134 protein-coding genes, 1 tRNA gene and 1 pseudogene (2 of these 136 only partly in view) are annotated in these 109264 nt (G+C 37.0%); 55 read left to right on the top strand and 81 right to left on the bottom strand.

Annotated elements, in window-relative coordinates; all coding sequences use genetic code 11:
* The 21 genes from rplF to rpsL all read right to left on the bottom strand — a co-directional run.
* Positions 1 to 192: the beginning of a 50S ribosomal protein L6 gene (gene rplF, locus F1847_RS01495; protein ID WP_150071344.1), read on the bottom strand. Its footprint begins 396 nt before the window's first position; the window shows 192 of its 588 coding nt (coding positions 1-192); its start codon is at positions 190 to 192; its stop codon lies beyond the left edge, outside the window.
* A gap of 14 nt (positions 193 to 206) precedes the next feature.
* A complete protein-coding gene (gene rpsH, locus F1847_RS01490; protein WP_150071343.1) occupies positions 207 to 602 on the bottom strand; it encodes a 30S ribosomal protein S8 in 396 nt (131 codons plus the stop codon).
* Positions 603 to 615: 13 nt separating this feature from the next.
* Complete coding sequence (locus F1847_RS01485) at positions 616 to 801, bottom strand: type Z 30S ribosomal protein S14 (RefSeq protein ID WP_028841353.1); 186 nt, start codon at positions 799 to 801, stop codon at positions 616 to 618.
* Positions 802 to 807: 6 nt separating this feature from the next.
* Positions 808 to 1347 carry a 50S ribosomal protein L5 gene (gene rplE, locus F1847_RS01480; protein WP_150071342.1) on the bottom strand — a complete coding sequence of 180 codons (540 nt, stop codon included), beginning with the start codon at positions 1345 to 1347 and terminating at the stop codon, positions 808 to 810.
* A 3-nt stretch (positions 1348 to 1350) separates the two neighbouring features.
* The gene (gene rplX, locus F1847_RS01475) at positions 1351 to 1719 is read right to left on the bottom strand and encodes a 50S ribosomal protein L24 (protein WP_168194233.1); all 369 of its coding nucleotides are present in this window, start codon (positions 1717 to 1719) and stop codon (positions 1351 to 1353) included.
* Between the two features lie 14 nt (positions 1720 to 1733).
* Positions 1734 to 2102 (bottom strand): 50S ribosomal protein L14, encoded by a 369-nt coding sequence (gene rplN, locus F1847_RS01470; protein WP_150071341.1) that lies wholly within the window; start codon positions 2100 to 2102, stop codon positions 1734 to 1736.
* A gap of 2 nt (positions 2103 to 2104) precedes the next feature.
* Positions 2105 to 2389, bottom strand: coding sequence for a 30S ribosomal protein S17 (gene rpsQ / locus F1847_RS01465; protein WP_150071340.1), 285 nt, complete (start codon positions 2387 to 2389; stop codon positions 2105 to 2107).
* Positions 2390 to 2402: 13 nt separating this feature from the next.
* On the bottom strand, positions 2403 to 2600 hold the full coding sequence (gene rpmC / locus F1847_RS01460; RefSeq protein WP_150071339.1) for a 50S ribosomal protein L29: 198 nt from the start codon (positions 2598 to 2600) through the stop codon (positions 2403 to 2405).
* Positions 2600 to 3013, bottom strand: a complete 414-nt coding sequence (gene rplP / locus F1847_RS01455; protein WP_150072744.1) for a 50S ribosomal protein L16 — start codon at positions 3011 to 3013, stop codon at positions 2600 to 2602. Before rplP ends, rpmC begins: the two co-directional genes overlap by 1 nt.
* 27 nt (positions 3014 to 3040) lie before the next feature.
* Positions 3041 to 3703, bottom strand: a complete 663-nt coding sequence (rpsC, locus tag F1847_RS01450) for a 30S ribosomal protein S3 (protein WP_150071338.1) — start codon at positions 3701 to 3703, stop codon at positions 3041 to 3043.
* A gap of 3 nt (positions 3704 to 3706) precedes the next feature.
* Positions 3707 to 4063 (bottom strand): 50S ribosomal protein L22, encoded by a 357-nt coding sequence (gene rplV / locus F1847_RS01445; RefSeq protein ID WP_150071337.1) that lies wholly within the window; start codon positions 4061 to 4063, stop codon positions 3707 to 3709.
* A 14-nt stretch (positions 4064 to 4077) separates the two neighbouring features.
* Positions 4078 to 4368 carry a 30S ribosomal protein S19 gene (gene rpsS / locus F1847_RS01440; protein ID WP_150071336.1) on the bottom strand — a complete coding sequence of 97 codons (291 nt, stop codon included), beginning with the start codon at positions 4366 to 4368 and terminating at the stop codon, positions 4078 to 4080.
* A gap of 20 nt (positions 4369 to 4388) precedes the next feature.
* Positions 4389 to 5213: a 50S ribosomal protein L2 gene (rplB, locus tag F1847_RS01435; RefSeq protein WP_150071335.1), complete on the bottom strand. Its 825-nt coding sequence runs from the start codon at positions 5211 to 5213 to the stop codon at positions 4389 to 4391.
* A gap of 13 nt (positions 5214 to 5226) precedes the next feature.
* On the bottom strand, positions 5227 to 5517 hold the full coding sequence (gene rplW, locus F1847_RS01430) for a 50S ribosomal protein L23 (RefSeq protein WP_150071334.1): 291 nt from the start codon (positions 5515 to 5517) through the stop codon (positions 5227 to 5229).
* A 3-nt stretch (positions 5518 to 5520) separates the two neighbouring features.
* Entirely contained in the window at positions 5521 to 6153 is a 633-nt protein-coding gene (gene rplD / locus F1847_RS01425) for a 50S ribosomal protein L4 (protein WP_150071333.1), read from the bottom strand.
* Between the two features lie 14 nt (positions 6154 to 6167).
* Complete coding sequence (rplC, locus tag F1847_RS01420) at positions 6168 to 6803, bottom strand: 50S ribosomal protein L3 (RefSeq protein ID WP_150071332.1); 636 nt, start codon at positions 6801 to 6803, stop codon at positions 6168 to 6170.
* Between the two features lie 14 nt (positions 6804 to 6817).
* Positions 6818 to 7126: a 30S ribosomal protein S10 gene (rpsJ, locus tag F1847_RS01415; RefSeq protein ID WP_150072743.1), complete on the bottom strand. Its 309-nt coding sequence runs from the start codon at positions 7124 to 7126 to the stop codon at positions 6818 to 6820.
* Positions 7127 to 7149: 23 nt separating this feature from the next.
* Complete coding sequence (gene tuf, locus F1847_RS01410; RefSeq protein ID WP_150071331.1) at positions 7150 to 8349, bottom strand: elongation factor Tu; 1200 nt, start codon at positions 8347 to 8349, stop codon at positions 7150 to 7152.
* Between the two features lie 26 nt (positions 8350 to 8375).
* Positions 8376 to 10460, bottom strand: a complete 2085-nt coding sequence (gene fusA, locus F1847_RS01405; protein WP_150071330.1) for an elongation factor G — start codon at positions 10458 to 10460, stop codon at positions 8376 to 8378.
* Positions 10461 to 10550: 90 nt separating this feature from the next.
* Entirely contained in the window at positions 10551 to 11024 is a 474-nt protein-coding gene (gene rpsG / locus F1847_RS01400; RefSeq protein ID WP_150071329.1) for a 30S ribosomal protein S7, read from the bottom strand.
* A gap of 20 nt (positions 11025 to 11044) precedes the next feature.
* Positions 11045 to 11416 carry a 30S ribosomal protein S12 gene (rpsL, locus tag F1847_RS01395; RefSeq protein ID WP_150071328.1) on the bottom strand — a complete coding sequence of 124 codons (372 nt, stop codon included), beginning with the start codon at positions 11414 to 11416 and terminating at the stop codon, positions 11045 to 11047.
* A gap of 192 nt (positions 11417 to 11608) precedes the next feature.
* On the opposite strand from rpsL, the gene F1847_RS01390 reads away from it, so the two are divergent.
* On the top strand, positions 11609 to 12907 hold the full coding sequence (locus F1847_RS01390; RefSeq protein ID WP_150071327.1) for a replication-associated recombination protein A: 1299 nt from the start codon (positions 11609 to 11611) through the stop codon (positions 12905 to 12907).
* A 5-nt stretch (positions 12908 to 12912) separates the two neighbouring features.
* Here F1847_RS01390 and F1847_RS01385 read toward each other — a convergent pair whose 3' ends face one another.
* Positions 12913 to 14286 (bottom strand): glycosyltransferase family 39 protein, encoded by a 1374-nt coding sequence (locus F1847_RS01385; RefSeq protein ID WP_150071326.1) that lies wholly within the window; start codon positions 14284 to 14286, stop codon positions 12913 to 12915.
* Between the two features lie 69 nt (positions 14287 to 14355).
* Here F1847_RS01385 and F1847_RS01380 point away from each other — a divergent pair, with 69 nt between their 5' ends.
* Positions 14356 to 15420 (top strand): Gfo/Idh/MocA family protein, encoded by a 1065-nt coding sequence (locus F1847_RS01380; protein ID WP_150071325.1) that lies wholly within the window; start codon positions 14356 to 14358, stop codon positions 15418 to 15420.
* A gap of 34 nt (positions 15421 to 15454) precedes the next feature.
* On the opposite strand, the gene F1847_RS01375 is transcribed toward F1847_RS01380, so the two are convergent.
* The gene (locus F1847_RS01375; protein ID WP_150071129.1) at positions 15455 to 16654 is read right to left on the bottom strand and encodes an IS110 family transposase; all 1200 of its coding nucleotides are present in this window, start codon (positions 16652 to 16654) and stop codon (positions 15455 to 15457) included.
* Here F1847_RS01375 and F1847_RS01370 point away from each other — a divergent pair.
* The 18 genes from F1847_RS01370 (at position 16610) to F1847_RS01285 (ending at position 32673) form a co-directional block, all read left to right on the top strand.
* The gene (locus tag F1847_RS01370) at positions 16610 to 16867 is read left to right on the top strand and encodes a hypothetical protein (protein WP_150071130.1); all 258 of its coding nucleotides are present in this window, start codon (positions 16610 to 16612) and stop codon (positions 16865 to 16867) included. The genes F1847_RS01375 and F1847_RS01370 overlap by 45 nt on opposite strands.
* A 24-nt stretch (positions 16868 to 16891) precedes the next feature.
* Positions 16892 to 18010 (top strand): DegT/DnrJ/EryC1/StrS aminotransferase family protein, encoded by a 1119-nt coding sequence (locus tag F1847_RS01365; protein ID WP_150071324.1) that lies wholly within the window; start codon positions 16892 to 16894, stop codon positions 18008 to 18010.
* Between the two features lie 5 nt (positions 18011 to 18015).
* Positions 18016 to 18918: a glycosyltransferase family 2 protein gene (locus F1847_RS01360; protein ID WP_150071323.1), complete on the top strand. Its 903-nt coding sequence runs from the start codon at positions 18016 to 18018 to the stop codon at positions 18916 to 18918.
* 52 nt (positions 18919 to 18970) lie between these two features.
* Positions 18971 to 20209: a serine hydroxymethyltransferase gene (gene glyA / locus F1847_RS01355; protein ID WP_150071322.1), complete on the top strand. Its 1239-nt coding sequence runs from the start codon at positions 18971 to 18973 to the stop codon at positions 20207 to 20209.
* Between the two features lie 6 nt (positions 20210 to 20215).
* Complete coding sequence (locus F1847_RS01350; RefSeq protein ID WP_150071321.1) at positions 20216 to 20767, top strand: cytidine/deoxycytidylate deaminase family protein; 552 nt, start codon at positions 20216 to 20218, stop codon at positions 20765 to 20767.
* A gap of 90 nt (positions 20768 to 20857) precedes the next feature.
* Positions 20858 to 21775: a DnaJ domain-containing protein gene (locus tag F1847_RS01345; protein ID WP_150071320.1), complete on the top strand. Its 918-nt coding sequence runs from the start codon at positions 20858 to 20860 to the stop codon at positions 21773 to 21775.
* Between the two features lie 94 nt (positions 21776 to 21869).
* On the top strand, positions 21870 to 22778 hold the full coding sequence (locus tag F1847_RS01340; RefSeq protein WP_150071319.1) for a spermine synthase: 909 nt from the start codon (positions 21870 to 21872) through the stop codon (positions 22776 to 22778).
* Positions 22775 to 23488, top strand: a complete 714-nt coding sequence (locus F1847_RS01335; protein WP_150071318.1) for a flavodoxin family protein — start codon at positions 22775 to 22777, stop codon at positions 23486 to 23488. The genes F1847_RS01340 and F1847_RS01335 overlap by 4 nt, the downstream gene beginning before the upstream one ends.
* Complete coding sequence (locus F1847_RS01330) at positions 23454 to 23981, top strand: nitroreductase (RefSeq protein ID WP_150071317.1); 528 nt, start codon at positions 23454 to 23456, stop codon at positions 23979 to 23981. Before F1847_RS01335 ends, F1847_RS01330 begins: the two co-directional genes overlap by 35 nt.
* 14 nt (positions 23982 to 23995) lie before the next feature.
* Positions 23996 to 24754: a DsbC family protein gene (locus tag F1847_RS01325; protein WP_150071316.1), complete on the top strand. Its 759-nt coding sequence runs from the start codon at positions 23996 to 23998 to the stop codon at positions 24752 to 24754.
* Positions 24755 to 24756: 2 nt separating this feature from the next.
* A complete protein-coding gene (amrA, locus tag F1847_RS01320) occupies positions 24757 to 25311 on the top strand; it encodes an AmmeMemoRadiSam system protein A (protein ID WP_150071315.1) in 555 nt (184 codons plus the stop codon).
* A gap of 216 nt (positions 25312 to 25527) precedes the next feature.
* On the top strand, positions 25528 to 26730 hold the full coding sequence (locus tag F1847_RS01315; RefSeq protein WP_150071314.1) for an anion transporter: 1203 nt from the start codon (positions 25528 to 25530) through the stop codon (positions 26728 to 26730).
* 48 nt (positions 26731 to 26778) lie between these two features.
* A complete protein-coding gene (locus F1847_RS01310; protein ID WP_150071313.1) occupies positions 26779 to 27075 on the top strand; it encodes a J domain-containing protein in 297 nt (98 codons plus the stop codon).
* A 4-nt stretch (positions 27076 to 27079) separates the two neighbouring features.
* Positions 27080 to 28342, top strand: coding sequence for an aspartate kinase (locus F1847_RS01305; RefSeq protein WP_150071312.1), 1263 nt, complete (start codon positions 27080 to 27082; stop codon positions 28340 to 28342).
* Between the two features lie 5 nt (positions 28343 to 28347).
* Positions 28348 to 29934: a citramalate synthase gene (gene cimA, locus F1847_RS01300; RefSeq protein WP_150071311.1), complete on the top strand. Its 1587-nt coding sequence runs from the start codon at positions 28348 to 28350 to the stop codon at positions 29932 to 29934.
* Between the two features lies 1 nt (position 29935).
* Positions 29936 to 30694, top strand: coding sequence for an AAA family ATPase (locus tag F1847_RS01295; RefSeq protein ID WP_150071310.1), 759 nt, complete (start codon positions 29936 to 29938; stop codon positions 30692 to 30694).
* Between the two features lies 1 nt (position 30695).
* Entirely contained in the window at positions 30696 to 32165 is a 1470-nt protein-coding gene (gene cysS / locus F1847_RS01290) for a cysteine--tRNA ligase (protein ID WP_150071309.1), read from the top strand.
* 1 nt (position 32166) lies between these two features.
* Positions 32167 to 32673 (top strand): CvpA family protein, encoded by a 507-nt coding sequence (locus tag F1847_RS01285; RefSeq protein ID WP_150071308.1) that lies wholly within the window; start codon positions 32167 to 32169, stop codon positions 32671 to 32673.
* Here the strand turns inward: F1847_RS01285 and hisB are convergent.
* From hisB to rplM, 5 genes are all read right to left on the bottom strand, one after another.
* Complete coding sequence (hisB, locus tag F1847_RS01280) at positions 32670 to 33254, bottom strand: imidazoleglycerol-phosphate dehydratase HisB (protein ID WP_150071307.1); 585 nt, start codon at positions 33252 to 33254, stop codon at positions 32670 to 32672. The two genes, F1847_RS01285 and hisB, sit on opposite strands and share 4 nt — an antisense overlap.
* 19 nt (positions 33255 to 33273) lie before the next feature.
* Positions 33274 to 34080 carry a tRNA pseudouridine(38-40) synthase TruA gene (truA, locus tag F1847_RS01275; protein ID WP_150071306.1) on the bottom strand — a complete coding sequence of 269 codons (807 nt, stop codon included), beginning with the start codon at positions 34078 to 34080 and terminating at the stop codon, positions 33274 to 33276.
* A 5-nt stretch (positions 34081 to 34085) separates the two neighbouring features.
* On the bottom strand, positions 34086 to 35120 hold the full coding sequence (gene argC, locus F1847_RS01270) for an N-acetyl-gamma-glutamyl-phosphate reductase (protein ID WP_150071305.1): 1035 nt from the start codon (positions 35118 to 35120) through the stop codon (positions 34086 to 34088).
* Positions 35121 to 35185: 65 nt separating this feature from the next.
* Positions 35186 to 35575: a 30S ribosomal protein S9 gene (rpsI, locus tag F1847_RS01265; protein WP_150071304.1), complete on the bottom strand. Its 390-nt coding sequence runs from the start codon at positions 35573 to 35575 to the stop codon at positions 35186 to 35188.
* A 14-nt stretch (positions 35576 to 35589) separates the two neighbouring features.
* Positions 35590 to 36036 (bottom strand): 50S ribosomal protein L13, encoded by a 447-nt coding sequence (rplM, locus tag F1847_RS01260; RefSeq protein WP_150071303.1) that lies wholly within the window; start codon positions 36034 to 36036, stop codon positions 35590 to 35592.
* Positions 36037 to 36347: 311 nt separating this feature from the next.
* On the opposite strand from rplM, the gene F1847_RS01255 reads away from it, so the two are divergent.
* The 7 genes from F1847_RS01255 to F1847_RS01225 all read left to right on the top strand — a co-directional run bounded on the left by F1847_RS01255 (position 36348) and on the right by F1847_RS01225 (position 42716).
* Positions 36348 to 37094, top strand: coding sequence for a slipin family protein (locus F1847_RS01255; protein ID WP_150071302.1), 747 nt, complete (start codon positions 36348 to 36350; stop codon positions 37092 to 37094).
* 100 nt (positions 37095 to 37194) lie between these two features.
* Entirely contained in the window at positions 37195 to 37419 is a 225-nt protein-coding gene (locus F1847_RS01250; RefSeq protein ID WP_168194232.1) for a DUF465 domain-containing protein, read from the top strand.
* A gap of 82 nt (positions 37420 to 37501) precedes the next feature.
* Positions 37502 to 39193, top strand: coding sequence for a biosynthetic-type acetolactate synthase large subunit (ilvB, locus tag F1847_RS01245; RefSeq protein ID WP_150072742.1), 1692 nt, complete (start codon positions 37502 to 37504; stop codon positions 39191 to 39193).
* Between the two features lie 21 nt (positions 39194 to 39214).
* Positions 39215 to 39712, top strand: a complete 498-nt coding sequence (gene ilvN / locus F1847_RS01240) for an acetolactate synthase small subunit (RefSeq protein WP_150071300.1) — start codon at positions 39215 to 39217, stop codon at positions 39710 to 39712.
* Positions 39713 to 39790: 78 nt separating this feature from the next.
* The gene (locus F1847_RS01235) at positions 39791 to 41734 is read left to right on the top strand and encodes a transketolase (RefSeq protein WP_150071299.1); all 1944 of its coding nucleotides are present in this window, start codon (positions 39791 to 39793) and stop codon (positions 41732 to 41734) included.
* Complete coding sequence (gene tatC, locus F1847_RS01230; protein ID WP_150071298.1) at positions 41734 to 42477, top strand: twin-arginine translocase subunit TatC; 744 nt, start codon at positions 41734 to 41736, stop codon at positions 42475 to 42477. The genes F1847_RS01235 and tatC overlap by 1 nt, the downstream gene beginning before the upstream one ends.
* A 17-nt stretch (positions 42478 to 42494) precedes the next feature.
* Positions 42495 to 42716 (top strand): twin-arginine translocase TatA/TatE family subunit, encoded by a 222-nt coding sequence (locus tag F1847_RS01225; RefSeq protein WP_150071297.1) that lies wholly within the window; start codon positions 42495 to 42497, stop codon positions 42714 to 42716.
* Between the two features lie 112 nt (positions 42717 to 42828).
* Here F1847_RS01225 and F1847_RS01220 read toward each other — a convergent pair whose 3' ends face one another.
* The 3 genes from F1847_RS01220 to dsrA form a co-directional block, all read right to left on the bottom strand.
* A complete protein-coding gene (locus F1847_RS01220) occupies positions 42829 to 43086 on the bottom strand; it encodes a dissimilatory sulfite reductase D family protein (RefSeq protein ID WP_150071296.1) in 258 nt (85 codons plus the stop codon).
* A gap of 24 nt (positions 43087 to 43110) precedes the next feature.
* On the bottom strand, positions 43111 to 44274 hold the full coding sequence (dsrB, locus tag F1847_RS01215) for a dissimilatory-type sulfite reductase subunit beta (protein ID WP_370516783.1): 1164 nt from the start codon (positions 44272 to 44274) through the stop codon (positions 43111 to 43113).
* A 149-nt stretch (positions 44275 to 44423) separates the two neighbouring features.
* Entirely contained in the window at positions 44424 to 45722 is a 1299-nt protein-coding gene (gene dsrA, locus F1847_RS01210) for a dissimilatory-type sulfite reductase subunit alpha (protein WP_150071294.1), read from the bottom strand.
* Positions 45723 to 46003: 281 nt separating this feature from the next.
* On the opposite strand from dsrA, the gene F1847_RS09270 reads away from it, so the two are divergent.
* The 6 genes from F1847_RS09270 (at position 46004) to F1847_RS01185 (ending at position 49358) form a co-directional block, all read left to right on the top strand.
* Positions 46004 to 46486 carry a 2-dehydropantoate 2-reductase N-terminal domain-containing protein gene (locus tag F1847_RS09270; RefSeq protein WP_206202413.1) on the top strand — a complete coding sequence of 161 codons (483 nt, stop codon included), beginning with the start codon at positions 46004 to 46006 and terminating at the stop codon, positions 46484 to 46486.
* A complete protein-coding gene (locus F1847_RS09265; RefSeq protein WP_206202412.1) occupies positions 46483 to 46812 on the top strand; it encodes a ketopantoate reductase C-terminal domain-containing protein in 330 nt (109 codons plus the stop codon). Before F1847_RS09270 ends, F1847_RS09265 begins: the two co-directional genes overlap by 4 nt.
* Before the next feature lie 86 nt (positions 46813 to 46898).
* On the top strand, positions 46899 to 47564 hold the full coding sequence (locus F1847_RS01200) for a cell division ATP-binding protein FtsE (protein WP_150071293.1): 666 nt from the start codon (positions 46899 to 46901) through the stop codon (positions 47562 to 47564).
* Positions 47557 to 48417 carry a hypothetical protein gene (locus F1847_RS01195; protein WP_150071292.1) on the top strand — a complete coding sequence of 287 codons (861 nt, stop codon included), beginning with the start codon at positions 47557 to 47559 and terminating at the stop codon, positions 48415 to 48417. Before F1847_RS01200 ends, F1847_RS01195 begins: the two co-directional genes overlap by 8 nt.
* A complete protein-coding gene (locus tag F1847_RS01190; RefSeq protein ID WP_150071291.1) occupies positions 48407 to 49039 on the top strand; it encodes a hypothetical protein in 633 nt (210 codons plus the stop codon). Before F1847_RS01195 ends, F1847_RS01190 begins: the two co-directional genes overlap by 11 nt.
* Positions 49040 to 49109: 70 nt before the next feature.
* On the top strand, positions 49110 to 49358 hold the full coding sequence (locus tag F1847_RS01185) for a zinc ribbon domain-containing protein (RefSeq protein WP_150071290.1): 249 nt from the start codon (positions 49110 to 49112) through the stop codon (positions 49356 to 49358).
* Here F1847_RS01185 and F1847_RS01180 read toward each other — a convergent pair.
* Genes F1847_RS01180 through F1847_RS01170 form a run of 3 tightly spaced genes read right to left on the bottom strand, consistent with a single transcriptional unit; the run spans position 49355 to position 51651 of the window.
* Positions 49355 to 49984: a tetratricopeptide repeat protein gene (locus tag F1847_RS01180; RefSeq protein ID WP_150071289.1), complete on the bottom strand. Its 630-nt coding sequence runs from the start codon at positions 49982 to 49984 to the stop codon at positions 49355 to 49357. The genes F1847_RS01185 and F1847_RS01180 overlap by 4 nt on opposite strands.
* 1 nt (position 49985) lies before the next feature.
* On the bottom strand, positions 49986 to 51056 hold the full coding sequence (locus F1847_RS01175) for a DVU0298 family protein (protein WP_150071288.1): 1071 nt from the start codon (positions 51054 to 51056) through the stop codon (positions 49986 to 49988).
* Positions 51037 to 51651, bottom strand: a complete 615-nt coding sequence (locus F1847_RS01170; RefSeq protein ID WP_150071287.1) for a tetratricopeptide repeat protein — start codon at positions 51649 to 51651, stop codon at positions 51037 to 51039. The genes F1847_RS01175 and F1847_RS01170 overlap by 20 nt, the downstream gene beginning before the upstream one ends.
* 41 nt (positions 51652 to 51692) lie before the next feature.
* On the opposite strand from F1847_RS01170, the gene mltG reads away from it, so the two are divergent.
* Complete coding sequence (gene mltG, locus F1847_RS01165) at positions 51693 to 52805, top strand: endolytic transglycosylase MltG (protein ID WP_150071286.1); 1113 nt, start codon at positions 51693 to 51695, stop codon at positions 52803 to 52805.
* Here mltG and rsmA read toward each other — a convergent pair.
* Positions 52774 to 53505, bottom strand: coding sequence for a 16S rRNA (adenine(1518)-N(6)/adenine(1519)-N(6))-dimethyltransferase RsmA (rsmA, locus tag F1847_RS01160; protein ID WP_150071285.1), 732 nt, complete (start codon positions 53503 to 53505; stop codon positions 52774 to 52776). The genes mltG and rsmA overlap by 32 nt on opposite strands.
* Before the next feature lie 125 nt (positions 53506 to 53630).
* Between rsmA and F1847_RS01155 the strand changes: the two genes are divergently transcribed.
* From F1847_RS01155 to F1847_RS01135, 5 genes are read left to right on the top strand one after another with little or no spacing between them, the layout of a single operon-like run.
* Complete coding sequence (locus F1847_RS01155; protein WP_168194231.1) at positions 53631 to 54872, top strand: DUF1015 family protein; 1242 nt, start codon at positions 53631 to 53633, stop codon at positions 54870 to 54872.
* Positions 54869 to 55372 (top strand): hypothetical protein, encoded by a 504-nt coding sequence (locus F1847_RS01150; protein ID WP_150071283.1) that lies wholly within the window; start codon positions 54869 to 54871, stop codon positions 55370 to 55372. Before F1847_RS01155 ends, F1847_RS01150 begins: the two co-directional genes overlap by 4 nt.
* A 2-nt stretch (positions 55373 to 55374) precedes the next feature.
* Positions 55375 to 56121 (top strand): 3-oxoacyl-[acyl-carrier-protein] reductase, encoded by a 747-nt coding sequence (gene fabG / locus F1847_RS01145; protein ID WP_150071282.1) that lies wholly within the window; start codon positions 55375 to 55377, stop codon positions 56119 to 56121.
* 51 nt (positions 56122 to 56172) lie between these two features.
* Positions 56173 to 56559 carry a secondary thiamine-phosphate synthase enzyme YjbQ gene (locus F1847_RS01140; protein WP_150071281.1) on the top strand — a complete coding sequence of 129 codons (387 nt, stop codon included), beginning with the start codon at positions 56173 to 56175 and terminating at the stop codon, positions 56557 to 56559.
* 4 nt (positions 56560 to 56563) lie between these two features.
* Positions 56564 to 57436, top strand: coding sequence for a lipopolysaccharide assembly protein LapB (locus F1847_RS01135; protein WP_150071280.1), 873 nt, complete (start codon positions 56564 to 56566; stop codon positions 57434 to 57436).
* A 62-nt stretch (positions 57437 to 57498) separates the two neighbouring features.
* Here the strand turns inward: F1847_RS01135 and F1847_RS01130 are convergent, their stop codons facing one another.
* Together F1847_RS01130 and F1847_RS01125 are read right to left on the bottom strand one after the other, a co-directional pair.
* Positions 57499 to 59139 (bottom strand): 2-isopropylmalate synthase, encoded by a 1641-nt coding sequence (locus F1847_RS01130; protein ID WP_150071279.1) that lies wholly within the window; start codon positions 59137 to 59139, stop codon positions 57499 to 57501.
* Between the two features lie 70 nt (positions 59140 to 59209).
* On the bottom strand, positions 59210 to 60427 hold the full coding sequence (locus F1847_RS01125; protein ID WP_150071278.1) for a putative DNA modification/repair radical SAM protein: 1218 nt from the start codon (positions 60425 to 60427) through the stop codon (positions 59210 to 59212).
* Positions 60428 to 60456: 29 nt separating this feature from the next.
* Between F1847_RS01125 and F1847_RS01120 the strand changes: the two genes are divergently transcribed.
* From F1847_RS01120 to F1847_RS01110, 3 genes are read left to right on the top strand one after another with little or no spacing between them, the layout of a single operon-like run.
* Entirely contained in the window at positions 60457 to 61398 is a 942-nt protein-coding gene (locus tag F1847_RS01120; RefSeq protein ID WP_150071277.1) for a DUF523 and DUF1722 domain-containing protein, read from the top strand.
* A 53-nt stretch (positions 61399 to 61451) separates the two neighbouring features.
* A complete protein-coding gene (locus F1847_RS01115) occupies positions 61452 to 61928 on the top strand; it encodes a rhodanese-like domain-containing protein (RefSeq protein WP_150071276.1) in 477 nt (158 codons plus the stop codon).
* Between the two features lie 3 nt (positions 61929 to 61931).
* Entirely contained in the window at positions 61932 to 63260 is a 1329-nt protein-coding gene (locus F1847_RS01110) for a radical SAM protein (protein ID WP_150071275.1), read from the top strand.
* Here F1847_RS01110 and F1847_RS01105 read toward each other — a convergent pair.
* A complete protein-coding gene (locus F1847_RS01105) occupies positions 63257 to 64096 on the bottom strand; it encodes a 50S ribosomal protein L11 methyltransferase (protein WP_150071274.1) in 840 nt (279 codons plus the stop codon). The two genes, F1847_RS01110 and F1847_RS01105, sit on opposite strands and share 4 nt — an antisense overlap.
* 224 nt (positions 64097 to 64320) lie before the next feature.
* Here F1847_RS01105 and F1847_RS01100 point away from each other — a divergent pair, with 224 nt between their 5' ends.
* Positions 64321 to 65523 (top strand): MFS transporter, encoded by a 1203-nt coding sequence (locus tag F1847_RS01100; protein WP_150071273.1) that lies wholly within the window; start codon positions 64321 to 64323, stop codon positions 65521 to 65523.
* Here the strand turns inward: F1847_RS01100 and F1847_RS01095 are convergent.
* The 8 genes from F1847_RS01095 to F1847_RS01060 all read right to left on the bottom strand — a co-directional run bounded on the left by F1847_RS01095 (position 65520) and on the right by F1847_RS01060 (position 70964).
* Entirely contained in the window at positions 65520 to 65783 is a 264-nt protein-coding gene (locus tag F1847_RS01095; RefSeq protein WP_150071272.1) for a hypothetical protein, read from the bottom strand. The genes F1847_RS01100 and F1847_RS01095 overlap by 4 nt on opposite strands.
* A gap of 159 nt (positions 65784 to 65942) precedes the next feature.
* Positions 65943 to 67220, bottom strand: coding sequence for a hypothetical protein (locus tag F1847_RS01090; RefSeq protein ID WP_168194230.1), 1278 nt, complete (start codon positions 67218 to 67220; stop codon positions 65943 to 65945).
* Positions 67207 to 68067 carry a cytochrome b N-terminal domain-containing protein gene (locus tag F1847_RS01085; RefSeq protein ID WP_150071270.1) on the bottom strand — a complete coding sequence of 287 codons (861 nt, stop codon included), beginning with the start codon at positions 68065 to 68067 and terminating at the stop codon, positions 67207 to 67209. Before F1847_RS01085 ends, F1847_RS01090 begins: the two co-directional genes overlap by 14 nt.
* Complete coding sequence (locus F1847_RS01080; RefSeq protein ID WP_150071269.1) at positions 68054 to 68449, bottom strand: ubiquinol-cytochrome c reductase iron-sulfur subunit; 396 nt, start codon at positions 68447 to 68449, stop codon at positions 68054 to 68056. The genes F1847_RS01085 and F1847_RS01080 overlap by 14 nt, the downstream gene beginning before the upstream one ends.
* A gap of 48 nt (positions 68450 to 68497) precedes the next feature.
* On the bottom strand, positions 68498 to 69061 hold the full coding sequence (locus F1847_RS01075; RefSeq protein WP_150071268.1) for a hydrolase: 564 nt from the start codon (positions 69059 to 69061) through the stop codon (positions 68498 to 68500).
* Between the two features lie 30 nt (positions 69062 to 69091).
* The gene (gene ruvA, locus F1847_RS01070) at positions 69092 to 69715 is read right to left on the bottom strand and encodes a Holliday junction branch migration protein RuvA (protein WP_150071267.1); all 624 of its coding nucleotides are present in this window, start codon (positions 69713 to 69715) and stop codon (positions 69092 to 69094) included.
* Complete coding sequence (locus F1847_RS01065) at positions 69700 to 70218, bottom strand: crossover junction endodeoxyribonuclease RuvC (protein ID WP_150071266.1); 519 nt, start codon at positions 70216 to 70218, stop codon at positions 69700 to 69702. Before F1847_RS01065 ends, ruvA begins: the two co-directional genes overlap by 16 nt.
* Entirely contained in the window at positions 70215 to 70964 is a 750-nt protein-coding gene (locus F1847_RS01060; RefSeq protein WP_150071265.1) for a YebC/PmpR family DNA-binding transcriptional regulator, read from the bottom strand. Before F1847_RS01060 ends, F1847_RS01065 begins: the two co-directional genes overlap by 4 nt.
* A 97-nt stretch (positions 70965 to 71061) precedes the next feature.
* Between F1847_RS01060 and F1847_RS01055 the strand changes: the two genes are divergently transcribed.
* From F1847_RS01055 to ribD, 5 genes are all read left to right on the top strand, one after another.
* Positions 71062 to 71146, top strand: a tRNA-Leu gene (locus F1847_RS01055).
* Between the two features lie 142 nt (positions 71147 to 71288).
* Positions 71289 to 71768, top strand: a complete 480-nt coding sequence (locus F1847_RS01050) for a flavin reductase family protein (protein ID WP_150071264.1) — start codon at positions 71289 to 71291, stop codon at positions 71766 to 71768.
* A gap of 3 nt (positions 71769 to 71771) precedes the next feature.
* Positions 71772 to 72377, top strand: a complete 606-nt coding sequence (locus F1847_RS01045; protein ID WP_150071263.1) for a tetratricopeptide repeat protein — start codon at positions 71772 to 71774, stop codon at positions 72375 to 72377.
* Positions 72378 to 72402: 25 nt separating this feature from the next.
* Complete coding sequence (locus tag F1847_RS01040; protein ID WP_150071262.1) at positions 72403 to 72864, top strand: DUF1992 domain-containing protein; 462 nt, start codon at positions 72403 to 72405, stop codon at positions 72862 to 72864.
* Positions 72865 to 72866: 2 nt separating this feature from the next.
* On the top strand, positions 72867 to 74000 hold the full coding sequence (gene ribD / locus F1847_RS01035) for a bifunctional diaminohydroxyphosphoribosylaminopyrimidine deaminase/5-amino-6-(5-phosphoribosylamino)uracil reductase RibD (protein ID WP_150071261.1): 1134 nt from the start codon (positions 72867 to 72869) through the stop codon (positions 73998 to 74000).
* Here ribD and coaE read toward each other — a convergent pair.
* The 3 genes from coaE to F1847_RS01020 are packed head-to-tail and all read right to left on the bottom strand — an operon-like array spanning position 73978 to position 76509.
* The gene (coaE, locus tag F1847_RS01030; protein ID WP_150071260.1) at positions 73978 to 74538 is read right to left on the bottom strand and encodes a dephospho-CoA kinase; all 561 of its coding nucleotides are present in this window, start codon (positions 74536 to 74538) and stop codon (positions 73978 to 73980) included. The two genes, ribD and coaE, sit on opposite strands and share 23 nt — an antisense overlap.
* On the bottom strand, positions 74535 to 75452 hold the full coding sequence (locus F1847_RS01025) for an RluA family pseudouridine synthase (RefSeq protein ID WP_150071259.1): 918 nt from the start codon (positions 75450 to 75452) through the stop codon (positions 74535 to 74537). Before F1847_RS01025 ends, coaE begins: the two co-directional genes overlap by 4 nt.
* Before the next feature lie 10 nt (positions 75453 to 75462).
* Entirely contained in the window at positions 75463 to 76509 is a 1047-nt protein-coding gene (locus F1847_RS01020) for a histone deacetylase (RefSeq protein ID WP_240702807.1), read from the bottom strand.
* A 385-nt stretch (positions 76510 to 76894) separates the two neighbouring features.
* Here F1847_RS01020 and F1847_RS09480 point away from each other — a divergent pair, with 385 nt between their 5' ends.
* The gene (locus tag F1847_RS09480) at positions 76895 to 76978 is read left to right on the top strand and encodes a hypothetical protein (RefSeq protein ID WP_370516782.1); all 84 of its coding nucleotides are present in this window, start codon (positions 76895 to 76897) and stop codon (positions 76976 to 76978) included.
* A 323-nt stretch (positions 76979 to 77301) separates the two neighbouring features.
* A complete protein-coding gene (locus F1847_RS01010; protein WP_150071258.1) occupies positions 77302 to 77535 on the top strand; it encodes a helix-turn-helix domain-containing protein in 234 nt (77 codons plus the stop codon).
* Here F1847_RS01010 and F1847_RS01005 read toward each other — a convergent pair.
* From F1847_RS01005 to ruvB, 18 genes are all read right to left on the bottom strand, one after another.
* Positions 77532 to 78449 carry a bifunctional riboflavin kinase/FAD synthetase gene (locus F1847_RS01005; RefSeq protein ID WP_150071257.1) on the bottom strand — a complete coding sequence of 306 codons (918 nt, stop codon included), beginning with the start codon at positions 78447 to 78449 and terminating at the stop codon, positions 77532 to 77534. The genes F1847_RS01010 and F1847_RS01005 overlap by 4 nt on opposite strands.
* The gene (carA, locus tag F1847_RS01000) at positions 78430 to 79563 is read right to left on the bottom strand and encodes a glutamine-hydrolyzing carbamoyl-phosphate synthase small subunit (RefSeq protein ID WP_150071256.1); all 1134 of its coding nucleotides are present in this window, start codon (positions 79561 to 79563) and stop codon (positions 78430 to 78432) included. Before carA ends, F1847_RS01005 begins: the two co-directional genes overlap by 20 nt.
* Before the next feature lie 10 nt (positions 79564 to 79573).
* Positions 79574 to 80717, bottom strand: a protein-coding gene (prfB, locus tag F1847_RS00995) for a peptide chain release factor 2 (RefSeq protein WP_240702805.1) whose coding sequence is annotated in 2 segments (ribosomal slippage) — positions 79574 to 80623 and positions 80625 to 80717 — 1143 coding nt in all. Because the reading frame shifts where the segments join, the coding sequence is not laid out codon by codon here.
* A 32-nt stretch (positions 80718 to 80749) separates the two neighbouring features.
* Positions 80750 to 81475, bottom strand: a complete 726-nt coding sequence (locus F1847_RS00990) for a DVU0298 family protein (RefSeq protein WP_150071254.1) — start codon at positions 81473 to 81475, stop codon at positions 80750 to 80752.
* A 13-nt stretch (positions 81476 to 81488) separates the two neighbouring features.
* Positions 81489 to 82679 carry an FprA family A-type flavoprotein gene (locus tag F1847_RS00985; protein WP_150071253.1) on the bottom strand — a complete coding sequence of 397 codons (1191 nt, stop codon included), beginning with the start codon at positions 82677 to 82679 and terminating at the stop codon, positions 81489 to 81491.
* Positions 82680 to 82715: 36 nt separating this feature from the next.
* Positions 82716 to 83063 (bottom strand): DsrE family protein, encoded by a 348-nt coding sequence (locus F1847_RS00980; RefSeq protein ID WP_150071252.1) that lies wholly within the window; start codon positions 83061 to 83063, stop codon positions 82716 to 82718.
* A gap of 76 nt (positions 83064 to 83139) precedes the next feature.
* Positions 83140 to 83301 (bottom strand): rubredoxin, encoded by a 162-nt coding sequence (rd, locus tag F1847_RS00975; RefSeq protein ID WP_150071251.1) that lies wholly within the window; start codon positions 83299 to 83301, stop codon positions 83140 to 83142.
* A gap of 42 nt (positions 83302 to 83343) precedes the next feature.
* A complete protein-coding gene (locus F1847_RS00970) occupies positions 83344 to 83538 on the bottom strand; it encodes a rubredoxin (RefSeq protein WP_150071250.1) in 195 nt (64 codons plus the stop codon).
* Between the two features lie 32 nt (positions 83539 to 83570).
* Positions 83571 to 83747, bottom strand: coding sequence for a rubredoxin (locus F1847_RS00965; protein WP_150071249.1), 177 nt, complete (start codon positions 83745 to 83747; stop codon positions 83571 to 83573).
* Positions 83748 to 83784: 37 nt separating this feature from the next.
* Positions 83785 to 84165: a desulfoferrodoxin gene (locus F1847_RS00960; protein ID WP_150071248.1), complete on the bottom strand. Its 381-nt coding sequence runs from the start codon at positions 84163 to 84165 to the stop codon at positions 83785 to 83787.
* 174 nt (positions 84166 to 84339) lie between these two features.
* Positions 84340 to 84690, bottom strand: coding sequence for a MerR family transcriptional regulator (locus tag F1847_RS00955; protein ID WP_150071247.1), 351 nt, complete (start codon positions 84688 to 84690; stop codon positions 84340 to 84342).
* Positions 84680 to 84973, bottom strand: a complete 294-nt coding sequence (locus F1847_RS00950) for an HU family DNA-binding protein (protein WP_150071246.1) — start codon at positions 84971 to 84973, stop codon at positions 84680 to 84682. Before F1847_RS00950 ends, F1847_RS00955 begins: the two co-directional genes overlap by 11 nt.
* On the bottom strand, positions 84970 to 87372 hold the full coding sequence (gene pheT, locus F1847_RS00945; RefSeq protein WP_150071245.1) for a phenylalanine--tRNA ligase subunit beta: 2403 nt from the start codon (positions 87370 to 87372) through the stop codon (positions 84970 to 84972). The genes F1847_RS00950 and pheT overlap by 4 nt, the downstream gene beginning before the upstream one ends.
* Before the next feature lie 40 nt (positions 87373 to 87412).
* On the bottom strand, positions 87413 to 88426 hold the full coding sequence (gene pheS, locus F1847_RS00940; RefSeq protein ID WP_150071244.1) for a phenylalanine--tRNA ligase subunit alpha: 1014 nt from the start codon (positions 88424 to 88426) through the stop codon (positions 87413 to 87415).
* The gene (gene rplT / locus F1847_RS00935) at positions 88426 to 88782 is read right to left on the bottom strand and encodes a 50S ribosomal protein L20 (RefSeq protein WP_038060172.1); all 357 of its coding nucleotides are present in this window, start codon (positions 88780 to 88782) and stop codon (positions 88426 to 88428) included. The genes pheS and rplT overlap by 1 nt, the downstream gene beginning before the upstream one ends.
* Before the next feature lie 34 nt (positions 88783 to 88816).
* A complete protein-coding gene (gene rpmI, locus F1847_RS00930; RefSeq protein WP_150071243.1) occupies positions 88817 to 89023 on the bottom strand; it encodes a 50S ribosomal protein L35 in 207 nt (68 codons plus the stop codon).
* 70 nt (positions 89024 to 89093) lie between these two features.
* On the bottom strand, positions 89094 to 89933 hold the full coding sequence (panB, locus tag F1847_RS00925) for a 3-methyl-2-oxobutanoate hydroxymethyltransferase (RefSeq protein WP_150071242.1): 840 nt from the start codon (positions 89931 to 89933) through the stop codon (positions 89094 to 89096).
* On the bottom strand, positions 89915 to 90913 hold the full coding sequence (gene ruvB, locus F1847_RS00920; protein ID WP_150071241.1) for a Holliday junction branch migration DNA helicase RuvB: 999 nt from the start codon (positions 90911 to 90913) through the stop codon (positions 89915 to 89917). The genes panB and ruvB overlap by 19 nt, the downstream gene beginning before the upstream one ends.
* Positions 90914 to 91071: 158 nt before the next feature.
* Between ruvB and F1847_RS00915 the strand changes: the two are divergent.
* Together F1847_RS00915 and F1847_RS00905 are read left to right on the top strand one after the other, a co-directional pair.
* Positions 91072 to 93346 (top strand): annotated as a pseudogene (locus F1847_RS00915) (ribonucleoside triphosphate reductase).
* A complete protein-coding gene (locus F1847_RS00905) occupies positions 93347 to 93580 on the top strand; it encodes a hypothetical protein (protein ID WP_240702803.1) in 234 nt (77 codons plus the stop codon).
* On the opposite strand, the gene xth is transcribed toward F1847_RS00905, so the two are convergent.
* From xth to F1847_RS00865, 9 genes are all read right to left on the bottom strand, one after another.
* On the bottom strand, positions 93577 to 94398 hold the full coding sequence (gene xth, locus F1847_RS00900; RefSeq protein WP_150071238.1) for an exodeoxyribonuclease III: 822 nt from the start codon (positions 94396 to 94398) through the stop codon (positions 93577 to 93579). The genes F1847_RS00905 and xth overlap by 4 nt on opposite strands.
* Complete coding sequence (locus F1847_RS09180) at positions 94391 to 94558, bottom strand: RCKP-type rubredoxin-like domain-containing protein (RefSeq protein WP_168194229.1); 168 nt, start codon at positions 94556 to 94558, stop codon at positions 94391 to 94393. Before F1847_RS09180 ends, xth begins: the two co-directional genes overlap by 8 nt.
* A 202-nt stretch (positions 94559 to 94760) precedes the next feature.
* Positions 94761 to 95912 carry a carbohydrate porin gene (locus F1847_RS00895; protein ID WP_150071237.1) on the bottom strand — a complete coding sequence of 384 codons (1152 nt, stop codon included), beginning with the start codon at positions 95910 to 95912 and terminating at the stop codon, positions 94761 to 94763.
* Positions 95913 to 96003: 91 nt separating this feature from the next.
* Positions 96004 to 98148 carry a ferrous iron transport protein B gene (gene feoB, locus F1847_RS00890; RefSeq protein ID WP_150071236.1) on the bottom strand — a complete coding sequence of 715 codons (2145 nt, stop codon included), beginning with the start codon at positions 98146 to 98148 and terminating at the stop codon, positions 96004 to 96006.
* On the bottom strand, positions 98145 to 98375 hold the full coding sequence (locus F1847_RS00885; protein ID WP_150071235.1) for a ferrous iron transport protein A: 231 nt from the start codon (positions 98373 to 98375) through the stop codon (positions 98145 to 98147). The genes feoB and F1847_RS00885 overlap by 4 nt, the downstream gene beginning before the upstream one ends.
* A gap of 26 nt (positions 98376 to 98401) precedes the next feature.
* Positions 98402 to 99067, bottom strand: a complete 666-nt coding sequence (locus F1847_RS00880) for an HD-GYP domain-containing protein (protein WP_150071234.1) — start codon at positions 99065 to 99067, stop codon at positions 98402 to 98404.
* Positions 99068 to 99071: 4 nt separating this feature from the next.
* Positions 99072 to 99830: a GGDEF domain-containing protein gene (locus F1847_RS00875; RefSeq protein ID WP_168194228.1), complete on the bottom strand. Its 759-nt coding sequence runs from the start codon at positions 99828 to 99830 to the stop codon at positions 99072 to 99074.
* 22 nt (positions 99831 to 99852) lie between these two features.
* A complete protein-coding gene (locus F1847_RS00870) occupies positions 99853 to 100176 on the bottom strand; it encodes a FeoA family protein (RefSeq protein WP_150071232.1) in 324 nt (107 codons plus the stop codon).
* Between the two features lie 39 nt (positions 100177 to 100215).
* On the bottom strand, positions 100216 to 100518 hold the full coding sequence (locus F1847_RS00865) for a DUF2325 domain-containing protein (RefSeq protein ID WP_150071231.1): 303 nt from the start codon (positions 100516 to 100518) through the stop codon (positions 100216 to 100218).
* A gap of 265 nt (positions 100519 to 100783) precedes the next feature.
* On the opposite strand from F1847_RS00865, the gene F1847_RS00860 reads away from it, so the two are divergent.
* The 3 genes from F1847_RS00860 (at position 100784) to F1847_RS00850 (ending at position 103834) form a co-directional block, all read left to right on the top strand.
* Entirely contained in the window at positions 100784 to 101467 is a 684-nt protein-coding gene (locus F1847_RS00860; protein ID WP_150071230.1) for a peroxiredoxin, read from the top strand.
* A 15-nt stretch (positions 101468 to 101482) separates the two neighbouring features.
* A complete protein-coding gene (locus F1847_RS00855; RefSeq protein WP_150071229.1) occupies positions 101483 to 101713 on the top strand; it encodes a hypothetical protein in 231 nt (76 codons plus the stop codon).
* A gap of 348 nt (positions 101714 to 102061) precedes the next feature.
* Positions 102062 to 103834 (top strand): TonB-dependent siderophore receptor, encoded by a 1773-nt coding sequence (locus F1847_RS00850; RefSeq protein WP_150071228.1) that lies wholly within the window; start codon positions 102062 to 102064, stop codon positions 103832 to 103834.
* A gap of 53 nt (positions 103835 to 103887) precedes the next feature.
* Here the strand turns inward: F1847_RS00850 and rbr are convergent, their stop codons facing one another.
* The 5 genes from rbr to F1847_RS00825 all read right to left on the bottom strand — a co-directional run.
* On the bottom strand, positions 103888 to 104463 hold the full coding sequence (gene rbr, locus F1847_RS00845) for a rubrerythrin (RefSeq protein ID WP_150071227.1): 576 nt from the start codon (positions 104461 to 104463) through the stop codon (positions 103888 to 103890).
* Positions 104464 to 104707: 244 nt separating this feature from the next.
* A complete protein-coding gene (locus F1847_RS00840) occupies positions 104708 to 106984 on the bottom strand; it encodes a flagellar hook-basal body complex protein (RefSeq protein WP_150071226.1) in 2277 nt (758 codons plus the stop codon).
* A gap of 31 nt (positions 106985 to 107015) precedes the next feature.
* Positions 107016 to 108419 (bottom strand): flagellar hook protein FlgE, encoded by a 1404-nt coding sequence (locus tag F1847_RS00835; protein ID WP_150071225.1) that lies wholly within the window; start codon positions 108417 to 108419, stop codon positions 107016 to 107018.
* A 3-nt stretch (positions 108420 to 108422) separates the two neighbouring features.
* Entirely contained in the window at positions 108423 to 109103 is a 681-nt protein-coding gene (locus F1847_RS00830) for a flagellar hook assembly protein FlgD (RefSeq protein ID WP_150071224.1), read from the bottom strand.
* A gap of 12 nt (positions 109104 to 109115) precedes the next feature.
* Positions 109116 to 109264 carry the 3' end of a flagellar hook-length control protein FliK gene (locus F1847_RS00825; RefSeq protein WP_150071223.1) on the bottom strand. The gene runs 1441 nt beyond the window's last position, so only the last 149 of its 1590 coding nucleotides appear in the window; its start codon lies off the right edge, out of view; its stop codon occupies positions 109116 to 109118.

The following is a 109264-nucleotide window of genomic DNA, read 5'->3' as shown; positions in this document are numbered from 1 at the left end:
CTTTTTCCTTACTTCATCTTGCTGAACCACTATAGTATCACCTTCCATCAGCACTTTAACCAGAGGAGGTAATTTCTTTTCAAGCTTTCCCTTAGGACCTTCAACTATCATAATACCATCTTCTTTCAAAGAAATTTTGACACCGTTAGGCACTTTTATTGGTTTTCTTCCTACACGAGAAACTTCTCCCATAACCAATCACCCCTTTACCAAATTTCACAAATAACTTCACCACCTACTTTACGGCGTTTTGCCTCATGGTCAGTCATAATACCTTGAGAAGTTGAAACTATAGCAATCCCAAGCCCATCTAATACTTTGCTTAAATCCTTATACCTTCTATATATCCTTCTTCCTGGTTTACTTACCCTTTTTATTCCAGAAATAACCGGCCTTTTGAATTCATCATATTTCAAAACTATTTCTATCTTACCCTGAGGTTTTTCATCATGATAGATAAAATCCTCTATATAACCCTCTTCCTTAAGGATCTTTAAAATGGCAAGCTTTATCTTAGAAGAGGGGACTACCACCCTTTTATGCCTGTTCTGTAGAGCATTCTTTATTCTGGTTAGCATGTCTGCTATAGGGTCTGTCATCATAACTATTTCCTCCTTACCAACTAGCTTTCCTAACCCCAGGGATTTTAGCCTCTGAAGCTAATTTTCTAAAACACATCCTACAGAGTCCAAACCTTCTTATGTAAGCCCGAGCACGACCACAAACAGAACATCTATTCCTGTGGCGTACCTGAAACTTAGGCTTTCTTTTTGCCTTTTCTCTTTGAGCTTTTCTTGGCATATAAAACTACCCCCTAAATGGCATTCCTAATTCTTTTAATAACGCATAAGCCTCTTCATCGTTTTTAGCAGTGGTAACGATGGTTATGCTTAAACCCTTTATTTTATCTACCTTGCTACTGTCTATCTCGGGAAAGATAGTATGGTCGGTGATCCCAAAAGTATAGTTTCCTCTCCCGTCAAAACCCGACTTAGAAAGACCCTTAAAATCCTTCGTTCTAGGCAGGGCAATATTTATAACCCTAGTAAGAAAATCATACATTCTCTGTCCTCTCAAGGTTACCATGACCCCAATAGGCATTCCTTTTCTCAACTTGAAACCTGCGATAGACTTTCTAGCCTTACAAACCTTAGGTTTTTGACCAGTAAGTTGAGCTAACTCAACCAAAGCCTGGTCTATAATCTTAGGATTGGCTACTGCCTCGTTTAAACCCATATTAACACTTATCTTTTCTAATTTGGGTATTTGGTTTATGTTTTTATACCCAAACCTTTCTTTTAACTTGGGTACCACTTCATTTTTGTAATAATCTTTTAACCAGCTCATGTCCTACTCCTTCACCTCGATAATTTCTCCGCATTTTTTGCAAAACCTAACCTTGGTTCCGTCTTCTAAAAACTTCCTACCTATCTTTACCCCTTTTTTGCATTTAGGACAATAAACCATCAGGTTAGAAATATGTATAGGTGCTGGTTTTTCTACTATACCTCCGCTGCTGTAAGGGGTAGGCTTCATATGTCTTTTAACTATGTTAACTCCTTCAACTACAGCCCTTCCCTTACGAGGAAAAACTTTTAAAACCTTACCTATCTTACCCTTATCTTTACCTGCAATGACTACTACCATATCATTTTTTCTTACATGAAGCTTCACTTCATGAGGTTTTAGTGCTTTCTTATTAACCCCGCGCTTTATCATGGTTAAACTCCTTTTTATATAACTTCAGGGGCTAAAGAGATGATTTTCATAAAACCTCTAGCCCTAAGCTCTCTTGCTACAGGTCCAAAAATACGAGTTCCAACTGGTTCTTTATATTGATTGATCAAAACCGCTGCGTTTTCATCAAACCTTATATGAGTCCCATCTGGCCTTGAAACTTCTTTTTTCGTCCTAACAATCACAGCTTTAACCACATCACCTTCTTTTACTTTAGAATTAGGTATAGCCTCCTTGACTGAAGCCACTATTATGTCTCCCACACTTCCATATTTCCTATGAGACCCACCTAAAACCCTTATACACATTATCTTCTTAGCACCAGAATTATCAGCCACGTTTAAATAGGTCTGTTGCTGAATCATCCTTACTCACCCCCTTCCAAATCCTCTTTAACCTCTAAAACTTTAGCCTTCTCTATAATTTCTCTTACTCTCCATCTTTTCCTACGAGAAAGGGGCCTTGTCTCCTCGATCAAAACCTTATCACCTATCTTACACTCGTTATTCTCATCATGAGCCATATATTTTTTTCTTCTTTTAATATACTTGCCATAAAGAGGATGTTTTACCAAAGTCTCTACCATAACTACCACGGTCTTATCCATCTTATCACTAACCACCGTTCCTATAAATTTCTTTTTTCCACTCATAACCATCCCCACCTTATCGTATGTTAAGTTCTTTTTCTCTAATAACCGTCAAAACTTTAGCAATATCCCTTTTAACCTGCCTAATCCTCATAGGGTTTTCTAATCTATGAATGGTTTTCTGAAATCTAAGGTTAAAAAGCTCTTCTCTTAAGTTAGCCAACTTTTCTTTTAACTCAGGGATAGACAGCTCCCTCAACTCATGAGCCTTCATTAAAACTCCTCCCTACTAACTATTTTACATTTAAAAGGCATCTTACTAGCAGCCATTTTTAACGCTTCTTTAGCTACCTCCTCAGGAACACCTGCAATCTCATAAATAACCTTCCCTGGCTTAACCACAGCGACCCACTCTTCAACCGCCCCTTTACCTTTACCCATACGGGTCTCTGCAGGTTTTTTAGTAATCGGTTTATCTGGAAAAACCCTTATCCAAACCTTGGATCCCTTTTTAGCTACCCTAACGATAGCTACACGTCCTGCTTCTATTTGCCGGGCAGTTAACCAACCACCTTCAAGCACTTTCAACCCATATTCGCCAAACTCTACCGTATGACCACTAGTAGCCTTTCCTCTAACTCTCCCTTTTTGTTGCTTTCTATATTTCGTTTTTTTAGGTTGAAGCAGCATCTCTTCTCACCCCTATATTTTTTTTTAAATAACTAACCTTTCTTGTCCTTCTCTTTCAGGTAAAACCTCTCCCTTAAAAATCCAAACCTTTACTCCTATACTCCCATATTTGGTTACTGCTGTAGCAAAACCATAGTCTATATCAGCCCTTAAAGTAGAAAGAGGAACCCTTCCAACCCTATACCATTCACTTCTAGCTATTTCAGCACCACCAAGCCTTCCAGAGCATTGAACCTTAATTCCTTGCGCACCAAAACGCATAACCAAAGAAACAGCTCTTTTCATCGCCCTTCTGAAAGAAACCCTTCTCTCTATTTGATTAGCAATGTTTTCTGCCACCAACTGTGCTTCAAGCTCAGGCCTTCTAACTTCATTAACTAAAACCTCAAACTCCCTATCCTTAATCAGCTTTCCTAATTCACTTTTTATCTTTTCTATCTCAGCACCTTTCTTTCCTATCACAATCCCAGGACGCGCAGAATAAATGATTACCCTTGCTTTATTAGCCGCCCTTTCTATCTCTATCTTAGCTATACCTGCATGAAAATATTTTTCTTTTAAAAATTTCCTTATCAAATAGTCTTCATATAGATACTTAGGAAACTCTGAAGGTTTTGCTACCCAACGAGAATCCCATGTCCTAGTAATACCAATTCTCAATCCAATAGGATTAACTTTCTGCCCCAAGGCTTACCTCCTCTTTTTACTTTTTTCTTCCTTTTCTTCTACTACCACGGTGATGTGGCTCATCCTTTTTAAAATCCTACTTGCCCTTCCCCATGCCCTTGGCCAAATTCTTTTAAGCCTAGGACCTTCATTTACGTAAGCCTCTACTACATAAAGATTATCCACATCCATACCGTAGTTGTTTTCTGCATTAGCTATAGCACTTTCTAAAACCTTTTTTACTATCCTCGCGGCTTTTTTAGGAGTAAAATTTAAAATATTTAAAGCTTCATCTATTTTTTTACCTCTAATTAAATCTACTACTAATCTTGCTTTGTAGGGAGAAATCAATACATATTTCGCTGTAGCCCGAGCCTTCATATCCTATCTCCTTTTTATTTCTTCTTTACTCCTTTTACTTTACCTTTATCTGCAGGATGTCCTTTATATGTCCTAGTAGGCGCAAACTCTCCCAGCTTGTGCCCTACCATATTTTCTGTAACATAAACCGGAATAAACTTATGCCCATTATGGACGGCAAAGGTTAAACCTACCATTTCAGGAACGATGGTCGACCTTCTGCTCCAAGTCTTTATCGGTTTTTTATCGCCTGTTTCCCTTGCTACCAAAACCTTCTTTAACAAATGGTCATCCACAAAAGGACCTTTTTTCTTAGACCTTGGCATCTAGTACACCTCCTAACTAATTAGCCCTTTCTTCTTCTAAGTATAAGTTTGTCAGAAGCTTTTTTCTTACGGGTCTTACGACCTTTACACAACCAACCCCACGGAGAACAAGGATGTCTCCCACCATGAGACCTTCCTTCTCCACCCCCAAGGGGATGGTCTACTGGGTTCATAGCAATACCACGTACATGAGGCCTTCTTCCAAGCCATCTAGACCTTCCAGCCTTACCTAACATTACATTTTCCCATTCCAAATTACCAACCTGACCGATGGTAGCCTTACAATTACCATGCACTTTTCTTATCTCACCAGAGGGTAACCTTAAAATAACATAATCTCCTTCTTTACCAAGTACTTGAGCAAAAGCCCCAGCACTTCTAGCTAATTGCCCACCCTTTTTAGGCCTAAGCTCTATATTATGTACCATCGTACCTACAGGGATGTTTTTCAAAGGTAAAGCATTTCCAACCCTTATTTCCACACTCTCCCCAGACATCACCACATCACCTACTTTAAGCCCTACAGGAGCAATGATGTATCTTTTTTCTCCGTCTGCATACTGTAATAAAGCAATATTAGCTGATCTGTTAGGGTCATACTCTAAAGCTACCACTTTAGCAGGGACATTATCCTTATCTCTCTTAAAATCTATTATACGATAAAGTCTTTTATGCCCTCCCCCTCTAAACCTTACAGTAACCCTTCCATAATTATTTCTACCACCAGATTTCTTTAAAGGTTCGACCAAAGACTTTTCAGGTTCTTTTTTAGAAAGTTCAGGGTTAATCAAATAGGTCTGAAATCTTCTTCCTGGTGAGGTAGGTTTACACTTCTTTATAGGCATCTTTTTTCACCCCTTATATGGTTTCAAAAAATTCTATCGTCTGCCCAGGCTGAAGCCTTACTATAGCCTTCTTTCTTAAGGAAGTTTTTCCAGGATTTCTATATCCTCCCTTGGGCTTTCCCTTTACCCTTATCGTTTGTACGTCTAACACCTTTACATCAAACAACTTTTCTACTGCCTGCTTTATTTCTATTTTGTTGGCTGCCGGATCAACCCAAAACGAAACCTGATTATTCCTCTCTTTTAAAAGCATAGATTTTTCAGTAATTATAGGAGCTAAAATGATTTTTCTTGGGTCCTTCATTTTTTATCTCCTTAAACGTTCCTCTATTTTATTTAAGGCTTCCTTAGATACTATTAAATTTTCGTGATTTAAAATATCATAAACGTTTAATCCTTCAACTGCCAACACCTTAACCTTAGGAAGATTAGAAGCACTTTTTTCTAAAATTAAGTTTCTCTCAGGAACTACGATAAGCGCCTCATTTACCCCAAGCCCTTCTAAATATGACTTAAGCATCTTGGTTTTAGGATGCTCGCTTAATGGAAAAGATTCTGCCACAAACAGTTTATTAGCTAAAGCCCTAGAAGAAAGGGCCATCTTTAAACCTAATCTTCTAACCTTTTTGTTTAGCTTAAACTCATAACTTCTTGGCTTAGGACCGTGAACTATACCTCCACCAACCCATTGCGGAGCCCTGATAGAACCTTGACGAGCTCTTCCTGTATGCTTTTGAGGCCAAGGCTTTCTTCCTCCACCTCTAACCTCAGCCCTTGTTTTAGTGCAGGCTGTTCCGGCTCTCCATCTGGCCATTTGCCATCTCACTATCTCATGTAAAAGACCTTCTTTAGGATAAACACCATAAATATCAAGAGGCAGCTCCAACTCTCCTACTACCTTGGCATTAGCATCGATTACTTTAGCTTTTATAGCCTCCATCTTCTAACTCCCCTTTATTTAAAATAAACCATTACATATCCATTATTCCATCCAGGGACAGCTCCTTTTACCAAAAGAAGGTTTTTTACTGGGTCCATATCCACTACTGTAAGGTTTTTTATCGTGACTCTCTCAGTTCCATAATGACCTGCCATTTTTAGACCTTTAATTATCCTTCCTGGAAACGTATTAGCACCACTTGAACCTCTCTTACGGTGGACCTTCTTAGCACCATGACTCATAGGTTGACGCTGAAAATTCCACCTCTTAATCGTTCCGGTAAAACCTCTTCCCTTAGTAATACCAACTACATCTACCTTTATACCCTTTTCTAAACCTAAATCAGCCAAGGTTAATACCTGTCCAGGAGCAAAATCTTGAGGGTTTTCAACCTTAAATTCTTTTAAAAAATAAAAGCCTGTATCTAACCCTGCTTTTAAAAAATGCCCTATCATCGGAAAAGTACATTTGTTTAATTTTTTAGGGTCAAAACCTAATTGAACGGCATTATAACCGTCTTTATCTACTGTTTTAACCTGAACTACCGCACAAGGCCCCACCTGTAATACCGTTACAGGTACTACATTACCATCGGCATCAAAAATTCTAGTCATTCCTAATTTTTTACCTATCAAACCCTCAACCTTCATGGCTAACACTCCTCTTACACCTTTATTTCAACTTCCACACCAGCAGGCAACTCTAACTGCATAAGAGCATCGATGGTTTGCTGTGTAGGTTCCAAAATCTCTATCAGCCTTTTATGAACCCTCATCTCAAACTGTTCTCTTGAATTTTTATCGATGTGTGGAGACCTTAACACAGTCCATCTGCTTATCTTAGTAGGCAAAGGTATAGGACCTACCACCTTAGCCCCAGTTTCTTTAGCTGTAGAAACTATGTTAGCCACAGACCTGTCTAAAACTCTGTAATCAAAACTTTTTAATTTTATTCTTATCTTCTGTGTGGGTATCATCTTCTAAACCTCACACTCCCTTATTCTATTATTTTAGTTACTACACCAGCACCAACAGTCCTTCCACCTTCTCTAATCGCAAACCTCAACCCCTCTTCCAACGCCACAGGCTTGATCAACTCAACCTCTAACTCCACATTGTCTCCAGGTATCACCATCTCCACACCCTCAGGTAACTTCACCACCCCAGTCACATCAGTCGTCCTAAAATAAAACTGAGGCCTATACCCGTTAAAAAACGGCGTATGCCTACCACCCTCCTCCTTCTTCAAAACATATACCTCTGCCTTAAACTTCGTATGAGGCTTTATACTCCCAGGCTTCGCCAATACCTGACCCCTCTCTACCTCATCCTTGCCTATCCCCCTCAACAATACACCTACATTGTCCCCAGGTAACGCCTCATCCAATATCTTCCTAAACATCTCAATACTAGTCGCCACCGTCTTCACCGTAGGCCTAAGCCCCACTATCTCTATCTCCTCCCCAGGCTTAAGCACCCCCCTCTCTACCTTGCCTGTAACAACCGTACCCCTACCAGATATACTAAACACATCCTCTACAGGCATCAAAAACGGCTTCTCCACATCCCTCACAGGCTCAGGTATATAATCATCCATCGCCTTTATCAACTCCCATATCCTACCACACCACTCACACTCCTCCTTACCACATCCACACTCAAGCGCCTTCAACGCACTCCCCCTCACCACAGGTACCTCATCCCCAGGAAATCCATACTTGCTAAGTAACTCCCTAACCTCTAACTCCACCAAATCCAATAACTCCGCATCATCTACCATGTCAACCTTGTTCATAAACACCACTATCGCAGGAACGTTAACCTGCCTCGCAAGCAACACATGCTCCCTCGTCTGAGGCATAGGTCCATCCGTTGCCGCAACCACCAAAATAGATCCATCCATCTGCGCTGCCCCAGTTATCATGTTCTTAATATAGTCAGCATGCCCAGGACAATCTATATGCGCATAATGCCTCTTGTCACTCTCATACTCAACATGCGCAAGCTGAATCGTAATACCTCTCGCCTTCTCCTCAGGAGCCTTGTCTATACTATCAAACGGTATCCACTGCGCATAACCCTTCGTAGACAAAACCTTGGTTATAGCACTGGTCAACGTAGTCTTCCCATGGTCTATATGCCCAATCGTACCCACGTTTAAATGAGGCTTCTTCCTCTCAAACTTCTGCTTAGCCATCTCACCTTCCTCCTATCCTAAAAATTTTAACTTCCTTTGGCTTTCTTAATAATCTGTTCTGCTAAATGGGCTGGAACCTTCTCATAATGAGAAAATTGCATAATAAAGGTCCCTCTACCCTGAGTTAAAGACCTTAAGGTAGTAGCATAACCAAACATTTCTCCTAAAGGGACAAAAGCATTTATAATGCGTGCATTCCCTCTAAGGTCCATACCCTCTACCCTTCCTCTACGAGAAGAAATATCCCCCAACACCTCTCCCAAATATTCTTCCGGCACTACTATCTCAACCTTCATGATAGGTTCAAGCAATACAGGATTTGCTTTTTTACAAGCATCCTTAAAAGCCATAGAGCCTGCTATAGCAAAAGCAAGGTCTGAAGAGTCTACCTCGTGATAACTTCCATCAATCAACCTTACTTTAACGTCTATCACCGGATAACCTGCTAAAACACCTTCATTAGTAGCTTCTCTAACACCCTTTTCCACAGAGGGAATAAACTCTTTAGGTATAACGCCACCTACTATTTCAGACACAAATTCAATTCCCTTTCCAGGATTTGGCTCAACAATAAGCTTTACGTGCCCGTACTGCCCTCTACCTCCGGTTTGCCTTATATATTTACCCTCTGCCTCAGAAGAAGTAGTAATGGTCTCTTTATAGGCTACCTCCGGCCTTCCAACATTAACTCCCACCTTAAACTCTCTTATCAATCTGTCTACAATAATCTCTAAATGTAGTTCTCCCATACCCCAAATAAGGGTCTGACCCGTTTCGTGGTTCACCGTTACTCTAAAAGATGGGTCTTCTATTGCCAATTTCTGAAGGGCTATAGAAAGTTTTTCTTGGTCAGCCTTGGTCTTAGGTTCAACAGCTACCGAAATAACTGGTTCAGGAATTTCTAATTTTTCGAGCTCTATAGGATGAGCCTCATCACACAAAGTATCTCCTGTGGTGGTAACTCTTAACCCAATAGCTGCAACAATATCTCCGGCAAAAGCACCTGATATTTCTTCTCTCTGATTAGCATGCATTCTTACCAAACGACCTATCCTTTCTTTTTTTCTCTTAGTAGAATTATAAACAGGCATACCGCTATCAAGCCTTCCCGAATAAATTCTGATAAAAGTAAGAGTACCTATATAAGGGTCTGTCATAATCTTAAACGCTAATGCAGAAAGAGGTGCATCAGGGTCTGTAGGCCTATCTTCTACCTCACCAGTATCTGGATTAACCCCTTTAACAGCAGGAATGTCTATAGGTGCAGGCAAATAGTCTATAATTGCATCAAGCAAAGGTTGAATACCTTTATTTTTAAAAGCTGAACCACACAAAACCGGAACTGCCTTAAAATTTATCGTAGCCTCTCTTACAGCCTTTTTAATCTCCTCAGGACTTATCTCCTTACCCTCTAAATATTTTTCCATGATCTCATCGTTTATATCAGCCAAAGCCTCGAGCATCTTAATCCTGTATTCTTCAGCCTTATCCTTTAAAGACGCAGGTATTTCTTCATAATGATATTTTGCTCCCAAGGTTTCTTCTTCCCAAACAATAGCCTTCATATCTATAAGGTCTACCACACCTACAAAATTTTCTTCAGCACCGATAGGTATTTGTAAAGGCAAAGGATTTGCACCCAATTTTTGCTTAATCTGATCAACCACATTTTCAAAATTGGCCCCAAGCCTGTCCATTTTATTTATAAACGCTATACGAGGCACTTTATACTTGTTAGCCTGCCTCCAAACCGTCTCAGATTGAGGCTGGACTCCACCTACCGCACAAAAAATAACCACCGCACCATCAAGCACTCTCAAACTTCTTTCAACCTCAATGGTAAAATCCACATGACCTGGAGTGTCTATTATGTTTATCCTATGACCTCTCCAAAAAGTGGTGGTACAAGCAGAAGTAATCGTAATACCCCTTTCTTGCTCTTGGACCATAAAGTCCATCGTAGCGGTTCCTTCATGAACCTCACCTATTTTATAAGTCTTACCAGTATAGTAAAGCACCCTTTCAGTAGTAGTAGTTTTCCCTGCGTCTATATGGGCCACAAAACCAATGTTTCTGGTTGTTTTTAATATCTTTAACTCTTCAGGCGTCATCCTCTCTCACCCTATCTTTAATTTTTCTAAAAAAATAAAAAAACAATCAAACTAACAAAAAGTAGCAAAAAAAACAGAAAGAAAAACCTATTACCAACGATAATGAGCAAAAACTCTGTTAGACTCAGCCATACGATGGGTATCGTCTCTTTTCTTTATAGCCGCGCCTCTTTCGTTATAAGCATCCCAAAGTTCGTTAGCCAGCCTCTCAACCATAGTTCTTTCGCTACGAGCACGGGCAGCGTTGATCGTCCATTTAATAGCCAATGAAATCTGTCGCTCTGGCCTAACCTCAACAGGAACCTGATAGTTAGCACCTCCCACCCTACGACTACGGGTTTCAATAAGAGGCTTAACATTATCTATAGCCTTTTCAAAAATCTTTAAAGGATCTTCTCCACCAGATTTTTCTCTCAACCTCTCCAAAGCCTCATAAAAAATCTTCCTGGCCACATTTTTCTTTCCGTCTTTCATCAAGTTATTTATAAACTTAGCCACTAGCACACTTCCATACTTAGGGTCTGGAGGGGTCTCTCTTTTAGGCACTGGTCCTTTGCGTGGCATACCAAATCTCCTCTCTCACTTTATTTAGGTCTGGGGGTTCCATATTTAGAACGAGATTTTTTCCTGTTTTGAACCCCAGCGGCGTCTAAAGCACCTCTAATAATTTTATATCTAACACCAGGCAAGTCCCTAACACGTCCACCTCTAACCAGAACCACAGAGTGCTCTTGCAGATTATGCCCTATACCTGGAATATAAGCAGTCACTTCAACTCCGTTAGTCAAACGAACCCTTGCCACCTTTCTTAAAGCTGAATTCGGCTTTTTAGGGGTAACGGTATAAACCCTCACACATACCCCTCTTTTTTGAGGGCAACCCTGCAAAGCAGGAGACTTAGACCTTTTAACCTTCTTTTCTCTGCCTAACCTAACTAATTGATTGATTGTAGGCATATCCTCCCTCTACACACAAATTAAGTTTAAAGCAACAAGCCCTTTATATAATACCTTTTTTCTTTCTTGTCAAGAGGTAAAAAACAAAACCTAAAAACCACACTTAATAAGTGGCAATTAAATATTATACCATCTTTTAAAAATTTGTTAAGGCCTTTTGAAAAAAGTTAAAGATATTTTAATATTATTTTTATGAATTTTGATTATACACCTCTTGCTGAAAAAATAAAGCCTCAGACTTGGGAAGAATTTGTAGGGCAACCTCACTTAGTAGGTGAAAGGGGGATATTAAAAACCTTAGTTTCTACAGGAAAACCTTTTTCTTTTATTCTGTGGGGTCCTCCTGGGGTAGGCAAAACTTCTTTGGCTTTTCTTGTGGGGAAAACCCTGAAAGCAGAGTTTGTCGTGGTAAGTGCGGTAGACACCTCTATCAAGGATTTAAAAGACATAGTAGCTAAAGCTAAACAACTGAAATCTTTAAACAAGCCTACTCTACTTTTTATAGATGAAATCCATCGGTTTAACAAAACCCAACAATCCTTTCTTTTACCTTATTTAGAAAAGGGAGACCTGTTTTTAATAGGAGCCACTACCGAAAACCCTTCGTTTGAGTTAATACCCCCTCTTCTTTCCCGAGTAAAAATCTTTATCTTAAATCCCTTATCTAAAGAAGAAATCCTTTTAATCTTAAAAAGGGCGTTAGAAAAAGGGTTTTTAGGGATTGAGGAACAAGGGATTACCATAGAAGATGATGTGTTAGCAAAGATCGCGGAGGTAAGCGGTGGAGACGCAAGGGCAGGATTAAATCTTTTAGAACTTTCTGTAGAATTAATTAAAGCCTCTGGTAAAAAAGTTCTGTCTTTAAAAGATTTAACCGATGGCCTTCTTTTTAAACCTATAAAATATGACAAAACCGGAGAAGAACATTACAATTTAATTTCTGCTTTTCATAAAAGCATGCGTGGAAGCGACCCTGATGCTACTATCTATTGGCTTACAAGGATGCTCAAATCTGGGGAAGACCCCCTTTATATAGCAAGAAGAATCATAATCTGTGCGGCTGAGGATGTAGGACCTGCCGACCCTATGGCTTTGGTCATTGCGGTGGCTGCAAAGGAGGCTTTTGAATTTTTAGGACAGCCTGAAGGTGAGTTAGCTTTAGCAGAAGCAGCTATTTATGTAGCTTGTGCACCTAAAAGCAACTCGGTCTATCAGGCCCTCAAAAAGAGTTATGAAGAAATAGAAAGGTCTAAAGACCTTCCTGTGCCTTTATATTTAAGAAACCCTGTTACCAATCTACTAAAAAAACTTGGGTATGGAAAAGACTATAAGTATGCCCACGATTTTGAATCAGGGTTTGTCTTTCAATTCTATTTACCTGAAGCCATCAAAAACAAACAGTTTTATTTCCCTTCAGGTCGCGGTGTAGAGAAAAAAATAAAAGATCGATTAAAATCTCTTTGGAAAGGCTTAAAACAATACCCTGAATAACCCGGCTAATTCTGCGAAAAAATGTACCATACTGTTTTTTGATAGGGATCTACAAAGTTCTTTTTTAATCTACCTTGAGGAAGTTTTTCTTCAGAAAGAATGTTATATCCCTGGTTTAAAAGGGTTAAAAGTTCTTCTTCTTTGGTTAAAACCTTAATAGGAGAAGGACCATAAAAAATGATAATCGGGTTTTCCTTTTGCCAAAACGCTAAAGGACCTTGGATAATTTCTTCTTTAATGATTCTTAGTTGGTAAGATAACTCAAATGAGGTTTTAAAGGTTATCACCCCAAGAACTACAACGTTTAATCCCACAAGGACGATAAAAACCTTTCTTAAAATCGAAAAAATACCTAAGTTGTTAAAGATAATCTTAGAAAAAAACAAAGCCCAAAAAGGATAGACCCATAGAAGGTACTTATTAAACTTTTTTCCGGTAAGGCTTAGACAAAAAACCGGGATTAAAGAAATTGTCAACAAAAATAAAAGTTCTTTATCTTTCTTAAGTTTATCCCAAACAGCAAAAAACCTTTCTTTTAAATAAACTTTATTTTTCCAAAAAAGGTAAAAAAGAAAAACGAAACAAAACCAAAAATTCAGTAAAAAATGCTTCCAATAGTAATACCATGGGTCTTTTCCTTGAGAAACCAAGCGGGTCTTAATGTCAGTTCCCAAAAATTCTTGAAAAAACTCCTTTCCAAACATCAAATATCCGTAAGCATACCAACCCAAGCACAAGGTTATTGAAATTAACCAACCTAAAGGGTCTAAAAAGAGTCTTAAAACCTTCTTTTCTTTAGTTAAAAGCCCATAAACTAAAAGTCCTGGAATATAGAACAGGTTTAAAGGACCTCTAGTTAAAAAACCTGCAGTTAAAAAAACAAAGAAAAGGTGTTGATAAATCCTTTTAGGGGCTACAAACAAATAAAGATAAGAAAAATAAAACATCAAAAAAGAAAAAAGCACAAATAAAGGTTCTAAGTCTATCCTATTAATAAAAGAAAAAAACCGAAAGTTAGCTAACAAAGCAAGTATAGCCCAAAAGATTGCTTCCCAGTTCTTTTGATAAAACTTCACAATAAAAAAAAACAACAGAGCATAACAAAAAATAGAAAAGGCTCTTAAAGCAAAAACCAACATTTCTGGGGTTGAAGAAAAAGGTTTGCTCCAAACAGAAGCCAACCAAGTATAAAGAGGAGGCTTGGTAAAGTAAGGCTCTCCGTTATAGGTTTGAAAAAACTTAAAATCCCTTATGTTTTCTTTTACCAAAATAGCCCTTCTTAACTCTTGGTAAGATGTTGGCGGCTGAAAAAAAGAAAGCACTAAAAAACTTAAAATAGCTAAGCCTAATACTACAAAAACTTGAGTTTTAACGTTCATAATACCTTTACAAGAAAATTTTTAGGTATATTTTAGTATAGGTTTAAACATTTTAAAGAGAGGCTAAAGATGAAACTTAAGTTAGCTATAGTTGGGTGTGGAAAAGCTGCAGAAAGGCACTTAAAAATCTATCAAGCTTTACAGGATGAAGTAGAGGTAGTAGGGGTTTCTGACGTAGTACCAGAAAGGGCTAAAAAATTTGCAGAAATCCTTTGTGCTAAACCATATACAGATTATCAAGAAATGCTTACTAAAGAAGAAGTAGAGGTGGTAGACCTTTGTCTTCCTTCTGGCATGCATGCTGAAGTAGGTGAAGTTATCCTTCAAAAGTTTAAAAAACACCTTTTGGTAGAAAAACCTCTTGCTCTTACTTTAAAAGAAGCAGAAAATTTGGTAAACCTTGCTCAAAAAAACCAGCTTAAACTGGTTACTATTTTTCAAAACCGGGCTAATCTTCCGGTACAAAAACTGAAAGAGGTCTTATCAAAAAACCTTTTAGGATCCCCTATCTTAATTTCAGCTAAATTTTACTGGAGTAGAGACCAGAGATATTACGATTCTGCCGGATGGCGAGGCACCTGGGCTTTTGACGGAGGGGCTTTAGCTCAACAAGGATGCCATTTTGTAGACATGCTTTATTACTTAGGCGGACCTATAGAAAGCGTGTTTGCTAGAATGGGAACCTATTTGGTAAACATAGAGGCAGAAGACCTTTTGGTTGGAATTTTAAAGTTTAAAAGCGGGGCGTTAGGTACGATAGAGGCGACAACCTGTTCTCGTCCAAAAGATTTAAAGGCTGAATTAGTGGTGTTGGCAGAAAAAGGTTCGGCTGTGCTTGGCGGTTTTGCGATGAACAGATTAGACCATTTAGCCATAGAAGGGGTTGAAAAAATAGAAGAATTTGTCTCAGGGTTTGAAAAAAACCCAGATCATCCTTTAGGTTTTTCTCATTTTACCTACTTAAAGTCAGCCATAAAGTATTTTAAAACCTCTGAAAAAGACCCTTGGTTAGTGGTAGGAGAAGAAGCTATTCCTTCTTTAGAGGCTATCATAGGCCTTTACGAATCGGCAGAAACAAGAAAAGAAATAAAGTTTCCTTTTGAACCTGTAGCCTGCAAATTAGGTAAAAGATAAAAAACAAAAGGAGTCAACTATCAGAAAATAGGAATTAAACATGAGAGACCTCCAGAACAGGGAACTTAGAAAAAGCAGGATTAAAGAAAGTTTTTTTTCTACAAATTGCATAGATAACTCTTATAAGTTTGTTTACAACTGCTATCATAGCTTTCTTATAACTGCCAAAGTTTTTCTTCTTACGTATAAAATAGGATCTGAAGTAAAAATTCCATTTTACTACACCTACCGCCATCTGGAAAAGAACATTTCTGAGAAAGCTCGACCCTTGCTTAGATATGCTCATCTTAGCTTTATACTTACCAGATTGTTTTGTTACTGGGTCTGTGCCCGCAAACTTTATGAGCTTTTTGGCATTAGAAAATCTTTTTACGTCTCTGATTTCAGCCAAAAAGAGACTTGCAAGTTTAGAGGAAATACCTTTTATAGAGGAAATGAGCTTAATTTGTTCTTGCTGGTCTTCATCCATTTTCTCTACAAGCATCTCTTCAAGCTTTTTTATTCTTGGCTCAAGGAAAAAGAGTTTTTCGATGTAGATGATAAGAGTTTGAGAGAGATAAGGATTGTCAACCCCGATAGAGTTTTTAGCAAGGTTTATGACTTCATCGGGAGAAAAGGAAGGGGTTTTACCTTTAGGAACAGAGGATTTAATAATTTCGGAAATTTCATTTGGTTTAGCTTTTTTAAGGGTTTTAGCAGAGGGGAATTTAAGGAGTATGTTAAGGAAGGAGTGGGAGTAAATATTAAAGTGCTTTTCAGCTTCTGGGAAAAGAACAGTGAGGGCGTATTTGATTTGAGTTTTAGCTTCAGCAAGTTCATGTTTAAGTTTTTGGATAAGACGAGAAGCACTACGGAGTTCAGAGTTTTCAGGATAGGATTTAAGGAATTCAGGGTTATTAAGAGCGAAGAGTGCAAGGATTTTGGCATCTTTTGTGTCGTATTTAGAGGGGTTGTTAGCGGAGATAAATTCAAAGAATCTGTGGACGATTTTAGGGTTAAGGATGAAGGTTTGGATATCTTTTTCAACGAGGAAGCAGTAAAGGGGGATGTGGAACCTACCAGAGGATTCCATAACAACGATAGGGTCAGAGAGGGTTTTGAGAAGGTTAAAGAAATCAGAGAAGCCTTGAAGAGACATAGAGAGTTTGCCGGAGGAGAGGGTTTTAGCTTCATGGTTAAGGATGCAGAAGTGGAAGTTATCTTTAGAAATGTCAACACCGATGTAATGGGTCATGATGCTACCTCCTTTTTAAGATTTTTGTCCCTCACACCATCCTCCCGAGTAGCTGGGGCTTTGGTAGCCCAACCAACTTATCGGGTGTTGAGGGACAGAGGGACATACTCCTTAAGAGGCTCAAAGGCCTACCAAAAATGGAGTCCCTGTCCCTCTCTAACTTATAAGCTTTTGTTTTATTATACAAAACAAAATGTGTTAAACAAACCTTAACATAAAAATTGCAGGAGATTTAAAATGAAAAAAATACCTCTTTTAGACTTAAAAAGGTCCTGGGAAGAGATAAAACAAGAAGTATATCAAGGATGGGAAGAAGTTTTTAGCTCTATGCGGATTTTAAACGGAAAATATCTACAAGAATTTGAGAAAAACTGGGCTGAATATTTAGGGGTTAAACATGCCTTTGGATGTAGTTGTGGGAGTACCGCTTTACTTATGGCTCTCATAGCCTGTGGGATAGGTAAAGGAGATGAGGTTTTACTTCAAGCCAATGCTTTTATTGCAGATTTAGAGGCTATCCATTTAGCAGGAGCAATCCCTGTTTTATTAGAGGTAGACCCAAACACCTTTGGTCCCGATTTAGAGGACATGTATAAAAAACTAAGTCCTAAGACCAAAGCTTTGATATTAGTCCATATGTACGGCCATCCTGTTGAGATGGATGAAATCTTAGAGTTTTGTAAAAAATATGGAATTATCCTTATAGAAGATGGTTCTCATGCCCACGGAGCCACCTATAAAGGCAAAAAGGTAGGTACCTTTGGAAAGGTTGGCTGTTTTAGCTGTGGACCGGTTAAAAACCTTAACTGTATAGGAGATGGAGGGGTTATAGTTACTAATGATGATGAGTTAGCTTTTAAGCTTAAATTTCTAAGAGTACACGGGCAGGTAGAAAAAAACCATTCTCATTTTTTTGGGTTTAATTCAAGGCTTGATGAACTTCAGGCAGTAATCCTTAATGCAAGGTTAAAAACCTTAGACCAAAAAAACGAAAAAAGAAGAGAAATAGCTAAAAAATACCACGAAGGGCTTTCTGACCTAAAAAACTTAACCCTACCTCCCCTTGACCCAGAATACAAGCAAAGTGTTTATCATAGATATGTAATTAGAACCCCTTTCAGAGATGAACTGGTTACCTTTTTAAAAGAACGAGGAATAGAAACAGGATATTATTATCCTATACCCTTACATTTACAAAAGAGCTATCAAACCTTCTATCCAACCCCTTTAAACCTTCCTGTAGCAGAAAAGCTGGCTAAAGAATCTGTAGCCATTCCCATGTATCCTGAGCTTACCGAAGAGGAGATAACTTATATCATCAACTGTATAAGGGATTTCTATCAGAATAAAGGATAGGTTTTATGAAAATTTCTCTTATAATACCAGTTCATAACGAAGAAGGAAACGTTCCCATCGTTTATAAAGAAGCTAAGGCAGTGCTTGAAGATTTAAAGGCTAAAGGATATCAATACGAAATCATCTTTATTAACGACGGAAGCACTGATAAAACTTTAGAGATACTTAAAGAACTAAAGCAAAAAGACCCGCTCTTAAGAATTTTAAACATGGACCGCAATCGCGGAGAAGCTGCAGGCCTTACTGCAGGTTTCCAAAAAGCTACGGGTAATATAATCGTTTCTATGGACGGAGACGGACAAAACGACCCCAAATACATAAAAGATCTAATAGCCAAGTTAGAAAAAGGATATAAAGTTGCCACTGGATTTAGGTTGAAAAGAAAGGAAAACTTCTGGTTAAGGGTTCTTCCTTCTCGAATAGCTAATTGGTTAATCAGTCTTTTTACAGGTCTTAAAGTAAGAGATAACGGTTGTTCTTTGAAAGCCTATCTATCCCCTATACCCAAAAAATATCAAATCCCTCACGGTTTTCACCGATTTTTACCAGCCCTTTTTGGAGTGAAAAATCACGAAGTTTGTGAGGTTCCGATCGTTGACCGACCAAGGATGTACGGTAAATCCCATTATAACCTTAAACGCACTTTTGAGGTAATAAGAGAATTGTTTACCATTCCTTTTGTGCTTAGAAATTCGTATTTTTACGAAAAATTTTTTAAACTTAATTTCTGGGGTTCTATCTTACTTACAGGATTGTTTTTAGTTTTAGCCTTAAGTTTTTCTCCTAAATTCTGGATATTAGAGGGTTTAAGTATAGGTTATGGTGGTATTTCTTATTTAATCTGGAAAAATCTTGCCCGATTTAACAGGGCTCAAAAAGAAGGGGTTTTTCAAGTAGAAGAAATTTAAAAACCTGGTAAAATTTATCTATCTATTGAAAAAATTTAGGGGGTATAGAGAAATGTCCTTTTTAAAAACGGTTGACCCAGAAATTTGGGATTTAATACAAAAAGAAAGGGACAGACAGGAATATCAGTTAGAGATGATAGCTTCAGAAAACATGGCTCATGAAGCTATCATGGAGGCAGAGGGTTCTTATTTGATGAATAAGTATGCTGAAGGTTATCCAGAGGCAAGGTATTATGGTGGATGTACTTATGTAGACGAGGTTGAAAAACTTGCTATAGAAAGGGTAAAAATGCTTTTTGGGGCTGAACATGCTAACGTGCAACCTCATTCTGGAACCCAGGCAAACATGGCGGTGTATTTTGCGGTTTTAAACCCTGGAGATACCATCCTTTCGATGAATCTTTCTCACGGAGGGCATCTTTCTCACGGAGCCTCAGTAAATTTTTCAGGTAAGCTTTATAAAATAGTTCACTATGGGGTATCAAGAGAAACAGAAACCATCGATTATGAAGAAGTAAGAAGGTTAGCCTTTGAACATAAACCTAAAATCATCGTAGCAGGGGCTAGTGCCTATCCTCGGACGATAGACTTTGAAGCCTTTCATCAGATAGCTAAGGAGGTAGGAGCTTTTTTGATGGTAGACATGGCCCATATAGCTGGATTAGTAGCAGCAGGAATTCATCCTTCTCCTCTTCCTTATGCAGATTTTGTAACCTCAACCACTCATAAAACCTTAAGGGGGCCAAGAGGAGGTTTTATCCTCTGTAAAGAAAAGTTTGCTAAGATTATCGACAAAACCGTTTTTCCTGGAATCCAAGGCGGTCCTCATATGAACGTGATAGCCGCCAAGGCTGTTTGTTTTCAACAGGCTTTAGAACCTGAGTTTAAAACCTATCAACAGCAGGTGGTAAAAAACGCTAAAACTATAGCTGAAGTGTTTAAAGCAGAAGGTTTTAGGATTGTCTCTGGTGGAACAGACAATCATTTAGTTTTGGTAGATGTTTCAGTAAACGGCCTTACCGGGGCTGAGGCTGAAAAACTTTTAGAAGAGGCAGGTATTACGGTTAACAAAAACGCCATTCCCTTTGACCCACGTCCTCCAAGAGTTACCAGTGGGATTAGAATAGGAACCCCCGCTATTACTACTAGAGGTTTAAAAGAAAAAGAAGTAGAAGAGGTAGCTCAATACATGTGCGCTGTTTTGAAAAAACCAGATAAAGAAAGTCTACGTAAAGAAATTAGGCAAAAGGTAAAAGAAATTTGCGAAAGGTTCCCTTTTTATAAGAGGTAGCTTTTTATGGAACGCCCAAGTTGGCACGAATATTTTATGCTTATAGCTAAGATAGTGGCCTTAAGGTCTGGATGTAATTCAAGGCCTACAGGAGCGGTTATCGTTAAAGATAAAAGGATTTTAGCCACTGGATATAACGGGCCGATGCCAGGGGCTTGGCATTGCACAGATAAAGGGCCTACTTATTGTTTTAGGAGAGAAAAAGGAATCCCAGATATAGATAAGTATAATTTTTGTAGGGCTACCCATGCAGAGGCTAACGCTATAGCTCAAGCAGCAAGGTTTGGCATTTCAGTAGAAGGAGCCAGTCTTTACTGTACCTTGGCTCCTTGCTATGTTTGTCTTAAGCTGATCGCCTCTGCCGGGATCAAAGAGGTATACTATGAATATGATTACGAAAGCAGAGATTTTGAAAGAGACCTTTTTTGGAAAGAAGCCATCAAAGAGGCAGGGATAAAAGTTTTTAAACAAATCGTTGTCTCTGGAGAAACCTTAAAATCCCTTTCAGATATTCTTCCTTATCCTACCTCTCAAAGAAGACTTCCCCCTACAGAATAAACCTCTACTCTTTTCGTTTATTTTCTGTTGAATTTTTCTTTAAAAGACATTATTTTTTGTATTAAAAACAGGAAATGGAGGAAAGCCTTTATGGCTAAGGATTATTATGAAATCCTTGGAGTACCAAGGAATGCTACTCAGGAAGAAATCAAGAAGGCATATCGCAAGCTTGCGATGAAATATCATCCAGATAGAAACAAAGGCAACAAAGAGGCTGAAGAAAAGTTTAAAGAAATAAACGAAGCCTATGCAGTCTTATCAGACCCAGAAAAAAGGAAACTCTATGACCTCTATGGCTCAACAGAATTTCAGAGAAGGTATACCCAGGAAGACATCTTTAAAGATTTCGATTTTGAAAATATTTTTAAAGATATAGGAATTGACTTAGGTGGCTTTTTTAAAAAGGGTAAAAGAAGTGGTAGAAGCAGGACTTTTATTTTTGATTTAGGAGACATTTTTAGTAACCTTTTTGGAACCCACTTTGAAGAAGAATTTAGTCCTTTTGGAGAAGTTTATGAAACCATCCAGGTAGACCTCCCCCTTACTACTGAAGAAATCATAAAAGGTGGAGAAAAAGAGGTCATCATTCCTGGAACATACGAAACTATAAAAATAAAAATTCCTCAGAACATAAAGGACGGGCAAATTCTTAGGGTAAAAAAGAAATCCGGAAAAACCACTAAGGAGTATTTATTTACTGTAAGGATTATACCTTCTTCAGGATATAAGGTTGAGGAAAGTAATCTTATCATAGAAAAGGAACTTCCTCTTACCAGCCTTCTTTTAGGTGATGAAATCGAAATACAAATACCTGACGGTAAAAGAGTAAAGACCAAAGTTCCTCCTTTGACTAAACCAGGGGCTAAACTGAGGCTTAGAGGATTAGGATTACCAATAAGTGGAGAAAAAAGAGGTGACCTTTATGTAGTTTTACTTCCCAAAATTCCTGAAAAACTTACAGAAGAGCAGAAAAATTTAATAGAAAAGTTAAAAGCTTTAGGCCTTTAATCCTTATTTTTGTTGACAAACCCTTTAAAAGTTTTAAAATTTGAATAAAATAAAAAAATCTTCTTATAAACATTCCTTTAAAAGGGGTTTTCTTATGGTCAAAGATATAATGGAAAAAGCTCTTCCTACGGAAACTAAAGGAGTAAGGGTGCTTTTTGGAGAATTTGTTAATACAGATTATCTTTATTCTTATTTAGGAACTATTATATATGCTGAATCAGGGATGCAAAACATTTTCATCTTGGAAAATAAATTTTGGGGAAAAATGCTTTTTATTAACAACAACCTTCAGTTTACCACAAGAGATGAATTTATTTACCACGAAGCCTTAGTACATATACCTGTCCAATCGACCCCTGAAGGAAGCGTTAAAAAGGTTTTAATCTGCGGCGGAGGAGACTATGGAGCAGCAAGAGAACTTTTAAAATACCCTAATATAGAAGAAGTAGTTATCGTAGACATAGACCCTAAAATCCCTAAATTGGTAGAAGAATATTTTCCTGAACTTTTACCTGAAGACCCAAAAGACCCAAGGCTTAAGCTGATAATTGAAGACGCCTTTGTAATGGTTCAAAGGTATTTAGAGGAGGGCAAAACCTTTGATTTTGTTATCATAGATTCTACGGACCCTGATATAAGCGATAAAGGGGTAACTCAAGAACTTTCTCATGCGCTTTTTGGGGTAAAGTTTCATCAGATGCTTAACAAGCTTTGTCCTCAAGGAGTAATAGTCCAACAGTGTGGAACCCCCTTTACGATGAAAAACATTCTTACCGAAACCTATAAAACTTTTAAACAGGTCTATCCTGAAAAAGAAATATTCTGCTATAAAGCTAACATCCCATCTTTTGGTAGTGATAACGCTTTTATGCTGAGATGTTCTTATCCTAATCCAGAAAATCCAAAATGGAAAGAATTACCTAATGTTTACTACTATTCTCATGAAATACATCGTTCAGCTTTTGGTCTTCCTAAATTTTGGAGGGAGGCTTTATCGGTATGAAGGTCTTAGGGGTGTTAGGTTCACCTCACAAAACAGGAGGGTCAGCTCAACTCTTGTTAGCTGCTTTAAAAGGGGCAGAAAGAGAAGGAGCTAAAACAGAGTTGGTAAGCGTTTATGATGGGGAGGTAAAACCTTGCATAGGTTGTATCCATGATGAGGAGCCTCAATGTAAGTTTCCCTGTATTTTTGAGGACTATGGCAAAATCATCTTAGAAAAAATCTACGAAGCAGACGGGATTATTTTTTCTACCCCGATTTATTGGTTTGCTCCTTCTGGCCAGTTAAAAAACCTGATAGACCGTATGACTTCTCTTGAAAACATGGTAGCCTATGGAGAGCCAAGCTATCTTGAAGGAAAGGTAGTAGGAGCGATTTCCGTTGGAGCAGATGAAGGAGGAGCCTGGGTTGGTGGGTACATCATTACTACTATGACCTCTATGGGAGCTATAGTACCACCTTGGGGTATTGCTTACTCTCATAAAGCTGAAAAAGCAATCTACGATAATAAAGCCTTGATGGATGCGATAAACATCGGTATCTTAACCGCACGAATGATAGCCAGACTAAAAGGAATACCAGCAGACCTAACTTTTGTTTATGACATAGACTTACTTGAAACCATCAGAAAAGAGGTTATCCTAAAATTAGGCCTTATAACTCCAGGCAGAGAAGACTATGGGAAAAGAATCGTTAAAAAAAGCGGTATTTGAAGCTATTTTATCGAGAAGAAGTATAAGAAGATATTTAGAAGAAAAACCTGATAAGCAGTTGGTTTATCGGTTGTTAGAGGCTGGTATTTGGGCTCCCTCTGGGTTAAATAACCAACCTTGGAGGTTTGTGATCGTTTGGTCTGACGAAATCAAACAAAAATTGGCAGAACTTACCAGATATCAAGAAATCGTTAAAAGAGCACCGGTTTTAATAGGTGTTTTCTTAGATAGAGAGAAAATGTACCATCAAATAAAGGACCATCAATCAGCAGGGGCTTGTATACAAAACATCTTACTTGCAGCCCATGCCTCAGGACTTGGAGCTTGCTGGTTAGGTGAAATCTTAAAAAACGAAGAAAAAGTTAAAGAAGTGCTTTCTTTACCTAAGGATAAGTATGAGTTGTCTGCCTTTATTGCTCTTGGTTATCCTAATGACCAGAGTCAAAGAACTTCAAGACATCCGTTGGAAAGTTTTATACTTAAAGAACTTTAAAGAAGGGGGATTTTATGAAAAAAAGTTTTTCTTGGATTTTAGGTTTAGGGCTCCTTTTAGGAGGTTGTAGCAATGGGTTAGGAGGCTCGGTTAGTTGTCCCAAAGTAGAAGAGTTTCAAAAAAAGCTTGATACCCTTCAACCAGGGATCCAGATAGAAAAGATAGAAAAATCCCCTGTTCAAGGGCTATGCAAGGTAATAATTAAACTTTCGGAGTTTAACAAGGCTGTTTTCTATACCGACAATAAAGGCAATTACATCATCACCGGAAACATCATAGATATAGCCCAAAAAAAAGACATAGTGAGGGAAGAAATGGAAAAGATTAACAAAAGGGTTCTTGATAAAAACACCTTATCGGAGATAGAAAAACTTACAGATTTTACCTATGGCAATTCCCCTAATGTAGTTTATTTTATCACCGACCCTGATTGCCCTGTGTGTAAACGTGCTGAACCTATGTTGGAAAATCTAGTTAAAGAAGGAAAAATCACCGTGAAAACCATCCTTTTACCTTTAGAATCTCTCCATTCAGAGGCAAAAAACAAGTCTATTGCTCTTATCTGCGATAAAAAAGGCTTTCAAGAACTTATGCAAGGGTATAAAGGATCTAACCTTTGTGCTTCAGGAAAAGAAAAGATAGAAAAAAACATCGATTTTATGTTTAATAAGCTTGGAATAACCGGAACACCTACGTTTATTTTTCCTGATGGAGAAGTAGTAGTAGGGTTGATAGGTCCAGATTTTATACTTAACAAGTTTAAACTAAAATAATCATGCTTACCGTCCAAGAAAAAATTTATTGCCTAAAATTAGCAAGAAAGACTTTAGAAAACTATTTTGAAGGAATTCATGAGCTGATAGAACCTCCAGAAGGGTACCCCGCTCTTAGACAAAAGAGTGGGGCTTTTGTTACCTTGCTTAAGGACAGGCATCTTAGGGGCTGTATAGGAATTATAGAACCTTGGTATCCTCTTTATCAAGTGATTCAAGAAATGGCTATTTCTGCAGCTTTTAAAGACCCAAGGTTTCCTCCTTTGTCTAAAGACGAGCTTCCTTTAGTAGAAATAGAAATTTCTGTGCTTTCCCCTTTAAAAAAAGGGACGATAGAAGAGATAGAGGTGGGTAAACACGGAATATATTTGGTTAAAGATTTTCATCGTGGAGTTCTACTTCCTCAAGTGCCTGTAGAGTATGGCTGGGATAAAAAAACCTTTTTAGAGCATGTTTGCCTTAAAGCAGGTCTTAAGCCGGATTGTTATAAAGATAAGGACGTTGAGTTCTATCTTTTTACTGCTGAAGTCTTTAGAGAAAGTGAATTTTTAAAATAGCCTTTTAAATAGAAACAACTTATCACCCTTTGTAAATTAATTCACTTAAAAATAGTTTCTAAAAAGGGGTTTATTCTAAAGGTTTTATCACTTCTTAATTTTGACAAGGTTGATTTAAAAATCAGAAACGTTTAAATATCTAAACAATTTATTGAAAAGACATAAGGGAGAAATATAATTAAAAATCTATTTTTAGAATTTTCAGGATATGAGCCTATGGATGTTGCTTTTTTAATCTTTGTGTTTACCTATCTTCTTATGGCTATAGGGCAACCCCCTTTGTTTAGGATTGACCGCACAGGTGCAGCCATCATCGGTGCTTCCTGCATGGTAATTTTTGATGTTTTATCGGTTTACGAGGCTTATGAAGCCATAGACTATAAGACCATCTTAATCCTTTTCGGTATGATGATTTTAATCGCTAATTTAAGATTATCAGGCTTTTTTAACCTTATCCTCAAATTTTTAGTCCAAAGGATACAAAGTCCTTTAGTTCTTCTTTATCTTATTGTCTTTGTTTCTGGGATTTTATCTGCCTTTTTTATAAACGATACGGTTTGTTTAATCTTTACCCCTTTTATCTTAGATTTAACCAGAAGGATAAAACTAAACCCTAAACCCTATCTTTTAGCCCTTTGTATGTCAGCTAACATTGGCAGTGTGGCTACCATCACAGGTAATCCGCAGAACATCATTATCGGAGCTACTTCAAAAATACCTTATAGCACTTTTTTTATCAAACTATTTCCGGTAGCCTTAACAGGACTTCTTATTTGTGCCCTTTTACTACACTGGTTTTATAGAAAAGATTTAAACTTTCCCTTAAATAAAATCCCGGAAATAAGATATAGATATAATAAGCCGTTGGTAATAAAATCTTCTTTGATAGCTATACTAACGATGGTTCTTTTCTTTTTAAATGCCCCGATGGAAATAGTTTCTATTGGTATGGGTTCGTTCTTACTTATTACCAGAAGGATAAAGCCTGAAAAGGTATATAACTTTATAGATTTTAGGCTTTTAATCCTTTTTATAGGACTTTTTATCGTGATAAAAGGATTCGAAAAGTCGGTACTTTTTAATGAACTTATAGATCGATTTCGTCTATTGGTCACCACACCTTTATCATTGGTGTTTTCTTGTGTTTTATTATCAAACATCGTAAGCAATGTTCCGGCAGTGTTGATTTTTAAACCTCTTATTACTAATTGGTTTAACACAGAAAAGGCTTGGCTTTATCTGGCGATGGCTTCTACCTTTGCAGGAAACTTAACCATCCTTGGTTCTATTGCCAATATTATTGTTATAGAAGGAGCTTCTTCTAAGGTAAAAATTGGGTTTTTAGAATATCTAAAAATTGGACTTCCTTTAACTGTGTTATCTATTTTGGCAGGATTAATAATTTTAAATTTATTTTAGTTTTTTCTCTTGCTTAAAAACAAAATCTATTTAATATTAATATTTAGTATGGACTGGGGAAAAAAGTGGGAAAGGCTTGAAGAGGCAAGAAAGGTTTTAAACTTACCTAAAAGGACCACCAGAAAAGAGATTAAAGAAGCTTATCATAGATTGGCAAAAAAACACCATCCTGATTTAGGCGGAGACGATGCAACGATAAAAAAAATCAACGAAGCTTACGCCTTGCTGATGGAGTATTGTGATAATTACTTGATAAATTTGGAACCTAATGATAATATAACTAATCCGGAGGATTGGTGGTTGAACCATTTTGGAGATGACCCTATCTGGGGTAAAAGGAGGTAAAAGAATGTTAATAGTTCAAAAATATGGCGGAACTTCAGTAGCTAATTTAGAAAGAATTAGAAAGGTAGCAGAACGGGTGATTAAGTATAAGAACGAAGGACACGACTTAGTTGTAGTGGTTTCAGCGATGGCAGGAGAAACAGACAGGTTGATTAATTTGGCCAAAGAAATTACTCCTAATCCTCCTTTAAGAGAATTAGACCTTTTAGTTTCCACAGGAGAACAAGTTACTTCTGCCCTTTTAGCCATAACCCTTCAAAGCATGGGCTATGATGCGGTGGCTTTTTTAGGATATCAAATACCTATCTATACTACTAATCTTTTTACTAAAGCTAAAATAAAAGACATTAAAGTAGACAAAATAAAAAAAGAGCTTAACCAAGGGAAAATAGTAGTGGTAGCAGGTTTTCAAGGGGTTACAGAAGACGGGGACATTACCACCCTTGGAAGGGGTGGTTCTGACACTACGGCGGTAGCTTTAGCAGCTGCTCTTAAAGCTGACCTCTGTGAAATTTATACCGATGTTGAAGGGGTATACACCGCTGACCCGAGGATCGTAAGCAACGCACGAAAGCTTAAAAAGATTTCTTATGAAGAGATGCTTGAAATGGCAAGCAGTGGGGCTAAGGTTTTAGAGATGCGTTCTGTAGAATTAGCGATGATCTATAAAGTAAATTTAGTAGTAAAATCAAGTTTTACCGAAACAGAGGGAACCTTAATAACCGAGGAGGATGAAGAGATGGAAAAGGTAGTAGTTTCAGGTATAACTTATAGTAGAAATGAAGCTCGTATTAGCATCTATGGGGTTCCAGATAAACCAGGTATTGCTGCCCAAATTTTTGGTCCTATAGGGGAAAAAGGCATTATAGTGGACATGATCATCCAAACGGTTCATCCTGATAATAAAGCAGACATAACCTTCACTGTCCCCAGAACAGATTACACTCAAGCTATGGAAATAATAAAAGAAGTAGCCAAAAAACTTAAGGCCGAAAGGGTGGAAGGAGACGATAAGATTGCTAAGGTATCGATCGTAGGAGCTGGGATGCGTACTCATTCAGGGGTGGCTACCAAAATGTTTGAAACCTTGGCTAAACATGGGATTAACATTATGATGATATCTACCTCTGAAATCAAAATTTCCTGTGTAATAGACGAAAAGTATACCGAACTTGCTGTAAGGGCTTTGCACGAGGCTTTTAATTTAGACCAAGAAGTTATAAAAGAGGAAAAAACTACTCGAAAAAAGACTAAAAAAGCTAACTAAGAGTTATGAAAAGGATTGAAATATACGATACCACCTTAAGAGATGGTAGTCAAGCTGAAGAGATTAATTTTTCTTTAGAAGATAAAATAAGAATAGTTCTTAAACTGGATGAGTTTAAAATAGATTACATCGAAGGCGGATGGCCTGGTTCTAACCCTAAAGATTTTCAATTTTTTAAGGAAATAAAAGACTACCATCTTAAACATGCCAAAATAGTTGCTTTTGGAAGCACCTATCATCCTAAAAAATCTCCTGAAACAGATGAGATATTCAAACAGCTTTTACAGGTTAAAGTGCCTGTGGTTACCATCTTTGGTAAATCCTGGACCATCCACGTAAAAGAGGCTCTTAAAATTTCTTTAGAACAAAATTTAGAACTTATTGCCAATTCTATCCGATATTTAAAGCCTCATGTAGAAAAGGTTTTTTACGATGCAGAACATTTCTTTGATGGGTTTAAAGCAGACCCTCAGTATGCCTTAGCTACCCTTAAAAAAGCCAAAGAAGCCGGGGCAGATTGTTTGATCCTCTGTGACACCAACGGTGGCACCTTACCTTATGAGCTTGCAGAAATCATTAAAAAAGTAAAAGAAGAGCTGGGAGAAAATTTAGTTTTTGGAATACATGCCCATAATGATTCTGAATGTGCCGTAGCCAACAGTTTAGAAGCGGTAAGATTAGGGGCTACCCAGGTTCAAGGCACGATAAACGGGATAGGAGAAAGGTGTGGCAACGCTAATCTCTGTTCTATCATACCTAACTTAGTCCTTAAAATGGGTTATACCTGTAGCTCTGCTGAGGTGCTTTATAAACTTACCGAGGTCTCAAAATATGTTTTTGAAATGGCTAATCTTTCTCATCCTTCCAGGCTTCCTTTTGTAGGTCGCTCTGCCTTTGCTCATAAAGGAGGGGTCCATGTTTCTGCAGTGCTAAAATCTCCGTCTACCTATGAACATATAGACCCAGTCTTAGTAGGTAATACCAGAAGGGTTTTAGTTTCAGAACTTTCAGGAAAAAGCAACATCATATATAAAGCTAAAGAATTAGGCATCGATTTAGAATTAGATAGCCCACTTTTAAGCAAGATAGTTGAGGAAATCAAGAAGCTTGAAGCAGAAGGGTTTGAGTTTGAGGCTGCAGAGGCAAGCTTAGAACTTTTAATCTATCGTCTGATGGGTGAACCTAAACAATATTTTGAGCTTTTAAGCTACAAGGTGTTTGATTTTAAATCTAACAAAGAAGGAGCTCAATCTGAAGCTACGGTTATTGTAAGGGTACCTCCAGGAGTTGGAGAAGTAGAACACACCGCAGCCTTAGGTAATGGTCCGGTTAATGCCTTAGACAATGCCTTGAGAAAGGCTTTAGAAAGATTTTATCCTCAAATCAAAGAAATGGAGCTCGAAGACTATAAAGTAAGGGTATTGCCAGGGCTTCCAGGTACCTCTTCTAAAGTAAGGGTTTTTATCCTTTCTAAAAGCAAAGATAGAAAATGGGGCACTGTAGGAGTGTCAACAGATATTTTAGAAGCAAGCTGCCAAGCTTTGATAGATTCCTATACCTATAAACTTTTCTTAGATAAAAGAAAAAAATAACATGTCTGTCAAAATTTCCTTAGTAGGTAAAGGTGGAACAGGGAAAACTACGGTAAGTGCTTTGTTAATAAACTATTTGATAGAAAAACAATACACACCTATTTTAGCCGTAGACGCAGACCCTAACTATAACCTTAACGAACTTTTAGGGATTAAAGAAGTTAAAACCTTAAGCGAAATAAGAGAAGAAGTCCTTGCCCAAAAGGTACCTGATTTCATGTCACGATATGAATTTGTAGAGATAAAAGTAAACGAAATTTTAGTAGAAAAAGAAGGTTTTGACTTATTGGTGATGGGTTATCCTGAAACTGCAGGCTGTTATTGTCCTATCCATTCTTTTCTTTCTCAGGCTTTAACTAGATTATTCCAAAACTATCCTTATGTGATTATCGATAACGAAGCAGGTATGGAACATATTTCTCGATTAAATCTTACTCAGATGGACCATCTTATTATCGTATCTGACCCTAATCCCCGAGGGATAGTTACCGCAGAAAGGATTTGGGAATTAGTAAAAGCTTTAAAGGTTGAGGTGAAAAAATCTTGGTTGTTGGTAAATAAAGCTCCAACCAGTTTAGAAGATAAGTTTATAGATTTGGTAAAAAAAACCACAAAAGCTAAAAATCTAAACCTTTTGGGATTTTTACCAGAAGAACAAGACCTGCTTGAGTATGAACTAAAAACTTTTCCTGTTTTTAAATGGGATTCTGATTTTAAAACCTATGCCTACCAAATCTTTGATAAACTTTGGGAGAATTGAGATGGAAAAACCTACTTTAAAACTTTATAACACCCTTACCAAAAAATTAGAAGAATTTGTCCCCTTAAACCCACCTAAGGTTACGATGTATGTATGCGGTATCACCGCCTATGATTCACCTCATTTAGGACATATAAGGTCTGCGGTGGTTTTTGATGTTCTTTATCGAGTATTAGAAGCCTTGGGTTATGAGGTAATCTATGTAAGAAACATTACCGATATAGATGATAAAATTATCAACCGCTCTAATCGGGAAGGGATCTTCTGGAAAGACTTAGTAGAAAAATATGTAAAAGAGTATGAGAAAGCAATAGAAAGCTTAAACCTATTAAAACCCACCTATACCCCTAAAGCTTCAGAACATATTCCAGAAATCATTTATCTTATCCAAAGATTGATAGAAAAAGGTCTGGCTTATCAGAGCAATGGGGATGTCTATTTTAGAGTAGAAAAATTTCCTTATTATGGAAAACTTTCAGGAAGGAAAATCGACGAACTGCTTGCCGGAGTAAGGATTGAGGTTTCAGAAAAAAAGGAACATCCTTTAGACTTTGCTTTATGGAAGGCAGCTAAACCAGGAGAACCTTTTTGGGAAAGTCCTTGGGGATTAGGACGTCCTGGATGGCATATAGAGTGTTCTGCAATGGCCCTAAAATACTTAGGAGAAACGATAGACCTCCATGGAGGTGGACTTGACCTTATCTTTCCTCATCATGAAAACGAAATAGCACAAAGCGAAGGAACTACCGGAAAACCTTTTGTTAGGTACTTCGTCCATCACGGGTTGATAACCATTAACGGAGAAAAAATGTCTAAAAGTTTGGGGAATTTTGTAACGATGGATTGGCTTTTCGAACGTTTCCATCCTGAGGTGATCAAAACCTTCCTTCTTTCTATGCATTACCGAAGTCCTTTAGACTATTCTGAAGAAAGCCTTAAGAATATGGAAAAGGCAGTCTATGGATTTTATGAAACCTTATACTGGGCTGAAAAAGCCCAAAGCTTAAAAGAAGGCCTTCTTTCAGAAAAAGCTAGACGCTTAGAAAAAGCTTATCAAGAGTTCAAAAACAAATTTTTCTCCGCACTCTTAGACGACCTAAATACAGCCATGGCCTTAGGTTATTTATTTGGGTTAGAAAGAGAACTTTACAATTTTGTCAGTAAAACCCCACAGCTTACCTCAGAAGAAGAACTTTTAGTTAAAACTATAGCTAAAAACCTAAGAGATGAAGCTTTTAAGTTGTTAGGCCTTTTTTACACAGACCCTCTTTCTTTTTGGAAAAACGAAAGGGAAAGGAAACTTAAATCAGTAGGAATAACCTTAGAAGAGGTTGAGAAACTAATAAGAGAAAGAGAACAAGCAAGAAAGGAGAAAAATTTTGAAAAAGCAGACCGCATAAGAACAGAATTACAAGAAAAAGGTATCCTTCTAAAGGATACTAAAACTGAAACCTTTTGGTGGTTAGAATAAAATGATATGGTTTGACTATTTTGCCTTAGCTATTTTAAGTTATTTTACGATAAGAGGTTTTTTATCTGGATTTGTAAGAACCATAGCTTCCCTTTTAGGTATGGTGGTTGCCTTTCTTTACTCAGGATGGTTTTCTATAAAGATTGCACCTTTTGTTGGCAGCCTAACCACTACTAACCCTAAGGTCCTTCCTGTCTTAAGTTTTATCCTTGCCTTCGCTATGATCTATTTTAGCTTTGTTTTAGGTGGCTTCCTTTTAGTAACTCTTTTGGGAAAAATGCATCTTACATTAGCAGACAGGATTTTAGGAGGTTTGTTAGGCCTTGTTAAGGCCTCTCTTTTTATAACCTTCTTTTATCTTGTTTTGATAATACCCTATCCAGCCTCTAAAAATACCTTAAGAACTGCCCTAACCTATCCTATCGTAGAAAAGACTATAAATATTTCTTCTCCCTTAATTCCTAAAAGCTGGAAAAGCTTTCTTAAAGAACGAGGTCTTCTAACTTAGAGGATACCCTTAGTGGAAAATACTTCTTGAGAAACAGGACTTAAAGCCTTCTTAAAAGCGTGGGCTAAAGCTTTAAATATACTTTCGGCAATATGATGAGAGTTTTTACCATAAAAATTTCTTACATGAAGGGTAAACTTTCCGTTCATCGCTAAAGCCCTTAAAAACTCCTCGATAAGTTCTGTATCAAAACCTCCGATTTTTTCAGTGGGAAAAGAGACCAAAAAAATAAAACAAGGTCTTTTAGCAAGGTCTATCACTACTTGGGTTAAAGCCTCTTCCATAGGAATGGTAGCTTCTCCATAACGCGCCATACCTCTCCTATCTTCTAAAGCCTCTTCTAAAGCCTCACCTAAGGTAATACCTATATCTTCTACCGTATGATGATAATCTACCTCAAGGTCTCCTCTTGCTTCTATCTGGAGCTTAATACCTGAATGATAGGCAAAAAGCTCAAGCATATGGTCTAAAAACCCTATCCCAGTGTTAATAATGTTTTCCTCTAACCACTCTCCATTTAAATCTAACTTTATTTCTACTTCAGTTTCTAAAGTATAACGTCTTTTCTCGACCGCTTTCATGATTAACCCCTTAAACTGTTTAAATTTTCACCTCAAAAGGAGGATAACTCTCTAAAACTTGAATGTCAAGATATTCAACCTTTTTTAAAAACAAACCTTGTGGAGGTGCTGGAGGAGGGGCTATCTTTCGATCTCTGGCCTTAAGGATGTTTTCAAAATCCTCTACCGTAAGCCTCCCTTTTCCTACTTCAACCAAGGCTCCAACGATGTTCCTCACCATATACCGCATAAACCCTCGACCTTCTATCGTAAAAAGGATCAAATTAGGATTTTGAGAATCTCTTTCTAAAGTAGCTTGATATATAGTCCTTACCGTGGTCTTAATGTCTGTCCCAGCCTTTCTAAAGCTGGCAAAATCTTTTTCTCCGATGATAAAAGGCAAGCAGGCTTTCATATCTTCTAAATTTAAAGGCTCTGGCACCCACCAAGAATAAAGCCTTAAAAGAGGATTTCTTACAGGATAATTATATATCTGATAAACATAGGTTTTTTTCCGGGCATGTTTTTGGGCATGAAACTTAAAATCCACCTCCTCTATTTTCCATACCGAAATGTCTTGAGGTAAAAGACTATTTAAAGCCCTGAAAATCACCTCTAAAGGTCTATTTGAAGTAGTTAAAAAATGAGCAACCTGACAAAGAGCATGTACCCCAGCATCAGTTCTACCAGAAGCCTTTAAGGTTACCTTATGACCAAGAATTTTAGATAAAATTTCTTGAATAACTCCTTGGACCGTAGGTCCTTTAGGTTGAATCTGCCATCCTAAATAATTTGTCCCATCATAAGCTATAAATAACCGAATGTTTCTTATATTGATCTCAGACATCTTTTTTAAACAAAAAAAGGAGAAAAAGATAATCCCATCTCTTCGGGAAGACCAAACATAAGATTAAAATTTTGTAAAGCCTGACCACTTGCCCCTTTAATTAAATTATCTATCACTGAAACTATTACTACGAAACCTCTTTTTTTATCTTCAAAAAGCCCTATTTTGCAAAGGTTGGTTCCTCTAACCTCTTTGATCGTAGGAATTATCCCCTCAGCACATATGGATACAAAAGGCCTTTTTTGATAAAAATTCTCCAAACAATCGCGCAAAACCTTAAGAGGATGTTTAGACCTTAAATAAATGGTAGAAAAAATTCCACGGTTTATCGGTAAAAGATGTGGAGTAAAAACGACCTTTATCTCCTTCTCTGCAAATAGAGAAAGCTTTTCTTCTATCTCAGGATTATGTCTGTGAGAAGCGATTTTATAGGCCTTAAAATCGTCGTTTACTTCACAAAAACTGTAATAAAGATCTGCCTTTCTCCCTGCTCCTGAAACCCCACTTTTTGAATCTGCAATGATAAAATCTATATCTATAAGTCTTTCTTTAACCAAAGGTATCAAAGGCAAAAGGATAGAAGTAGGATAACATCCTGGATTAGCTATCAAATCAGCTTTTTTGATGTCTTCAGTAAAAATTTCACAAAGCCCATAAACAGCTTTTTCGTTAAGCTCTGGATAAAGATAGGTAAGCTTATAGGTGTCTTCAAAGAGAGAAATAGACTTAAACCTAAAGTCAGCTGAAAAATCTATAACCTTTACTTTATACTTTAGAAACTGATAGGCTAATTCTTGAGCCTTACCTGCAGGCACACACAAAAAAGCTACCTCTACCTTAGGAGCTATTTTATCCACTACAGGCTCTTCAAAGATAAGGTCTTTATATTTACCTTTCCAATGATAAACTTCTGCTAAAGACTTACCTTGCTTTTCTCGAGAGGTAATAACCTCGATTTTTAACTCAGGATGATTTTCTGCTAACCTTAAAAGTTCGAGACCTGTATAACCAGTGGCTCCTATTATTGCAGCTTTTATCATAGATGATTTTTAGGATAATATAAAATTTAAAGGGGGCTAACAGAAGATAGCCCCCAAAAATAACCTTAACGTTTGGAGTACTGTTGACCCCTTCTGGCTCCTCTTAATCCGTACTTCTTTCTTTCTTTCTCACGTGGATCGCGGGTGATAAAACCAGCCTTTTTCAATATAGGTTTCAAGTCAGCAGAATAAAGGACCAAAGCACGGGCTATCCCATGTCTTATAGCCTCAGCCTGAGCAGACTTACCTCCACCTTCTACCGTACACTTTACGTCAAACTTGCCTAAAAGGTTGGTAATTTTAAACGGAGCGAACAAAACATCTTCCGCTACTATATGGTCATAAAAATATTCATTATAAGGTTTGTCATTTACAACAATCTGACCCGTACCTGGATAAATCCAAACCCTAGCTATAGAGGTTTTTCTTTTTCCTGTAGCATAAATTCTTTCCATGTTTTAATACCTCCTTAAAAATCCAACGGTTTAGGGTTTTGTGATATATGAGGATGGTTAGGCCCTGAATATATTTTAAGTTTTTTAAGCAGCTTATTTCTCATCCTGTTACGAGGAAGCATTCTTTTAACTGCAAGAAAAATAAGTTTTGCAGGGTCTTTAGCTAAAACTTGTCTGGCTGTCTCTAACTTTAAACCACCCATATAACCTGTATGACGCCAATAAACCTTTTGGTCAAGCTTTTTTCCAGTAAGCCTAACCTGAGCGGCATTTATTATTACTATAAAATCAGCCTGGTCTACATGGGGAGAATAATCAGGACGGTTTTTACCCTGCAAAAGAATAGCTATTTTACTTGCAAGCCTTCCAAGCACCTTATCTTTGGCATCTACCAAATACCAATCTCTTTTTACTTCTTCCTTTTTTACCCAAGGAGTCTGAGGGGTTAAAACTGAGGACATATTTCCCGCCTCCTGCCTTTAAAAATTAAAAAATGTAGTTTTATAACTTTATGCCAAAATTTTATTTTGTCAAGCAAAATAAAATCCAGTTTAAGCTTAAAATTTAAACTGATTTCTGAATTAACTTTTACCCTTGACCTTTTTAAGGTTTTAGTTAATAATTTGAAAATATAATATGAATAAAAATTTTTACCTTGTGTCTTTTTGTTTTGTTAACCCAAATTGTTTAAGTGGTCTTCTAAACTTTTCTTCACCTTATCAAGAATTAACTTTTTATTTAAAATTCTATATCCAAAATAAGGAGGTTTATTATGAGTTTTACGCTAATTTTTATCGTAATTTTAGTTTTGTTGTTTCTGCAAGCCTCAGTAAAGGTAATTAATGAGTATGAACGAGCGGTAGTACTTCGGTTAGGTAAATTTTTAGCAGTCAAAGGCCCTGGATTAATCATCCTTCTTCCGGTAATAGATCGTATGGTTAAAATAGATTTAAGAACGGTAACTTTAGATGTTCCACCTCAAGAGGTCATCACTAAGGATAACGTTTCTATCAGAGTAAGCGCAGTAGTCTATTACAGGGTCTTAGACCCGGAAAAATCTTTTCTTCAGGTAGAAGATTACCATTATGCCACCAGTCAATTAGCCCAAACTACTTTAAGAAGTATCTGTGGTCAGGCAGAACTTGACGAAGTGTTGGCAGAAAGGGAAAAACTTAATCTTAAAATCCAAGAAATTCTTGATGCAGACACAGAACCTTGGGGGGTCAAAGTTTCTAAAGTAGAAATCAAAGAAATAGACCTACCAGAAGAAATGAAAAGGGCTATGGCTAAACAAGCTGAGGCAGAGAGAGAAAGAAGGGCTAAAGTAATCAGTGCTGACGGTGAATATCAAGCTTCTAAAACTTTACTTGAGGCTGCCCAAATTATGGCACAAAACCCTATTACCCTTCAGCTAAGATACCTACAAACTCTTACAGAGATTGCAAGTGAAAAAAATTCCACAATCCTCTTTCCTTTACCTATTGAACTTTTAAAGGCTTTGACTAACAACCCAAAATAACAAGAAAGTAAAGTATGTAAAAATCAGACTTGATAAATTTTTCACAAAACATGTTTTTTATTAAATGTTTATATTATTTTTTAAAAAAGGAGGAGGAAGTATGAATAAGGATTTGGTTAAACGGTTTGCTGAGAAGTATCCAGAAATTAACGACCTTTTTGAGAAACATCAGAAGTTAGAAAATAAGGTAGATGAACTTTCTCAAAAAGCTTATCTTACTCCCGAAGAAGAGATTAAGTTAAAAGAACTTAAAAGAGAAAAACTTTATATTAAAGAAAAAATATACAAAATTATAAAAACTAATGAAGGGATAGAGATAGACTAAAAATTTTTGTCTTTTTAATTAATAATAAAAAACTTTTTGAAAGTCTAAAAATGGAAGAAGGGGGTTTGCTTTGGGTGAAGTTATGACTGGTGCAAAAATGGTGATAGAAGCCTTAAAACGAGAAGGGGTGGAGGTTCTTTTTGGTTATCCTGGTGGGGCTATATTAGACATATATGACGAACTTTACAAGGCACCAGAGATAAAACATGTGTTAGTAAGACATGAACAAGGAGCTACTCATGCTGCCGATGGTTACGCTAGATCAACAGGAAAAGTAGGGGTCGTATTGGTTACCTCAGGTCCTGGTGCTACCAACACAGTTACAGGGATTGCTACTGCTTACATGGATTCTATTCCGATAGTTGTTTTAACCGGACAGGTTCCAACGAGATTAATCGGGAACGATGCCTTTCAAGAGGTAGATATTACCGGGATAACCAGGCCTATAACTAAACACAATTTTTTAGTAAAACGCATAGAAGATCTCCCTAATACTATAAAAGCTGCCTTTTACATAGCCAAAACAGGCAGGCCTGGACCCGTTTTAGTAGATATACCAAAGGATATACAGCAGACAAAAGGTGAATTTAATTATCCTGAAGAAATAAAATTAAGAAGCTACAATCCTGTCTATGAACCTCATGTTAAGCAAATAGAAAAAGCTTATCAACTTTTAGAAAAGGCTGAAAGACCGGTTTTGATGTTAGGAGGAGGCGTAATTTCAGCCAACGCTCACGAAGAAGCTGTAAAATTAGCAGAAAAGTTGAACTTACCTGTTGTTATGACCCTTATGGGATTAAGTGCCTTCCCTGGAGACCATGAGCAAAGTTTAGGAATGTTAGGAATGCATGGTACTTATTATGCTAACATGGCGGTAGCTAACTGCGATGTGCTTTTAGCCGTTGGGGTAAGGTTTGACGACCGTGTAACCGGCAAAGTAGATTCCTTTGCTCCAAGTGCAAAAATTATTCATATAGACATAGACCCAAGCTCTATACAAAAAAACGTCAAAGTTGATGTTCCTATAGTAGCTGACTGTAAAAAAGCTTTGAAACGCTTATTAGAATTTATTAAACTTGGTGGAAAAGAAAATAAATACTGGAGAGAAAGATTCAATGATTGGTGGGAACAGATAAATATTTGGAGAAGGAGATATCCTTTAACCTACCGACAAGAAGGAGATTACATAAAGCCTCAGTTTGTTATAGAAAAGCTTTATGAACTCACCAAAGGAGAGGCTATAGTAGCTACTGAAGTAGGACAAAACCAAATGTGGACTGCCCTTTTTTACAAATTTAAACATCCTAGATCGCTGATAACCTCTGGTGGATTGGGTACCATGGGTTTTGGGTTTCCTGCAGCTATTGGAGCCCAAATGGGTAATCCTGGTAAATTAGTAGTAGATATAGCTGGAGACGGTTCCATCCAGATGAACATTCAAGAACTGGCAACAGCTGTAGAACAGAAGCTTCCTATTAAGATCATCATTCTCAACAATGGATTTTTGGGGATGGTTCGTCAATGGCAAGAACTTTTTTATGGAAAAAGATATTCTTCGGTTAAATTTGGGGTTATTCCTGATTTTGTTAAATTGGCAGAAGCTTATGGAGCAGTAGGTATGCGCATAACCAGACCTGAGGAAGTAGAACCAGCCTTAAAAAAGGTCCTCCAAACCAACTCGTTAGTAATTCTTGATGTACATATAGCTCCAGAAGAAGGCGTCTTCCCGATGGTACCTGCAGGAAAAGCTACCACAGAAATGATACTACTATAACATCGATTAAGGGGGATTTTTATGCAAGAAAAAAGATATACCCTTTCAGTCTTAGTAGAAAACACGCCCGGAGCTTTAGCCAGAATAGCAGGACTTTTTAGCGGGAGAGGATTTAACATAGATAGTCTTTGCGTAGCTGAAACTTTAGACCCTACCCTTTCTCATCTCACTTTAGTAACTCATGGAGACGACCAAATATTAGAACAAATCATAAAACAATTACGCAGACTTATAGACGTTTATAAGGTAGTTAATGTAACCGAAGAAGGAGATCATGTAGAAAGGGAGATGGCTCTTATTAAAGTAAAAGCTGAAAAAGAAAACCGAGATGAAATCTTTAGGATATGTGAAATCTTTCGTTGTAAAATAGTAGATGTAAGCCCTAAAACTTATGTATTAGAGGTAACAGGAGATAGAGATAAATTAGAAGCGGTTATAGAATTACTTAAACCTATGGGAATTAAAGAAATAGTAAGAACTGGAGTTATTGCTATCAGACGAGAAAAAAAATCTGTTTAAAAATTAGTTTTTTTCCTCTTGATTTTTCTTTTTCTCAAGTTATAAATGTTAAATCAATTTTACGTTAGGGGTGTCAAAATGCTTAAAATTGACTTAAAGCAAGAAAATCTTACCGAAGAACAAATAAATTGGTTTGAACAAGCTTTTAAAAGATGTGCAAGAAGGATCATTCTTTCTACTACGCTTGCAGGATGTGGACATCCAGGAGGTTCTCTTTCTTCTTTAAGCTTACTTTTAGTAGTTTACTCTATAGCTAAAGTAAACCCTCAAGAGCCAAGATCTCTTGATAGAGATAGGATAGTAGTAAGTCATGGGCATATAAGTCCTGGAGTTTACAGTGTCCTCTGTGAGTATCAATTTTTTCCTGAAGATCCATTTTTGATGGAATTTAGACGAGCTGGGTCTGCTTTTGCAGGACATGTAGAGCAGGCTGTTCCAGGGGTAGAATGGAACACAGGAAACCTTGGACAAGGACTTTCAGCTGCCTGCGGGATGGCTAAAGCTTTGAAACTCAAAGAATTATCTAATCGCGTATTTTGTTTTATGGGAGATGGAGAACAACAAAAAGGACAAGTAATAGAAGCTAGAAGATGGGCGGTCAAATTTAAATTAGATAATCTTATCACGTTAATAGATTACAATAAACTACAAATAGGAGGAAATATTTTTGATGTAATGCCTCAAGATCTAAAAGCCGAAATAGAAGCCACTAAATGGAACGTTTTAGAGATAGACGGACATAACTTTAAAGAAATCTTTAAAGCACTTAAAACTGCTATCGAGAGAAAAGTCCCCTATCCTGAACATCCTACCGCTATCATAGCTCATACAGTAATGGGTAAAGGTATTTCCTTTATGGAAAACGACCCTAAATGGCATGGAATGGCTCTACCAGACGATTTAGCCAAAAAGGCTTTAGAAGAATTAGGTTTTGACCCAGAAGAACTTGACTTCTTAAAAGAAAAAAGAAAAACTTGGAAAGTTAGTTTTAAGCATCAACCTCATGAACCTTTACCGATAGACTTAAAAATCCCAGGACCTACGGTTTATCCCCCGGAGGTTAAAACAGACTGTAGAAGTGCTTATGGTAAAGCTTTATTAAACTTAGCTAAAGAAAACAATCCTCAAACAGGAATTCCTAAAATTTTAGGTTTAACCTGCGACTTAGAAGGATCGGTTAAGATGACAGATTTTAAGAAATGGTCTCCTCAGGCCTTTTTTGAATCAGGAGTACAAGAACACCACACCGCCTCTGTAGCTGGTGCTCTTTCTAAAGAAGGTTTTTCGGTATTTTTTTCTACTTTTGGTGTTTTTGCTGTAGATGAGGTTTATAATCAACTTAGAATAAATAGCATCAACCGTACAGCTCTTAAAGTAGTTTCCACCCATCTTGGAGCTGATGTAGGTGAAGACGGACCAACCCATCAATGTATAGATTATATAGGGCTATTGTTAAACCTTTATGATTTCGAAATCTATCTTCCTGCCGATCCTAATCAAACAGACCATATCATAAGGTATATAGCAGATAAACCTTATAATGTCTTTGTAGGTATGGGACGTTCTAAACTCCCTATAATTACCAAAGAAGATGGAACCCCTTATTTTGATGAAAAATATACCTTTATTCCTGGTAAAGGCGACTGGATAAGGCGTGGAGACAAAGGGGTTATCATCACTTACGGAACGATGGTTCCTTATGCAGTAAAAGCCTGGGAAATTTTACATTCTGAAAGCATTGAGGTTAGTCTTTTAAACATAGCCTCTATAAGACCCTTACCAGAACAAGACCTTTGGGAAGCTTCCAAACTTAAGAATCTTTTAGTAGTAGAGGATCATTTAGTAGAAACAGGGCTTGGAGCAAAAATAGCTAGCTTTTTGAGCATTAATAAAATACAAGCAAATCTTATCCTTTTAGGTCATAAAACCATATGTTCTTCAGGCAAACCAGCAGAACTTTTTAAACATGCAGGTTTAGACCCTGAAAGCATCGCCCAAGCGATGAAAAACTTAATAAAATAATGGAATATCAACTTAAAGAGACTGAAGAAAAAAAATTAGGATTAATCGAACATCTTTTAGAGCTTAGGTCATGTATAATCAAGGCTTTTATTGGTTGGGCTATAGCCTCTGTGATTGCTTACCTCTTAGCAGATTACATCATAAATTTTCTGTTAAGTCCTTTGTTGAAGGCTATCCCTCAACAAACTTCTGTGTTTTTTCGTACCTTTCCTGAGGTCTTTACTTCATACCTAAAACTTTCTATGATCTTTGGGTTTATCTTAGGCAGTCCTTACATCTTTTATCAAATCTGGTCCTTTATTGCACCTGGGCTTTATCCTCATGAACAAAAATGGGTAAAAACCGCGGTTTTTTTAACCTCTTTTGCCTTTATTTTGGGAGACCTTTTAGCCTATTTTCTTTTCTTGCCGTTTATCCTCAAATTTTTATATTCTTTTGGAGAAAAATTTTTAGTCTTTAAACCTTTTCTTAAAGATTATATCAACTTTTGTTTGCGTTTTTTTTTAATAATAGGAGCGGTCTTTCAAATACCTTCTTTTATGGTTCTTCTTAGCCGTTTAGGAATAGTAGATTATAAAGGATTTAAAAGATTTAGACCCTATGCCATCCTCATTGCTTTTTTCTTAAGCGCCATTTTAACCGGAGGAGGAGACCCTTTTAATCAAATTATCTTAGCCCTACCCTTGACACTGCTGTATGAAATAGGTATAATTTTAGTTAGGATGTTTAAACCACTTAGATAAACAAAGGAGGTTTTTTGATGTTGCCAAGTTTAGGGGGTCAAGAGCTTTTCATAATTCTTTTTTTAGCTTTAATTTTGTTCGGAGCCAAACGATTACCTGAAGTTGGAGCAGGATTAGGTAAAGGGATAAGGTCTTTTAAAGAAGCCCTTAAGTCTGCAGACGTCAAAGAAGACTTAGAAAAATTAGAAACTAAAAAGGAAGAAAAAGCTAAAGACCAAGAACCTTCTGCTAAAGCTTAAAATTAAGCTCTATAAATTAATTTTTATCTTTTCTAAAGTATTTTCTAAATTAAAAAAATAAAAAAGGGGGCTTTTAAAAGCCCCCTTTTTTATCTAAGGGATTTCAATTTTCTTATTCTTCAGGCTTTTCTACCCCTGCTTCCAACCCCATTCCTACTCCTGGTAATCCAAACATAACCGTACTACCGGTAGAGAAGTACTCTAATTTTCCTTCTCTTACCAACTCATTAGCAGCGTTTTTAATTTCACGAGGGTTGGCATCAGGTATTTCTCTTTGTAGATCTTTAAGATAGATTTTAGTCTTTCCACCTTTTTTTACTTTTTCTTCCATTATCTGAACTATTTTTTGTTTCAATTCTTCTTTATCCATAACACACCCCTTTTAAAGAATTTTTTACTTAAAAAGTTCTACTTTATAGTTTTCTGGAGCATTAAACACCTCATCTACGTGTTTAGTAAACTTAAAGTGCATAGATGTTCTGTAAGTGTTGTAAGCAAGCCTATAATCGTCAATACATTTTTCAGTAAATGGAATGCCAGTTAATTCAAAGAACCTTTCCCAACCAATTCTATTAATCCAATTACCAATCCTTTCATACTTATTAGCATGCTGAGAATAAACCTCAATAATCTTTTTAAGCCATTTAACAGTAGTTGGCCAACGAGGAGGTTCATTAGGTATATAAGGAATTACTACCCTAGAAAATTCAGGCGGAGAAATTCTGTTAGAAACCTTTCCACCAACCACTATGGTAATACCGTCTCCTTCGCCGTCAGCAATAGGTAAAGCTGGGCACATCGTATAGCAGTTACCACAGAACATACAACGATCCACGTTTATTCTTACGGTCTTCTTCTTCTTTCCGTCAACTTCAGCAGTAGCAGGTTTTATAGCACCTAAAGGACAAGAAGCGATAACCAAAGGAATTTCACAAACGTGCTCTAACCTTTCATCTTCCACCAAAGGTGGTTTTCTATGAATACCAACTAAAGCAAGGTCAGAACAGTGTACAGCACCACACATGTTAAGACAACAAGCAAGAGCTAATTTGGTCTTAGCAGGAAGCTTATGAGATCCAAAGTATTCAAAAAGTTCATCCATGATTGCCTTAACTACACCAGAAGCATCTATGGCTGGAGTATGGCAGTGGATCCAACCTTGAGTATGAACGATGTTGCTAATACCAGCTCCAGTTCCACCAATAGGGAACTTATAAGAACCATTAGGATGTTTTCTGTTTTTTAAATCCTCGATAAGTGCCTTTAAAGTTTCTTCATCTGTTACATGGAATTCTACGTTATTACGAGTAGTCCAACGGACATAACCATCACAATATTTTTCAGCAATCTCACAGATTTCTCTGATATAATCTGTAGTTTCTAAACGAGGAGTTCCACACCTAACAACATAAACCACATCCCCTGTTTCAGATTTATACTTTAAAACACCTGGTTGAATGATTTCGTGAGAAACCCATTTGCCGAAATTTTTCTTAATAACAGGAGGCATAAACTGCCAGAAGTAAGGAGGACCTATATCAGTAATTCTGTTTTCCATAGGTTTTTCAGGATTATATAACTTTTCTGCCAATGTTGGGTCATAAGGTTTTGTATAAATTGGGTCTAACTCTTTAAATTTTTCAATTCCCATCTTACCCTCCTTTTATTTTTAAATATTTTGGTCTTCCTTCATTTTACAAACTATTATTAAGCGGGGTGACGTTTTCTAAACTCAGCCACATCTCTAGTCCAACCACCTTCAACCTCTTCTTCTTTCCAGAAGATATATGGGTTGTCACGAGGTACTCTTACATGCTGCGGAATAGGAGTAAGACCAAGAACATCGGTAATAAACTTATTCAACCCTATCCTTTGAATAAGCTCACCAATACGTTCACGGTTCTTTCCGTTTTCCATCCAGTAGTCCCATGCCTTATAAATAAAATCTTTAAGCTCATCATAAGGTGGTTCAACCTTCATAAAAGGAACTATAAGGGTAGAAAGCTGAGCTCCTTCTAAGATCGGAGCTTTAGCTCCAATCAATATAGCTATACCAGTATCATCTCCTGGCCTTAAAGCCTCTGGCATAACGGCTATACAATGCATACATCTATTACATTCACTGTTGTTGATGTAAAGCTTCTGCTCATTTTCATCCCAATACATACATTTAGTTGGACAAAGGTCTATCACCTCTTTCTTGATGTCAAAAGGACCCCAATCTCTATCAGAAAAGGCTCCAGCATTAGGCTTAAGCTCGCCCCTTACATAAGCCCTTACAGCTTCTTGGTCTATTTTAATATCATCTCTCCATGTACCAATAAAAGACATATCAGCTCTTGCCACAGAAGCCACACAGTCTAAAGGACAACCTGAAAATTTAAACTTGAACTTGTATGGAAATGCAGGACGATGCAACTCATCCTGAAAAGCCATGGTTAATTCATAATCTAATTCTTGAACATCTACCAAAGCCCACTCACAACGAGACTTACCTACACAGCAAGCAGGACTTCTCAAATTAGAACCAGAACCACCAAGGTCCCAATTAAGCTGATGGGTCAAATCAAAGAAAATAGGTTCAAGCTGGTCAGTAACCGTACCTAAAAGAATAATATCTCCTGTGGATCCATGAAAATTTACAATACCACTTCCACGATGATCCCACAGATCACAAAGCTTTCTTAAAGCTGAAACATGATACCACTTTCCTGCAGTATGATGAACACGGATGGTATGAAATGCCCAAATTGCAGGAAATTTTTCCTGCTGGTCAGAATAACGTCCAATAACACCACCACCATAACCAAACACACCCACAATACCACCATGTTTCCAATGGGTCTCCCTGTTGGTGTAAGAAAGCTCCATCTGACCCATTATGTCATAACATGCTTGTTTCTTGTGCTTCTCTGCATAAGAATAAATGTCATCCACAAAACTTGGCCAAGGACCAGTTTTAAGCTGGTCTACTTTTGGTGTATCATGCTTTTTTACCTCGCCCATTGTACCCTCCCTACAGTTTTTGTATAGAATACATTTTATTTATCTTTAATTTTATGTCAAGAATAAAAAATTTGAATTATCGCTAAATTTTCGATTAATACTTTAAATTTTGCTTTTTTTCTTTGGTTTTTTAGTTTTTTAAACTTTTTATGAAAGTATCGCTTAAGCGAAAATATTATTTCCATCCTTATCCAGTTTAATTACCGCAAGCCCCATGACTGCAAGATATTTAAGGAAGTTGTGTTAAAATGGTTACGGTGTTTGTCGGAAGGTGAGCAAAGATGAAAATTTATATTCTTGGTGCTGGTTCTATAGGTTCCCTTTTTGGAGCGCTTTTGTCTAAAATAGGTAAAGATGTGACGCTAATAGGTCGTGAAGAGCATATAAAAGCAATAAATAACAACGGCCTTAGAGTTGTTGGCGTTGAAGAGTTCACAGTTTACCCCAAAGCTGTTACTGAAGTTCCTCCCAAATCACCAGACTTGATAATTTTAGCAACAAAGTCCTATTCCACAGCCCACGCATTGGAGTGTGCAAAGGAAAGCATAGGCGAAAACTCTTGGATATTAAGCATTCAAAACGGGCTTGAAACCAAGGACGAGGCATTAAAATACACCAAAAACATCCTTGGTGGGATAACTACCAATGGAGCTGCCCTTGAAAGTTGGGGAGTTGTTAGATGGGCTGGAAAGGGGATAACGATAATCGGAAACTATCTGCTGGGAAAAGGCAATTCGCCGAAAGAGTCGCTTCCCTATTTATGAAAGTCGGATTAGAGGTAGAGATCAGCGAGAACATAGTTGGATGGAAGTGGAAGAAAGCTATAGTTAACTCAGCGATAAATCCAATTGGTGCTATCATAGATGTTAAAAACGGGTACATACTGGAAAACGAGCATCTTTTTACTCTGGCTACAGAAGTCGTAAAGGAAGGCTGCCAGGTTGCGGCTCAAAAAGGTATCGAGTTTGAAGTACACCCTATAGATCTTCTCCTTGAAACCCTTAAGAGGACGAGAGAAAACTATAACTCTATGCTTCTTAAAGAAAACAAAAATCCAAACACAGATTATTATGTGGTATCTTCATTTTAAAATTAAAATTTATTCGGTTAAATCATAATGATTAGACGATGGTTTTATTGTTGCCTTAGAAAAAATTTTAGGTATACTCAAAAATTATGGATCTTTTTCGGTTAGAAAGAATAACCAAAATTTATAATCCTTATTTTAAAGCTTTAGATATAACAACCTTTAACATCAAAGAAGGCGAATTTTTATTGTTAACCGGACCAACAGGCGCAGGCAAAACCACCCTTTTAAAACTTCTTTATAGAGAAGAAAAACCCACTGAAGGCGAAATCTTTTATAAAAATTTACCCTATTCTAAACTTAATCGCTCAAAGTTTTCTGAATTTAGACGTAACTGGGGGATCATCTTCCAAGATTATAAGCTGATACTAGACCTTACTGTTTTTGAAAACATACAAATCTCATTATATCTAAGTTCCAAAAAAGTGCCTAAACCTAAGCTTTATATCTTAAACTATCTTGAAAGGTTTAACCTTGCCCCTAAAGCCTTTAAAAAGGTTAAAGAACTTTCTGGAGGGGAGCAGCAAAAAGTAGGTATAATAAGGGCTATAATTAGAGATCCAGAACTGCTTATAGCCGATGAACCTACAGGTAATCTTGACCCTGAAAGTGTAAAAGAGACTATAAAACTCTTTAAAGAATACCAACAGGCAGGAAAAACTATCATCCTTGCTACCCACGACCCTCTTATTTTACAACTTAACCCTGGCAGGACCATCAGATTAGAAATGGGAAGGCTGGTAGAAAATGTATAAACTTTTAACCAAATTAGAATTTAAGAAAGGGTTGTTTTACTACATTTTTGTTACCTTATTTTTCTTTTTTTGGAATCTTTTTTCTTTAATCCTTATCCATTTGTATTTTGGGCTATTTTTATTAGAAAACTCTTGGAAAAACAAGATAAGTTTAGATGTTTTTTTTTATTCCAAAGATCCACACCAGTTAGAAATTTTTGTTAAGGAATTGCAAAACAATTTTTTTTCTCTGATAGGAAAAATTGAAATAATCGATCCAGAAAAATTTTTAAAAACTTCTCAGAAGTTTCTTCCTGAGGAAATAACCACCCTTTTTACCGAAGAAGAGCTTAAGGAAAATCTACCTTTTCTGATAAAACTTTACCCCAACTCTTTGCCAAACTATGTAGAACTTGCAAACCGACTAAAACCAATAGCCCAAATAAACCATAATTTAGAAATCTATAATCCTAAGTACCTTAACTTTTTAAAACTAAGCCTCTTCCTTAAAACAGGGATATTGGGGCTTTGGATTAGCTGGATTATGGTTTATTTAGGTTTTATCTTCTTTTTAAATACTTTTTTAAACAACCTGCTTTATCAACAGTATAAAGTCATCCTTCTTTTAGGAGGTAAGGCTTTTTCTTTGAAAGCTATACGGTTTGGCCTTTTGTTTCTACTTTTAATCTTAGGCTTTTTTGGGTCTTCTGTGCTTTTTTATTTAGCAATTACTACTTTAAGTAATATTATAGGACTTCCTCTTTTAACAAATTTCTTTGATTATTCTCTATATTGGTGTCTCTATTTTATTTTCTTAGTGTTTTTAATCCCTCTTATAAGTGTTTGGATAAGCTATTGGAGTTATGAAATATAAAAGTTTTTTTACCTTTTTAAGCTTTCTTTTTTTTATTTTTATGGCTTTACAAACTAATCGTTTATTAGCCTCTTTACATGATATAAAAGAAATAGATAAAAACCTTACGAACATAGAAAACGCTAAAAAAGAAATATTAAGGGCTTACTTAAACCTCTTTATCAAAAACCATCATCCTAAGGTTGCTCATTCTGAAAAAGACTACCCTTTAAATCGATTTTTAGAGAAGGTCTTAATTAAAAAAATTATCAAATTAGATCAAGAAAAACAAGCCTTAATCGCCAAAAAAAACGAATTTTTAAGGATTTCTTTACTTTCTAACCAAACTTATTCTCAAGCTATAAACCCTATTTCTGAAAAACCTCTAAACTTAGGAGAACATACCTTAAGCCTAACTCCTCCTTGTATTATAAAAGCCCCTATTGGTGGCACCATAACCAACTTAAAATATTCACCTGAAGGGATCATGGTTAAGATTGAAAATGAAAGATGTAGTGCTGTTTTATTCCCTTTAAGTTCTTTAAGGTTAGACTTGGGACAAAAGGTGGTAATAAAAGAAATCCTTGGAGAGGTTAAAGATCATAGTTATCTTAGGGTTAAAATATACTGTAGTGTTAAATAAGTTTTGGCTTTCTTAAAATCTTTGTTATAATAAAAAGAAAAAAATTCGAAAATATAGGAGGTTATCTCAAATGCCAATATATGAGTTTAGGTGTGAGGACTGTAAAGAGGAGTTTGAGGTATTTTTAAAAAACAAAGAGGAGCTTAGTTCGGTTGAATGTAAAAAATGTAAAAGTAAAAGGGTAAAAAGGTTGATAAGTGTGGTCAATTCTATAATCAGTGATTCAGGAAGTTCTTCAGATAAACCAAGGATTACAGAATCTCATTCTTGTGCTACAGGTAGTTGTACCCATATAGAATTGCCTGGCTATGGAGATTAGTCTTCGTTATCCCTTTTAAGGTTGTTTTTTTCTTTTTCTAAAAGGTCTAAGCCTTCTCTTACCTTCTCTGCTAATTCTCTTGCCCCCATTCCTTTATAGATTTTATAAGCTAAAGAATATGCATCTTTAGCTGCCTCAAAATTTTTCTGAAATCGATAAGCATCCCCTATTCCTACTAAAGCACGGGCTGCCCTATGAGCGTCCCTGTATTTTTCTCCTATTTCTAAGTTTCTATAAAGGTAAGGCAACATTTTATCATATTCGTTTTTGGTACGATAGACATGTATAATTTTCTCTACCATAACTGCTACGCTAAACTCGTCCTCTACGGTTTCACAAACATCTAAACAAGCTTTATAACACCTGAGGGCTTTTTCTATGTTTCCTCTCATATAATAAACATCTCCTAAAAAGTCTAATATATTAGCCATTTCTTTATAGGCCTCATGCTTTTGGAAAAACTCTAAAGCTCTTTCCATAAGTTCTATGGTATCAAGAACCCTACCCTCTGTCCAGCATTTATGAGCTTCTATACAAAGCTCGTAACCAGGTTTTAACTTTTCTGAAACCCCCATTTGTTGAAAATAAAGTTCTTTTCTTTTCTCAAGCAATTCTTTGTTTTCCATGTTAACCCCTTTCTATCTGTTCTATGATTTCCTTTAGTTTTATTCTTTGATAAACAAATTTTGTATGGTCAAAAATCTCTGCTTCCTCGTCAGGATTTATTCGGTTTAAATAAGGAGAAATTTCTTTAGCTTTTAGATTAGCAAAAATTTTTAAAATCACAGCCTTAATTTCAGAAGTAGAACCTTCTATCAAGTCTAAAAGCAAAAAATAGCTATGTTTTTTTAAAACCTCTGGATTTTTCTCTGAAATACGATATAGGGCATAAATTACGTAAGGATGGTATTCTGGAAACTTTAGGAAAGCAAACAAATTTTTTATAAAGATCGCATATCTATCTCCTGTTTCTCTAATGACTTCACCTACGGCTTCAAGAGCGCCCCAGGCAGAAGCTGCAGAGTCTGCGGCAGCATAAAGAAGTTTTTTGATAAAATCTAAAAGTTTTTCTGGACGAACCTTGGCTAAAGGAGAAGCTGCCTTACCCAAAGCAACCACTGCTTTTCTACGAAAGACTATGTCTGGATGATAAAAAAACTTTTGCAGTATGTTAAGGTTTAAAGGTTCAGAAATTATGTAAGAGGCAAGGGTGTTAAAATCTTCCTTCTGCAATAAAGTTTCTACTTCCTGTTTAGAAAGTTTCTTTTGAAATTTAGGAGAAACCTTTTTCAAAACATTTTCTTTTTGTAGTACTTCTTTTAACTTTTGTCGTTTCAATTCTCTGATATCCTCTGCTAATTTTATAAAACAAAGGGCTCCTTTAGAAACCACCCTTGGATTCACTGGCATAGGAAGAATGGTATGGGTTTTTAAATCATAATCCTCTATCCAGACCTCCTGATAATCTTCTTCAGAGGTTAATTCCCACATCAAGTCCCAATCACCTGCAGTGGCAAGAAAAAGGGCCTCAATAAAGGCATTACCTCTGTTGTGCCCGGTTACATCACATACATATACACTGCCACATTCACAAACACCTGCCTCTAAGTCAGAAAGTCCTATAGGTAAAAATTCGGGTTTTTTGATAAACCTTCCACAAAAAGGACAAGTAGGAGGCTTAGGAACGGGCTTTTTCATATAAAAGCTCCTCAAACTCTGGACTTACCGGATAACCTAATTTTTTAGCCTCAAATAAATTTTCTTTAGCTTTTTTTAAATCTCCTAAATAATAATACGCTACTGCTAAGTTGTTATAAAGGGTAGCCATTTGAGGAGCAAAGGTTTTTCCTTTTTCTAACACCTCTACAGCTTCAGCAAAAAGTTCTTTTTCTATTAAAATGGTAGAAAGATTTATCATAGCAGGTACAAACTCTGGGTTGATTTCCAAGGCCTTTCTATAACAGTTTTCTGCCTCTGTCAGGTTACCCAATTGAAATTCTATCAGACCTAAATTTACCCAAGCTTCTACAGATTTGGGATAAAAATTAAGGGTAAAGCTAAAGGCCTTTTTAGCTTCTTCTAATTCCCCTTCTTGAGCGAGGATGATGCCAAGGTTTACCATAGCCTCAAAATGGTAAGGGTCAAGCTTTAAAACCCGCTTAAAAGCCTCTTTAGCCTCTTGTAATTTTCCCAAATTAAAGTAAGCTATAGCTAACTTATGTTGTGCAAAAGGTGAATGAGGGTTTTCCATGGCTTCTTTTTCTAAAATTTTTAAAGCTTTTTCGTCTATCATCTTTTCCTCCTTCTGAAACTCTTTAAAGGATAACATTAATTATGAAGTTCTCAAGACATAAAAAAAAGAAATGGGTGTTAATTTCTGGATTAATAGTTCTTCTCGTTTTGTTTGTATGGTTTTTAGGTTATTATTTTGAAGGCTTAGAACCGATAATAAAAGGTCCTACCAAAGAGTTTAAAGTAGTAGAAATCAAAAAGGGAGAAGGGGTTTGGACTATAGCCCAAAAGCTTAAAAAACAAGGTGTCATAAAAAGTTCTTTAGTGTTTTGTTTTGAAGCTTTTAGAAAAGGATATTATCACAAAATTAAACCTGGAGAATATGGTTTTTATCTCAATCAGCCTCTTTCTGAAATCCTTGAGATGTTAGTAGAAGGAAAAGTTTTAGCTAAAAAGGTTACCATACCAGAAGGCTATACCCTTTGGCAAATCGCAGACCTACTCGAAAAAAACGAAATTTGTAGTAAAGAAGAATTTTTAAAATTGGCTGAAAATCCTCAGACAGCTAAGCAATATGGTTTACCTGGCCCTACTTTGGAAGGTTACCTTTTCCCTGATACCTATTATTTTTATCGCAACTCTCATCCAGGTCAAGTAATAAAAACCATGGTAGAGAACTTTTGGAAAAATTGGAGAAAATATGAAGAAATCGCTAACAAACAAAAAAAATCCTTAAAGGAAGTTATAATTTTAGCTTCTATCGTGGAAAAAGAGGCCTATCTAAACTCAGAAAAACCGATAATCGCCGCCGTGTATCTTAACAGAATAAAAAAGAAAATGCCCCTTCAAGCGGATCCTACCATCAATTATGCTCTTAAATCTTTTAGACGTTTAACCTATAAAGACTACTATACTGTAAAAAGTCCTTATAATACTTATTTGAATCCAGGCCTTCCCCCAACCCCTATAGGCAACCCAGGAGAAGAAAGTATAAAGGCGGTGATTTTCCCGGCTAAAGTTCCCTATCTTTATTTTGTAGCCTCAGGAAACGGAAGCCACATTTTTTCTGTAACTTATAAAGACCACTTAGAAGCTATCAACAAAATAAGATCAACCCCTAAATCTTCACCTTCTAATCAAACCTCAGAAAATCTGGTTTATCAAACCTCTGAAGAAAAATTGTCTACTGAGAAAAACTTCGATACAAAGCTATAAAGTCTGAAAGGCTAAGTTGCTCTACCCTTTTTTCTGGAGAAATAGAGGCTCTTTCTAAAAATTCAGGAGCTATCTTATGTTTTAACATTTTTCTTTTTTGGCTAAACAGTTTTACCAAAAAATTTTTATAATATTTTAGGTCTTTTATCTCTTCAAAATCTTTGCGAATAAAACGAAGATAGGCTGAGTTTACCTTAGGAGGAGGAATAAAAAACTTTGGGGGGATACTCATAAGGTATTCCACCTGATAAAAAGTGTTAACAAAAATAGAAAGCCAAGACTTAAGGTAGATAAGCCTTTCGGCTACCTCTTTTTGTACCATATAAAAAGCTTGATAAACCAGATGTTTATGATAAACCGTGTTTTCTATGATAAGGCTGGCAACGTTATATGGTAGGTTTCCTATAAGTTTAAGCTCTTTTTCTCCCAATGTATCAAAATCAAACCGTGTTGCATCTGCATTAAAAATAACCACCCGAGGGTCATTTATGTTATTCTTAAGCCTTGTTATCATGTCTGAGTCTATCTCTATAAGATAAAGACGCTTTAAAGAGGTGGAAAGAAGTTTTTTAGTAAGGTTTCCTGTACCTGGTCCTATTTCTACCACTGTTTCCTCTTCTTTTATTTCGGCAAGCTCAACCAAACGCTCTAAAACCCCTGAAGAAACCAAAAGATGTTGTCCCCATTTTTTTTTGAGCATGATTAAAATTTAATTCCTTTCTGTTTTTTTCCCAGAGGAAACTGCTTAAACTTGTTGCTAAACCCGATTTTTTTGGTAGATTTAAGGAAACTTTTTGAAATCTATTTTTATAGGAGTTTATGGTCATGCCTGAATGTCTTCCCTTTCTTGGCTGGAGGTATAACTCACAAAAAGTAAACATAGAAGCGGTAGTTGCCCCGCCTTATGATGTAGTTACCGAAGAAGAAAAGGTTTTATACTGGAAAAAAAGTCCTTACAACATCTTTCATCTTGAGCTTCCTGAGAGTTATCAAAAAGCTAAACTCCTTTTAGAGAACTGGATTAACTCCCAAATCCTTTTAAAGGAACCTCAACCTTGTCTGTATTTTTACGAACTTTCTTTTCCCAAAAAAGAAATGATGTTTTCGCGAAAGGGATGGATTTTGTTGGTTAAACTACATCCTTTTGAAGAAGGAGTGGTTTTACCTCATGAAAAAGTTTTCCCTAAGGTTACCGAAGACCGGTTTGAACTACTTAAAGCTACAGGTTTTCAGTTTAGTCAGGTTTTCGGATTATATGAAGACCCAACCCTTAAAACCTTGTCTTATAACCCAACAGACCTTCTTTATGAGGTTTCTTATCAAGAACAAACCCATCGGTTATATAAGGTTTCTGATTTAGAAGTTATTCAAGAAGTGGTTGCTTATCTTAAAGACCAAAAAATATACATAGCTGATGGACACCATCGATACACCACCGCCCTTAGGTATAAGGAATATATGGAAAACCTTTTAAGAAAAAACAACCAAAAGGACTACAACTACATAGCCATGTATGTTTGCCCTATAGAAGAACCTAACCTACTTATGCTTCCTACCCACAGGGTTTATCGATTAGACGATATAGAGGGGTTTCTCAAGTCCTTAGAAAATTTTACAGAAAAAATAATGAGCGTAGAACCTATTAACTTTTCGGAAAACCTCTTTAAACTAAAAGAAAGAGAATTTGGGCTGTGTTTAAAGGATAAGATCATGGTTTTTAGAATAAAAGATGAAGTCTATGAACGTTTCAAACAGAAAGACCCGGTACTGGCTAACCTAACCCTTTACAATTTTTTAAGCCTAATGGAAGAGGCTTTTCAAATGGACGAAGAAATTCTAAAAGAAAAAAAACAGGTTAGGTTTTTATCTAAGGTAGAAGAGGTTTTAAAAAACTTAAAGCCTGGGGATATCGGAGTGATTTTTCCTGAGCTTTCTCCTTTAATCTTAAAAGAAGTGGCTTTGCAGGGAAAAAGGATGCCTCACAAAAGCACCTTTTTTTATCCTAAAGTGCTTACAGGTTTGGTCTTAAATGAGGTAAGCGGAAAAAACTTGGATTTTAATTTATGAGAGAAAGTTTAGCCTATTTTACCCGTTTAATTTATTATTATAATGAAAATAAAGATTTACTAAAGAAAGACCCTTTTATCCAACGAAAAATTCCTTTATTAAAAGAAGCTATAGATAAAACCAGAAAGGCTTTTGTTGAAAAAGGGTCTTTTGCTTTTTGTAAGGCTTGTGCGCTCTCCGGAGAGAAATGCTGTAAGGCTGGATTAGAGTGGAAGCTAAGCCCTGCTGAGTTTTTTTTGAACCTTCTTCTCTCCGAAATCTATAATCTTCCTTTTGATTTCAACACTAACCGAGAAGAAGACTGCCTTTTTTTAGGAGAGCAAGGTTGCGTTCTTATCCTTACCCCTATTTTTTGCAGAAACTTTTTTTGCGATAAATTGGCTAAACATTTAGGGCATCAAGACCTAACCTATATTCAGCAAACAATGGAAGAAGAAGCCACCATAGGTTTTATTTTGGCTGATTATATAAACACCAAAACCTTACAAAGGAGGGGATAAAAATGGAACTTGAAGGAAAGGTGGCTTTAGTAACTGGAGCCTCAAGAGGTATAGGTAGGGCTATAGCCTATCAACTGGCTAAAGAAGGGGCTGAGGTAATCATTAACTACAAAGGGTCTGAAGACAAAGCTAAAGAACTGGCTTCTGAAATAGAAAGTCTAGGGAGAAAAGCCCATCTTTCTAAGTTTGACGTAGCCAACCCTGAAGAGGTTAAAAAAGCAATAAAAGAAATAGAAGAATCTATAGGTCCTATAGAGATTTTAGTAAACAATGCAGGCATCACCAGAGATGCCTTGTTTTTAAGGATGAAGGAAGAAGACTGGGATTTAGTCATCAAAACCAACCTTTACTCAGTCTTTTATGTTACTCAAGCGGTTCTTCCGATGATGACTAAAACTAAGTGGGGAAGGATTATCAACATCTCTTCGGTAGTAGCTTTTAGCGGAAACCCAGGTCAAACCAACTATGCAGCAGCCAAAGCAGGGATCATAGGATTGACTAAATCTTTGGCTTTAGAAGTAGCCTCCCGCAACATAACCGTTAACGCAGTCGCCCCAGGTTATATAGAAACCGATATGACAAGTAAACTTCCCGAAAAAGTTAAAGAGGCCTTTTTGCAAGAAATTCCTCTAAAAAGACCTGGAACACCAGAAGAAGTAGCTTATCTTGTATGTTTCTTAGCAAGTGAAAAGGCAAGCTACATCACCGGTTGTGTTTTTCATGTTAACGGTGGTTTGTTAAGAATTTAAATTTTTTTGTGTATTGACTTTTATAAATTTTTGGTATATATCAAAAAACATATGGAAGTAATCACTGTTAAAACCCATAAAAAAGTTGAATTGATCGACATTACTGAAGAAGTAGTAAAAAGACTTCCTCCTAAGGATGGGATTTGTGTGCTCTATGTTCCTCACACCACAGCAGGGATTATCATTAACGAAGGGGCAGACCCGTCGGTAAAAGAAGACCTAATTATGGCTTTTGAAAGGATAGCCCCAGAAAATCTTCCATATAAACATTTAGAAGGAAACTCTCCAGGACATGTAAAATCTTCTCTTACCGGTCCTTCTCTAACCTTTATTGTGGAAAAGGGCAAACCTGTTTTAGGAACTTGGCAAAGAATTTTTTTCGCAGAATATGACGGACCAAGGACAAGAAAAGTCTTTCTAAAATTTTTAGAGGGTTAGGGCTATGAAAAAACAATTGATTTTATTAGGGATAGGGGTTGGTTTAGTTTTAGGAGGATGTAGGGCTAGTCCTCAGTATTTTGAACAAAAAATTTCCTCTCATAAAGAGATAGCCCAAACCTTTATCCAAGAGCGACGTTATACTGAGGCTTTAAAGGAACTTGAATTAGCAGAAAAATCAAGCCAGTGCGACATCTGTAGTATAAGAAGAAATCTACAGCTTTTAGAAAACGCAACCACTCAAGGCACGATAGAGGAGCTTAAAAAGGCTTTACAAAATGAAAGAAAAAAATGCGACCCAGAGGTTTATAATCTTCTTGGTTTGGCCTATATGGGAAAAAATGACTACGAAAAGGCTAAACAAGCGTTTAAAGACGCTATTGCTATTAAACCTGACTATGCAGAAGCCTATAACAACCTTGGTTCTTTAATGATCCTTCAACAAAACTACACAAAAGCCATAGAATACTTAGAGATAGCTATCCAAAATCCTTATTATGTAAATGCATACATGGCTAAAACTAACTTGGGCTGGGCTTACTATCTTGCAGGACAAAAAGAAAAAGGAATAAATACCTTACTTGAAGCCTTTAGAGAAAATCCTCGATATCCTAAATCCTTAGTCTATTTAGGTTATGTATACCTTAATGAAAACGACCTTTCTGCTGCTAAATTTTACTATAAAAAAGCCTTAGACGTAGATAAATACTCCAGTGAGGCAAGGTTTTACTTAGGGGAAATAAACTTTAGAGAAGGTAATTTAAAACTGGCTAAAGAATTATGGCAATCTATCATTTGGCTTGACCCTGATTCTCCTTGGGCAAACAAAGCTGCAGAAAGATTATACTTTTTAGAACGTGCTTATAATAGACAATAAACAAATAAAGATTAGACCTTAAGCTAAAGGCCTAATCTTTAGCTTAAGGCCTAATAAAATTATTAATTAGCTAAAGTTAATGCTTGTTTCTTAAGTTCTTCTCCTTTTTCTTTTAAAATTTCCAAACGATTTAAGGCCTTTAAAAAGGCTTTTATACTAGCTATTACAATGTCTCCGTCTTTGCCAAGTCCTGCGGTTCTTATACCTGTCTCGTCTTCTATAATAACCCCACATACACCTTCTGAAGACGTCCCACCGGTAAGGGCGCTAATGCTAAAGTCTATAAGTTTTAGATGTTTTTTACCCTGTTCTTCTCCGTTAAAACTATAACCTAAAGCCTGGGCCACTGCTTTATAGGCTGCATCAATAGGTCCTATTCCTAAACCTACCGCTACCTTATTACCTAAAAGTCTGTCTTCTATCTCTAACTGAGCTAACGGTTTCAACGATCCACTAAAAACACTTATCACCTGAGAAGAAACCAAGGAATACCGGTACTCTTTTTCACAGAACAAATCAAGCAGGATCCCTTCTATATATTCTTCATCTATCTTTCTTAGAACGTCTTTTAGTTCTGCCCTAAATTTCTCAAAAACTTTAGTAATTACCGTATCGTCAAATTCCCATCCTCTGCTTTTCAGTTTAAAAGATAAAGCGTGTCTCCCTGAGTGTTTCCCAAGAACGATGGCAGAACCGGTCCAACCTACCTCTTCTGGTCTAATGATTTCGTAAGTGGTTCTTTCACATATTACCCCATGTTGATGGATACCAGATTCATGAGCAAAAGCATTAGCCCCAACGATAGCTTTGTTAGGTTGAACCATCATCCCGGTGTATTTAGAAATAAGCTGACTGGTAGGGACGATTTTTTCGGTAGCTATGTTTACCTCTAAAGGATAACCTAACGATTTTTCAAAGAAGTCCCTTCTAATCTTAAGTGCCATAATCACTTCTTCCAAGGCAGCATTTCCTGCTCTTTCGCCTATACCGTTTATCGTACCTTCTATCTGAGTGGCTCCGGCTAAAATTGCAGAAAGTGAATTAGAAACCGCAAGGCCGAGGTCATTATGACAATGAACCGAAAGTCTTAAACTCCCGGTCCTAAGGTCTTCCTCATATCCAGCGGCTATCAACCTTTCTACCAAAAACTTAAAAAGATTATAATATTCTTGCGGAACGGTATAACCTACGGTATCAGGGATGTTTATAGTGGTAGCTCCAGCCTTTACTACCTCTATCACCACGTCAGCCAAGTAATTCCAATCACTTCTGGTAGCATCTTCAGCAGAAAACTCTACATTAGGACATAAAGAACAGGCATACTTTACCGCTTCTCGGGCAATCTCTAACACCTGAGCCCTATCCTTTTTTAGCTTGTATTTAAGATGGATGTCAGAAGTGGCTATAAAAGTATGAATACGAGGAGAAACTGCATGTTTAATCGCCTCCCAAGCAACCTCTATGTCTTTTTGGTTAGCCCTGGCTAAGGCAGCTACAGTACACTTTTTTATTTCCTTGGCTACGGTTTTTACAGCCTCAAAATCCCCAGGAGAGGTTATAGGAAATCCAGCCTCTATAACATCTATACCTAATTCCTCTAAGGCTTTAGCTATTTCTATTTTTTGTTTTAAATCAAGAGAAACCCCAGGGGACTGTTCTCCATCCCTAAGAGTAGTATCAAAAAACACTATTTTAGGGTTCAAGGTATCCCTCCTTGATAGAATTTTAAATTAAAATTTTATACCTTTTTTAAATTTTGCCAACGTTTACCTTTTAAAACAGGCTGAGCTGCTCCAACTTAAAAGGAAGTTTTTCCAAATTTTTTGAGAATTTGGTCAAAGTCTTACCTCTAAGAACGATAAAGTTTTTAGCTCTTTTTAAAGAAATACCTATATTTTTTAGTGTATCTTCGGTTATTATTCCTTCTTTTCTTGCTTGAATAAGCTTTTTAGCTGAGACAGGGCCTATCCCAGGAACCCTTAAAAGTTCCCAATAGTCTGCCTTGGTAATTTCTACAGGAAAGAAATCACGATGTCTTAAAGCCCAGGCTAATTTAGGATCTATGTGAAGTGGCAAGTTTTCCTCTTCTTCAAAAAGTTCTTCCAAATTAAAACCATAAAACCTCAAAAGCCAGTCTGCTTGATAAAGTCTATGTTCTCTCAAGAAAGGAGGTTCTTTTAACAAAGGAAGGGCTGGATCATGATTAACAGACACATAAGCAGAATAATAAACTCTTTTTACCATCCCTTTTTGATAAAGGGTTTCAGCTATTTTTAGGAAGTTTTTATCAGGGTCAGAGGTTGCTCCAACGATAAGCTGAGTAGAGACAGAGGCTTTAAATTCTTTTTCTTGATATACCTCTTTTATAACTTTTAAAGGAGGGTAAACTAACTCAAAACTCTTTTGAGGGGCAACTTTTTTTAAACTTTTTTCGGTAGGAAGCTCTAAGTTTGAGCTTACTCTATCTGCCAAAAAAAAGGCCTCTTTTATAAGTTTTGAAGAAGACCCAGGTATAAGTTTAAGATGAATATAACCATTAAACCGGTATTTCAACCTTAAAATTTTAACTGCTCTCAACATCAACTCCATTGTATAATCTGGGTCTCGATAGATGCCTGAGCTTAAAAATAACCCCTTTATATAATTTTTCTGATAAAACTCCATGGTAAGAAAGGCGACCTCTTCGGGGCTAAAAATAGCTCTCGGAATGTCGTTTTTTATCCGATTTATACAGTACTTGCAGTCGTTTACACAAATGTTGGTCATAAGGATTTTAAGGAGAGGCATACATCTTCCGTTTCCTGACCATACATAACAAATCCCTTCTAATCCCTGAGTATAGGTTTCCCTTGTTCTACCTGAACCACTACAAGTGTTGTCATATCTTGCGGCTTGAGACAAAATAGAAAGTTTGTGTAAAAGGTCTTTTTTCCGAAAGAAAAATTGGAAACTCTTCTCTTTTGGTTGAAACTGTTTTATAATGTCTCGCATAAGAAAAAATTTAAAATTATGGTTTAAAAATGTCAAGCAACTATCCTAAACCTAAATTAGTAGTAAGTGCCTGCCTTCTTGGAGAAAATACAAGATACGATGGTAATCCTATCGTATCTCCTCTGGCTAAAAACCTTTCTAAATTCTGTGAGGTTATCAAGGTCTGTCCAGAAGTAGCCATAGGGCTTCCTGTACCAAGGGATAGGATTATCGTATACCAAGAAAGAGGTAAGCTTGGTGTTTTTCAACCAGCCCAAAAAAAGGACCTTACTCAAGAAATGCTAAATTTTTCCCGGGAATTTCTTGAAGGGCTCAAACATATAGATGGTTTTTTATTAAAAAGTCGTTCTCCTTCCTGTGGAGTCTCAGGAACCCGCTGGTATAAAGACAAAGAAGGAACCTTGCCTATAGGAAGAGGAAAAGGCCTTTTTGCTATAGAAGCAGAAAAACTCTACCCAGACCTTCCGATAGAAGATGAAGGTAAGCTCCATGACGCTTTTATTAGGGGAAATTTTCTTACTAAAATTTTTGCTTTAGCAGACCTAAGAGAATTTTTAACTAAAGCATTATCTATAAAAGACCTTATCGGATTTCATCAAAGGTATAAGTACCTTCTTATGAGTTGTTCTCCAGAAGGGCTTAAAAGATTAGGACAGTTGGTAGCTTCTGCTAAAGATTTATCTTTTAAGCAAGTATTGCAAAACTACCAAACCCTTTTTATAAAAGCCTTATCTCAACCTCCTTCTAAAGGAAAAGAAACAAATACCCTTCTTCATGTGTTTGGACATTTTTCCTCTAAACTAAAACCTAAAGAAAAAAATCATTTCCTATGGTTGTTAGAACGTTATAGAAAAAACAAAATACCTAAGACTACCTTGATTGAAATCCTTAGAAATTGGGCTTTTAGGTTTGAAGACCTTTACCTTATCAACCAAGCCTTTTTAAATCCCTATCCCCTTGACCTTGAATAGTTTGTGTTTTAAATTTATTCTAATAATAAACCACAGAAAGAGGGGGTGTAAAAATGAAAAGAATTTTTCAAAAATTAGTTTTAGGTTTATTGGTATCTTTTATATGGTTAGGGCAGGGGTTGGCTTATGATGTAGACCTTGCTAAAAAATTTGATGCCTTTTTTTCTAACCTTACCCCAGAGGTAATAGCTAAAAAACCTTGTATGATAAGCGTAAAAGACCTTTTTATAATGCTTGAGAAAAAAGAGCCCTTTGTAGTCTTAGACATAAGAACCCCTCAAGAAAAGCAAATCATCAAGGTTTCTCTTCCTAATACTATAGAAATCCCTATGCACGAACTTTTTAAAGAAGAAAACCTAAAAAAACTTCCTAAGGATCGGATAATAGTGGTAATTTGTCATACCGGAACAAGGGCTGTAGCTGCAAGCCTGCCTTTAAACATTTTAGGATATAAAACTTTGGTTCTTGACGGTGGAATTTCTGAACTTGCTAAAGCAGCCGGAAGAAGCGTAGTGGGGCTTAGTTGGTAAAGGTTGGAAGTAGATTTTTTACTTATCAACCCCTGGATCTATGATTTTTCTGCCTATGATTTTTGGCTAAAACCCTATGGACTTCTTTATATAGGAGGAAAGCTAAGAAAATTAGGATATAAACTCTATTATTTAGACCTACTTGACCCTTTTAATAAAGACCTCCCTAAAGCTCCCAAAAGGCGAGAATTTGGCACAGGGCATTTTTATAAAGAACCTGTGCCTAAACCCTATTTTTTTCAAGACGTACCAAGAAGGTTTTACCGATATGGACTTCCTTTTAAGGTGTTTAAGCATAAAATATCTGGCCTTAAGTTTAAAGCAGTCCTTCTTACCTGCACCTTAACTTATTGGTATCCCGGTCTTTTTTCTGTGTTAAACTTTTTAGCTAAAAACTATTCTAAAATACCGATTTACATAGGAGGTATCTACCCCAAACTCTGTAAAGAGCACCTTGCTGAGTTTTTATCTCAGTATAAAGACCTTGAGGTTTATGTAGTAACCCAAAACGACACAGAGTTTTTAACCCATATTAAAAGTAGATTTCTACCTTCTGGTGAAACCTTTCCTAATGAATATCCAATTTTTGACCTGCAAACCCAGATTCCCTATGTAGTTCTTATGACCAGTCTGGGTTGTCCCTTTAACTGCCCTTATTGTGCCTCAAAAAGGATTTATCCTTCATATCAAGAAAAATCCCCTGAAGAGGTATGGGAGGAGGTTCTATTTTGGCACCAAAATTATGGAGTAAAAGATTTTGCTTTTTATGATGATGCTTTACTTTTTAACTTTGAAAAAAGGCTAAAACCTTTTTTAGAAAAGGTTATAAGTTCTGGGTTACACTTAAGGTTTCATACCCCTAATGCAGTCCATGCAAGGTTTATCAACCAGGAGGTAGCCTTGCTTTTAAAACAAGCAGGGTTTACAACCATAAGGCTTGGGCTTGAAAGGGTGGAAAACCGCTTTGACCAAAAGGTTAATTTAGATGAATTCTTAGAAGCTGTCTCTTATCTAAAAAAAGCAGGGTTTAGCCCCAAAGAATTAGGGGCTTATCTTCTTTATGGTATTCCTGAAGAAAATTTTAAAGAGGTTGAGAAGGCTATCTATTTTCTTGAAAAAGTAGAAATCTCTCCTTATTTAGCAGAGTTTTCTCCTATCCCAGGAACTCCTTTTTTTGAAATGGCTAAGGCTGTTTCTCGGTATAAAATAGAGGAAGACCCGATTTTTCATAATAATTCTATCTTTCCTGTTTTAAAAAATCCTAATTGGGAAGAAATAGAAAGGATAAAAGGCTTAGCTAAGGCTGTAAGACAAAGGCTAACAAGCCTTTAAAATATCATCCATAAAAAAGACCATTCTTTTAAACTTTTCTGACTAAACAACCTATAACCAAGACTTTCATAAAGCTTGACAATCTCTTCAGAGTCTTCGTTTAATATACCCGTCAAAAAAAGGTTGGTTTTATCTTTTTCGGAAAGTTCAACCACTTTAGGGGCAAGGTTTTTAAGTTCTCTATAACCTATGTTAGCTATTATTAAATCAAACTTTTCAACCGGCACCTTAGTTCCTACTAACACCCTTCCTTCTACTTGGTTTAACTTAAGGTTGTCTAAACATGCCTTAATAGCCTCTTCGTCTATGTCTACTGCCCAGACTTGAGCCTTAGGTAAAAGCTTAGCACAAGTTATGGCTAAAATACCTGTGCCACAACCAAGGTCAAGCACCTTATACGGATATTCTTTTTCTTTGGTTAAAGAAAATAGCTCTATATGTTCAAGCATCATCTGGGTGGTGGGGTGATGGCCGGTGCCAAAGGCTTGTCCAGGTTCTATCCAAATAATCACCTCACCTTGGCTGCTAAAACCTTTTTCCCAAGGGGGAACCACCCAAAGATGCCTTCCTACTTTTAAAGGTTTAAAGTTTGCCTTCCAAATTTCTGCCCAGTTTTTTTCTTCAAGCAGCCTATATTCTATTTCCACAAAAGGATACTTAGCCAGTGCTTTTTCTATTTCCTCTAACTCTGGGCTATCTTCTTTAAAATAAAACTTAAAAACTACTTCATCCTCTTGATAAGAGGTTTCCCAACCTTGAGATAACCTTTGATAAAAAAACTCTTCTATCTCTTCTTCTTTATCCTTAGGGGCTTTAACCGCTATTTCATAAATCATCCAATCCTCCACCCTTTAAACATTATTTTAATCCATCTTTCTGTTTTACCCAGATCAAAAGCCCAAAAGCTTTAAAAAATTTGGTTTAACTCCTTAGCTACTATGCCCTTTCTTACACAAAAACCAGAAAAATTTAGCCAACTCGCAATAAGCTTGTTTTTGTGGTTAGATACGATAGTTTAATCTGTGATAATCTAAAAATTGGTTGTAAAATAGGTGCCTATATGAAAAAAACATCTACAGAAGCCAAAAAACTTTTTTATTTAGGTTTTATCTACTTTTTTTCAGGGCTTCCTTTTGGTTTTTTCTATACTTTTATCCCTGTATTTTTAAGAACCGAAGGGGTTAGTTTAGTAAACATCGGCCTTTTTTCTTTAGCCAGCCTTCCCTGGAGTTTAAGGCTTGTTTGGGCTCCTTTTATAGACCGGTATCTTCATAAAAGCCTTTGGATGGGATTTTCTTTAGTAGGTATAGGAGTAAGTGTCTTGTTTTTAAGCCTTGTTTCTCCTCAAGATGAACTATTTTTTTCTTGTCTTTTTCTACTCTGTTTCTTCTCTTCGGTTTTTGATACTGCAGCCGACGGGTTTGTGGTGGAATGGATAGCCCAAGAAGCCTTAGGAAAGGCTAATGGATTAAGGATTGCAGCCTACCGGGTATCCTTAATCGTTTTTGGAGGTGGGTTGGTAGCGATAAGTCATTACTTAGGTTTTAAACCCATTTTTTATCTCATCTTTATGATAGGTTTATCAGTAGGGAGTTTTCTATCCTTAAATCCTTTTCTCAAACACAAAATATCACAAAAGCCTCACTCTTTAAAAGAGCAATTTATCTTGCCTGTTAAGGAAATCCTAAAAAGAAAAGGGGCATTTTATCTTTTTTTGTTTGTATTTAGCTATAAGATTGGGGACTCCCTTCTTGGGGCTATGGTCTATCCCTTTTGGGTAGACCGAGGCTTTTCCCGTTTAGAAATAGGGATGATAGCAGGAACGATTGGGAGTCTTCTTACCATTCTTGGTTCTCTTTTAGGGGGTTATCTCTCAAGCCAATGGACGGTTAAAAAATCTTTGCTGATATTAGGTTTTTTTCAGGCCTTTTCTAACTTAGGCTACACCTTAGCCTCTATCCCTACCTTACCTAAGCAAACTGTTTATTTGGCTTCCATCATAGAAAGTTTTACCGGAGGACTTGGGACGGCAGCCTTTCTCACCTTTCTTACCAAACTTTGCCAAAAAGAATTTTCTGCAACTCAGTATGCAGTGTTTTCTACCCTCTTTAGCCTTTCTTTAACCTTTTCAAGAAGTCTATCAGGTTTTTTAACCACTTATTTGGGGTACACCTTCTTTTTTGGACTAACCTTCTTGATTTCTTTACCTGCCTTTCTTTTGATACCTAAAATAACCAAAGACCTAAACTCTAAACCTTTTTAGAAATTGCTTCCATAAGGGCAGGTTTTCTTAGGAGGCCAGTTTTTAAATATGACGTCATTTTCTTGATGGCATTTCAAGCAAAAACCCACTCTTAAGATCCTCTTAAGTTCTTCTTGGTTAAACGGGCGCAACCCAGACCGAGAAAACTTTACCAAAGTGGTTCCGTTTAAATTAACCATTTGAGAAAGACAAACCTTAGGAGACTTAACAAAAGGTTGTTCTAAGTTGATCACCTCTAATCCGTTTTTTCCCTTAACCACCTTCCCGTATCCTAAACCTAAGGTCTTGGGGTCTTGATGACAACTTCTACAAGAACGCCCTTTTTTATCGGTGCTGTGAGGGTTAAGTTTAGCAAAAGAAAGGCTTTTAATCTCTTTTTTTACCTCTCCTTTTTCTGAGAGGATGGTAATAAAGTCTTGTCAACCAGGGGTAACGGTAACTATGGTTTGATTGCCCTCTACAGCTAAAGTAGGAGAAGTAAGCCTTCGATAAGACTCATGCTCAATCCAAAGTCCTTTGGTTTCTTTAGCCAAAACTTTATCTAAATGAGTATCCCTTGGGTCATACTTTATATGGCAACCATAGCAATCTGGAATATGCTTAGCATGACAACTAACACAGGTTAAACGCCTATGATAATAAATTCTACAAGGTTTAACCGGCTTTTTTATTAAAAGCAACGAACTTTTTTCTTTGGTTTCTAAAAACACTTGGGAGCCCTTTTTCTTAAAATTTTTAAGCCTCCTTCCTTTTTTGGTAATCCCGGTTCCATCATGACAGGTTTCACAAGTTACCTCTAAGGCTTGGTGTAGGTTTTCATAAAAATTTCCATCTCCCATAACTTCTTCTTTGGTATGGCAGTCTATACAAGCTAAGCCTTTTTCAAAATGCACATCAGGAGAAACCCGGGTTAACAACCTTCCATCAATCCAAACCGTGTCCCCAATACCTCCTTGTTCGTTTTCATAAAGTCCCTGATAAGTAAACCCTATCCTTCCACTACGGTTATGGCACCGCACGCAGTTTTCCATAGGAGGATACTTTACAAGCTTAGGATGTAGTTTTTGCGAATTATTTTCCTTCTCAGGTTTTACTAAATGACAAGCAGTGCAACCGCCTCCTTTTTCCTTTAAAAAATAAGGAAGTTTTCCTTTTTCTAACCAAAGATGGCAGCTACCACAAAGCTTTTTATAATAGTCTAATCCTAAACTATTTCGGGTCTTATAATAAACCTCTTTTTGGTAAAGTTTTTCTACGGTTAGGTTAGGATACAGAGATAAAATCTCTTTTTCTTCAAAAACCTCAAGCAACCGTCTTATCATCCCGTGGTTGGTAGCCATAAGTGAGTTTTTAACTTGATTTATCTCTGTAGGATGGCAGCCTGGTTGACCGCAAGTGAGGTGGGCATACCTTAAGTCTCCTGGATTTTTTATTAGTCTTTTATGGGCTTCTTTAAAATCTAAGGTATAAGGATTTCCTAAATGACAATAAGCGCAGCCGAGAATTTTTTTCTCGTGAACCTTTTCTGGGACCACCTCTTGATGACAGGCTACACATAACTCTACTTCCCCTGAGGTTAACCTAAAAGGTTCTTTTTTTTCTCTATGGGTTTCCTTATAATATAAAACCATCAAAAAGATTAAACCGGCTAAAAACCAAAAGGTTTTCGTTTTTAAAAATTTTTTAAAAATTGGCATCTCTGTAGATGAGAAGGCTAAAGATAAGGTAAACCATACTCCATAAAATCAAGATAATCATCATCCAGGGATTAAACCTTCTTAAAGGTTTAAATCCTAAAAAAATAACTAAAATCAACGCCAAAAAAAGGAAACCAAGGACCGATAAAGGAGGGAAGAATTTTAAAAGGCCTTGAGCTCCTAAGAAAAACCAAGGTCCAGTAACCAAGAACTTTCCTTTCTCGGTTTCAAGAGGCATATATAAAAATAAAGATAAAATAAGGTTTAAATAAAGATAAGGCACATAAGCTAAACTAAAAATCCTTTTTAGAGAGGTATGCCAGACAAAAAGTCCGATAGCCAAGAGAAAAGAACCATAGATATGTGCTAAATAAACTCTATAAAGACCTCCTTTAGAGATAGGAAAAATTAGGTCTCTTAGGAAACTACCTATCCAAGGTATACTTAAGCAAAGATTTTCTGCTATATTGCCTGCAAGTTTTCCTACTTCATCAAACCTGATGACATATCCGGTAAAAACTAAAAAAAGAAGGACCACAAAGCTTATAACCAAAAAAAACCAAGAGATAAAATTTTTTCTATGATGCCATCCCTTTAAAAGGCTGTCTATCATATGAAAGAAGGTGGATACCAAAGCTATCTGAGAAGAAAAATAATGAAGATTTCTAAAAAATCTGCCAAAAGGGACTGTAGCTTCTAACCTGATTACACTATAGAGTGGGTCGGTGTAAAAATAATGGTAGCTTACTACTATACCTGATAAAATCGAGATTAAAAGGCTTATCAAAGAAAGGTTAGCTATAAAAAGATTTATTTTAGAACAACGATCCTGGTTAAATAACCTCAACCTCTAAACCCTTAGAGTTAAGCCTAAAATTATAGGTTTGAAGATCTTTTTTAGCAGGACCTGAAAGAAATTTTCCTTTTAGGTTAAACTTGCTCTGATGACACGGACAAACAATCAAGCTTTCTTCAGAAGAATAGTTAAGCAAACAGCCTAAATGTGGACATCTTCTAGAAAAAACCCGAACCTCTCCCTCGGTTTTTAAAATAATAAAACTATCCTTAAAAAGGATCCCTTTAGCCTTTTCGATCTCTTCAAAGGAAATCCAAACCTTCTTAGGAGGGGGAGAGGATAAAGTGGTAAGGTTTTTAAAAACCCCATAGGTCAAAAACCCTAAAACCCCTAAAGAAAAAAGTCTTAAAACACTTCTTCTATTCGTCTTCATCTATAGTTCCAATAACTTTTTCCTTTCTCTTTTTTAATAGACAAAAACCTATTTAAAATAAACAGATAGCTTTTTAAACTCCTCGGTTCCTGCTCTTTGTAAAAGTTGAAAAGTAATGGTTTCGGTATCAACAGGCAGAGCCCCTGCAAGGATGCTAAGTTGAAGGCCTGTTTTCCAGTTTTCCTCCCTTCGGCTACATACCGCATCCTTAGGTAAAAACACACAATATCCTTTATTAAGAAGGCTTAAAGCGGTTTGATAAACACAAATATGGGTTTCCATCCCTGTAAGGATTACCTTACGGCGTCCAAAAGCCTCTAAACTTTCTAAAAACCTTTGTTCTCCACAACAATCAAAGGTTATTTTTTCTATAGAAGTATATTCTGGAAGAACCGTTTTTATCTCTTCTATGGTTGGACCAAGCCCTTTAGGATATTGTTCAGTAATCATTATAGGAATACCCAAACCCTTAGCAACTTCTATAAGGATAGAAATGTTTTTTATTACTTTTGAAACTACCTTTTCTTCCATAGCCTTAACCAATTTTTCTTGTACGTCTACTATAACTAAAACCGCCTCTTCAGGTCTAATAAAATATTTTTCCCAATCCATTTTAAACCTCCGAAATATTTTCCGACGTTCTTATTCAAAACTTTCTTCTTTAAGACTTGGGGCTAATTCTTTTAAAGCTTTTTTAACCAACTCGTCTAAGGTATCTCCTTCTTCAAAAACCTTATACAGAATCGGTTCTACCTCTTTAGAACCAAAACCTAAAGATAAAAGGCAAGCTTTAGCCTCTTCAAGGACCATTTCTTTTTCAGGAGGCAAGGTCATTCCTTTAAAGGTTGGTTTTAAAAAAAGGTTTTTCAGGTCTAAAAAAAGTTTTTCTGCCCTTTTAGGTCCTATACCAGGTACCTTAGCCAGTTCTTTCCACTGTTTTTCGAGAACTACCTGTCTTAACCTTTCGGGAGAAAAAACAGAAAGTAAGTTTAACGCAAGCTTAGGCCCAATTTTAGAAAGGGTATTAAGTTTTATAAAAAGGTCTCGGGTCTCCTTATCTAAAAATCCGTAAAGCTCTAAAAATTCGTTTTTTCTGATAAAACTAACCACATAAAGGTTTACGGTTTGGTTAATAAAGTTGGCTCTAAGCACTTCTACTAAGTTTAAAGGAACAAAAACTTCAACACTAAAAAAAGGTAAAGGCTCAAGGATCACTTTGTTAGGAGGAAAAACACTTCTTAAAACCCCGTTTATACAGAAAAACAACCTTTACCCCCGACTTCAAAAGACAGGAAAAGCGCAACGGATAAAGCGTCTACCCTATGTGAGTCTAACTTAATCCCTTCACTTTTCTCTGCAAAAGAAAGAAATCCTTGTTGGATTAACAAGTTAATTCGGTTCATCATATCTTTTTTTTTGGCATTCCCGTTTTGGGTTAAAAAACTTTTTATCTCCTTAGGATTAAAAGTTTTTACTCTTAGATTGTATAGCCCAGAAAGAAGTAAGATTATCGCTTGGGCCTGAGAAAGCTTTAAGGTAGAACTTCCGGAACCGCGGGTAAACACCTCCTCTACCGCTAAAAAATCAGGATTAAAAGTAATAATAATTTGTTTAAGCTCCTCAAAAATAAAAGCCAGTTTTTGGGGAAGACTAAAATCTTCAGGGGGACTAATTGTCCCCCAAGCCTTGACCTGAAATCCTTGCAAAACTTTTTCTAAGCAAGCATAACCTAAATGGTTTATACCTGGGTCTATCCCCAAAATTTTCATCTATTCAATTTTTCCATGATATTTTCTGGGATATCAAAGTTAGCATAAACTTGCTGGACGTCATCATTATCATCAAGGGCCTCTATCAGTTTTAAAAGAGTGCTGGCGGTTTGTTCGTCAGAGATAGGCACAAGAGTTTTTGGAACCAAGGTAAGTTTAGCAGAAAGGATTTCTATACTGGCTTCTTCTAAGGCTTTTTTCACTTCTTCAAATTGAGAGGGCTCAGTAATGATTTCTATTTCGCTTTCGTATTCTTTGGTATCTTCAGCCCCTTTTTCTATGGCTATTTCCAGGACCTTTTCTTCGTCTTTTTTGGGAACTACTATCAATCCTTTATGCTCAAAAATCCAAGAAACCGCTCCTGGCTCTGCAAGGTTACCACCATTTTTACTAAAGATATGTCTTACCTCAGAGACCGTTCTTCTTCTATTATCAGTAATAGCATGCACTAAAATAGCCACTCCTCCTGGTCCATAACCCTCTAAAATCGCTTCTTCATAATTGGTTCCTTCTTCTTGTCCTAAAGCCTTTTTGATGGCTCTTTCTATGTTTTCCTTAGGCATATTAGCTGCTCTTGCTGCTTGGATGGCTGTCCTTAACCTTGGATTAAGTTCTGGGTCTCCACTTCCTCCGGTTCTTACCGCAATGATGATTTCTCTAATTAACTTTGTAAACATCTGACCTCTTTTAGCGTCTTGTACAGCCTTTTTTCTTTTTATCTGAGCCCAATGGGAATGTCCAGCCATAATATCACCCCTTCTTTTAAAAAGATTTTTTTCAATAAGTATAATAGGTCTTGCCAAAAATTCAAACTCTATTAAAATAGGTTTTGAGAATTTTTCCGCCGGGGTGGCGGAATTGGCAGACGCGGTGGACTCAAAATCCACTGGGGTTCACCCCCGTGCGGGTTCGACTCCCGCCCCCGGCATTTCTAACTTTTGATCTGTTTTTACTTTAATTCCCTTCACCAATCCTTTAATAAAACTTCTTCTTAAATTTGATTTTTCTTTTCTAAATTTTATAGTAAAATTGAATAATAAGACTTAAAAAATCAAATCGGAGGACAACTAATGGGAGTCCAAAAAATTTTATCTCAATATATACCTCAAGGTGTATTTATTATTACCTCTAAAGCTAACGATAAAATAAACGGAATGACAGCTGCATGGGTTTCTCAAGTTTCTTTTAGACCTCGTTTATTAGCTGTGTCTATAGCTCCCCTAAGATATACCTATGAGCTTATCAAACAATCAGGGCTTTTTTGTATTAATGTTTTAGGGAAAAGCCAACAAGACCTTGCCAAACACTTTGGGTTTAAGAGCGGAAAAAATGTTAACAAGTTTGAAAACATCCCCTATACTTTTTCGTTAAACGGAATGCCTGTATTAAAAGAAGCCATAGCCTATTTTGAATGTGAGGTTTATGGAGAATGTAAGGCAGGAGATCATATAATAGTAATCGGTGAGGTAGAAGATTTTCAAATCCTTAAAGAAGGAGAGGAACCACTTATTTTTAACTGGGACGACTATTTTGGAGGGCTTGAGGGATAAGCTATGAACTTAGGGGACAAACTTTTATATTATTCTGAGAAACTACAACACTTTTTTGACCGTTATTTAAGACTCATTTTAGTTGGGATCGTCATCTTTGTAGCCTTAGGGGGTTTATGGGGTGGAATTAGGTATTACTTAGCCAAAAAAGAAAAGGAGGCTGCCTTTGAGCTTATCAAGGCTGTGCAAAGCCCAAATTTAATAGCCTCTTTAGAGCAAATAAAACAAAAATATCCCAACACCCCTGCAGGTGTAGTCTCTGGTTTAATTCTTTCAGATTATTACTATCAACAAAAAAATTTTAATAAAACCCAAGAAATCCTTCACTTATTAAAAAAAACCTATCCAGAAAAAGTAAAAGGCCTTGTCTGGTATTATGAGGCTAAAATAGCAGAATCCCAAGGTAGTTGGGAAAAAGCCTTTGGATTATACCAAAAAATAGACCAAAAATATCCTGAACTTCAGGATCTTATTCTATTAGACTTAGGGAGGGCTGCAGAAAAATTGGGAAAAACCCAAATAGCTAAGGATTACTATCAAAAAGCCCTTAATCAAGTAAAAGATGAGGTGTTAAAAGGAATAGCAGAGACAAAACTAAACCAGCTTTAAAACAAAAAATAGCTTAAATAAAACCATGAGCCTTCTTATTTTTAAAAGGCTTGCCGAAGAAAGAATAAGAGAAGCTATGGAAAACGGAGAGTTTGACAACCTCGAACTTAAAGGCAAACCTCTGAAACTTGAAGAAAATCCCTTTATTCCTGAAGACTTAAGAGTGGTCTATAAAATACTACAAAACGCAGGCTTTTTGCCTAAAGAAGTAGAGCTTAGAAAGGAGATTTCTAAATTGGAAGAACTCTTAGAAGAAGACCTTCAAGATGCTTACTCAAAAATCAAAAAACTTTCTACCCTTCTTTTCCATCTAAACCAAATAAAAAAAGGGCCTATCAACATCCCTGACGAATACTTTAATAAAGTAGCTGAAAAAATTAAACTTGCAAAGGAAAAAGCTAAAGAACCTACCGAAAAAAAAGAAATAAATTGGATGAAATTACAAACCTTTCTTTACATCTCCTCTTTAAAACCTAGAAGAAAGTAAAAATGAAGAGGCTTTCTGACGAATTTCTCATGAAACTCGCTATCAAAGAAGCCAAAAAAGGGCTGGGTTATACCTCCCCTAATCCAGTAGTAGGAGCGGTTTTGGTAGACCCTATTACCCAGGAAGTAATAGCCAGAGGTTATCATCAACGCTATGGAGGTCCTCATGCTGAGGTAGTAGCCATAGAAAAGGCTAAAGGTCAAACCCAAGGGGCAATACTTTATGTTACTTTAGAACCTTGCAATCACTACGGCAAAACCCCTCCTTGCACCCAAAAAATCTTATCAAGTGGTATTAAAAAGGTGGTCTGTGGAATAAGAGACCCAAACCCTATCGCTAAAGGTGGGCTTGAATTTCTTTCTTCTAAAGGAATTGAGGTAAAAACCGGTGTTTTAGAAAAAGAAGTAAAAATACTGACTCGGTTTTTCCTTAGCAGGGTTTTAAGGAAAAGACCTTGGGTTTTGATGAAAGTAGCCGCAAGCTTAGACGGAAAAATCGCTATTTCTACCGGAGATTCTAAATGGATTACAGGAGAAGAGGCAAGAAAATATACCCATAAACTAAGGGGTATGTTTGATGCTATCCTTGTAGGGAAAAATACGGTTTTAAAAGATGACCCACTCCTTACCTGCAGGTTAAATAAAGGCAAAAACCCCATAAGGATAATTCTCGATACTCATCTTAGCTTAAACTTAGATTATAAAGTTTTCAAAACTTTGAACGAGGCTCAGACTATCGTAGCTTGCCAAGAAAAAGTTCCTTCAGAAAAGGTAGCTATCTTTGAAAAAGCAGGGGTTATCCTTTGGAAGCTTCCGCTAAAGGAGGGGCAGATAGACCTAAAGGCTCTTATGGAGAAATGCTTAGAATTTGGTATAAATTCTTTGATGGTAGAAGGTGGAGCCAAGGTCCATGGGAGTTTTTTAAAAGAGCGGTTGGTTGATGAGGTCTGTTATATGATAGGCCCCCTTATTATAGGAGATAAAGAAGGTATTCCTGCCGTAGAAGGTAAACCTTTAAAATGTCTAAAAGAGGCTATAAGACTTCATGAGGTTAAGGTAAAAAGATTAGGAGACTCATATATGTTTCATGGATATACAGAAGAGGGTTTGCGACTTATTGAAACTCCTTTAAGATAGCTTTTATCTCTTCTCTAAGCACCTCTATAGGCTTTTCTGAGGAAAAAACCCTGTTAGCCTTTTTGGCCTTTTCTTCCAAAGGAAGTTGCAGGTTTGCCAGCTTCAACATCAAGTCTGGGTAGGAAGACTTCGTCCTTATCCTATCTTCCTGGGTCTTTTTTGAACAAAAAACCACCCAAACCTCGTCAAACATATCTTCCCAACCACATTCAAACAAAAGAGGAACCTCTACAAAAACAGCTTTTTCTCCTTTTTGCTCACAGGTCTTTGAAAACTTTACGAGTTCCTCCTTTACTAATGGATGTAAAATCTCTTCTAAAGCCTTCCTGGTTTTTTCATTTTCTAAAATTTTTTTAAGAATTTCCTTTTTATCTAAGGTTTTAAACAAACCGAAAATCTTTCGAGTTATTTCAGGTTGTAAATAAAGACTTTTAACGACTTCATCACAAGAAAAAATAGGAAACCCCAACTCTTTTATAAGATGAAGCAACGTAGTCTTCCCTGTAGCAACCCCACCGGTAATGGCTATTTTTTTCATTTTTTAAGCAAGGTGAGATAGTTTTTGAAATCCTCTGGAATAGGGGTCTCAAACTCCATTTCCAGATTGGTCTTGGGGTGTAAAAATTTTATACGAAGGGCGTGAAGCATCAACCTTTGAGGTTTAGGTACATCAGTTTTTAAACCACCATAAACAGGATCTCCTAAGATAGGATGACCTAAGTGAGAAAAATGAACCCTTAGTTGATGGGTTCTTCCTGTAATCGGTTTAGCCAATACCAAAGAGGCTTTATAAAGATACTCTTTAACTTCGTAAAGAGTAATAGCCAATTTGCCTTCTTTTAAAACAGCCATCTTTTTCCGGTGTACCGGATGTCTACCTATAAAGGTTTCTATCCTTCCTTGTTTAGGTTTGAGATGTTTATACACGATAGCAATATAAGTTTTTTCTATCTGTTTTTGTTTAAATGCCTCTACCAATTCTCTATGGGAATGATTATTTTTAGCTATCAACATAATTCCTGAAGTATCTTTATCTAAACGATGGACTATCCCAGGACGGATTTTTCCTCCTATTTCTGAGAGGTTTTGAAGCTTTTTTAACAAACCATGAACCAAGGTATCGTCTTGATGTCCTGGGGCTGGATGAACGACCACCCCAGAAGGTTTATTAATAACCGCTATATGTTCATCTTCATAGATGATGTCAAAAGGCACATCCTTAGGTTTAAGTTCTAAAGGTTGGGGGGTAGGGACCTTAATCCTGATTAAATCCTGAAGTTTTATTTTATAACTTGGTTTTACTACTCTTTCATTTACCTGAACTAAAGAGGCCTCGATCAATTCTTGCAACCTGCTTCTACTTAAATCTGGGAGCTTTTCTTTCAAAAAAAGGTCTAACCTTTTACCAACTTCTAATTCTTCTACCTTAAACTCAAAAATCCTTTCTTCCATGATGGTTTATTTAGACATCCCAAATTCCTTTAAAAGTAAGCATATCTTTTATTTTTCTAAAAAGGTCCAAGGCATAAGAAGTAGGAGAAACCTCAGAAAAAGGATAAACTACCTCTTCTTCTACCAACTTTTGAACTATCGTGAAGATACCTTCTGAAAGATTTTTAAGGTTATAACCCCCTTCTAAAGTAAATAAAATCTTCCCGTTTGCAAAATTATAAGCTATTTCCTTAAATAACTCGGTAATCCTTGCAATCCCTTCAAGGGTAACCTCAAAATCTCCTAAAGGATCGTTTATCATACAATCAAACCCTGCAGAAATAAGCACAAGTTGGGGTTTATACTGAAAAGCTATAGGTTTAAGAAGACTTTGGTAAAAAAAGATAAAATCATCATTTCCGCAACCAGCCTTTAAAGGTACATTTATAGTATATCCTATACCATAACCAGCTCCTATTTCATTGTAATTGCCTGTTCCTGGATAATAAGGATATTGGTGGGTTGAAAAAAACAATACTTCATCTGTGTAATAAAAAGATTTTTGTGTCCCGTTTCCATGATGAAGGTCAAAATCTATGATTAAAATCCTTTTAATTCCATAGAGATTTTTTGCATAATGTGCTGCAAGGGCTATATTGTTAAAAAGACAAAAACCCATAGCACGATCTTTTTCTGCATGATGCCCTGGTGGCCTCACCAAAGTAAACGCATACTTAAAACCTTCTTCAAACAGAAGCTTTAATCCGGTTTTTTGAGCTCCCACCGCATAACAGGCAGCATCAAACGAATATTCATTAGCTACTGTATCGGCATCTATTTGGAAATACCCTTTTCCCCTGGTATTTTCTATAAGATGGTACAAACTTTCAGAATGGTTCCAAAGAATTTCTTCCTTTGTTGCCCTTTCAGGAGAAAAAATTTCTATCCTTGATTTTAAACCTTCATCTTTTAATCTATCTAAAATAATTTTAAGCCTCTCAGGTTTTTCAGGATGAAAATTGCCAGGGTCATGCTTTAAAAATATTTCATCAAAAATTATGGCAACCTTCTGCACCATTTTTGCTTTAAATAATCTCTTTAAGTTGTATTACCTAATGTTTCATTTAAATATTTAACCATATTATGCACCCCTGGACAAGGGGTCTAAAAGTATTATCTACATTCACCGGTAGTGTTTCAATTAATCGTGTAAAGCCTTGAAGAATAATAAAGGGCATGGTAGGTTCCTCAAAATTTTAAACTTGTCCCATAAAGCGCTCAACGAGCTTACTTCAAAACCTTTTGAAAAACTTTATGTTTAAGGAAAAAAGTATAAGTAAGTAAAAAGCTTAAGGATGCCTCATCTCAGGAAAGGGACTTTAGCTGCGTGATGAGGAAGTAAAAGCTTTGCTTAGTGCAACGAACCAGGCTTTGAGAAGATAGCAAAAGAGATAAAAAGGAGGGTGAAGGTGGTAGAGGTATTTTTAGAGGAAGAAGCGGCTGAGAGGTTCTTATACTTGATGTTAAAAAAAATAGATAAGAGATAGACTAAGGGAGGTTAGAGAATTTAATGGAGGTTAAATTAGGGACTACCATAAACTTTTCAAAAAAATTTTTACCTAATAAAAGTGACACTATACCAACAAAAGAAAGAGATAAAAATTATCTATAACAAGACATAAAATCGATAAACAATTTAACAATACTAAAAGAAAACAAAACTTAACTTTAATATTACATATAAACCTTTTTTCAAGACCAAAGATAAGCTAAAAATAAAAATCTAAAAATCATCTATATTAAGAGCTTGATTAATTTTAATTTTATGTTATATATTTATGTATAATACTTTTATATAGGAGGGGATAAAATGAGAAAAAGGAGTAGATTTATTACAGTAGATGATGTAAAATTTGTGTATGAAAACTATGCCAAAATGAGTGCTTCTGAAATAGCAGAAGTTTTAGGTATTAGTAAATTTCAAGTAAACAAAATCGTAAACGAATTAAGAAAAAGAGGTATTAATGTTCCTAAAAAAATAGGTAGAAAGGTCAATGTTTACGACCAATTTATAGAAATGTTAAAAAAAGAAAAAAAGAGCTAAGTTAAACATTTTTCTATTAAACGACAATCTTGGGTGATTTGAGTTTTAAGCTCTTCTACAGAGTGGAATTTTTTTTCTGCTCTCACTCTTTTTACAAACTCTACTTTTATTTGTTTGCCATATAATTCTTGATTAAAGTCTAAAATGTGAACCTCAATTGCAAGTTGTTTTTGGTCAAAAGTAGGTCTAAAGCCTATATTCATCGCTCCTTTAAACTTTTGATTTTGATAATAAACCCAGACTGCATAAACTCCGGGAGGAGGCAATAATTTATTTTTAGGTACTTCAATATTAGCTGTAGGAAAACCCAAACCCTTACCTATACCTTGTCCTTTTACTACTTTACCTATCAAAAAATAATAGTGTCCAAGAAAACGATTAGCCTTTTCTATATCTCCTTTTTCTATCGTTTGTCTTATCAAAGTGCTGGAAACCGGGGTATGGTCTACCATTACCGGATTTACTATCCTTACTACAAACCCAAATTTTTCTCCCAAGGTTTTTAAAAATCCAGGGTCCCCTTCTCTTTTTCTTCCAAACCTAAAATTAAACCCTATAACTACCCCTTTAGCCCTAAGCTGGTCAACCAAATATTCTTGTACAAAAAGGTCTGGAGTAAGCTGGGAAATGTTAACAGAAAAAGGAATAATGGCTATGTTTTCTATGTTTAGCTGAGAAAGTAAATTTAATTTTTCCTCAAAAGTAGTTAAAAGTTTAAAGTTTGCTTCTGGAAAAAGAACCGTTCTGGGATGAGGGTCAAAGGAAACTAATAGAGGGGTTACACCTAATTCTGCACTAAGAGCAACAGTTTCTTTAAACAGGTTTTTATGTCCCAAGTGAATCCCATCAAAGCTTCCTATGGTAATGGCTGTTTCAAAAGGTAGTGGAAAATCCTTAGGGGTATATATTTTCAATCTTTCCCTCCACTAGTTTTAGAAAGCTGTCAAAAAGATAGACTGAATCATGCGGTCCTGGTGCATTTTCAGGATGGTATTGCACAGACATAGCCCTAAGTTCTGGGACAAAGATACCTTCAAGGGTTTCATCATTTAGGTTTACATGGGTAAGCACTGTATCCTTAGGAAGTTCTTCTTTTTTAACACAAAAACCATGGTTTTGAGAGGTAATTTCTACTCTTTTGTTGATAAGGTTTAAAACCGGATGGTTTATCCCTCTATGTCCAAACTTTAGTTTATATGTGGTAGCTCCTAAAGCTTGTCCTAAAATTTGATGCCCTAAACAAATACCAAAAATCGGTTTTTTACCTAAAAGTTGCTTAACTGTTTGGACGATATGTTTTAATGGAGCCGGATCTCCTGGGCCATTAGAAAGGAAAATACCGTCAGGATTATGGGAAAGTATTTCTTCAGCAGAAGTATAACAAGGAAAAACCAAACACTCTGCATCCCTTTCTACAAAAAGTCTTAACTGATTAAACTTTAGGCCACAATCTAAGACCGCTATCTTATACTTAGCCTCTCCTTTAAAATGAGAGAGACTTTCTTTTCCCTGTTTCCCATAGTAATAAGGTCCTTTACAGGTAACATACTGAACCAAATCTCTTCCTACGTAATCAGGACTTTCTTTAACCTTTTCTAAAAACTTTTTGGGATCTAAAGTCTCTGTGGTTATTCCTCCTTTCATCGAACCATAAAGCCTTAAGTGCCTGGTTAAAGCCCTGGTATCTATACCTTCTACCGCTAAAATTTTATTTTCTGTCAACCACTCACCTAAGGATTTTTTGGCCCTCCAGTTGCTATAAAAAGGCTGATATTCCCTTACGATAAATCCTGCTACTTGAACTCTATCACTTTCCATATCCTCAAAGTTGATGCCATAATTCCCAATAAGAGGATAAGTCATCGTTACTATCTGTCCATAATAAGATGGATCGGTAAGGATTTCTTGATATCCCGTCATACCGGTGTTAAAAACTATTTCCCCAAAAGTCTCTCCAGTTATCGTAAAAGACCTTCCCCAAAAATAGGTCCCGTCTTCTAACATTACCAAGGCTTTTAATGGTTTCATAAAACACCCCTTATTTTTTATGGTTAAGTTTTTGTTTGGCTTCCCATAAAAGATATTCTCTTATAAAATCGTCGATCTCCCCGTCTAATACATCTTCTACTTTAAAAACCTCTAATTGAGTACGATGGTCTTTTATCACCCGGTAAGGATGAAGGATATAGCTTCTAATTTGGTTCCCCCAACCTATTTCTTTTTTTTCTCCAATCAGGCTTTCCTTTTTCTGTTCAAGCTTTTGTTTTTCTAATTGATACAGCCTTGATTTTAATATTTTTAAAGCAATAGCCTTGTTAAGATGCTGACTTCTTTCGTTTTGACAGGTAACGACTATACCTGTAGGAATATGTGTAATCCTTACTGCACTCTCTGTTTTGTTTACATGTTGACCTCCATGACCTCCTGCCCTCATGGTTTCAATTCTTAGGTCTTCAGTCCTTATTTCTATTTCTATGTTTTCTTCTATCTCAGGAATAACCGTTACTGAAGCAAAAGAGGTATGTCTTCTTGCGTTAGCATCAAACGGAGAAATCCTAACCAATCTATGTACACCTTTTTCTCCTTTAAGATAACCATAAGCCCAAGGACCTTCTACCAAAACCACAGCACTCTTTATACCTGCCTCTTCTCCAGGAAGGCTATCTACTACCTTTACCGAAAATCCCTTCTTTTCAGCCCATTTAACATACATTTTTAACAACATATAGGCCCAATCTTGGGCATCTGTGCCTCCGGTGCCTGCATGTATACTTAAAATAGCAGAAGAATAATCATACTCGTCAGAAAGCAGAAGCTTACTTTCTTCTGTTTTTAATTTTTTATCAAATTGTTCTATTTCTTCTGAAAGAAATTCTAAAAAATCAGGGGTTTTCTCCTCTTTATATAGGGCATACCACTCGCAAATACCAGCAAAATCTTTCTCTAAATCTTCAAAAAGGTTCAACCTTTCTATCAGGCTTGCACGTTCTTTAAGAAGGTTTTTAGTAGCTGGGGAGTCCCAATCGATGTCACTTTTCTGAAAGGTTTCTTCTATCTGAGAAAGACGCTTCTTGATAGAAGCAGGGTCAAAGACACCCCCTTAAATCCTCAAGTTGCTCAGAAAAATAGTTTAATACCTTTTCAAAATCTATGTTTTTATAAGCTTGAGTCTGCATTTTCATAGCGACATAAATATAAAACAAATTTTAAAAATTTAAACCCTAAAAACCAAACTTTCGGCTGTCTTATATCCTATGTCATGACCATCAAACATAAGTATTCTAAAACCTTCCTGTCTGAACCTTTCCAAGCGCTCTTTTACCGGTATTGGATCTAAGTTTATTTGAGACAAATCAGAAGAGAACTGTGATAAGGACCAGAGACTTAAAAAACTTACCACCTTGTCTTGCGAAAAAAGATGCTGATATACATACAAATGTGCCTTTCTTTCCAGAAGGTCTTCTTTTTTAGCCTGTGCAAGCCTTCCTATACCCCAAACAACCCCTCTCTGGGCAGGAGGAAACTCTAAATAATTGTCTGCCTTATATTTTCTTTCCTCCTTAGGGTCCCACAGGTAAGAGACATAAATAGAGAGATATTCTTTTCTTAAAACCTCTGAGTGAAACATTGCCTCGGCAAAACCTTCAGGCACACCCCAGGCCATACTTCCTGACTCTTCGTTTAACATCCACATAAGCCTTCTTATTACCACCCTTGCCCTTTCTAAATCCTTATCCGCAATTTCTTTAGTAATCACCCCAAAACAGGCAATGGCCTTCCATCTTACCACCTCTTCTCTATGCAAAAAAGCCCCGATAAGAACACTTACGACCTTTGTAGAAGGAAGACCTTTTATGTTTTCTATAGCCTTAAAAAGAGGGTCCTCTTCTAAAATTTTAAGGACCCTCTTTTTAAGCGAAGTCTGATAAAAACCTGTCAAAATACACCTCTTTTTATCCCTCTTTTACTTTTTGAGCTAAAAGCCTTCCTAATTCTTCACAGGTCTTGAGCACCTCTTCAGTAGGTGCATACTTAACCTTTAAACCCTCATGAATAACCTCAGCCTGGATCTCCTTTAAATACTCGTTTAACTGTCCTACTGCCTCTCCACTCCATCCATAGGAACCAAAGGCTAATCCCACCTTTTTCCTTGGTCTGAGCCCTTTCATGTAGGTTAAAAAAGAGGCCATAGTGGGAAGAAGGTTGTTGTTAAGAGTTGAACTTCCTAAGGCTATTCCCTTAGCAAGCATAACCTCAGTCATAACGTCTGTTATGTCTGAGGTAGAAAGTTTAAACATCCTTGCATCCACTCCTTCTTTAAACACACCCTCTGCGATGGCATTAGCCATCTTTTCAGTGCTTTTCCACATAGTGTCATAAACTATAACCACCCGCTCATCAGCCTGGTAAGAACTCCATTTTTCATAAAGGTCTAAAATGTCTTTAACCTTACTTCTCCAAACCACACCGTGGTCAGGACAAATGGTTTCTATTTTAAGCCCTAAGTCTTTTACAGTTTTAAGTAATTTTTGTACTTGAGGAGAAAAAGGTAAAACAATGTTGGCGTAATATTTAGCTGCTTCTTGTATCAAGACACAAGGGTCTACTTCATCATCAAACCTTTTACTGGTTGCGTAGTGCTGACCAAAGGCATCTTGAGAAATAAGAAGTTTTTCCTCTGGTATGTAGCTTATCATACTATCAGGCCAGTGGATCATAGGGGTTTCTATAAACTTTACGGTCCTTTTCCCTATCTTTACTTCATGTCCTGTTTTTACCTCTTCAAAGGGAAAGTCTAAGTTATGTAAATAGGCAGAAAGCCCTGCCTTTCCGTTTTTAGTAATAAAAATTTTTTCAGGCTTTATCTTTTGAGCAATATAACTAAAACCACCTGCATGATCAGGCTCTATGTGGTTTACCACTAAATAGTCTATCCTTTCAGGAGAAACTATTTTGGAAACACGCTCAAGCATCTCCTCCTCAAAGCCATGTTTTACCGTATCAAAAAGGGTTATCTTTTCATCTATTATCAGATAGGCATTATAAGTAGTACCTCTAATCGTAGTATATCCATGAAAATTTCTTATATGCCAATCTATACCCCCTACCCAATAAATTTCCTCTTTAATCTTTACCGGATCCATACCTCCCCTCCTATTTTGAATTAGGAAAAATCTCTATTAAAGTGTAATTATAGTATACCCTTGTTTTATAAAGTTTGCCATACCAGCATGTCCATACATGTCTTCAAGGACCTCAAGCCCCTTTTCTTTAGCTATCTCTAAAGTTCCCATTTTTTGAGCACAAGCTTTACAAACACCTGCTATAAGTCCTTTCTCTAAAGCTTTCTGAAAAAGATTATACAACATGCTTTTTTCAGAATAAAGTTCAGGCACTAATTTAGTAGAAGCACCTTCTAAAACCACCTTTACCTCAAACCCCTTCTCTGCTGAATCCAGAGCGTTTAACAAAACATGAATAAAACACATAGGTTCTTCTTTAAAAGCAAAAAATGCTATTTTAGACATAAAAACACCTCTTAAAAAGATTTATTTTAAAAAACGAAAAGGGAGGTTTTACCTCCCTTTTTAAAACCAAAAAGGTTTAATCTTCTGGTACAAAATCAGTCTTAGCTGCTCCACAAACAGGACAGGTCCAGTCATCAGGAAGGCTTTCAAATGGAGTACCCGCAGGTATACCGTTATCAGGGTCTCCGGTTGCAGGATCATACACATAACCACAAACACTACACTTATACTTCTTCATCTTTCACCTCCTGATAGGATTTTTTGGTATTAATCCAAAACTTTAAAAACCTCCTTCCTCTTCTTTAAAAGAGGATTTATTTGCCCCGCAATGAGGGCAAGTCCAACTTTCAGGAAGTTCTTCAAAGCATGTCCCTGGAGGAGACACAAACCTTGAAGGGTCCCCTTTTTTAGGGTCATAAAGGTAGCCACAACACTTACACCTATATTTTTTATCCTTTTTAGGATCCTTTCCCATAAAGCAACCTCTTTTAAATTTTTAACTACTTGTTAATCTGGTAAAGGCAAAAATAAATTCTTCGGAGCACCACATCTTGGGCATTTCCAGTTGTCTGGAAGTTTTTCAAAAGGTGTTCCTGGAGGAATATTTCCCTTAGGGTCTCCTTGTTCTGGGTCATAGATATAACCGCATCTACTACATTTATATTTTTTGGGTTTTTCAGACATAGACCTCACCTCCTGGTTTTATAGCCTGGTTGTTATATTAAGAACTTTGCCAATATCCATGAAGGTTGCACCACTCCTTAGCGATTACTTTCCCTGCCTTGACCTCAAATACCGCTTCAGGAGCCTCTCCTGGTTTTAAAAACTTGATGTAAACCCTGTCATCATCGGTGTGAAGCTCAATCCACTCTATATAATGCTCCTCTGTCATAGGATGTGGCACACTTCCTACTTTTACCTTATAGACCTCTTCCTCCTTTTCTATCACCGGAACATGTTTTTCAAGGGCTGCATCTACTGTATTGGGATTTTGCAGCTCCATAGGCTTCCCACAACATACCAACTGACCTTTACCCCCATGCATCACCAGCACTATGTTGCCACATACCTTACATTTATAAAGCTCTAACCTTGCAGCCATAACTCCCTCCTTTTATAATTTTTTTTAAATTAAAATAATTCATCATAAGTTAAAGTCAATCCATTTTAAAAAAATTTTCTAAAAATCTACTAATACAAAAATAATTTTTAATCCTACCGAGCCTTTGCCTGCAAACCTAAATTTTTTAAAAGAGATGGCTAAATCTCTTAGAAATTATAGAGACCTGTAGATATCCTTTAGCTCTTTTAAGACCTCTTTGATAACCTTTCTTAAAACCTTTTCTTGAGTAATGATTTCTTTAGGATTAAAAAGGGCTGGTTGTTCCAATTTTTTAAGACTTAATGATTTTTTAACCCCTTCTAAGGTATAACCTTCCTCTACTAATTTTTTAACCTTAAATAAAAGCTCAAGTTGATCTTTTTTATAGAACTTTCTGTTAGAAATCTTATAGGGTTTGAGTTGAGGAATTTTTTTTTCCCAGTAGTAAAGCACATGAGTCTTAACGTTTAAAAGCTGAGCAACTTCAGAAATAGGAACATAAAGACTTTCTTTTTTAGGTTTCATCTTGGAGTTCAGCTTTAAACTGAGGGGCTATCTTAAACCTAATTTTTTTAAAAGAAGGTACCTTAATAACCTCTCCGGTTTTTAAGTTTCTCCCTATTTTTTCTTTAGTTTTATAAGGAATAAAACTTCCAAACCTTACTATCTGAACCTCTTCCCCTCTTTCTAATCCGAGCTTTATCTCTTCAAGGATTTCTTCTACTATCTTTCCTAAGGTCCTTTTAGAAAGGCCGGTTTTTTCGGCCAAAATTTCTACTACTTCTTTTTTGGTGATGGTTTTTTTCATCTTGGCTTAGCATTAAAAGTAGTAAAAATTTTTCGAGCGACCTCATCTTGTATCCGATTGATTTCCTCATCGGTTAAAGTCCTATCATCAGCCCTATACCAAAACCTTAAACTCACACTTTTCTGGCCTTCTGGAATAGGTGGACCCTCATAAACTTTAATACAACTAACCTTTTCTAAATAAGGTACAGATAAAGTCTGAATAAAATGCAAAACATCTCCTACCTTAATTTCTCTATCAAGCACACAGGTTACATCTCTGGTAGTAGAAGGAAACTTAGGTGGTTTCTTAACTTTTTTTATGTTGCTTAAAGAAGTAAAATGTTTTAAAACTTTTTCTAAAATTATTTCACCAACTAAAACGTTGGTTTTTAGGTCAAAAGACTTTAAAACCGTTTGTTTTACCTCTCCTGCAAAACCGATTTTTTCTTCTCTAACATAAAGGTCAAAAGAAACTCCACGTTTCAAGAAAGGTTCCTCTGAATAAGATCTAAACTCCACTTCAAGGTTTAAAGTTTCAAAAAACTCTTCCAAAACCCCTTTCAGGTCGTAGATATCAAACCTCTCTGGTTGTTGATACCAGGCCTCTGTGGTCTTTTGCCCCATCAATAAAATTCCAAGATGTAAAGGCTCGTAAGGAAGGACATCTTTTGTGGGGAAAAACACCTTGCCAGTCTCAAAAATAGAAAGGGAGTTTACCTCTCTAAAAAAATTAAAACAAGCCGTCCTGATAAGCCCTGGGACCAGGGTAGTCCTCATCACCGACTGATTAGAAGCAAGAGGGTTAGCTATTTCTAAAGGTTTAGACCTTGGGTCTTCAGGGCTTAGATGAAGTCTTTCTAAATCCTTAGGGTCTATAAAACTATAATTAATTACCTCAAAAAACCCAAAAGCTCTAAAAAGCTCTTTTATCCTCTCCTCTAACTTGAGAGTTAGATTTTTACCTTTAGCCCAAAGCTCTGCCTTAGGAAAGGTAGTAGGTATTTTTTCATAACCATATACTCTAGCTATCTCTTCTATCAGGTCTTCTGGTATTTTTAGGTCCTGCCTGTAAGAATAAGGTTTTACCTCAAAGTTTTCTCCTACTGGCCTTACCTCGCCTACCTTGGCAAGAAGATCCTTAACCTCTCCCATAGGAAGAGAAAAGCCTAAGTATTTCTCAACTTTTTTTTGAGATAATAAAATCTGTGGATAGACATAAGGTTTAGGATAAAGGTCTACCATCTCAGAAAAACGTTCAGCCCCTGCAGTATCTAAAATTAATTGAGTAGCTCTTAACACCGCTAAAGGCAATCCTTCAGGGTCTATGTTTCTTTCAAACCGATAAGAACTATCGGTTGAAACCCTGTGTCTCTGAGAGCTCATCCTTATCCATTTCGGGTTAAACCAAGCAGCCTCTAAAAAAAGGTTCTTTGTTTGCTCTGTAACACCTGAATCCTCTCCTCCCATAATACCTGCAAGCACAAGCGCCTTTTCAGCATCGGCTATAACCAAATCCTCCTCTGTAAGGACCCTTTCTATACCGTCAAGCATAAGTAGTTTTTCCTGAGGATAGGCCCTACGAACAACAATGGTTTGCCCATTTACCTTGTCCCAATCAAAAGCATGTAAAGGCTGTCCTAACTCTAAAAGCACATAGTTGGTCACATCAACCACACTGTTTATCGCTCTTATTCCACATTCCCACAACCTTTTTTGTATGTAAAAAGGACTTTCACCTATTTTTACGTTCTCAAAAGTCCTACCTATGTACCTAAAACATCCTTCTGGCTCTAAAATCTCTATTTTTCCCTTAAAATATTTCCCTCCTTTAAGGTAGTCTTCAAAAGAAGGAAGTTTAAATTCCCAGGAAGTAAGCAAATGCAATTCTCTTGCAGCACCAAGCACAGAAAGCACATCTCCCCTGTTAGGGGTTACCGCAAGGTCTAAAACCGCCTCTTTTATACCTAAAATCTCATAAACAGACGTTCCTAACGGAGCACCCTCTGGTAAAATCAATAAAACGTCTTTTTCAGGGCCTATACCAGCCTCATAAGGAGAAAGAAACATCCCCTCTGATTGATATTTTTTTACCTTTTTTACCTCTACCTTTTCTCCTGAAAAGGTAATGCTTCCAGGTTTAGCTAAAGCAATGACAAGTCCTGGCTTAACTTGATCTTTAGCTGTGGTAAAAACCGTAAAAACCTCTTTTCCGTCAGTAACTTTACAAAGGGCTACTTCCCTAAGGTCTTCTGACACTAAAACCTCTAAAATTTTTACCGCTACTACTTCTCCTAAACGCTCATAGGGGTTTTCTACTGCCTCTACTTCAATACCACCCATCGTAAAAATTTCGGCGATTTCTTCCGGAGATTTTCGAAGGTCAATAAATTCTGAAAGCCAACTGACGGGAACTTTCATAAAGGCTCTCCTGTCTCAGGCTAAAGGTTAAAAAATTTTTTTATTTAAAACACTCAAGAAAATACAGATGGTTGTCAAAAAACAGCCTAATGTCATCTATTTCATACTTTATCATAGCAATCCTTTCTATACCAAGTCCAAAAGCAAACCCTTGCCATAAAGAAATATCATAGTTTACCGACCGAAACACTTCGGGATGAACCATTCCTGCGCCCAAAATCTCTAACCAACCGGTTTCACTACATACCCTACAACCTTTTCCGCTACAAATCACACAGCTTATGTCCATCTCAACGCTTGGTTCTGTAAAAGGAAAATAACTTGGTCTAAACCTAACTTTAGTCCTTTCTCCAAATACCTCTTTGGCAAAATAGGTAAGTACCCCTTTTAGGTCAGAAAAACTGACCTCTTTGTCTACCATCAATCCTTCTATTTGATGAAACATCGGAGAATGTCTAACATCATCATCACACCTATAAACTTTTCCAGGGGCGATGATCCTCAAAGGAGGTTTACGTTCAAGCATAGTCCTTATTTGAATAGGAGAGGTGTGGGTCCTCAGTATAGCCCCGTTTTTGAGATAAAATGTAGCTTGCATGTCTCTCGCAGGATGCCACTCCGGAATGTTTAAAGCAGTAAAGTTATAATACTCAGTTTCGACCTCAGGGCCTTGAACCACATCAAAACCTAAACGTCCAAACACCTCACAAATTTCCTGAATAATCTGGGTTAAAGGATGAAGACCGCCTAAGGAAGGCCTCCTTCCTGGAAGAGAAAGGTCTAAACCTGTAAGAACATCCTCTTGTTTAAAAAGAATCTCCTGCTCTTTTTCTGCTAAAAGAATTTCTAACTGGTCTTTTAACTCGTTTAAAATACTACCGATACGTTTTTTTTCTTCTAAAGGAAGGTCCTTCAGCTTTTTTAAATAGCCGGTAAGGCCCCCCTTTTTCCCTAAATATTTTAGACGAAAAACATTGAGATCTTCAAGATTAGATAGGCTTTCAATCTCTTTTAGGGCTTCTTCTCTAAGCTGTTGGAGTTCCTCTTCTACCATCATTGCCACTGAGCTTTAGCTACTTCTACCAACTTGGCAAAAGTTTCAGGCTCGGTTACCGCAAGATAGGCAAGAACTTTTCTATTAAGGTCTACCCCTGCTTTTTTAAGACCTCCCATAAACTTACTGTAATTCAAACCATAAGGTCTAACAGCAGCATTAATCCTTATCTGCCAAAGCCTTCTAAAGTCTCTCTTTTTTTGGCGTCTATCTCTATAGGCATAAACCAAAGCCCTTTCTACAGTCTCTTTGGCCCTTCTGTAAACGTTTTTCCTCTGTCCCCAATAACCTTTAGCCAATTTTAAAAGTTTTTTATGCCTTCTTCTGGTCTTAAAACCACCTTTAGCCCTTGGCATAAACCTTTCCCTCCTGTAAAATTAAAAAGTTAAACTAAAACTTATCGGCGATAGCCTTAGCAATATGGTCATAAAAACCAACAAAAATTTCTTTGTATCCTTTGAGATGCCTTTTAGTTTTTCTACTTTTCTTCCTAAGAAGATGGCTTTTTCCAGCCTTTTTATGCATAATTTTACCATTAGCAGTAACTTTAAACCTTTTAGCAGCCGAGCGGTTGGTCTTCATTTTAACCTTAGCCATAACACAACACTCCCCTCTACTATTTTTAGAATTTTAAAAACTTTACACCAAATTTTTATAAAAACAACCCTTAATCTACTAACAATTCTTGCAAAATTTCTTGAGAAAGGCTAAAACTTTCTTTTTCAGATGGAAAGATTTTTTCTTTACTCTCTTTAACGTATTGACTTAAAGCCTCCTTAAAGGTATTAAACCCATCAAAATAGTTTTTTACAAACCTTGGTCTAAACCCTTTTAACAATCCCATTATATCGTGAAAAACCAAAATCTGTCCATCGGTAAACGGACCTGCCCCTATACCTATCGTAGGAACGCTTACTTTTTCGGTTATTACCTTAGATAACTCAGCAGGTACACACTCTATTACTATCCCAAAAACCCCTACTTCTTCTAAAACCTTAGCGTCTTTTATCAATTTTTTTGCGCTTTCTAAGGTTTTGCCTTGCACCTTAAGCCCACCAAGCTCAGCCGCCCTTTGCGGAGTAAGACCTATATGGCCAAGCACAGGGATTCCTGCCTTTACGATAGCCTCTATCACACAAGCTACCTCCTCCCCACCTTCTACCTTAACCCCATGACATCTTCCCTCTTTAACCATCAAACCTGCATTATAAACCGCTTGTTCTTTTGAAACCTGATAGCTCAAAAAAGGCATGTCCCCTATTCTTAAAGTATCAGGGGCTCCTCGACTAACGGCTTTACAAAAAAGAAGCATCTCTTCCATTCCTATAGAAAAAGTGTCTTCATGGCCTAACATCACCATCGCGGCTGAATCACCTATAAGCACAAAATCTACCGCTGCCGCCTCAGCTATCTGAGCTGAGGTGTAGTCATAAGCGGTTACCGCAACTATAGTTTCTTTTCCTTTCTTTTCTTTTAGCGCATAAGGGCTTATTTTGAAAAGAGACATAAATTTTCCTCCCAACAGTTGATACCAAATCTTTCTTTAAGATAAAGATAGCCTTTTTGAGTAAGAACCCTTCCTTTTTTTGTGCGTGCAACCATCCCTAACCTAATAAGCGCTGGCTCATAAATACTTTCCAATTCCTCAACGCTTATCCCTGAAGAAAGAGCCAGAGAATTTAACCCTACCGGGCCTCCGTTAAACTCTTTATACAAAGTAAGAAGACATTTTCTATCTTCAGGAGTAAGGCCCCAATCATCTATGTCTAAAAGACTTAAAAACTCCTTTACTAATTTTTTGTCTACTTTAATGATTTCTTTTGGGTGATTAAGGGTTAGCCAAGCAAAATCTTTTAACCTTCTAAGTAAGTTTAACGCCTGCCTAGGGATACCCTTTGAAGCTTTAGCTAAACTTAAAGCCGGCTCTTCCTCTATGTGAAGTCCCCAAGCCTTGCCTACCTTAAGAATGATATCCCTTAATTCTTCATCAGTATAATAATTAAGTTTAAAAACCAACTGGAATCTGTCTCTTAGAGGAGCTAAACAAAGATTAGGTTTGTTGGTGGCTGCTATAAGGGTAAACCTCGGAAGACTAAGCCTTATGGTCTTAACTGCCTGACCTTTGCCGATTACGATATCTAAAGCAAAATCTTCCATCGCTGCATAAAGCACTTCTTGACAGACCTTAGGCATACGATGAATCTCATCTATAAAAAGAATATCCCCCTCCTTAAGGTTGGTAAGGACTGCCGCTAAGGTGCCTGTTTTGTCAAGCACAGGCCCCGAGGTTATTTTAAGGTCTCTTCTAAGTTCAAAGGCTATAATCCTCGCTAAAGTGGTTTTACCAAGACCTGGAGCACCAATAAAAAAAGTATGAGGAAAAACCTCCTGTCGACCTTTTACAGAAGGAATATAGACCTTAAGTTCTTCCTTTATCCTTGATTGCCCTATAAACTCATCAAGACTTACCGGTCGATATAAACTCATATTAGTTTTTTATTATAGCACAAAACTAAAAAATAACCTTCTCCAAATCCCACTTGACAAAAAACTATAGAGAGTTAATTTAAAAAATAAACAAACTAAATGTTGTGGTGTTTTTTTAAAAAAAATACTATATATTGTAGAAAATAGGAGGAGGTTAAATGGAACCGTTAGTTAGAAAAAGAACAGGAAAGGTGGTACCTTTTTCGCGTTTTAGAATAATCAACGCCATTTATAAGGCCATGAAGGCTACTAATATAGGAACCAAGGCAGATGCTGAAAAAATAGCCGATGCTGTATCTATATTTCTTTACAGAAACTACTTTAAAAAAGGCGATATCCCTCATGTAGAGACCATTCAGGATATCATAGAAAAGACTTTAATGGAAAAGGGGTTTCCTGAGGTAGCCAAGGCTTATATTCTTTATCGTGAAAAACGGCGTCAAGCCAGAGAAATAGGGCAGGCTTTGGTTGATGGTATTAATTTAATAGAAGAATACATAGGCAATGAAGACTGGAGGGTAAAAGAAAATTCTAACATGAGTTTTAGCCTCCAAGGTTTAAACTTTCATGTAAGTTCTTCTATCGTTGCTCGGTATTGGTTAGAAAAGCTTTATCCTAAGGAGATAGCAGAAGCCCATAGAGAGGGGGATTTTCATATCCACGACTTAGGTTGTTTGTCGGCTTATTGTATGGGATGGGACCTTTATGATTTACTTTTAAGAGGATTTGGAGGGGTTAGTGGAAAGGTTGAAAGCGCCCCGCCTAAACACTTTAGGTCTGCCCTTGGTCAGATAGTTAACTTTTTCTATACCCTTCAAGGAGAGGGTGCAGGAGCTCAAGCTTTTTCTAACTTTGACACCCTTCTTGCCCCTTTTGTAAGATGGGACAAATTATCCTATCCAGAAGTAAAACAGTGTATGCAAGAATTTTTGTTCAACTTAAACGTGCCCACCAGGGTAGGTTTCCAGACCCCCTTTACTAATCTTACCTTTGATTTAAAACCAGCTAAGGCCTTTGCTAACATGGGGGTTATCATAGGGGGCAAGCCGCAAGAAAGTGTTTATGAGGAGTTTCATAAAGAAATGTCTATGATTAACAGGGCCTTTTGTGAGCTGATGATGGCAGGTGATGCTAAAGGAAGGATTTTTACCTTTCCTATTCCTACCTATAACATTACCAAAGATTTTGATTGGGAAAATCCTGAATATGAACCTCTTTGGGAGATGACAAGAAAGTATGGTATCCCCTATTTTGCCAATTTCGTAAACTCTGACATGGACCCAGAGGATGCCTTTTCTATGTGTTGTAGGCTTAGGCTTGATAAAAGGGAATTGAGAAAGAGAGGAGGTGGGTTGTTTGGGGCTAATCCTCTTACAGGAAGCATCGGTGTGGTTACGATAAACATGCCAAGACTTGGGTATCTTGCTACCTGTGAGGAGGACCTTTTTGAAAGGTTAGAAAGATTGATGGAACTTGCTAAGGTTTCCTTAGAGATTAAGAGAAAGGTGATAGAAGATTTTACAGAAAAAGGGCTTTATCCCTATTGTAGGGTTTATTTAAGTTCAGTAAAAGAGGCTAAAGGGGCCTATTGGGCCAATCACTTCTCTACCATAGGGCTGGTTGGGTTAAACGAAATGTGCATAAACTTTTTAGGAAAACCTATCTATGATAAAGAGGCTAAGGAGTTTGCGATAAAGGTATTAAAATTCATGAGAGAAAAAATAAGTCTTTTCCAAGAAGAGACAGGCAATCTTTACAACCTTGAGGCAACCCCTGCAGAAGGCACAAGCTACAGATTGGCAAAAATTGACAAGAAAAAATTCCCAAGGATTAAAACTGCAGGAACAGAGGATGCTCCTTACTATACTAACTCTTGTCACCTTCCGGTCAACTATACAGACGATATATTTGAGATACTTACCCATCAAGACGATCTACAGGTGCTTTTTACCGGAGGAACGGTGGTTCATCTTTTTGTCGGTGAGGAGATTACAGAGACCTCGGTGGTAAAAGAACTAGTAAAAACCATAGTAGAAAACTTCAGGCTACCTTATTTTTCCATCACGCCTACGTTTTCAGTATGCCCTGTACATGGATACCTACCTGGAAGACATGACTTCTGCCCTTTACCGCACACTGAAGAAGACTTAAAAAAGTTTGGGGTTGAAATAGAACTTCCTGTAGATTTAATCCAAAAGTTTAGTATAGCACAAGCTTAAAGTTATAAGAAAGAGCTTAAAAAAGGAGGTGTTTAGCATGAAAGAAAAACAAAAGGTTAAGGTAGTTTCCTGTGAGGTTTACAGCAGGGTTGTAGGTTATTTTAGACCGGTTCAAAACTGGAACAAAGGGAAACAACAGGAGTTTAACGAAAGAAAAACCGCAAGGCTTGATGGTTCTTTTAGCCCAAATTCTTCTTATACCGAAAGGCATTAGATGAAAGATGAAAAAAGGGAGTGTTATCTCCCGCTGATTAAAGAAAAAAACTTAAAGAAAAAGGTTGGGGCTGGGGTATGTGATTTTTGCGGGACCCCTCAGCCCTTCTGTTATTTCTGTACTCACTGCGGGCTTACTATTTGCCAAACCTGTTTTATAGAAAACCAAAGGATGTTTACTCGAAGCGGGGTAACCTGGGTTTGTCCTTCTTGTCTTAACTGGGAAACCCTTTAAAACAAAAACTTAGCAATAACCGGGGCATGGTCTGAAGGCTTAGCCTTAGCTCTATATTTCTTTTCTACATAAACCTCGACTAACCTCTCTAAAATCGGTTGGGTTATCAAAATATGGTCAAGACGCATGCCTTGGTCTTTTTTAAAAGCTCCAAACTGATAATCCCACCAAGTAAAAACTCTTTTTGCTTCAGGATGTTTAAACCTCAAAGCGTCATAAAACCCAAAAGAAAGAAGTTCAAAAAAGGCTTTTTTCTCCTTTTCGGTAAAACAGATATGTCCTTCAAATAAAACTGGGTCAAAAACATCCTGGTTTTCCGGGGCTACATTAAAATCTCCCATAAGTATAATATGGTCTTGAGGAGAAAAATTTTTCTCAAAAAACTCCTTAAGCCTCCAGAAAAAGCTAATTTTATAATAGTAATAATCAGACTCAGGTTGGCCTCCATTAGGCACATACACCGAAAAAACCCATAAAGTACTAAAACCTGATATCTCAACCTTTATTCCCACAAGCCTTTCTACGGCATCAGGAAAACTTTCTGCCCCTTCTATCCCCTCAAACCCTTGTTTAATCTCTTGAGGGACGAACTTAGTAAGTAAAGCCACCCCGTTTCTACCCTTCCCTCCAGAATGCACTACATAATACCCTATCTCTTGATAAAGATTATAAGGAAATTCCTCAGTTTTTACCTTGGTTTCTTGTAAAGCAAGGAGGTCTGGAGAGACCTCCTTTAAAAATTCAAAAACCTGGTCTTTTCTCGTCTTTATGGAATTAACGTTCCAGGTAGCCACCAACATCTTAAACGATTTAACCAACCTTCTTACATCCCTTTTTCTTAGACCCACAAGAAGAGGTTTGAGAGGGTTCAGTCTCTTGTTTTACCATCGTGTTCATCTCTCCACACTTAGGGCATTTTTTAGGCTTACACCTTGATTCTTTTGTCTCCCCACAGGAACTACATTTCCATACAGCCATCTCATTACCTCCTTCCGATATAGTTTTAACACTTTTTAATTAATACTTTTTTTAAAAAATTTCAAGATTTTAAAAAAGAAAAATTTAAAGTTTGATTTTAGGAAATTATAACTGTGAAAAGATTTGAACAGAAAAATAAGAACCTCAAGATTTAAAGGCGACCTCCTTTAGACTGAAAGAGGCCGCCTAATTTTTTTATCTTTTAAAAAGTAAAGTTTAACCGTACACCAAAGATATTGCCTTTATTTTCTGGGTTTTCTTCGTCTTTTAGCTTATCTTGCATCCATTGCCAATCAAACGTAAGGGTTGAAGCAAAGACCTTTTCTTTTTCATAAAGAGGAATAGCCAGATAGGCTTCTATAGCTTTAGTGTGTTTTAATTCTTCATTTTTTGAAGGGGCTTTAAGATAGGCATAACCTATCCCTAATTCAAAATCTTTTTTACCAAAAGGATTAAACTTATAGGCCAACCCTAAGGAATACATACTCTTATAATCTACTTGGGCATCATCGTCTTGGAAACCCGCCCTTGCAAAAACCCCAAGCTTATCTTTTATCAAATCTTGGTCTATAGAAATACCCCAGCCTTTTAATGCCTTTTTCTTCTCTTCTTTCCAATCGGGGAAACGCTTGTTGGTGGTAAAGGCAAAAATCCGGTAATTCCCCTCCCCAAGAGAGGTTTCCAGTTTATAACCTATCTGGGCTGCATAGTAGTTATAAGTCCTTTTATCAAAAGTTGGGTTATCGCTTTCCTCGGTTTTACTTTGCATACCGACCAGTCCTATAGAAAAGGGCCCTTTAGTCCATTCTAACGCTACCCCATAATCATAGCTTACCAGATTGGCTAAAGGATTGTTTACAAAGGCCTCGTTCATAAACTGGGTTAACTCATCGTTAGCAAACCGGTTTTGGTCGATAAAAGCGGTAGAATCTATGATTCCTAAGGTTGCTTTAAGGGTTGAATTGCCTGGTAGATCAAAAGTCCTTGCATACCAAAGTTCCTGAAGGTGATCTCTTGAACGGTTATTGATGTTATGAAGGTCATCCCTTAGGTCGTCAGCATTAGGAGAAAGTATAAAAGGGCTTACTTTTTTCAATCCGTTTCCTTTAGCCAAACTACCTCTTATAGAGAATTCGTCTTTTTCTGTAGGTGTAAAGGTAATCCTTACATCAAGCACCGCAGAGCCCTTTTCTTCATTCTTAAAATCTCCCTTTTTTTGGTCTAACCATTGATAAACCCCGGTTAGGTTTGCCTCGATCGAAAGTTTTTCGTTGACTTCGTAGGCTTTAACCTTACCCGAAAACCCACAAACTACCAAACCTAAAGCTAAAGCAGTTACGTAACCCTTTTTCATAAGTATCCTCCTGTCTTAAAATTTTGTACAAATTACATAAATCTCATCATTTTTTAAAACTCATAACATTTTTAATTATAAAAGAAAAAATCTAAAAAATCAATCTTGCAAACTGATAAACCAAAAAAGAAACTATCCAGGCGGCTATCAAGGTTATACCTATAATTTGCAAAACGAACTTAAAGGATCCTGTCTCAGTCTTAACGGCTGCTGCATAAACCATACAAGGAAAATAGAGAAGGGTAAAAACCATAAAAGAAAGGGCTGAAGCAGGGGTAAACCTGTTTTGGAGCTCAGATAAAATCCCTACACCTTCTTCTGACAATTCTGCAGAAATAGTAACCACCTTAAAAGAGGAGATTAAATTAAGCCCAGCCTCTTTGGTTTTTTCAGCAAAAGTTAGGACTAAATCTTTTAGGTCATCTTTAAGAGATAAAGTCTTTTCTTCTTTTCCTTCTTCACTTCTTCCGTAAATCTGGGCCATGGTTGAAACAACTACCTCTTTTGCAGGAAAACCGGTCAATAAACTCGCACTACTTGCCCAATCCCCAAAACCAAGAGGCTTAAAAACAGGGGCTATCGCGTGTCCTAACTTACCTAAAATTGAATCTTCTGGGTTCTCAGGCTTCCAAGGAAGGTTTAATGACATCCATACGAGGACATTAAAAGCCAAAATCCAAGTTCCTGCCTTTATTATAAAATGTTTTAGTTTGAGCCAGGTATGAATAGCAAGGTTTTTAAAAGTAGGCATACGATACGGTGGAAGTTCCATGATAAAAGGTGCACTGCTTCCTTTAAAATAGATTTTGTGAAGGATAATCGCTATGGTAAGACCCACTACGATACCCAGCACATAGAGAAAAAGAAGCACTTCAGCCGAATGAGTGGCAAAAAAAGCAGAGACAAACAAAGCATAAACAGGAAGTCTTGCCCCACAAGACATAAAAGGTATTATAAACATGGTAAGTTTTCTTTCATGTTCTTGTTCCATGGTTCTACAACCATAAACAGAAGGCACGTTGCAACCAAAACCCATAAGTAAGGGTATAAAAGCTTTTCCTTGAAGGCCAAAAGAACGCATGATCCTATCCATAAGAAAGGCAGCCCTTGCCATATATCCTGTTGCTTCAAGAAAGGTTATCATAAGCATGATCATCCCGATCACAGGAATAAAAGACAAAACAGTCCCCACACCCCCTACGATACCATCAACCACAAGAGAACTTACCCAATCTGCTGCACCCACAAAAGAGAGCGCTGCCTCTATCCATTTTTTAGAAATTTCATTAATAGCCTTGTCTAAAAAATCTACATAAGGATTGGCTATATCAAACGCGACCTTAAAAGCAAACCACATGATTAAAAGAAACAAAGGTAATCCTAAGATTCTATTTAAAAAAATTTTATCCATCTTTTCTGTAAGGGTTTCTCTTCGGATTTCCGGACGCTGAAGGACCCTTTTGGTAATCCCGGTTGCTAAACCATATCTAACGTCAAGAAGATAATCGCTAAGTTCTACTTCATGAACAGTTTTAATATGATTGCTTATAATTTTTATCTCGTTTTTCTCTGACTTTAGTCCTATTTTATTTAAGACTTCTTCGTCTTCTTCCAAGATCTTTAAAATTAAACCTAAACTAACCTTTTCTAAATCTGGATTAAGTGCCTTAAGATGGTTATTAACTTTTTTTATCATCTCTTCTAAATCTTCTCCGTAAGGTAATCTTTTAGGAATAAGATTTTTTTCAAAAACCTCTATCAAGGCTTCTTTAAGGTCCTCAATTCCTTGCTCCTTTATTGCAATCGTAGGTATAGCCTTTACTCCAAGCATTTCTTCTAAAAGAGGAATGTCAATTTTATAACCAAGTCTTTTGACTTCATCAAACATGTTTAAAGCAAGCACTAAGGGTTTTTCAAGCTCCATAAGCTGAATTACAAAATAGAGATTTCTTTCAAGATTGGTGGTATCAACGACGCATAAAATGACATCATATTCCCCCAAAAAAAGAAAATCTCTGGTGATTGTTTCATCGATACTATAAGGGGTTAAACTATAAGCACCAGGCAGGTCAACAAAGTAAAAGGTGTATCCTTTATAAGAAACTTTAGCCTCCTTTTTTTCTACGGTTACCCCTGGCCAGTTACCTACTTGAAGGTTTGCTTTTGCGATAGCGTTGATCAAACTTGACTTACCGGTGTTTGGGTTCCCTACTACGGCTATTTTGATTTCTTTCATGAAAGCACCTCCACTTTGATCAATTCTGCTTCTTTCTTTCTTATCGATAAATGATATCCCCTCACCACCACATCGATAGGATCGGCAAGGGGAGCAACCCTAACCACCTGAAGCTCAACCCCAGGGGTTAACCCCATCTCTTTTAGTCTTTGCTTTACTGAAGGAGACCCTTCCAAAGAAAGCACCTTTACCTTTTGTCCGACCTTTGATTCCGAAAGCCTTGGCATCAGCTTACCTCCTCCTTTTAAGTTTTTTATATTAAATCTAAATAAGCTTTTACTTTTTCTTCTATGCTAAAAAAAGCCTCTACTATGTTTGGATCAAACTGAGAACCTGCTCCTTGTTTTAGTTCTTCTAAAACAACATTAAAACTTAAAGGTTCTCGATAAGGACGTTTATCTACCATCGCTGAAAAAGCATCAGCCACGGCTATAATCCTTGCTCCAAGAGGTATTTCTCTTTTTCGAAGACCATAAGGATATCCCTTACCATCCCATCTTTCATGATGGTAAAGCACCATCTCTATCACCCCACCTTTCCCCTGAAAGATTTTTATACTTTCAAGATACTTTGCCCCTATAACAGGATGTTTTTTAACCAATACCCATTCTTCTCTTGTCAAAGGTCCTGGCTTTTTTAAGATTTCATCGGGTAGAGCGAACTTTCCTATATCATGAAGATGCCCTGCAATATGTATAAAGTCTGCAACCTCAGGAGGCAACCCTAATTCTAAGGCAAGCATATAACTAAACACTGCCACTTTTTCAGAGTGATTTTTGGTAAAACAGTCTTTACTTTCCATAAGGTTAGTCAAAACCTCACAAATCTGATGAATAGTAACCCTCAACTCTTTACATTTTTTGACCTGACAACAAAGTTCTTTGATTTCAGGTTCATAAAAGCACTGTTTAGCCCACATAAACCTACCCCTCACAAACAGAAACTAAATTTTTCCCAGAATTTTTGGCTTGATACAGAGCTTTGTCGGTTATTTCCAAAATCACTTCTAAGGGTCTTACAGGAGGGCTTCCGCAAACTCCTAAGCTTAAAGTAACTTTTAAAGCCTTCCCTTGCCACCAGACTACATGATTGGCTACAGCCTTCCTTATACGTTCTGCTATCGACCTTCCTAATTCAATAGAGGTATTTTTTAGAAAAATAGCAAATTCCTCTCCACCCCATCTAACAGCAAGGTCGGTTTTTCTAAGATTGTTTTTGACAATCTGAGCCACTTCCTTTAAAACCTGATCTCCTGCTTGATGTCCAAAAGTATCGTTAAATTTCTTAAAATTATCTATGTCTGCTAAAACCAAACAATAAGGAGGGTTGGCTAATTCTCTCTTTAAAAGATTTTCAGCAAACTGTCTGGTTAAAAGCCCGGTTAGATGGTCAAGTCTTACCAACTCCCTTAGGGTTTCATAAGAGGTTTTTAATGGTCTCACCAAAACATGTTTAAGAATGTCCTTATCAAGGGCTATTCTGGTTTCGTTGATTTTAATTACCATCCGTTCTCCGGTTGGATCCTGATAAACGACCTCTAAAAGTGTTCCTTCTATAACCCCGATACTTTTTAACCTTAATTTTAAGTCTAAAGAAGAAATACATACTACTTCTGCCACCTCACCTAAAGGAAAGTTAGATAAGGGATAAACTACAAAACTCTTGCACCTCCGTATACTCATCCTTTCCCTCCTTTTAAAATGTTCAGTCATTTTTTATAACCATTATCCACATAGCAATCCTCCGACTTAGAGCTATTAGGCTTTCTCCCACCTTTAGCAGGATGGGATTACCTGGTTGATTTTGTTTTACCTCGACCATCTGTCCAGGCTTTAATCCCATAGAAACTATCCTTTGGCAAAAATTCCCTTTCCCTTTAAAACAATTTCCCCGACCACCACAGCCTTTTCTGCCACCCGAAAAGTCTATGTTTTCCATCAAATCAGGCATAGAATAGATCTTTCCCACCTCACCCTCTCTTAGAAGAGCAAGAGGAATCGTCCTTTTTTCCTCTCTACCTTTAAACATTTTTACCTCCTACTTTGTTATAGATTTTGCATTTCAATCTCAATTAATCTTTAAAAAATTTTCTTGACAGGAAATTTTTAATTCTCTGATTATTTCTTTTATTTTACAAAGACCTTTTTTCTGGCAGAAAATACATCTTTCTTTAGCGCACCTTTTGGCTATATCGACAAGTTCATGAGATACACAACCGGTAATCACGATTACATAGTCTGCTGAGGATATAGCATCTTGGGCACAAGGGCAAAATCTGTTGATAAACTTAAGCTTAATTTTTTGTTTTTTAGCGTGTTCTTCTAATCGACTTTTGAACCGATCATGGCCTCCTATGACTACAACCGTCATAAACCAATACCTCCTTTAAAAGATAAACCAACAAAAGCAATTGATTTTAAATTTCAATTTTAAACATAAACTTTAAAGTTTGTCAAGAGCTTCAAAAAAATTTTTCTAAAAAACCTGTTTTACACCCAAAGATAAGTTTTAAAACATTTTTTCAAAGAAAAAGATAAACCGTAAATTATATCAGACCCCCTTGACAAAATTTTTTCCTGTATTATCTTTTATACTAAATTAGTTTTTAGTTAAAAATAATTATAGGAGGTGAAGTATGGAAGAAGTAAAAGAAGTAATCAGTATGCCAAGGATTGGAGACCAAGCACCTGCTTTTGAGGCGATGACTACGATGGGACCTATCAAGTTCCCAGAGGATTTTAAGGGGCAATGGGTGGTGTTTTTCTCTCACCCTGCAGACTTTACTCCTGTTTGTTCTACCGAATTTTTAGCCTTTGCTAAGCTCAACGAAGAGTTTGCCAAAAGAAATGTTCAGCTTTTAGGATTAAGTATAGATAGTCTGTTTTCTCACATTGCTTGGGCGATGAACCTTAAGGAAAAAACCGGTGTAGAGATTCCTTTCCCCATAGTAGCAGATGCTGACGGAAGGGTAGCTAAACTCTATGGGATGCTTCATCCCGGAGAGAGTTCAACCGCTACGGTAAGGGCGGTTTTCATCATAGACCCTAACGGAAAAATCAGGGCTATCATCTATTATCCTCTTTCTGCCGGAAGAAACATGAGAGAAATCTTAAGGTTGATAGATGCTTTACAAACCGCTGATAAACATGGGGTTGCTACTCCTGCCGACTGGGTGCCTGAGCCTCAAGTATGGGAATTTACCGAAGAAAACACCAAGGTTATCGTACCGCCTCCAACCACCTATGAAGAGGCAGTAAACAGGTTTAAACAAGGTTATGAATGTATCGACTGGTATTTCTGCAAGAAAAAATTAGGCTAAAGGAGAAAAAATAAGATGTCTACAGGATGTGTAAGCCCTGACGGAAAACTTAGTGAAAGAGCCCTTGGACTTTTAAAAATTTTAGAAGAAAAAGGTAAACTTAATGCTTCTGAAATGGCAGAGCTTATTAAAAGACCTTTGTTTCAGGTAAGAAGCTCATTAAGAGAACTTGTTGAGGCTGGATTTGTCGCCTTAGAAGGAGATGAATATAGCCTTACTGAAAAGGGACGCTCAGCCTTAAGATAAATTTTTATAGGTTTAAAAACATTAGGGGGTAAGTTTTCTTACCCCCCTTTTTATTTATTTTTCTTAAAGTTCTTCTACCCTTCAAAGTTTTTCCACCTTAGAAGTCAAAACAAAAAGTTTAAGCCTCTAAAATAATATGCCCAGAGAAATTTAATGAGATAGTCCCATTTTCGAGAAAGGTATTTCAAAAAATTTACTTTAACCGCGCACAAAAGTTTTAAAAACCTGGCTAAAACTTGTATTTTGCTAAACAAAGCCTGCTTGACTTTTCAGGTTTTTATGTTAACCTTTTTTAAATTTTAGGTTAACAAAATTTCCTTCTACAAATTGTGGTTAAGGGGTAGAAAGATGAAGAGAGGACAAGGGTTTTTAGTGGTAGGGTTTTTGTTTGGGTTTATAACTGCTAATGCCAAAGCAGAAATTTCAAAAAGTGAGCTTCCTTCGGTCTTTCTTGAAGAGGTTAAGGTAACTGCACCTGCAAGCACTGAACCCATAGAGCGGACCTCTCAAGAGGTAAAGGTGTTAAGAGAAGGGTGGGAGCTAAAATTAGGACCTGAAAAATTTTCAAGTTTGCAGCTTAGAGAAAGGGGAGAATTTGGGGTTCAACAAGACCTTTCTATTAGAGGGTCTACTTTTGAACAAAATTTAGTAGTTTTTGAAGGTATAAGGCTTTCTGACCCACAGACAGGGCATCATCTGATGAACCTTCCTTTTACCCACGAAGAGCTTTCTTCTATAGAGGTTTTAGCCGGTGGAGCAAGTGCCCTTTATGGACCTGGTGGATTTGGTGGGGCGGTTAATTTTAATCTTAAAAAACCGGAAAAAGGGGTTTTCTTTTCAGGTGGGTATGGAAGCTATGACCTCTGGGAAATAAAAGGTTCTATAGGTCTTGAATTAGGAAAAACCCCTATAGGGGTCAATCTTTCTCAGCAAAAGTCAAACGGGTTTATCTGGAACAGGGATTTTGACATAAGAACTTTTAACCTCTATCTAAAGGATCAGGAAAAGCTGTTTTTTTATGGTTTTCAAGAAAAGGACTTTGGGGCAAAAAACTTTTATACTACTAAATATGATACCGAATGGGAGGAAACAAGGACCCATCTTTTTTTGGCTAAAAAAAACTTTGGAGGAAACTCTTGGTTTTTTGAACCAACCTTCCTTTATAGAATACACTACGATACCTATCTTCTTGACCGGAGAAATCCTGATTTTTATAAAAACACGCACAAATCGCAGGTATTGAGAACCAACCTACCTTTAAGGTTAGAAAGGAGTTTGGCTGACTATGTGGTTGGGATGGAGGCCTCTTATGAAAGCCTTGACAGTTCAAGGCTTGGAGACCATGTCAGACAGGGATTAGGGGCTTACTTTTGGGTATATCCTAAGATAGGAGAAAAGGTCTTTCCGAGTCTTGGGGTTAGGTATGACAGCCTGGCTAAAAACGAAGACTTTTTCTCCTATTACTTAGGGTTAGCCTATTTAATCACACCTAACCTTAAAACCAGAACCTCTTTTAGTTTTTCTTACAGAGCCCCAAGTTTTACCGAGCTTTATTATGATTCTCCTTATACCAAGGGTAATCCATCTCTTGATCATGAAAAAGCTTATAACGTTGAAGCTGGGCTTGACTACAAAAACCAAAGAATCTCCTTTTCAGGAACGGTTTTTTATCGAATAGGAAAGGACATCATAGACTGGATAAAAAAAGGAACCATCACTCAGGCTCAAAACATAGAAGAGTTAAAAACCTTTGGAACCACTTTAGACTTAACCATAGACTTAGCCAAGGTAAAACCATTTTTAAGTTATACCTATTTAAACCAAGTAGCACGCAATTTGGGGTCAGCAAGATATCAAGGGGCCTATTTTAGACATAACTTGGTAGGAGGTTTTTACGCCCAGCTTCCTGGAAAATTAGACTTAATAATCGGTGCAAACTTAAGAAAACCTTATAGATCTAAAGAGGTCTACTTGGTAAACGTTGAGTTGAAAAAACAGATTAAAAATGGAATAAGCCTTTGTCTCTGGGGGAAAAACCTTCTTGATGAAGAATATGAAGAGATAAAGGGTGTTAAAGCCTGGCCCCAAACCTTGGGAATAAAACTTGAATTTAAAAGATAAAAATTAGGGGGCTAAAAGCCCCCTAAACATATACTAAACATCTATTACCTAATTTACCAGTTTTCGCAGATCAATTCAAAGTAAGCCTTAGGATGGTCACAGGAAGGACATTTATCAAGGGCTTCAAGGCCTTTATGGATATAGCCACAGTTTCTACATCTCCAAATCACCTCTATTTTTTTCTTAAAAACTGTGCCTTCTTTAAGGTTGTTCGCCAAAGCAAGATATCTTTTTTCATGAAACTGCTCGGCTATGGCTATAGCCTCAAAGACCTTGGCTATTTCGTCAAAACCCTCTTCTCTTGCGATTTTGGCAAAAGTAGGATACATAACTTTATACTCATAATTTTCTCCGCTTGCGGCATGAAGCAGGTTTTCTAAAGTATTACCTAACTTTCCTGCAGGAAACTTAGCGGTAATTTCTACCTCTCCGCCCTCTAAAAATTTATAAAGCCTTTTAGCATGCTCTTTTTCTTGGTTAGCTGTTTCTTCGAAGATAAAAGCAATCTGGTCAAAACCCTCTTTTTTAGCTATAGAGCTGTAGAAAGTATACCGGTTACGAGCTTGAGACTCTCCGGCAAAGGCAATCAAAAGATTTTTTTCTGTTTGAGTGTTTTTTAAACTTTTCATGTCAAACCTCCTTATTATTTTTTTTAATTAAAAATTATTTTAAATAATTTTTCCAAAAAGTCAAGTCTCTTTTAAAAATTTGGTTATTGTTTTTTTTCTCTTTTGTTATTTTTTATTAGACTTATGGTGTTAAAGGCTTCTACATAAAATAAAAGTCTTGGTTATCGTTTGTCGTGCTGAAAAAAAAATGACAATTAAAAAATTCCTGGGAAGGTTAGAGTACCTTCCCAGGGAAAGGTTAGGTTTATCTCTTGAGGTTGATTAACTCTTCAAGCATGGTATCTGAGACGGTGATGATACGAGAGTCTGCCTGAAATCCTCTCTGGAAGATGATCATCTTAACGAACTGTTCTCCCAAGTCTACGTTAGACTGTTCTATAGAGTTAGGGGCGATGGTGCCAAGGCCGTTGCTACCAGGTTTCCCGGTAACCGGAGGACCTGAATGGGTGGTCTCTTTAAATAGATTGCCTCCTACTTTTTGAAGTCTTTCAGGGGCGTTAAAATTGGCAAGGGAAACCATCCAAAGCGGAATGACCCTTCCGTTAGAGTAATTACCGGTAATTATTCCTTGATTATCAACGGTTATACTTTCTAAGGCTCCTGGTCCGAAACCATCTTGGTCATAAAAAATGGTAGCGTTAGATGTGGCGTATTGGGTAGTTCTTACAGATTCAGACCTCCAAGAATCTTTAAAAAAGTATCCAAAGTTTAATTCTATCTGTTGAAGGTCGTTTCTGACCAACCCTTGATCTTGAGAATTGGGAGGATAGATATCATAAGGAAATTCTATCCCAAGAAAATCGGCTATCATAACAGGATAACCATGAGCCCCAAGGGCTGAAAATTTATCTATTGGGTCTGCCACAGGATTACCTGAAGTATCTATTACCTGTACCAAAGCTCCTGTATTGGCATCTATTCTGTAGGTTTCATAAAACTTTTTTACGTTTCCTTGATTGTCAAACTCAAGCCTTCCATACATCAAAACCCCTTTTAAACTTTGGGCTGTAAGATTGCCAGAAGGAATTTGAAGGTTTTGAGTAATCGTACCCTCTTCATATTGCCATTGCATAGGAAGGACATCTTTGGTAAAATCCCTTACATCTTCGTTTGGGTTGCAAGCCACCAAAAATTCATAGACGTTATCTTTAGTAGTTGGGTTATAATAGACGGTTATCTCATGAGGAGTACCTAAAGAATCATAAACTGTAAGGGTGGTCCTGTAAGAATAGGCAGTAGAGGGGATAGGAACATCTTGTCTTGCATCCCAATATGAAAGAAGGGTATCAGTTTCTTGTAAAGTAAAAACCTTAGCGGTAGGGGTACCACCAGTAGGATTTAAATTGGACCAATCGAGGTTTATTCTTTGGGTAGTTCCATCAAGGAAAAAGAAAATGTTGGTCTCATCAGAGTTATCTCCTTTTACAAGGAGGGTCCCTGTTTCTTGGGTTGGATCATCTGGATTAGTTGCAGGAGTGTTTGCAGGGTTTTCGAAAACCCTGTAATCCCATCTACCATCACTGCTATCGTATTTAATGTAGATCCGCAATTTTCTCTGGGTGCCATTTGCATCTACCACTTGGGGGTCTGTAGGAGCTATAAAATCAATAGTTACCCACTGGTCTGGGAATATATTATCATATAATTCTATCCTTCCTGTCCTTCCAGGCATTTTAATATCGTTAGTTCCGCTAACATGGGTAATTCCACTCCAATCAAAGGTTATCATTTCTTTGGTAGTAGGAAGTTCAAAGATTACTCTGGTTGAAGTAACATCTGTGGCGCTGGTTATCATCTGGTTGGTATCCAAATTATAGATTTCATAAGCCCATTTTTGGGTTGCAGCGTTATAACCAAGCTTTATTCCTATTTTGTTGTCCTTTTCGTCTACATCTCTAATTACTACTTCATAATAACCTGTGTTAGGGAAATAAGTATAGGTTGAGTCTGAGGGGTCGTCATAAAGGTTTCCGCTTAAAAAAATAAGTTTAGTCCTTGTTTCTTCCCTTGCGTCTAAGTTGGTGATAACGTCTATTTTTGAGGTTTTGACAGGTGGAGAAGAACGGTCGATTTGAATGTCAGTTATGGCACCGGTTATATCTCCTGTCACTTCATCTATCCTCCAACCTTGAACCCTCAAACCAGCTGCATTAACAAGATATCCATTTCTGTCAACTATAAACTGTCCGTCTCTGGTATAAAAGACATTTCCTGTGCTTTTAGGGTCTTTAACGATAAAAAAACCTGCTCCAGCGATAGCCATATCGGTTGGGTTGGCGGTAGATTCAAAAGAACCTTGATTAAAAAGTGAGTAAAGTGCCTGTATGCTAGCCCCTCTTCCAAGCTGACCTGAACCAGCACCTGTATTTATGCTTTGTGCCATAACATCGCTAAAGGAGATTCTTGCACCTTTAAAAGCCGTGGTGTTAAGGTTTGAGACATTGTCTCCGATCACACTCATACCGTGTCCAAGGGCTCTTAACCCACTTGTTCCTGTAAACAAGGCATCGGTTAAACCCATAAAATCACCCCCTTATATTTTATCGGATTTTTTATCGTTTACTTAAAAAGTCTTCTAACATTTGGTCTGCAGTGGTTATAACCCTGGTGTTGATTTGAAAAGCCCTCTGCAGGGTAATCAAGCTAACCATCTCAGAGGCTATGTCTACGTTTGAGTTTTCAAGAGCTCCGGAAAGAAGCCTTCCTCTTTCAAACACTCCAGGAGAAAAAATAAAGGGCTGAGCTCCTTCTCTTGCCATAAAAAGCCCATTTCCCACCTTGATTAGGCTTTCCTCATAACCAGAAAAATCTGCCAAAAAAATCTTTGAAACCTCTATGTTTTTGTTGTTGGTATACCAGGCAACAACCTTACCCTCTTCAGTAATTACTTCTATTTTGTCAAAAACCCCTATAGGATAGCCGTCTTGGTTAAAATATAGTTGTGCAAAAGGATTAGCCTGAAGTTTGGTTGGGTTAGTAGACCTGGTAATGCTTCCGTCTGGTTCAACCTTAAAACCAAGGTTTAGGGTAATGGTTTGAGTTGCGCCTCCTACATTTACCTGAAACTGCGGTCTACCAAGGGTGGTTAAATCCATCGGGGGGTCAGTGGTAGGGTCAAAAGAAGAAGGATTAGATATTTCCCAAAATTGAGTCCCTACTACATCACCGTTTCCTCCAAAGGATAATCTTCCATAAAGAAAAGCCCCTTGATATTTACCGGTGCCTCTTCCGTCTAAGGTTGGGTCTTCAAGGGCAAACAAAAGTTCATACTCGTTGTTGTTATCAGTGCGGTCTACGTAAAGCTTAAAGTTTGTTTTGTTACCAAGGGTGTCGTATCCATAAAAATCAAAAACATAATCAAACTTCTGGTCTTCTATGATGGTAGAGGAAGTAGCATCATAGTTTTGCCAGAGAGGGTCGTCTATGGTTTCCATAGGCTTGGTGCTGTCAAATATAAGCTGAAGGTCTATGTTAGAGGTCCCCTTAGGGGGCATAACCTTAGGAATAAGGTAAGGCTTAAGGTCGTTTAAATCGGCTGAGGTTGCCTCAGGGGCTGAACCTAAGAGATAAAGTCCCATGCTGTTTTGTAAAGCAAGATATTGTTCGTCTACTTGATTGATAAAAAATTGCCCGTCCCTGGTGTAAAAAAGGTTTCCCTTTTTGTCTGAAACCACAAAAAAACCTTTTCCTGAAATAGCAAGGTCGGTAGGAGAATCGGTGGTAACGATGGCTCCCTGAGTAAAAAGAGTTCTTATAGTTTTTACATTGCTTCCTAAACCTTTTTCTTTCCGAAAGGTTTCGGCATAAGCCTCTACCAAAGAGTTAGCAAACTCATATCTACTTCCTTTAAACCCGGTGGTGTTAAGGTTAGAGATGTTGTCTGCGGCTACATTCATCCCCATAGAGGTGGTAAAAACCCCGCTATATCCTATATACATCGTTCCAAAAAGTCCCATATCTTAACCCCCTATCAACTCTTTTATGTCTGAAAAGGCGATTTCCTGAGCTCCATTTATTACCAATTTGTTTTCCTCTCCTAACTTAGCCCCGGTAACCCTTGCAACCATCGTTGGTTTAACTGAATTTATCGTCTTTCCATCTGAAACTAAGATAGAAAAGGTATAATTGCCATCAGGCACAGGATTTCCTGCCTGGTCTTTTCCGTCCCACTCTATTTTATAGGTACCTTCCTTAAGGTCTGAAAGGGTTAACCTTCTTACTAAGTTACCCTTAGAGTCTCTTATTAAGACTTCAACCCCGGTTGCCAACCCTTCAACCTTAAACTCACCACCTAAAAACTGACCCTGCTCTACCCTTCCTATGTTAGAATCTACCTTTACCTTTTTATCTACCAAGCTCGAAACATAGGTCAGGTTAAGGTTTTTCCCAAGGTCAACCAAACTTTTCAAGGTATCGTTGATGTTAAAAAGCTGGTCTACCTGGTTAAACAGGGCAAGCTGAATAGCCATCTCGTTGTTTTCAAGTGGCTTCATCGGGTCCTGATATTGAAGTTGGGTGATAAAAAGTTTGATAAAATCATCTTTTTGTAAGACCTTTTTAGGGGTCCTTATGTTGTTCTGAGAATCGCTTTTTACCGAACTTATGGTAGAACTGGTAGCGTTAACTGGAATGGTAGCCATACTTCTCCCTCCCTAAACGATAAAATAATGTTTTCCTTTTAAGTTTCTCAAAACCTCTTGAGGGTTTAAAACCTCTACATCTTCTTTTTGGTCTTCCAAACCCTGACCAAAATTGTTAGCAAACCTCTTTTTCTCAAAATCCTCCCTGTCAAAACCTTGGT

Origin of the sequence: Thermodesulfobacterium sp. TA1 (assembly GCF_008630935.1) — a bacterium.
In the GTDB taxonomy this organism is placed as follows: domain Bacteria; phylum Desulfobacterota; class Thermodesulfobacteria; order Thermodesulfobacteriales; family Thermodesulfobacteriaceae; genus Thermodesulfobacterium.
Note: the sequence above shows the minus strand (reverse complement) of the source record. Positions and strands in the feature narration are given on the sequence as shown.

Excerpts from the sequence above, each read along its gene's own strand:
- rpsH (WP_150071343.1), bottom strand. The coding sequence starts at position 602 with ATGATGACAGACCCTATAGCAGACATGCTAACCAGAATAAAGAATGCT.
- F1847_RS01485 (WP_028841353.1), bottom strand. The coding sequence starts at position 801 with ATGCCAAGAAAAGCTCAAAGAGAAAAGGCAAAAAGAAAGCCTAAGTTT.
- rplE (WP_150071342.1), bottom strand. The coding sequence starts at position 1,347 with ATGAGCTGGTTAAAAGATTATTACAAAAATGAAGTGGTACCCAAGTTA.
- rplX (WP_168194233.1), bottom strand. The coding sequence starts at position 1,719 with ATGATAAAGCGCGGGGTTAATAAGAAAGCACTAAAACCTCATGAAGTG.
- rplN (WP_150071341.1), bottom strand. The coding sequence starts at position 2,102 with ATGATTCAGCAACAGACCTATTTAAACGTGGCTGATAATTCTGGTGCT.
- rpsQ (WP_150071340.1), bottom strand. The coding sequence starts at position 2,389 with ATGAGTGGAAAAAAGAAATTTATAGGAACGGTGGTTAGTGATAAGATG.
- rpmC (WP_150071339.1), bottom strand. The coding sequence starts at position 2,600 with ATGAAGGCTCATGAGTTGAGGGAGCTGTCTATCCCTGAGTTAAAAGAA.
- rplV (WP_150071337.1), bottom strand. The coding sequence starts at position 4,063 with ATGAAGGCTCGGGCTACAGCGAAATATGTATTGATTTCTCCCTACAAA.
- rpsS (WP_150071336.1), bottom strand. The coding sequence starts at position 4,368 with ATGCCAAGGTCTAAGAAAAAAGGTCCTTTTGTGGATGACCATTTGTTA.
- rplB (WP_150071335.1), bottom strand. The coding sequence starts at position 5,213 with ATGCCTATAAAGAAGTGTAAACCTACCTCACCAGGAAGAAGATTTCAG.
- rplW (WP_150071334.1), bottom strand. The coding sequence starts at position 5,517 with ATGAAGGACCCAAGAAAAATCATTTTAGCTCCTATAATTACTGAAAAA.
- rplD (WP_150071333.1), bottom strand. The coding sequence starts at position 6,153 with ATGGAGGCTATAAAAGCTAAAGTAATCGATGCTAATGCCAAGGTAGTA.
- rplC (WP_150071332.1), bottom strand. The coding sequence starts at position 6,803 with ATGAAGGTTGAGGGTTTGATAGGTAAAAAATTAGGAATGACTAGAATT.
- tuf (WP_150071331.1), bottom strand. The coding sequence starts at position 8,349 with ATGGCTAAGCAGAAGTTTGAGAGGAAGAAGCCTCATTTAAACGTGGGT.
- fusA (WP_150071330.1), bottom strand. The coding sequence starts at position 10,460 with ATGACGCCTGAAGAGTTAAAGATATTAAAAACAACCAGAAACATTGGT.
- rpsG (WP_150071329.1), bottom strand. The coding sequence starts at position 11,024 with ATGCCACGCAAAGGACCAGTGCCTAAAAGAGAGACCCCTCCAGACCCT.
- rpsL (WP_150071328.1), bottom strand. The coding sequence starts at position 11,416 with ATGCCTACAATCAATCAATTAGTTAGGTTAGGCAGAGAAAAGAAGGTT.
- F1847_RS01390 (WP_150071327.1), top strand. The coding sequence starts at position 11,609 with ATGAATTTTGATTATACACCTCTTGCTGAAAAAATAAAGCCTCAGACT.
- F1847_RS01385 (WP_150071326.1), bottom strand. The coding sequence starts at position 14,286 with ATGAACGTTAAAACTCAAGTTTTTGTAGTATTAGGCTTAGCTATTTTA.
- F1847_RS01380 (WP_150071325.1), top strand. The coding sequence starts at position 14,356 with ATGAAACTTAAGTTAGCTATAGTTGGGTGTGGAAAAGCTGCAGAAAGG.
- F1847_RS01375 (WP_150071129.1), bottom strand. The coding sequence starts at position 16,654 with ATGACCCATTACATCGGTGTTGACATTTCTAAAGATAACTTCCACTTC.
- F1847_RS01365 (WP_150071324.1), top strand. The coding sequence starts at position 16,892 with ATGAAAAAAATACCTCTTTTAGACTTAAAAAGGTCCTGGGAAGAGATA.
- F1847_RS01360 (WP_150071323.1), top strand. The coding sequence starts at position 18,016 with ATGAAAATTTCTCTTATAATACCAGTTCATAACGAAGAAGGAAACGTT.
- glyA (WP_150071322.1), top strand. The coding sequence starts at position 18,971 with ATGTCCTTTTTAAAAACGGTTGACCCAGAAATTTGGGATTTAATACAA.
- F1847_RS01350 (WP_150071321.1), top strand. The coding sequence starts at position 20,216 with ATGGAACGCCCAAGTTGGCACGAATATTTTATGCTTATAGCTAAGATA.
- F1847_RS01345 (WP_150071320.1), top strand. The coding sequence starts at position 20,858 with ATGGCTAAGGATTATTATGAAATCCTTGGAGTACCAAGGAATGCTACT.
- F1847_RS01340 (WP_150071319.1), top strand. The coding sequence starts at position 21,870 with ATGGTCAAAGATATAATGGAAAAAGCTCTTCCTACGGAAACTAAAGGA.
- F1847_RS01335 (WP_150071318.1), top strand. The coding sequence starts at position 22,775 with ATGAAGGTCTTAGGGGTGTTAGGTTCACCTCACAAAACAGGAGGGTCA.
- F1847_RS01330 (WP_150071317.1), top strand. The coding sequence starts at position 23,454 with ATGGGAAAAGAATCGTTAAAAAAAGCGGTATTTGAAGCTATTTTATCG.
- F1847_RS01325 (WP_150071316.1), top strand. The coding sequence starts at position 23,996 with ATGAAAAAAAGTTTTTCTTGGATTTTAGGTTTAGGGCTCCTTTTAGGA.
- amrA (WP_150071315.1), top strand. The coding sequence starts at position 24,757 with ATGCTTACCGTCCAAGAAAAAATTTATTGCCTAAAATTAGCAAGAAAG.
- F1847_RS01315 (WP_150071314.1), top strand. The coding sequence starts at position 25,528 with ATGGATGTTGCTTTTTTAATCTTTGTGTTTACCTATCTTCTTATGGCT.
- F1847_RS01310 (WP_150071313.1), top strand. The coding sequence starts at position 26,779 with ATGGACTGGGGAAAAAAGTGGGAAAGGCTTGAAGAGGCAAGAAAGGTT.
- F1847_RS01305 (WP_150071312.1), top strand. The coding sequence starts at position 27,080 with ATGTTAATAGTTCAAAAATATGGCGGAACTTCAGTAGCTAATTTAGAA.
- cimA (WP_150071311.1), top strand. The coding sequence starts at position 28,348 with ATGAAAAGGATTGAAATATACGATACCACCTTAAGAGATGGTAGTCAA.
- F1847_RS01295 (WP_150071310.1), top strand. The coding sequence starts at position 29,936 with ATGTCTGTCAAAATTTCCTTAGTAGGTAAAGGTGGAACAGGGAAAACT.
- cysS (WP_150071309.1), top strand. The coding sequence starts at position 30,696 with ATGGAAAAACCTACTTTAAAACTTTATAACACCCTTACCAAAAAATTA.
- F1847_RS01285 (WP_150071308.1), top strand. The coding sequence starts at position 32,167 with ATGATATGGTTTGACTATTTTGCCTTAGCTATTTTAAGTTATTTTACG.
- hisB (WP_150071307.1), bottom strand. The coding sequence starts at position 33,254 with ATGAAAGCGGTCGAGAAAAGACGTTATACTTTAGAAACTGAAGTAGAA.
- truA (WP_150071306.1), bottom strand. The coding sequence starts at position 34,080 with ATGTCTGAGATCAATATAAGAAACATTCGGTTATTTATAGCTTATGAT.
- argC (WP_150071305.1), bottom strand. The coding sequence starts at position 35,120 with ATGATAAAAGCTGCAATAATAGGAGCCACTGGTTATACAGGTCTCGAA.
- rpsI (WP_150071304.1), bottom strand. The coding sequence starts at position 35,575 with ATGGAAAGAATTTATGCTACAGGAAAAAGAAAAACCTCTATAGCTAGG.
- rplM (WP_150071303.1), bottom strand. The coding sequence starts at position 36,036 with ATGTCCTCAGTTTTAACCCCTCAGACTCCTTGGGTAAAAAAGGAAGAA.
- F1847_RS01255 (WP_150071302.1), top strand. The coding sequence starts at position 36,348 with ATGAGTTTTACGCTAATTTTTATCGTAATTTTAGTTTTGTTGTTTCTG.
- F1847_RS01250 (WP_168194232.1), top strand. The coding sequence starts at position 37,195 with ATGAATAAGGATTTGGTTAAACGGTTTGCTGAGAAGTATCCAGAAATT.
- ilvB (WP_150072742.1), top strand. The coding sequence starts at position 37,502 with ATGACTGGTGCAAAAATGGTGATAGAAGCCTTAAAACGAGAAGGGGTG.
- ilvN (WP_150071300.1), top strand. The coding sequence starts at position 39,215 with ATGCAAGAAAAAAGATATACCCTTTCAGTCTTAGTAGAAAACACGCCC.
- F1847_RS01235 (WP_150071299.1), top strand. The coding sequence starts at position 39,791 with ATGCTTAAAATTGACTTAAAGCAAGAAAATCTTACCGAAGAACAAATA.
- tatC (WP_150071298.1), top strand. The coding sequence starts at position 41,734 with ATGGAATATCAACTTAAAGAGACTGAAGAAAAAAAATTAGGATTAATC.
- F1847_RS01225 (WP_150071297.1), top strand. The coding sequence starts at position 42,495 with ATGTTGCCAAGTTTAGGGGGTCAAGAGCTTTTCATAATTCTTTTTTTA.
- F1847_RS01220 (WP_150071296.1), bottom strand. The coding sequence starts at position 43,086 with ATGGATAAAGAAGAATTGAAACAAAAAATAGTTCAGATAATGGAAGAA.
- dsrB (WP_370516783.1), bottom strand. The coding sequence starts at position 44,274 with ATGGAAAACAGAATTACTGATATAGGTCCTCCTTACTTCTGGCAGTTT.
- dsrA (WP_150071294.1), bottom strand. The coding sequence starts at position 45,722 with ATGGGCGAGGTAAAAAAGCATGATACACCAAAAGTAGACCAGCTTAAA.
- F1847_RS09270 (WP_206202413.1), top strand. The coding sequence starts at position 46,004 with ATGAAAATTTATATTCTTGGTGCTGGTTCTATAGGTTCCCTTTTTGGA.
- F1847_RS09265 (WP_206202412.1), top strand. The coding sequence starts at position 46,483 with ATGAAAGTCGGATTAGAGGTAGAGATCAGCGAGAACATAGTTGGATGG.
- F1847_RS01200 (WP_150071293.1), top strand. The coding sequence starts at position 46,899 with ATGGATCTTTTTCGGTTAGAAAGAATAACCAAAATTTATAATCCTTAT.
- F1847_RS01195 (WP_150071292.1), top strand. The coding sequence starts at position 47,557 with ATGTATAAACTTTTAACCAAATTAGAATTTAAGAAAGGGTTGTTTTAC.
- F1847_RS01190 (WP_150071291.1), top strand. The coding sequence starts at position 48,407 with ATGAAATATAAAAGTTTTTTTACCTTTTTAAGCTTTCTTTTTTTTATT.
- F1847_RS01185 (WP_150071290.1), top strand. The coding sequence starts at position 49,110 with ATGCCAATATATGAGTTTAGGTGTGAGGACTGTAAAGAGGAGTTTGAG.
- F1847_RS01180 (WP_150071289.1), bottom strand. The coding sequence starts at position 49,984 with ATGGAAAACAAAGAATTGCTTGAGAAAAGAAAAGAACTTTATTTTCAA.
- F1847_RS01175 (WP_150071288.1), bottom strand. The coding sequence starts at position 51,056 with ATGAAAAAGCCCGTTCCTAAGCCTCCTACTTGTCCTTTTTGTGGAAGG.
- F1847_RS01170 (WP_150071287.1), bottom strand. The coding sequence starts at position 51,651 with ATGATAGACGAAAAAGCTTTAAAAATTTTAGAAAAAGAAGCCATGGAA.
- mltG (WP_150071286.1), top strand. The coding sequence starts at position 51,693 with ATGAAGTTCTCAAGACATAAAAAAAAGAAATGGGTGTTAATTTCTGGA.
- rsmA (WP_150071285.1), bottom strand. The coding sequence starts at position 53,505 with ATGCTCAAAAAAAAATGGGGACAACATCTTTTGGTTTCTTCAGGGGTT.
- F1847_RS01155 (WP_168194231.1), top strand. The coding sequence starts at position 53,631 with ATGCCTGAATGTCTTCCCTTTCTTGGCTGGAGGTATAACTCACAAAAA.
- F1847_RS01150 (WP_150071283.1), top strand. The coding sequence starts at position 54,869 with ATGAGAGAAAGTTTAGCCTATTTTACCCGTTTAATTTATTATTATAAT.
- fabG (WP_150071282.1), top strand. The coding sequence starts at position 55,375 with ATGGAACTTGAAGGAAAGGTGGCTTTAGTAACTGGAGCCTCAAGAGGT.
- F1847_RS01140 (WP_150071281.1), top strand. The coding sequence starts at position 56,173 with ATGGAAGTAATCACTGTTAAAACCCATAAAAAAGTTGAATTGATCGAC.
- F1847_RS01135 (WP_150071280.1), top strand. The coding sequence starts at position 56,564 with ATGAAAAAACAATTGATTTTATTAGGGATAGGGGTTGGTTTAGTTTTA.
- F1847_RS01125 (WP_150071278.1), bottom strand. The coding sequence starts at position 60,427 with ATGCGAGACATTATAAAACAGTTTCAACCAAAAGAGAAGAGTTTCCAA.
- F1847_RS01120 (WP_150071277.1), top strand. The coding sequence starts at position 60,457 with ATGTCAAGCAACTATCCTAAACCTAAATTAGTAGTAAGTGCCTGCCTT.
- F1847_RS01115 (WP_150071276.1), top strand. The coding sequence starts at position 61,452 with ATGAAAAGAATTTTTCAAAAATTAGTTTTAGGTTTATTGGTATCTTTT.
- F1847_RS01105 (WP_150071274.1), bottom strand. The coding sequence starts at position 64,096 with ATGATTTATGAAATAGCGGTTAAAGCCCCTAAGGATAAAGAAGAAGAG.
- F1847_RS01100 (WP_150071273.1), top strand. The coding sequence starts at position 64,321 with ATGAAAAAAACATCTACAGAAGCCAAAAAACTTTTTTATTTAGGTTTT.
- F1847_RS01090 (WP_168194230.1), bottom strand. The coding sequence starts at position 67,220 with ATGCCAATTTTTAAAAAATTTTTAAAAACGAAAACCTTTTGGTTTTTA.
- F1847_RS01080 (WP_150071269.1), bottom strand. The coding sequence starts at position 68,449 with ATGAAGACGAATAGAAGAAGTGTTTTAAGACTTTTTTCTTTAGGGGTT.
- F1847_RS01075 (WP_150071268.1), bottom strand. The coding sequence starts at position 69,061 with ATGGATTGGGAAAAATATTTTATTAGACCTGAAGAGGCGGTTTTAGTT.
- F1847_RS01065 (WP_150071266.1), bottom strand. The coding sequence starts at position 70,218 with ATGAAAATTTTGGGGATAGACCCAGGTATAAACCATTTAGGTTATGCT.
- F1847_RS01060 (WP_150071265.1), bottom strand. The coding sequence starts at position 70,964 with ATGGCTGGACATTCCCATTGGGCTCAGATAAAAAGAAAAAAGGCTGTA.
- F1847_RS01050 (WP_150071264.1), top strand. The coding sequence starts at position 71,289 with ATGGGAGTCCAAAAAATTTTATCTCAATATATACCTCAAGGTGTATTT.
- F1847_RS01045 (WP_150071263.1), top strand. The coding sequence starts at position 71,772 with ATGAACTTAGGGGACAAACTTTTATATTATTCTGAGAAACTACAACAC.
- F1847_RS01040 (WP_150071262.1), top strand. The coding sequence starts at position 72,403 with ATGAGCCTTCTTATTTTTAAAAGGCTTGCCGAAGAAAGAATAAGAGAA.
- ribD (WP_150071261.1), top strand. The coding sequence starts at position 72,867 with ATGAAGAGGCTTTCTGACGAATTTCTCATGAAACTCGCTATCAAAGAA.
- coaE (WP_150071260.1), bottom strand. The coding sequence starts at position 74,538 with ATGAAAAAAATAGCCATTACCGGTGGGGTTGCTACAGGGAAGACTACG.
- F1847_RS01025 (WP_150071259.1), bottom strand. The coding sequence starts at position 75,452 with ATGGAAGAAAGGATTTTTGAGTTTAAGGTAGAAGAATTAGAAGTTGGT.
- F1847_RS01020 (WP_240702807.1), bottom strand. The coding sequence starts at position 76,509 with ATGGTGCAGAAGGTTGCCATAATTTTTGATGAAATATTTTTAAAGCAT.
- F1847_RS01010 (WP_150071258.1), top strand. The coding sequence starts at position 77,302 with ATGAGAAAAAGGAGTAGATTTATTACAGTAGATGATGTAAAATTTGTG.
- carA (WP_150071256.1), bottom strand. The coding sequence starts at position 79,563 with ATGAAACCATTAAAAGCCTTGGTAATGTTAGAAGACGGGACCTATTTT.
- F1847_RS00985 (WP_150071253.1), bottom strand. The coding sequence starts at position 82,679 with ATGGATCCGGTAAAGATTAAAGAGGAAATTTATTGGGTAGGGGGTATA.
- F1847_RS00980 (WP_150071252.1), bottom strand. The coding sequence starts at position 83,063 with ATGTCTAAAATAGCATTTTTTGCTTTTAAAGAAGAACCTATGTGTTTT.
- rd (WP_150071251.1), bottom strand. The coding sequence starts at position 83,301 with ATGAAGAAGTATAAGTGTAGTGTTTGTGGTTATGTGTATGATCCTGCA.
- F1847_RS00970 (WP_150071250.1), bottom strand. The coding sequence starts at position 83,538 with ATGGGAAAGGATCCTAAAAAGGATAAAAAATATAGGTGTAAGTGTTGT.
- F1847_RS00965 (WP_150071249.1), bottom strand. The coding sequence starts at position 83,747 with ATGTCTGAAAAACCCAAAAAATATAAATGTAGTAGATGCGGTTATATC.
- F1847_RS00960 (WP_150071248.1), bottom strand. The coding sequence starts at position 84,165 with ATGGCTGCAAGGTTAGAGCTTTATAAATGTAAGGTATGTGGCAACATA.
- F1847_RS00955 (WP_150071247.1), bottom strand. The coding sequence starts at position 84,690 with ATGAAACCTAAAAAAGAAAGTCTTTATGTTCCTATTTCTGAAGTTGCT.
- F1847_RS00950 (WP_150071246.1), bottom strand. The coding sequence starts at position 84,973 with ATGAAAAAAACCATCACCAAAAAAGAAGTAGTAGAAATTTTGGCCGAA.
- pheT (WP_150071245.1), bottom strand. The coding sequence starts at position 87,372 with ATGAAAGTTCCCGTCAGTTGGCTTTCAGAATTTATTGACCTTCGAAAA.
- pheS (WP_150071244.1), bottom strand. The coding sequence starts at position 88,426 with ATGGTAGAAGAGGAACTCCAACAGCTTAGAGAAGAAGCCCTAAAAGAG.
- rplT (WP_038060172.1), bottom strand. The coding sequence starts at position 88,782 with ATGCCAAGGGCTAAAGGTGGTTTTAAGACCAGAAGAAGGCATAAAAAA.
- rpmI (WP_150071243.1), bottom strand. The coding sequence starts at position 89,023 with ATGGCTAAGGTTAAAATGAAGACCAACCGCTCGGCTGCTAAAAGGTTT.
- panB (WP_150071242.1), bottom strand. The coding sequence starts at position 89,933 with ATGTCTCTTTTCAAAATAAGCCCTTATGCGCTAAAAGAAAAGAAAGGA.
- ruvB (WP_150071241.1), bottom strand. The coding sequence starts at position 90,913 with ATGAGTTTATATCGACCGGTAAGTCTTGATGAGTTTATAGGGCAATCA.
- F1847_RS00905 (WP_240702803.1), top strand. The coding sequence starts at position 93,347 with ATGAAAGATGAAAAAAGGGAGTGTTATCTCCCGCTGATTAAAGAAAAA.
- F1847_RS09180 (WP_168194229.1), bottom strand. The coding sequence starts at position 94,558 with ATGGCTGTATGGAAATGTAGTTCCTGTGGGGAGACAAAAGAATCAAGG.
- F1847_RS00895 (WP_150071237.1), bottom strand. The coding sequence starts at position 95,912 with ATGAAAAAGGGTTACGTAACTGCTTTAGCTTTAGGTTTGGTAGTTTGT.
- feoB (WP_150071236.1), bottom strand. The coding sequence starts at position 98,148 with ATGAAAGAAATCAAAATAGCCGTAGTAGGGAACCCAAACACCGGTAAG.
- F1847_RS00885 (WP_150071235.1), bottom strand. The coding sequence starts at position 98,375 with ATGCCAAGGCTTTCGGAATCAAAGGTCGGACAAAAGGTAAAGGTGCTT.
- F1847_RS00880 (WP_150071234.1), bottom strand. The coding sequence starts at position 99,067 with ATGTGGGCTAAACAGTGCTTTTATGAACCTGAAATCAAAGAACTTTGT.
- F1847_RS00875 (WP_168194228.1), bottom strand. The coding sequence starts at position 99,830 with ATGAGTATACGGAGGTGCAAGAGTTTTGTAGTTTATCCCTTATCTAAC.
- F1847_RS00870 (WP_150071232.1), bottom strand. The coding sequence starts at position 100,176 with ATGTTTAAAGGTAGAGAGGAAAAAAGGACGATTCCTCTTGCTCTTCTA.
- F1847_RS00865 (WP_150071231.1), bottom strand. The coding sequence starts at position 100,518 with ATGACGGTTGTAGTCATAGGAGGCCATGATCGGTTCAAAAGTCGATTA.
- F1847_RS00860 (WP_150071230.1), top strand. The coding sequence starts at position 100,784 with ATGGAAGAAGTAAAAGAAGTAATCAGTATGCCAAGGATTGGAGACCAA.
- F1847_RS00855 (WP_150071229.1), top strand. The coding sequence starts at position 101,483 with ATGTCTACAGGATGTGTAAGCCCTGACGGAAAACTTAGTGAAAGAGCC.
- F1847_RS00850 (WP_150071228.1), top strand. The coding sequence starts at position 102,062 with ATGAAGAGAGGACAAGGGTTTTTAGTGGTAGGGTTTTTGTTTGGGTTT.
- rbr (WP_150071227.1), bottom strand. The coding sequence starts at position 104,463 with ATGAAAAGTTTAAAAAACACTCAAACAGAAAAAAATCTTTTGATTGCC.
- F1847_RS00840 (WP_150071226.1), bottom strand. The coding sequence starts at position 106,984 with ATGGGTTTAACCGATGCCTTGTTTACAGGAACAAGTGGGTTAAGAGCC.
- F1847_RS00835 (WP_150071225.1), bottom strand. The coding sequence starts at position 108,419 with ATGGGACTTTTTGGAACGATGTATATAGGATATAGCGGGGTTTTTACC.
- F1847_RS00830 (WP_150071224.1), bottom strand. The coding sequence starts at position 109,103 with ATGGCTACCATTCCAGTTAACGCTACCAGTTCTACCATAAGTTCGGTA.